This window comes from Mycobacterium sp. E3198, from assembly GCF_001667015.1.
Classification (GTDB): domain Bacteria; phylum Actinomycetota; class Actinomycetes; order Mycobacteriales; family Mycobacteriaceae; genus Mycobacterium.
The window spans coordinates 112702-225892 of sequence record NZ_LZIS01000001.1 but is presented as its reverse complement, the minus strand read 5'-3'; the positions used below and the strand labels follow the sequence as shown (position 1 = coordinate 225892).

The window sequence follows — 113191 nt, the reverse complement described above, 5'->3', positions numbered from 1 at the left end:
GCCGAGGCGGTCGGCGGCCTCCCGCTGCCAGATGTCCAGGGCTCGATGCTGCGCGGGCGCGAGGTCGACCGTGCGACGGGTTTTGGGGTTGCGCGTTCGTCCGACGGCGAAGGGCTCGGTGGGTGCGGCGGCGACGGCGGGAGGCAGCGCGGCGCCGGGGCGGTAGGCGGGGTCCGAAGTGCTCATCCTGGGCGGCCTTCCTGGGCGACTGTAGGTCCGGGGATCAGTAAGTCATCTCAGTATATGCGTAGATTATGAGTCCCGCCGCCCAGCGCCGGCGTCGTCCGGGGGCCGGCGATTGTTGCCATAAGGCCGCACTTGAAAGCCAAGTTGCCGCGCCAATGCGCCAACCATTTCCGCAAGGGATCTATTGCAGCCGACGATAAGCCGCGACTTCCGTGGAATTTGCGTGCCGGAAAGGCTTGTCATTGAATACTAAAAAGCGCAAGTGCGTACTTCAGTATCTCCGGCAGACCCGGATAAGCTGGTGGTTTGTTCGGCAAGTAGGTGCTGAGGTACTGAACCCAGTATTGGTAGAGAGGCCTTTTCGGCGTTCGAAAAATTGCGCGACTATGAGCTGCATCACGCCTATCGTGGGTCGAGCCTGTGAAATCAATGTGCAGCGTTAAAATGGTCTTTTCTCGAGTTTGTTCGGCGCTTACCGTGGAATTACGAATTGCGATGTAAGCACTTGTTCTTCTGATTGCGGCTCAACCGACCTGGAAGGGACTCCTCGATGCAAACGCTGATCGACTACCTGCGGATGTGGCAGGCGCGCCGCCCCCACCAAACCCTCTTCCGGTTCGTCGACGCCGAGGGGCGGGAGCTCGACCGCTACACCTACGGCAGTTTCGACGAGCGGACGCGCGAGCTGGCGGCCTACCTGTCCACAGAAGCCGGGCTGAAGCCCGGCGATCGGGTGCTGCTGGTGTACCCGCCGGGCCTGGAGATGGTGGCCGCGTTCTACGCCTGCGCCCGCATCGGCGTGATCGCCGTGCCGGTCAGCCCGCCGCTGCCCATGTCGTTCGAAGCCGGGCTGGCGAAGCTCAGCTTCATCGCGCGGGACTCCCAGGCCAAGGCCGTGCTGTCGACCAAGGAACTCGAGCACACCTTCCGCCAGCTGCTCGACCACCGACAGGGCGCGCTGCCCTGGCCGGACGTCGAGCGGCTCCCGGAGCTGCCCTGGGTGGCGACCGACGGCACGCGGGGCTTCGGTGGCGCGCCCGTGGCCGACACACCCGGCCGGGTGCTCTTCCTGCAGTACACGTCGGGTTCCACCAGCGATCCCAAGGGCGTCGTCGTGACTCACGCCAACGTCATCGCCAACGCTTCGGCCTTCACCGACATCGAGGTGGCGGTCAGCTGGCTGCCGCAGCACCACGACATGGGCCTGATCTCGGCCTACCTGTTCATCGTGGTGCTCGGCGGGACCACGCACGGGATGTCGCCGGAGGACTTCCTCAAGCGACCGTCGTCGTGGCTGCGCCTCATCAGCGAGGTGCGCGCGACCCGCACGCCCGCGCCGAATTTCGCGCTCGAATACTGCCTGCGCGAGGACAAGCTCCCCGCATCCGAACTCGAGGGCATCGACTTGAGCAGCCTCGAGTCCATGCTCATCGGCGCCGAACCCCTGCGAGCCAAGACGTTCGCCCGCTTCCGTGAGCGGTTCGCGCCCTGGGGCCTGCGGCCCGACGCGCTCACCGGCGCTTACGGCCTTGCGGAGAACACACTGGTGGTGTCCGTGCGCGGACGCCAGACTCTGGCCGTCAACAAGCGCGCCCTGCAGCAAAACGTCGTGCGGGTGGAAAAGGCCCTGCCCGAGAACAACAACCAGACCCCGCTGGTGAGCAGCGGCAAGCCCGCCGCCGGCACCATCGTCCGCATCGTCGACCCCGAATCGCGGGAGGCGCTCGGCGAGGGCCGGGTCGGCGAGGTCTGGCTGGCCGGGCCGTCCAAGGGCGGCGGCTACTGGCACCGCCCGGACGTCACCGCGGAGATGTTCGAAGCCCGCATCCACGGCGACGACGAGCACACCTACCTGCGGACGGGTGACCTCGGCTTCCTGCACGAGGGGGAGCTGTTCGTCTGCGGCCGAACCAAGGACCTGATCATCGTCCGCGGCGTCAACTGCTACCCGTCGGACATCGAGGCCGTCGTGGAGCGCTCGGCGACGCAGGTCCGGCACGGCTGCGTCGCCGCCTTCGCCGTCGAGCGCGAGGACGAGGAGGCGTTGGTCGTCGTCGCCGAGGTGCGCGACGGGCGCGACCTCCCGGACGCCACGGCCCTGGCGCGCGCGATCCGGCGGCACGGACACATCGATCCGCACACCATCGTGTTCGTGCCGCCCCGCAGCATCCCGAAGACCACCTCGGGGAAGATCCGGCGCTCCGAAACCCGCCAGCTGTGGCTGGACGGCAAGCTGCCCGTGCTGGCGACCTGGGTCCAGAAAACCCACACAGGGCCGGACGCCAGCACGGGCCCCCTCGCCCGTTTCGGCCACCTGATCGAGAGCTACGACCTAACCGGCTACGAAGACTGCTCGTTCGCGGACCTGGGGATCGACTCGCTGGCCCTGGCCGAGCTCCGCGCGGACCTGCAGGCCCTGCTGGAGGAGCACGGCGCGGGGGAGCTGGCCGAGGACGTCAACACGCGGCTGCTCCAGCGCCTGACGGTCGCCGAATTCTTCCGGCTCATGCGGCAGTTCGGCGACCGGTCCGGGCAGCCGCTGGACGCCCTGCGGCGGGCGCTGGATCAGATCTCGGCCGAGTACGAGGCGCAGGAGATCGAGCAGATGCGCGCCGACGCGCGGCTGCCCCTGCCGGCCTTACCGCCGGCGCGCTCGGGTCCGGCGCGCGACCTCCTGCTGACCGGCGCGACCGGCTTCCTGGGGCCATTCCTGGTGAACAGCCTGCTCGGGCAGACGTCGAACACCGTCCACGCGTTGGTCCGCGCCACGGACCCGGCGCACGGCCTGGACCGCATCGTCGCGTCGCTGCGCCGGGCCCAGCTCTGGTCCCCGGCGCTGGAAGCCGAGGTCCGGGCGCGGGTGCGCGTGGTCTGCGGTGATCTCGCCGAGCCCCACCTGGGCGTCGGCGAGGCGGAGTTCGCGCGGCTGGCCGACAGCGTCGACGCCATCGTGCACAACGGCGCCCTGGTCAACTACGTCCGGACCTACGACGCCCTGCGCCCGGCCAACGTGCTGGGCACGCAGGAGCTGTTGCGGCTGGCCATGACCGACCACCGCAAGACCTTCCATCTGGTCTCCAGCACCTTCATTTACGGCTGGAGCACGGAGCCGGTGGTCGGGGAGTGGGACGCCAACGCGAAGATGAGCGGCCTGGACTTCGGCTACTCGCAGACCAAGTGGGTCGCCGAGCAGTTGGCGCTGGCGGCACAACGGCAGGGCCTCGACGTGCGCATCTACCGGCCTTCGCTGATCTCGCCCACCAGGGCGGGCTTCGGCAGCCAGGACGACATCCTGGTGCGGCTCACGGCGTTCATGATCGAGCACGGCCTGGCCGTCGACGCGCTCAACCAGATCAGCCTGCTGCCGGCGGACCTGATCGCCGATCACGTCGTCGCGCTGATGGGCCTGCCGAAAGACGACAGCGTGTCCCATGTTTTCAATATGACCGCGGACGATTACTACAACCTGACGGACATCACCCGGGTCCTGTCCGAACGGCACGGCTACCGCTTCGAGTACCACAACATCCCGTCGTTCGTGGAGCAGCTGAACCGCCGGTGCACGCCGCACGATCAGCTCTACCCGCTGGTCGACTTCCTGGTCCGTTCGGCGGACAAGATCGCCGCGATGCGGGACAAGCGCTACGACAACACGCAATACCGGCACGCGCGGACGTTGGCCAAGGTCCACCTGCGGGAGCTGGCGTTGACCGACACGGTCGACAATCTGGTCCGGTTCTTGCGGAGCGAGCGGTTGATCACCGAGGCTGAGGCGGAGGCGCAACGCAGTGCATAGCGCCTTAGACGGCAGGGGGTCCACGATGTTCACGGTCGACGACGCGGCGACGGGTCCGCACGACGCGTCGCTCGACCATGAGCGGATCGTCCTGCAGGCCCGTGACGTCGAATTCGACTGGGGCAAGCTGCCGTTCTACTACGTGCCCAACGAGCCCTTCACCACCCACTTCTGCAACGTGCTGCACCTGCTGCTGCCGGCGGGCGAGGAGTTCATCGTCGACGCGTTCAAGAACACCTTGCCGCTGATCAAGGACGACCAGCTGCGGCTCGACGTGCAGGGCTTCATCAGCCAGGAGGCCATGCATTCCCAAGCGCACGCCGGCGTGCTCGCGCACTTCGAGGCCAAGGGCATCGACGTCACGCCATTCACCGACCAGATGGCGTGGCTGTTCAACAAGCTCATCGGCGACCGGCCCCGGTGGAGTCAGCGGCGGCGGGCGAGTTGGTTGCTGGAGCGCGTGTCGATGGTTGCTGCGCTGGAGCACTACACCGCCATCCTGGGCGAATGGGTCCTCGACACGCCGCAGCACGACGCCATGGGCACCGATCCGGTGATGCTCGACCTGCTGCGCTGGCACGGCGCGGAAGAAGTCGAACACAAGGCGGTCGCGTTCGACACCATGAAGCACCTGCGCGCCGGGTACTGGCGGCAGGTCCGCACCCAGCTGCTGGTGACGCCGTCGTTGCTGTGGCTGTTCATCCGCGGCGTGCGCTTCATGTACTCGGTCGACCCGAACCTGCCGCCGGGGAGCAAACCGCGCTGGCGGGACTACTTCCGCGCGGCGCGCCGCGGGTTGGTGCCCGGGCCGTTCGAATTCCTGGGGGTCATCGGCGCCTACTACTCGCCAAGCTTCCACCCGTCCAAGCTGGGCGGGGTCGGGCGCGCGGTCGACTACTTGGCCCGCTCGCCCGCCGCGCGGGCGTCGTACTGAGGTCGCGTCGATGACCCGGTTAACCAGCGTGACCGCGTCGGACGGCGTGGTGCTGGCGGTCCACAGCTACACCGGCATCGATCCGCACCGCCCGACGATCCTGGCCATCCACGGCTACCCCGACAACCACCACGTGTGGGACGGCGTCGCCGAGGAGCTCGGCGACCGATACAACTTCGTCGCCTACGACGTGCGCGGCGTCGGCGAATCCTCAAGGCCGGCAGATCGTTCGGGGTATCGGTTCGCACAGCTGGTGCGCGATGTCGGCGCCGTGATCGACAGCTTGGGCGTCGGCGCGGTGCACCTGCTGGGCCACGACTGGGGGTCCATCCAGGGCTGGGCGGCGGCCACCGACGAGTCGGTGATGGGCAAGATCGCCTCGTTCACGTCGATCTCGGGGCCGCATCTGAACTATGCCGGCAGGTTTCTACGGTCGGCGCGCACACCGCGCGCCGTGGCGGACGTGGTCAGGCAGTTCCTGGCCTCGGGCTACATTTGGTTCTTTCTGTGTCCGGGCGTGCCGGAGCTCGCGATTCGGTCCGGGGCCACCATGAAAGTCTTTGCGGCCGTGGAGTCCATCGGTCGCCCACGCGGCGCCGGTCGACGGCGCGCCGCCGCGACCCGGTCGATCGACGATTACCTCAACGGTCTCAACCTGTACCGTGCCAACATGCCCGGACCGATCCTGGCGCCGCCGGCGCAGTTGCCGGAGACGCGCGTCCCGGTGCAGGTGCTGGTGGCCCGCCAGGACTACTTCGTGTCGCCCGCCCTGCAGCGGTTCACCGGTTGCATACCGCCCGACAGCAGGATCGTCCCGATCGAGGGCGGACACTGGGTGGTGGCCTCGCATCCCGACGTCGTCGCCCAGCTCACCAGCGACTGGGTCAACTCGGTCGTCGCGTTCGACAGTCCTAGGAACTCGCTGTGACACATGCCATTTGGAGCTCCCGACCCGCCGACCTCTACGGCCGCCGCAAGCGCGACCGGCTGTACACGGCGTTGTGGGGCGTGGGGACGGTGTTCGGTGCCTTCGCGACGGCGTCGCGGTGGACGCCGTCGCGGGTGTTGCCGGTGCAGCGGACCACCGCCGCGGTGGTCACCAAGCGCGAACTACTCACGCCCGACGTGGTGGCCCTGACGTTGGCGGATCCCGACGGCGGATTGCTGCCGTCGTGGACACCCGGGGCGCACATCGACGTCCGGTTGGCCTCGGGACGCCGCCGGCAGTATTCGCTGTGCGGGCCGCCCGGGCGACGCACCGACTACCGCATCGCCGTGCGCCGCATCGCCGACGGTGGTGGCGGTTCCAAGGAAATGCATGACGCGTTGGACGTGGGAGACACCCTCGTGTTCGAGGGCCCGCGCAACGCCTTCTACCTCGTGACCGACGAGCAGGACGTGTTGTTCGTGATCGGCGGCATCGGGGTGACTCCCATCCTGCCGATGATCCGGGTGGCCCAACAGCACGGAATCAGCTGGCGCGCAATCTATGCCGGCCGGTCCCGCGAATACATGCCGCTATTGGACGAGGTGCTGGCGGTCGACGCCGAGCGGGTCACCGTGTGGGCCGACGACGAGCGGGGCCGGTTCCCCACCATCGAGGAGTTGCTGGCCGGTGCTGGCCCGAAGACGGCCGTCTACGTGTGCGCGCCGACGGCCATGCTGGAGGCGGTCCGCGCGGCCCGCGACGAACACGTCGATGCGCCACTGCATTACGAGCGGTTCAGCCCGCCACCGGTCGTCGACGGCATCCCGTTCGAGTTGGAACTCGCACGCTCGCAGCGGGTGCTTGGCGTGCCGGCCAACCGGTCGGCGCTGGCCGTCATGCTGGACCGCGACCCGGCGACCGCGTATTCCTGCCAGCAAGGGTTCTGCGGGACGTGCAAGGTCAAGGTGCTGGCGGGCGATGTCGATCGGCGCGGACGCACCGTGGAGGGCGACGACGAAATGCTGGTCTGCGTCTCGCGGGCAAAAAGCGGCCGCGTGGTGATCGACGCCTGAACGTTTCGAACTGGCGTGCGATGGTTATCTCCAGGGCATGACTGACGACACGCGACAGGCGCCATGCGAAACTCCGGAGAAGGACACCTCCGACTGGGTGACCGGTGACGAGCCCATGACGGGGCCGCAGCGCAGCTACCTACACACGCTGGCGCAGGAGGCCGGTCGCGACGTTTCCGACGACCTGACGAAAGCGCAAGCCTCCGAGCTGATCGACGAATTGCAGCAGCTCACCGGACGGGGCAACGGCTAGCTAGCGGGCCTGCTCGGCGCGGTCGGCGTCTGCGGATCGTTGGCCTTGTGGGTGAGGTCCCGGAACCTGACGCTGACGCGCTGAAAACCCTTGACACGCTCGGCTTTCGCCCGTTTGGCGTAGGTCTTGCGGTCGGCCTCCGTCAGGTCCGCGTCCTCGACGAACGGGGTGAGCAGCGCGCGGGGGTATAGCCGCTCCACGAGAACGACGTTGATCTCGGCGCACAGCACCAGTGTCGTCGACACGAGGTACAGGAAGGCCAGCAGCCCCAGCACCAGGGCGAAGACGCTGTTCGTCGCGCTGGCCGTCTTCACGGTGTGGCCGACGTAACCGGCGCCGAACCGCTGCAGGATCTGCCAAATGATCGCCGCCGCAAGCGCTCCCGGCCAAACCTGGCGGTAGCTGAGTTGGCGCGCGGTGGTCACCCGAAACGCCACCAAACAGATCAGGCCGTTGATGGCGATCGCCGCGAGCGTGAGCCCGAACTTCCCGACGATGCCCAGCGAGCCCGTGACCTGGCCGACCGCGGAAAGGGCGGTGGACGCGACGGCGGCCGAACCGAGCACCAACAACAACAGCGCGCTGCGCACGCGCGACCATATCGGGTTGGGGCGCTGGTTCCGTGGCACGGCCCACACCGAGTCCATCGCGTTCTGCACCGCCTGACCGACGCCCAGGCCGCCATAGAGGGCCCCCGCGATGCCGACGACTACGGCGACGGTGCCGCCGCTGAGCCCCTCGGGCTGGTGCAATTGGCTTCCAATGACCGGGAATTGGCTCAACGTGCTGTGCAGCACCTGGTCCTGCAGGTCGGGCCGGCCGGCCAGGATCACCCCGAGGCCCGTAGTCAGCAGGAGCAGCAGCGGAAACAGCGACACGAATCCGTAGTAGGTGATCAGGGCGGACAGATAGCCGCCTTGATCGTCCAGGTATTTGTAGACGACGGCGATCACCACGCCGACGACGCGGTTCCGTCGCTGTAGCCTGTCCAGCCAGCCGACCATCCGTGCTCACTTCGTCTCACAAAGCCGACGCCCACCCGATGGGCTCACCGGGACATACCCAGATTTATGAATGGTCAACCGCGCTGGCTTGATTCGCCGCGCACCGATTGCCGGCGGCCGCGCGGCCGCATAGCCTCGGCTAATGGCCAAACTCCTGTTCGTCATGACCGCTACGAGTTACTGGACGCTCAAGGACGGGACGAGGCACCCGACCGGATATTGGGCCGAAGAGTTCGCCGCCCCGTACAGCGCGCTCAGCGGGGCCGGCATCGAGGTCGTCGTGGCAACCCCCGGTGGCGTGGTGCCCTACGTGGACGTGATGAGCCTGCGTCCCGCGATGGCCGGCAGCGAAGAAATCGCCCGGCAGCTCGAGGACACCCTGCGGTCCGCCGAAGAGTTGCGCAGGCCGATCGAACTGGCCGGCGCGCGCCTGGACGATTACGACGCCGTCTATTACCCCGGTGGGCACGGCCCGATGGAGGACCTGTGGCGCGACGCCGACTCGGGTCGACTGCTCACCGCCGCGCTGGCGTCGGGAAAGCCACTGGCCATCGTGTGCCACGCGCCGGTCGCCATGCTGGCCACCCGGCGCAACGGCGTCTCACCCTTCGCCGGCTACCGGGTCACCGCCTACACCAACGACGAGGAGGACGCCGTCGGCCTGCGCGAGAAGGCCCCGTGGACCGCCGAGGACGAGTTGATCAAGATGGGCGTCGACTTCGTCCGGGGCGAAATGTGGAAGCCGTACACGGTGGTGGACCGAAACCTCTACACCGGCCAGAACCCCGCCTCAGCGGGGCCGCTCGCCGAGGAGTTGCTCAAAGTCCTCAAGTGCTGAAAATCGGAAAAACGCCGGTCAACGAGCCCGCGCAGCGCTTAAATCAGTACTTAGCGCGCATCGAGGCATACGGCAGGAGGACCGACATGACCGAGGCAAACGCGGCGGGCGCGGACAAATCGAGACTGAGCGCATCGAGATGTAGTCGAACCCGTTGCGCGGTAGGGGCTTTCGCGCTTGCGTTGGCCGGGGTGCCGGCGATGGTCATCGCCGGGCCGGCCATCAGCCGCGCTGACGATCCGCCCCCTTGCGCCCCTGGTTGGGCGTGGAGCGTGGAGATGAATCAATGCGTGTTCGTGCTTCCCGCCGCAAACGGGCCCGGAGGCCCCGGCGGCCCAGGCGGACCCGGCGGACCCGGTGGTCCCGGGGGACCGGGCGGGCCGGGAGGCCCTGCGGGCCCGGGCGGTCCCGGCCGCCACTAGTTGACGGCGAGGGTGGGCCGCCGACTCACAGCCTGAACTCACACCAGTGCGCGGGAACCCGCCGCGTCCGGCAGTCGTTATACTAGCTAAATAAAGCTTGATATCGACACGGAGAGCAGGGCGCATGCCACGCACGGACAACGACACTTGGGACCTGGCCACCAGCGTGGGAGTGACGGCGACAATGGTCGCGGCAGCCCGGGCGATCGCCACCAACGCCGACAACCCGCCGATCGAGGACCGGTTCGCCGAACCGCTGGTCCGCGCGGTCGGCGTGGATTTCTTCACGCGATGGGTCGACGGCGACCTGAGCGCCACGGACGTCGATCACGAGGAGTCGACCTGGAAGCTCGAGCACATGCCCGACGCGATGGCCGCGCGCACCCGCTTTTTCGACTCGTTCTTCCACAACGCGATGGACGCCGGCATCCGCCAGGCCGTGATCCTTGCGTCGGGCCTCGACGCGCGCGCCTACCGGCTGGCCTGGCCGGCGGACGTGACGCTCTTCGAGATCGACCAACCGGAGGTCATCGAGTTCAAGGCCGCCACCCTAGCCGGGCTGGGCGTAACCCCGAGGGCCGACTTACACACCGTCGCAATCGATTTACGAAACGATTGGCCCAAGGCATTGCAGGAAGCCGGATTTGACCCGAGCAGGCCCACGGCGTGGATCGCGGAGGGACTCTTCGGCTACCTGCCGCCGGAAGCTCAAGACCGCTTGCTGGACAACGTCACCGCGCTCAGCGCCGGCGGCAGCCGACTGGCCTGCGAGGCGGTTCCGGAAACGCCCGATCGGGACCGTGAACGCGCGCGGGAGATGATGCGCGTCGCCGCCGCCAAATGGCGTGAGCACGGCCTCGACATGGAGTTCGCCGATCTGGGCTTCGAGGGCGAGCGCAACGACGTCGAGCTCTACCTGCAAGGGCTGGGGTGGCGCACGGCCGGCACCCCGATGAGTCAGCTGCTGGCCGAGATCGGCCTCGCGGCGATCCCGCAGACCGACGACTCGGTGTCGGTGGCGGACACCATCTATTACACGTCCATACTGGGCGGATGACGGCAGCGCAGCGCCGCGGTCTCAACGACGCGGTCACCCGGATGTGGAGCTTCCTCGCACCGGCCTATGACCTCCCGTTTCTTCAGCAATGGGTTTACCGCCCGCCGCACGACGAGGTGATCGCGCGGCTGCGCGCCCACGGCGCGGGCAAGATCGCCGACATCGCCTGCGGCACCGGCATTCTCAGCGATCGGATCGAGCGTGAACTCCATCCCGACGAGATCTACGGCGTCGACATGTCCGACGGCATGCTCGCCCAGGCCCGCGCCAGATCCGGCCGGGTGCAGTGGTTGCGCGGCCCGGCCGAGCAACTGCCGTTCGACGACGGGGCGCTCGACGCCGTCGTGACGACCTCGGCGTTCCACTTCTTCGACCAGCCGGCGGCCTTGCGGGAGTTCCACCGCGTGCTGGCGCCCGGTGGGCTGGCGGCCGTGGCGGCCCTGAGCAGCCGGCAGTCGCTGTTGCAGGCGCCCGCGGCCAATCGGTGGAAGCCGCAGCACAATGCGTCGCCGGCTGAGATGCGGAGCCTGTTCGAGGGCGCCGGGTTCACGGTCAGCGAGCAGCACCGCATTCCGCGGCCGATCTGGACCCGGATCGTGTCCGATCTGATCACCGTCGGCACGAAGAGTTAGCCCAGTCCCGAGCAGGCGAGGAGCGCAAGTGAAATTCGCCTTCCCCCTGCCGCACATGCTGCGCCTCAAGGCCATCACCCAGCCGTGGGAAGCGGGCGTCACCGGCGCCGACCAAACCCGAATGGTCAAGCGCGCCGAGGCGATGGGCTACGACATGATCGCCATCCCCGAGCATTTCGTCATCCCCACCGACCACGTCGAGTTGTCCGGTCCGCATTACCTCCAGTCGACCGTCGCGCAGGCCTACATCGCGGGCGCCACCGAGACGATCCGGCTGAATTCGTGTGTCACGGTGCTGCCGCTGCAACACCCGATCGTGCTCGCCAAGGCGCTGGCGACGGCCGACTGGATGAGTGGCGGGCGCATGATGGTCACCTTCGGAGTCGGTTGGCTGGAACGCGAATTCGACTTCCTCGGTGTGCCGTTCGGGGAACGCGGCCGCATCGCCGACGAATACCTCGAGGCGATCATCGAGCTGTGGACCAGCGAATCACCGCGTTTTGCAGGGAAATACGTCTCGTTCCACGACATGGTGTTCGAGCCGAAACCCGTTCAGAAGCCCCACCTTCCGGTGTGGATCGGGGGTGACGCCGACGCCGCCCTCAAGCGCGCTGCACGATTCGCCTCCGGCTGGTGGCCGTTCCTGACCCCGCCGGACAAGATCGCCGAGCGCCTCGAGTTCATCAAGAGCCAACCCGCCTACGACGGGCGCCCGTTCGAGGTCATGCACGGGCTGGGCACCAACCGCGTCGGCGAGGGGCATCGCGTCGTCAAGGATCCACACGCGCGCCCCGGCATGAGCGCCCAGGAGATCATCGATCGCCTCAGTTGGCTCGCCGAACAGGGCGTGACGTTCAGCGCGGTGCCGGTTCCCGCCGTGCGCGGGATCGACGAATATCTCGACTATGCCCAGTGGGTGATCGAGGAGATCAAGCCCAAAGTGTCCTAGACGCAACCGATCCCGCCAACGCCCGCCCCACCGGTCGGTGAGGCGGGCGTCGAGGGGGTTGGCTGCTTACAGCGGGATCCAGACCCCGAAGAACCAGAAGCCCCACTGGTTGAATCCGGGATCCCAAACGGGCGTCTCGTTGTAGCCGTAGTAGTTGATGGGGCCATACCCCCACCGCCCGCCGGGTGGCGGAAGCGGCCTGTCCCACGCCGGCCGCGGCGGTGCGCCATAGCCCCAGGGTCCGGGCCCGTCGCCCCACGGGGCGCCGTGGAAGTAGCCGCGCTGCGGGTCGCCGTGCCAAGGGCCGCCCGGGCCACCGGGGCCACCGGGACCACCGGGATGGTCGGGACCGCCCGGTCCGCCGGGGCCACCGGGATGGTCGGGCGGAGGTCCGCCCGGGCCGCCGGGCCCACCGGGACCGCCGGGTCCGCCCGGGTGACCGGGCCCGCCCGGTCCACCGGGGGGCCCACCAGGATTGCCGGGTCCACCGGGCCCACCGGGGCCACCCGGGCCGCCCGGGTCGTTCGGTCCGGCCGGGCGGTGATCCCCGGGCGCCGGGGCGCCATGGTTACCGGGGGCCGGCGGCGGTCCCGGTGCGGCGAACGCCGAACCGGCGCCCATGCCCAATGCGGCGGCACCGAGAGCGCCTGCGATGGTTCCCCCCGCAATAAATTGTTTCAATTTCATAGTGAGTCACCTGTCTAAAAGTGAGTTCCTAGAACCCCCCAACAACCCACACGCTAGATAGCTTGTCTATGGATTAGCTGTGACGGGCCCATGGACAACTTTTGGGCGGCGGCGGGTCACCCAGCGCGCCGAATGAGGCAAGCCTGCGCTCGCTTCGGCAAGCCTATATTGGCTGGTAGAATACGTTTTCTCGGTATATCGTGTCGGTCGTGTCGGAAACTTCCCATCCGGCCGAACCCCACGTGGGATCGGTCTCCTCGAAGCTCAACTGGCTGCGCGCCGGGGTGCTCGGCGCCAACGACGGCATCGTCTCCACGGCGGGCATCGTGGTGGGCGTCGCGGCCGCGACGGTGGACCGCGGCCCGATCCTGACCGCCGGAATCGCCGGCCTGGCGGCCGGGGCCGTGTCGATGGCCCTGGGTGAATACGTCTCGGTCAGCACCCAGCGCGACACCGAACAGGCGCTGTTGACCAAGGAACTTCAGGAGTTGCGCGACGACCCGGTCGCAGAATTGGACGAGCTCGCCACGCTGTACGAAGGCAAGGGCCTGTCGCCGGCGACCGCGCGCACCGTGGCCGAAGAGCTCACCGACCACAATCCGTTCCTCGCCCACGCCGAGGTCGAGCTGGGTATCGATCCCGACGAGCTGACCAACCCGTGGCAGGCGGCGATGTCGTCGGCGCTGTCGTTCACGGTCGGTGCCTTGTTGCCGTTGATCGTGATCCTCGCGCCCCCGGCGGCGTGGCGAATCCCGGCCACCGTGGTGGCCGTCCTGCTGGCCCTGGTGCTCACCGGGGCCGTGTCCGCGGGATTGGGCGGTGCACCGCAGGGCCGGGCGGTGCTGCGCAACGTCATCGGCGGCGGGCTTGCGTTGGCGGTGACCTACGCGATCGGTCATCTGGTGGGCGCCGCGATCGCCTGATCGGCCCGGTGGACGCCGCCGGGAACCGGGACTGGAACGGAAACTGTAATATCTACCGTTGCCATCCCACCGAAAGAGTCGTCCATTGACCGAGACAAAGATCGCGCCGGATGCCGTGGATTCGGCCGCGCAGCTGCCCTACTTTCTGCGCGACGAAAACCGTTTCGTGCCAAACGAAATCGCACGCGGTGGTTGGGGCCCGTCGCTCAGCGGACACGTGGTGGGCGGCCTGCTGGGCTGGGCGGTCGAACGCGCCGTCGACGACCCGGAACTGCAACCCGCGCGCCTGACCGTCGACCTGCCCGCACCCACCGCGCTGGAACCGATCGAGGTGCACACGCAGGTGCACCACGACCGCCGGCGGCTGCGGCTCGTCGAGGCGGTGCTCACCCAGCGCGGCGCACCCGTCGCGCGGGGCAGCGCGCTGTTTCTGCGGCGCGGGCCGCAACCCCAAGGCGACGTGTGGTCGCCGCCGGTCCTGATGCCGCCGCTACCCATCGACGACGGGGCCCAACCGTCGCTTTTCATGCGGACCTACGGCTGGGGCACCGAAATTCAGAATCCCGATCCCGACTGGGCGGATACCTTCGGACCCAAACACACCTGGTTGTACGAGACGCGCTCGCTGATCGACCGTGAACCGCTCAGCCCGTTCACCCGCGCGGCGATGGGCGCCGACATCACGGCCTCGCTCGCCAATTGGGGCACAAACGGTTTGCAGTTCATCAACGTCGACTACACCCTGACGCTGACAAGGTTGCCGCAAGGGCCGTACATCGGTCTGTCCTCGCTCACGCATCACAGCCACGACGGGGTGGCCACCGGTTCGGCCGTGCTGGTCGACCGGGCGGGCCCCATCGGCAGCTCCGTGTCCGTCGCGATCGCGCACTCGGGATTCCGGCCGATCTCCAAGCCGCCGGGCGGATGACGCTCCGGCGCGACGCCACCTATTGGGGTCTGATCGCCGAAGCGGCGCAGCGCGGGTCGGACCGGCCGCTGCTCGCCGATGAGCACGGACGCAGCCTGACGGCACGGCAATTCCACGACACGGCGTGCGCGACCGCCGCCGCGTTCGCCCGACGGGGGATAGGCGCGGGGACCGTCGTGTCGTGGCAACTGCCGACCACGATCGAAGCCGCGGTCGTCATGGCGGCGCTGGCGCGGCTCGGCGCCGTCCAAAACCCGATCATCCCGATACTGCGCGAGCACGAGGTCGGCTTCATCACCGCACAGCTCTCCTCGGAATTCCTTGTGGTGCCTGAGTTTTGGCACGGATTCGATTACGGTGGGCTGGCGCGGACGTTGGCCGCGCAGCGGGGCTTCGAGGTCATCGCCGTCGACCTGGCCACGCCGCCGGCGGGCAACGAGATTCGGCTGCCCCGCGCCGGCGCCGAGGCCCTCGGCCCGCCGCCGGGGCCCACCAGGGACACGCGATGGATCTACTACTCGTCGGGGACCACGGCGTCCCCCAAGGGGATCCGTCATGCCGACGCGTCGGTGCTGGCCCCGGCGGCCGGCCTGGTGGACAAGATGGGGATCGCCGCCGGCGACGTGGATCCCGTCGCCTTTCCCATCGCCCACATCGGTGGCGCGGTGATGCTGGCCGTCGGCCTGTTGACCGGCATGCGGTTGGCGCTGTTCGAGGTGTTCGACCCGGCCACCACGCCGCTGGCCATCGCCGCGCACAACCCGACCTTCCTGGGCATGGCGACGCCGTTCTTCCTGGCGTTCCTCGAGGCGCAACGGAAACACGGGGACGAGCCGCTGTTCCCGTCGGTGCGGGGCGGTCTGGCCGGCGGGGCGCCCATCACCGCCGAATTGGGGCACCAGATCCGCGAAACCTTCGGCGTGCCCGGAATCGCCAACGCGTGGGGGCTCACCGAATTTCCGGTGGCCACCTCGCCGTCGCTGACCGACGCGCCGGAGGTGCTGGACCACACCGTCGGCACGCCGGGACCGGGCGTGAGCGTCCGGGTGGTCGACGGCGAGCTGCGGCTCAAGGGACCCCAATGCTTCCTCGGCTACGCCGACCCCGCCCTGGACGCCGACGCGTTCGACGCCGACGGCTGGCTGCGCACCGGCGACGTCGGGACGATCGATGCCGACGGCAATGTCCGCGTCACCGGCCGGATCAAGGACGCCATCATCCGCAACGCCGAAAACGTCTCGGCCCTCGAAGTGGAGAACGCGCTGGCCACCCATCCCGGTGTCGCCGACATCGCGGTCATCGGGGTGCCCGACCCGCGCACCGGCGAGCGGGTCTGCGCCGTCGTGGTGCGCGTGCCGGGTGGGGAAGTGTCGCTGGAATCCCTAGTGCAGCATTGTCGTTCGCAGGGACTGAGCCGCTACAAGCACCCCGAGCGCCTGGTGATCGTCGATGCGCTGCCGCGTAACCAATTCGGCAAGGTCATCAAGAAAGACCTGCGCGAGACCTTCGGCTGAAACCGCGCCTACAACCCCTTCGGCGCGTCGCGCACCGCCTGCACCGCTGCCGCTTCGCCGTCGAACTCGACCCGCGCCTCCCGGCCGACGGAGAACAGCAGCAGCTCCTCGGGCGCGCCGGTGACCACGACCGTCGTGCCGTGGAACTTGCCGGAGCCGGCGGTCAGCACCGTCTTTCCCTCCGGGATGCGCAGCGCCACCCGCCCGGGGACCTTCGCCAGCGTCAGGCGGGCCATCAGGGACAGCGTGTGGCGCAGCGACCGGCACAGCCCCTGCTCGAGCACTCGCGGCTCCCAGTCCGGCTGCGCGCGGCGCACATCCTCGTGGTGGATGAACATCTCGGCGACGTTGGCCACCGGGTCGAGCAGCTTGAACGGCGAGTAGACCGGCGGACCGGACGCGACCTTTCCCAGCAGCTCGTCCCAATCGTTCTTACCGGCCACTTCGTCCTGCACCTTGGCGGTATGGGAGGCGAAAAACGGGATCAGGATGCCCGGCGCGGCGTCGGGGCGGTACTCCCGAATCACCAGATGCGCCGCCAGGTCTCGGGCCGTCCAGCCTTCGCACAGGGTGGGCGCGTCCGGCCCGACGGCGCGCATGGTGTCGACGAGGGCGGCTCGTTCGCGTTGGGCAACGGTCATGGGTTCAGGGTAGGGCCAGCCCCTGCGCGTCGACCATGCGCATCTCGGTAAATTTGAGACGTCATGTCCAGGACGGGAACGTAGGGAATGTCATGAACGCACGTGTCGAGCAGTTGGAGTTCCAGGCCGAGGCCCGCCAGCTGCTGGATCTGATGGTTCACTCGGTCTACTCCAACAAGGATTCGTTTCTGCGGGAGTTGATCTCGAACGCCTCCGATGCGCTGGACAAGCTCCGGCTGGAAGCCTTCCGCAACAAAGACCTCGACGTCGACACCTCCGACCTGCACATCGAGATCGACGTCGACAAGACCGCCCGGACGCTGACCGTTCGCGACAACGGCATCGGGATGACGCGCGACGAGGTGGTAGACCTGATCGGCACGCTGGCCAAGTCCGGCACTGCCGAGCTGCGCCAGCAGCTGAGGGAGGCCAAGAACGCGGCCGCGTCCGAGGAACTGATCGGGCAGTTCGGCATCGGCTTCTACTCGAGCTTCATGGTCGCCGACAAGGTCGAGCTGCTGACGCGGAAGGCCGGCGAGAGCGACGCCACCCGGTGGGAGTCCAGCGGCGAGGGCACCTACACCATCGAATCGGTCGAGGGCGCACCCCAGGGCACCGCGGTGACCCTGCACCTCAAGCCCGAGGACGCCGAGGACGAGCTGCACGACTACACCGCGGAGTGGAAGATCCGGCACCTGGTCAAGAGGTACTCCGACTTCATCGCCTGGCCCATCCGGATGGAGGTGGAGACGCGCACCCCGGCCGACGATGGTGACGAGGAGACCGTCACCGTCGAAACCGAGACCCTCAACTCGATGAAGGCGCTGTGGGCCAGACCCAAGGACGAGGTCTCCGACGAGGAGTACAAGGAGTTCTACAAGCACATCGCGCACGCCTGGGACGACCCGCTCGAGGTGATCGCGATGAAGGCCGAGGGCACCTTCGAATACCAGGCGCTGCTGTTCATCCCGTCGCACGCGCCGTTCGACCTGTTCGACCGCGACTCCCACGTCGGGATCCAGTTGTACGTCAAGCGCGTGTTCATCATGGGCGACTGCGACCAGCTGCTGCCGAAATACCTGCGCTTCGTCAAGGGGGTCGTCGACGCACAGGACTTGTCGCTCAACGTGTCTCGCGAAATCCTGCAGCAGGACCGGCAGATCAACGCGATCCGCCGCCGGCTGACCAAAAAGGTGCTCACCACGATCAAGGAGCTGCAGTCCGAGCGGCCGGACGACTACCGCACCCTGTGGACCCAATTCGGCAGGGCCATCAAGGAGGGCCTGCTGTCGGACGCCGACAACAAGGAGATGTTGCTGCAGGTGTCGTCGTTCGCCTCCACCCACAGCGAGGACGAGGCCAGCACACTGGCCGAGTACGTGGAGCGGATGAAGGAGGGTCAGCAGCAGATCTTCTACGCCACCGGCGAGTCACGCCAGCAGCTGACGAAGTCGCCGCACCTGGAGGCCTTCAGGGCCAAGGGGTATGAGGTGCTGCTGCTCACCGACCCCGTCGACGAGGTGTGGGTCGGAGTGGTCGACGAGTTCGACGGCAAACCCCTGCAGTCGGTGGCCAGGGGCGAGGTCGACCTCGACTCCGAGGAGGGCAAGAGCGAGGCCGAGCGCGAGGAGCAGGAGAAGGAGTTCGCCGATCTGCTCGCCTGGCTGAAGGAGACGTTGAGCGAGCACGTCAAGGATGTGCGGCTCTCGACGCGATTGACCGAGTCGCCGGCCTGCCTGATCACCGACGCCTTCGGGATCACCCCGACCCTCGCGCGCCTCTACCGCGCCACCGGGCAGGACGTCCCGGTCGGCAAGCGGATCCTCGAACTCAACCCGAGCCACCCGCTGGTCACCGGCCTGCGGGACGCACACAAGAACGCGGACGACGACGCGGCCCGCACTCTGGCCGCCGAAACCGCCGAGCTGCTGTACGGCACGGCGCTGCTGGCGGAGGGCGGTGCGCTGGAGGATCCGGCGCGCTTTGCCGAGCTGCTCGCGGACCGGCTGGCCCGGACGATTTGAGCGCTCAACTGCGTCATTACGAATTTGCGCAATGGTCACAGCAAACACACACGTGATTGAAAACGCGGTGCGAGGGATAATCACATCTCATGGCCACGTTTCGAATTGTCGATCCACACGGCCAGATCGTGGCGACAAGGACCTTTGATCGCGCCGAGGACGCTCACGCGTGGTTCACCGAATCCATCGGCAGTTCCGAGCTGGGCTGGCGCATGGAGGTCGACGACGACGGGCAGTGGGCATTTTTCGACGACACCGAGGGGTTTACCGCCGTGGCGAGCCTTCGCCCGACGGTGGCCCGACGGCGAAATCCGCGTTAGCCGACCGGCGCGCTAAAAGCCTTACGGCACACGACCGTTCGCGTCCTCGGAAAGGAAGCGAAACAGCAATTCTCCGGTATCGAGTAGGTGCTTGCTCACCAGCGATTGCGCCAGCGCGACGTCGCGCCGGCGCACCGCGCTGAGCAGCGCCGCGTGTTCGCGGTCGGACTGCCCCTTGTGGGACGGCAGACCGAACTTGAGCCGCAGGTAGCGTTCGCCGCGCTCATGGAGCATCGCGATCATCGCGAACAGCTGCGGGCGCCCGGCCGGCTCGTAGAGGCTCATGTGAAAGGCCTCGTTGCGCACCACGTGCAGTGACGGCTCCGTTTCGGCCGCCGCCGCCGTGCACAGCGCCTCGGCGCGCTCCAGCGAGGCCGGCGTGTGGGCCGGGATCGCCAGCCCCAGGGCAAGACCCTCGAGCGCGGCGCGAATCTCATAGACTTCGCGCGCCTCATCTGCCGACAGCGGTGCGACGGTGGCGCCCTTGTTCATCTCGACCCTGGCCCAGCCCTCGCTCTCGAGCTGGCGCAGCGCCTCCCGGACCGGGATCGCGCTGACCGAGAAGTGCCGCGCGATGGCGTCCTGGCGAAGCGGCGCGCCGGGAGCCAGGGTGCCGTCGACGATCGCGGAGCGCAGCGCGTTGGCGATCAGGCGCGGCGTGCTGCCCCGTTCGGCGATCGACAGTGCCGAGGGGAGGGCGCCTAGTGCGTTGTCCGGGGAGGACTGGCTTGTTACGCTCATCACTATATTATATACAATGTGATGCGCGGCGGGCGTGAATCGCAGCGGTCGTTCAACCGTGTCAACGGAGGCGTCAGGTGACTTCTACGACGGAACGGGCCGGCCTCGCGCGGCACCGCACTCCGCTCAATCGTTCTCAGATCGCCGGGTTCTGGGGCGCGTGGACGGGCTGGACGCTCGATGGCATGGACTCGTTCATCTACGCGCTGGTGCTCACCCCCGCGCTGACCGAGTTGCTGCCGCGGTCGGGATTCGCGGCGACTTCGACGAATGTCGGTCTCGCGGGGTCGATCCTGTTCGCGCTGTTCCTGGTGGGCTGGGGCCTGTCGTTCATCTGGGGGCCGATTGCCGACCGCTTCGGGCGGACCAAGGTGCTGGCGGCGACCATCTTCACCTTCGCGATTTTCACCGGGCTTTCGGCCATGGCGCACAACGTGTGGGAACTCGCGACCTTCCGCTTCATCGCGGGTGTCGGAATCGGCGGCGAGTGGGCGCTGGCGGGAACCTACGTGGCCGAGGCGTGGCCCGAGGACCGGCGCAAGATGGGGGCGGGCTATCTGCAGACCGGCTACTACGCCGGGTTTTTCGTGGCGGCGGCGCTGAACTACACGGTTGGCGTGCATTTCGGTTGGCGCGCAATGTTTCTGACGGGTGCCGTGCCCGTCGTCGTCGCGATCCTGATCCTCACCCGCGTGAAGGAAACCGAGAAGTGGGAGAAGCTCGAGGCCGATCCCGCGCCCCGGGTGAAGCCGTTGCGCGAAATCCTCGGACCGCGCTACCGGCGGCGCACCTGGGTCGCGACCGCGTTGCTAACGATCGCGATCGTGGGCTTGTGGGCCGGCGCGGTCTACGAACCGACGGCCGTGATCCAACTGGCGCAGCACGCAGGGTTCGACAAGGGCGGCGCCACCAGAACGGCGTCGTGGGCCACCGGCCTGTTGTCCGTCGGCACCATCCTGGGCTGCCTGATCGTGCCGGTGCTGTCGGAGCGGATCGGGCGCAGGAAGACGCTCGCGATTTATTTTGCGGGAATGGCGGTTTCGATCGCCGGCAGCTTCGGTTGGGCGTTCTACCTGCCCAACGGGCTCGCGCCGTTCATCGCGTGGCTGTTCGTGCTGGGGTTCTTCGGCGGCAACTTCGCGATCTTCAGCCTGTGGTTGCCCGAGCAGTTCGAGACGCGCGTGCGCGCGACGGCGTTCGCCTTCTGCACCTCGTTCGGCCGCTTCGTCGGTGCCGGGGTGAACTTCCTGCTCGGCGCGGCGGTGCTGCGCACGCACACCCTGGGACTGCCGGTCGCGCTGACCGCGGTCGCCTTCGTCGTCGGGCTGTTCGTCATCCCGCTGGCGCCCGAAACCAGGGGCGAGGCGCTGCCCCAATAGGAGTGCGGCACAGCGCTTTAGGAGCCGAAGTGCGTCGCTACCAGCTCACCGGCCAGCGGGTACTCACGCAGCGCCGCGCCCAGCAGGCCGGTCAGTTCGCGCAGCATCATCTCGTCGCCGTCTCGGCTGCGGATCAGGTCGGCGATCCACGCCGCCGTCTCGCGGATCGGGCGGTGGTCGCCGGTCAGCAAGGCCGCCGATACGGCGTGCAGGATCTGGTGCAGTGCGTCGTCGGCGATGTCCATGACGCTGTGCAAGACATCGGCTTCGGGCGTGGTCACCGCGGCGACCAGCGACCAGCGCTCGCGCAACAGCGCGACCAGTCGGCGGTGGTCCTCCTCGAGCGCGGCCTGCTCGGCGGCCGCTTCGTCGGGCAGCGGCGCGGCCGGCTCGACGACCGCGGGCAGCGCCTCCATCGCCGCGATGGCACCCTGCGCGTCCGCCGCCCACGCCGTCGCGCCGAGCGCGCGGGCGCGCACGTCGTCGTCGCCAAAGGCGGGACCGCCGACCAGGATCGGCACGCCGACGGCGGTGCTCGCCTCGATGAACCGGCGGCAGGTCGGCAGCGATCCGAGCACCGAGCAGCTGACCGCGACGGCATCGGGTCCCAGGTCTTGAAGACGCTGATTGAGTCGAAGCGGGTTGGTCGACGCGCCCAGCAGCGTGGTGTCCCAGCCCGCCGCCCGTAAAGCGCAGTGGACGATCATCGCGGGCAATGCGTGCCATTCCCGTTCCGCGCAGGCCACGACGACGCTGCCGCGGGTGACGGGACGCTGTTGCACGTGCTCCTCCACGACCCTGGTCGCCGACAGGGCCATGGCGGTCGCGGCGTGCTCCTGTGCCACCGTCCATTCGCCCCGCTGCCAACGCCCGCCCACCTCGCGCTGCGCGGCGGCGACGACGTCGGTAAGTACCGACAGCGGCTCCACGCCGCCGGCCAGCATGTCCTGGACCAACTGGGTGATCGCCGCGGCATCGCCCCTACCGAGCGCGTGGTCGTAGCTCTGCAGCGGGTCCGCCGGGAGGCTCAACTGCCGCATGTCACCGCGAACAACGCCATGTCGTCGTGCGCGCGACCGTCGAGGTGCTCGATGACGTGCTGTTCGATGACCTCGCAAATCGCTTCCGGTCCCGCGCCGGCGTACGGGGGCAGCAGCGCGAGGAGCCGATCCACGCCGTACTGCCCGTCGGCGCCGAACGCCTCGTCGATGCCGTCGGTGAACATCAGCATGGTGTCGCCGCGGTCCAACTGGATCGTCACAGGTGTGTATGCGACCCGTGCGGCCATGCCCGCCGCGGTGCCGCCCACCTCGACCTCTTCCACCCGGCCGTCGGCGCGCAGCACGATCGGCTTCGGGTGACCGGCCGAGGCGAGGTCCATCCGCAGGCCACCGCCGGCGGGCCGCATCCGGGCGCACACCACCGTGACGAATTGCGCGGTGGCCTCGTCGCAGAGCACGCTGTTCAGTGCGCCGAGGACCGCCTCCGGACCGCGGTCGAAATGCGCTGCGGTGCGGATGCTTTGGCGCGCGCGGCCGTTCAAAGCGGCGGCGTCCACGCCCTTCCCGCACACGTCGCCCAGGCACAGCAGCCAGTCCCCGTCGGTGCCGTGCGCGTCGTAGAAGTCCCCGCCGATGTCGAGCTGTTCGGCCGCCGGGCGGTAGCGGGCCGCCAGGCGAACGCCATCGATTTGCGGCAGGGAGGGTGGCCGCAGGCTCTCCTGGATCACCGCGGCGATCCGTGCGCGCTCCTCGTAGAGGCGCGCGGAGTCCAGGGCCAGGGCGGCGCGTTCCGCCACGCGCCCGATGACGTCGAGATCGTCGTCGAAGGGGCGCCGCCCGCCGCCGCGCACCATGACCAGCGCGCCGAACGTCGTGCCCCGGGCCGTGAGCCCGACGGCCAGCACGTCCGCCGGCCGCAACGTGGCGGCCTCTTGCACCAGTCGCGGGTGCGGAATCATCGCGGTCAGGCTGGCCTCGGCGTCGGCGCCGAGGGCGACGTGGGCGAGCTCGGTGCGACCGGTCCGCAAAACGCGGCCCAGCCCGCCGAAGTCGACCGAGCGCTGGGAAACGACGGCATGAAATCCCGCGTCGTCGCCGCCGACCAAGAGCAGCCCACCGGTCTTGCTGTCCGGCAAGATCGCCACGGACCAGTCGGCCAACTCCGGACGGATCGTCGTCAGCAGCCGCAGCGCCGTGCGCCGCAGGTTGAGCGACCCGGCCAGCCCATGAGAAACCTTTTCGACCAGCTGGTCACAGTCAAGCACCGACAGCGCCGGCGCGGTTGGTGTTGTCGTTGTCTTTCTCGCAGATGCCTGAGTCATGCGCGCAGCACCACACTTCCCGCCCCTGAACAGGCGTAAACCGTTCGCCTCGGTGGTTCGGAATAGACGCCGCGCTTCAGATTTGTAGTCAGGCATCCCGGGCTGCGATCTCAACCCCTGATCGCCAATGTATCTCATACCGGCGGTAATGGCGCGATCAGCGCACGCCCCGCCGCGACCCATGACCACACCAATGGCTAAACGTCGGGTGGCCAGCGGTTTGCGGATGGAGCATCACGACGGCACCGCGTGCCACTCTGGGGTGTGCCCGAAATCGTTTTCCACTCCGTGTCGCCGATCGTGCCGGTCCGGGACCTCGACGTCGCCCTGGACCGCTACCGCCGTCTCGGGTTCGACGCCCGGGCCTACCGGGGCCCCGAGCGCTACGGGTTCGCGGACCGTGGTGCCGTGTCGATTCACCTCACCGAATGGGCCGAGCACGATCCGCTGCGCACGGCGTCGAGCGTCTACCTCTACGTGAGCGACGCCGACGCGCTGCACGCGGAATGGGCCGCGCTGGAGGACCTCGCCGGCCGGCTCACCGAACCGGACGATACGCCTTACGGCTCAAGGGAATTCGCCTACGTCGATCCGGACGGCACGCTACACCGCATCGGCTCGCGGCTGAGCTGACTGCGGCGCCCCGGTGGCCTGGCTGTGCGCGAGCGCGATCGTCGCTGCGGCCATGACGGCGACCGAGAGCCCGAGGGCGACCAGCCCGATGCTGTTGGCGCGCAGCGTCTCACCCAGCACGATGACGCCGAGCGCCGATCCCACGACGGGCTCGGCGACGGTCACCGCGGGTAGCGACGCGGTGAGCGGGCCGGCGCGAAAGGCCGACTGCTCCCACGCCGTGGCGGCGATGGCCAGCACCGCCCAGACGTACAGCTCGGGGAGGCGCAGCAGCGCGGGGATGCCGCGGTCGAGCTGGTCGACCACGCCCTTGGTCAGCACCGAGAACAGGCCCCACAGCGAGCCGGACATCAGCCCCAGCAACAGCGCGCCGACCGACGCGGAGAGCACGCGAAAGCCGATCACGCAGAGGATCAGCGCCGGCCCCATGATCAGGCCGACGACGACCCATGTCTTCACCGACCCGCGCGGGCTGCCGGCCTGCGGGTCGCCGACCGTGACCACCACCGCGACGGCCGCGACGAGCAGCGTGGCCCAAATCGCTTGCCACCGCGAGATCCTGCGGTGGTTGACCCGCGCGCTGATGAGCAGTGCGAACAGCAGGGAGGTCACCGACAGTGCCTGCACGAGCACCACCGAACCCAGGCCCAACGCGGCGGCCTGCAGGCCGAAGCCGGCGGCGGCCACCAGGCTGCCCGCCCACCATCGCCGATCGCGCAGCAGCCGACGAAACAGGGCGAAGGTGCCGACGGGCTTGTCGGTGACCTGCTGGGCCGATCGCTGTTCGAGGACGTCCCCGATGCCGATCATGAAGGCGGCGCCGATCGCGAGCGCAACCGCGATGCCCGTCGTGCTCAAGGGGAACCTCCTGTCGGATCGCTCGCGCCGAGCGTGAAGCTACAGCGAAAAACTAGCCGGGAATTCGCAGTGAGTTCACGCTCGGTGAATCACAACCGAAGCGTCAGCTGTTGCGCCTGATTTTGAGCGCGGTGGTGATCATCGGGATCTGCAGCGGCAGCCGGGCCAGCGCGGCGATGCGCATCGGCCAGGGCTTGTCCCACCACAACCGGCACATGTTGACGTTGGCCGGGAAAACCCCGACGAACAGCAGGACGGCCGCCAGCGCGGCCAGCCGCCGCGTGCGTCGGGGGACCAGCAGCGCGCCGACGGCTATCTCGGCCACGCCCGATGCGTACGTATAGAGCCGTGCGTCGCCGGGCAGCTCGGGGGGAACGATCGTGTCGAAGGGTTTCGGCGCCAGGAAGTGGACGGTGCCGATGCCCATCAGCATGGCCGCAACGCGGTATGCGGCCGTTTGGGTGGTATCACGCGCAAGGAGGGGTGTGGTCGCCATTGCGCGAGCGTAGCGGCACCTGGGGCATTCCGGATTGGGCCGTGGCGTTACACTTGAGCGGATTCCCGTAAACCTGACCCCCAACAGTTCGAGGTAGACATGGCCACACCTGTGATCGTCGGAGCCACCAGGACGGCAATCGGCCGCTCCTTCAAGGGCGCCCTCGTCAACACGCCGCCCGAGACGCTGATCACCACGGTGCTGCCCGAGGTGGTGCGCAGGTCCGGCATCGACCCGTCGGCCATCGACGACATCATCTTCGCCGAATCGCACTACGGCGGAGGGGATTTGGCGCGCTACGCGGCCGCCGCGACCGGCATGGAGGACATCCCGGGCCAGGCGGTCAACCGGCACTGCGCCGGCAGCCTGACCGCCATCGGCAATGCGGCGGCGCAGATCGGCTCCGGCATGGAGCGGGTGCTCATCGCCGGTGGCGTGCAGTCGCTGTCGATGACGCCGTTGATGAATCAGCGCATTCCCGGGCCCGAGCTGAAGTTCGAGGAGCGCTGGCTGCCGCCCACCCACGTCGAGACGCCGGACGCGCCGACCAAGGACATGTCGATCACGGTGGGCTGGAACACCGCCCAGACCGTCGGCATCACCCGCGAGGAGATGGACGCCTGGGCGGCCCGGTCGCATGAGCGCGCCATCGCGGCCATGGACGCCGGGAAGTTCCTCGACGAGATCGTTCCGCTGAAGATCACCCAGCTCGACGGTTCGGTGACCGACTTCTCCGTCGACGAGCATCCCCGGCGCGACACCACCATCGAGAAGCTCGCCGCACTCAAGGTGCTGCACCCCGAGATCGAGGGATTCTCGATCACGGCGGGCAACAGCAGCGGCACCAACGACGCCGCGGCAGCGGTCGCGTTGGTCGACCGCGACTACGCGCTCGCAGAGAAGCTGAACGTGATGGGCACGGTCCGGGCGTGGGCCGCCGTGGGTGTGCCACCGCGGGACTGCGGGCTCGGTGCGGTCAAGGTGATCGGCAAGGTGCTGCAGCGGGCCGGGATCTCGGTCGACGACGTCGCGCTATGGGAGATCAACGAGGCTTTCGCCTCCGTGCCGATCGCGGCGTGCCGCGAGTACGGCATCGACGAGGAGAAGGTCAATTTCTCCGGCAGCGGCTGCAGCCTCGGCCACCCCATCGCGGCCTCGGGCGCGCGCATGGTCACCACCCTGACCTATGAGCTGGCCCGCCGGGGCGGCGGCATCGGCGTCGCGGCGATGTGCGCGGGCGGCGGCCAGGGCGGCGCGGTCGTCGTCCAGGTCTAGTTACAGAACGTGTAGCCGATGAACTGGGCGTCACGGCTGTTGCCCGAGTAGTTGGCGTAATGCACTGCGGGCATTCCGTTGTACTGGGTGTTCAGTTTCTGGGCGGTCGGCGGTGGGGTCGCCTTGGGGAAGGCCAGCACCAGGTCGGCGAAGATCTTCAGCCCCGCCTGGCAGATCGCATCGGGCCGCGGGGGCTGGGCGTTCCACGCATGGACGACGACCGGGTCGGTGAGCTGATACCCGGCCGCGCAGTTCGGCTCGCAGATCTTGAACACGGCCGTTCCGGTCCCGTCGGCGCCCTGCGGTCCCCAGGACGTCCACGACATGTCTTGCAGCGCAACGGCTACGCTCGCGCACCCCAGAACGTTGAGCTTTTTCGGACGCTCCACCGGCGGAACCGAGGGGTTGTAGCAGCCCGGGATGGCGAAGTATGTCGGCGGGGGCGGTGGGGTAGCGGGCTGGGGCGGTGCGCCGTGGTGGCCGCCGATCAGTTTCGCCGCGGCGAAACCGAGCGCACCGATCAGGACCACGGCCACGACGACGCCGGCCATTCCCAGGTGTCCCCCCGGAAACCGCAACCTGCTCGATGATGAGACGTTGCCCCCGCTCACCTCACCAGGTTATGGCAGAAATGCGGGCCGGGGTGGCGACTGCCGTAAAGATTTCACGGCACGGTAAAGTTGGTCAAGACTACCAACTTATTCGGGTTACTTCTGATTTACGGAGAGCGGATGAACGACGATCACGCGCTGGCCGCGCGCCTGGCCACCGAGGCGGGGCGGCTGCTGCTTACGGTTCGGGAGGAATTCGCAGACGCCGACGCCCGTGAGCGGAAAGCGGCGGGGGACAAGCGATCCCACGACTTCCTGATGGAGGCACTGGCCGGCGAGCGGCCCGACGACGCGGTGCTCTCGGAGGAGGGCGCCGACGACCCGGTGCGGTTGCGTTCGGAGCGGGTGTGGATCGTCGATCCGCTGGACGGCACGCGGGAATTCTCGGAGCTCGGGCGCGACGACTGGGCGGTGCACGTCGCGCTCTGGCAGGCCGGCGAGCTCGTCGCGGGCGCGGTGGCGCTGCCCGCCCAGGGCGCCACGCTGGCGACCCCGTACGTCGCCGCGCCGCCCGCCGCCCCCGACCAGCTGCGCATCGTCGTCTCCCGCACCCGGCCGCCCGCCATCGCGCTGTCCGTGCGCGACGCGCTGGGCGGCGTCCTGGTCGAAATGGGTTCCGCCGGAGCCAAAGTGGCGTCGATCGTCCAGGGTTTGTCCGACGTGTACGTGCACGCCGGCGGCCAGTTCGAATGGGACTCGGCCGCCCCGGTCGCGGTGGCCCGGGCCGCCGGCCTGCACACGTCGCGCATCGACGGGTCGGCGCTGGCCTACAACCAACCCGACCCGAAACTGCCCGACCTGGTGGTGTGCCGGCCCGAGCTCGCCGCGCGGGTCCTCGCGGTCACCTCGGCGCCCAACGTGGAGTAGTTGCGCCGCTCGGGCCGATTTCTCGCAACAGCTCGACGCTCGGCTAGATGCGATGGCGGCGCCGGCGCCCCTTCGCCTCCTCGGTCCACTCCTGCTCGATCCGTCCGATTTCGAGCGAGAGCAGCGCGAGAGTCGGGTTGTCGCAATGGACTTCGTGGGCGCTGCGGAATTCGGCCGCCTCGCCCGTGGTCGGCAGGTACGGTCGCAAGCCCTCGAACCACTCGTCGCCGACGACATTGGGCGGATCGCCGGAACGGGGGCCGCACGCCCACTGCCGGTAGGTGTCCCGCGCCTCGGCCAGGCCGCTGCGCCAGCGTCGGATCGCGTCGCAGCGCTGCGAGTGCACCTGCATGTTCATCTGATGCTTGTGGTTGCTGCCGTGCACCATTCCCGGGAGCAAGTTGTCGGCGGCGGACCTCGCGACGCCCGCGATGCCCATGGCCGACGCGCCCACGACAGTCCCGACCAGGCCCATCGTCATCATGTCCATGCGCCGATCGTTGCATCCCCGGGCGGTGGCGACCAGGGGACGACGCATTCAGCGCGATCCGGTGAGGTCGAGGGCGATGTCGACGAGCATGTCCTCCTGGCCGCCCACCATGCCGCGCCGCCCGGCCTCTTCCAGCAGCGTGCGCGCGTCGATGTCGAACTGGGCTGCGGCGGCCTCCGCGTGCCGCAAAAAACTGGAGTAGACGCCGGCATAGCCCAGGGTCAGCGTTTCCCGGTCGACCCGCACCGGCCGGTCCTGCAGCGGCCGGACCAGGTCGTCGGCCGCATCCTGCAGCCGGTGCAGGTCGCAGCCGTGCTCCCAGCCGAGCCGGGAGGCAGCGGCGACGAACACCTCGAGCGGCGCGTTCCCCGCACCCGCGCCCATGCCCGCCAGGGACGCGTCGACGCGGCAGGCGCCGTGCTCGACGGCGGCGATCGAGTTGGCCACACCCAGCGACAGGTTGTGGTGCGCGTGGATGCCGATTTCCGTTGTCGGCAACAACCTTTGGCGCAGCGCCTCGACCCGGTCGGCGACGTCGCGCATCGTCATGGCGCCACCGGAATCGACGACGTAGACGCAGCCGGCCCCATAGCCCTGCATCAGCTCGGCTTGCTCGGCGAGGCGGGCCGGGGTGGTCAGGTGGCTCATCATGAGGAAGCCGACGGCGTCCATGCCGAGGTCGCGGGCGGCGGCGAGGTAGGGGGCCGAGATGTCCGCCTCGGTGCAATGGGTCCCGACGCGTACGACGGTCGCGCCGGCGCGATGCGCGTCCCTGAGGTTGCGCAGGCTGCCCACACCGGGCAGGAGGAGCGTCGCGACGCGTGCGTTCTCGACGGTCCCGGCCACGGCCTCGATCCACTCCAGGTCGGTGTGCGCGCCGAACCCGTACACGCAGCTCGAACCCGCCAGCCCGTCGCCGTGGGCGACCTCGATCGAGTCGACGCCCGCCGCGTCGAGGGCGCGCGCGATGGTGATCGCCTGCTCGACGCTGTACCGGTGGCGCACCGCGTGCATGCCGTCGCGTAGGGTGACGTCGCTGACGTAGATCATGTTGTGGCTCTCGCGGTTTCGGTCGCGTGCCGGGCGATGCGCTCCGCGGCGGCCTTGGCGGCCGACGTCATGATGTCGAGGTTTCCGGCGTAGGCGGGCAGGTAGTGCGCGGAACCGGCGACTTCCAGCAGCACTGTGACGCGGGTTCCGGTGAATTTGCCGGTCTCGGGGATGTAGAGCGGGGTGTCGTGGTCGAACCGCTCAAACTGCACCCCCTGCTTGAGCCGGTAGCCGGGCACGTACGTGGCGACCCGGTCAACCATCTCGAGGATTTCTTCCTCGATCCTGCGATGGTCGGGCGCCCCGTCGACGAGGCAGTACACCGTGTTGCGCATGAGCACCGGGGGTTCGGCGGGGTTGAGGACGATCACGGCCTGCCGCGCTGCGCGCCGCCGACGACTTCGAGCGCGGTGGCGGTGGTCTCGATGAACTCGTCGATGTTGGCCCGGGTGCCCGGGCCCGCGGATTTCGCCGAGATCGACGAGACGATCTCGGCGTAGGAAACGATCCCCGCGTTGCCGACGGCGGCGACGATCGGCACCGTCGCCTGGCCGCCGCAGGTCACCATGTTGAGGTTGGGCGCGTCGAGGTGATCGTCGAGGTTGACCACCGGCACGCAGAACGGGCCGATCGACGCGGGGGTCAGGTCGAGCATGCGTATCCCTTTGTCCCGCAACGCCGCCCAGTTGTCTCGATGCGCGATGGCCGAGGTGGCATCGAAGGCCAGCTTGATGCCGCCGAACTCCGGCATGGCCAGCAGGCCCTCGACGCCGCCGGCGGTGGTCGGCACACCGAGCCGCCGCGCCCGGGCCAGGCCGTCCGAACCGGGGTCGACGCCGACCACGGCGCCCACGGTGAGCGGGCCGTCGCTGCGCAGGATTTTGAGCATCAGGTCGGTGCCGATGTTGCCCGAACCGATGATCGCCACCGGCCACCGCTCGGCGCCAGTCATTTCGCGTCCTCGCCGGCCATCCGCAGCGCGCTGTCGTAGAGGGTGTTCGCGTGCAACTCGAACAGCGCCAGCAGGTCGACCGAGTCACCGCCGATCTCTTTTGCGACGAACAGGCCGTCACCCCCGGCGAGGGCGTAGGTGGCCAACTGGTGGACCTGCGCGTCGGTCAGCCCCGGGACGAGGTCCCGGACGGCAAGCGTGAGCGTCTCGAACGCCTGGGCGCGCACGGCGAGGAACATGGCGCGCGCCCGCGGCTCGACCGGCCGGCGCTCCAGCGCGAGCATCAGCCCGAGCCGCAGGAAGTCGGGGGAGTCGAGCAGCGCCTTGGCGATCTGCATGACCATCGAGACGAGCCGCTCGCGCCCGCTTCCCTCGTCCGGCATCGTCCACGCCGAAAGCCAGTGGGCGAAGCTGCGTTCGATGACCGCGGCGATCAGGTCGTCCTTGTCCTTGAAGTGCCAGTAGATGGAACTGGCCGGCAGGCCGCACTTGGCGCTGACCAGCCCGATGCTGGTGCCCTCGTAGCCGCGCTCGCTGGCGATCTGGGTGGCCGCATCGAGGATGCGGGTCCGGGACGCCTCGCCGTCGAGGCGGCGGCGGCGTTGCGGCTTGTCTTTCGTGGCCACTGAAACTCCCTGGCGATCAGCTCTTGACTCTATAGTGATCATTACATTACCGTATCGATCACTACAGAACAAGCCCGAACGAAGGCGAGACGGCAATGAACGCGCACCCGAGCTATGACGTGGCGGTGATCGGCTACGGCCCGACGGGCGCCACCGCCGCCAATCTGCTTGGCCGCCTTGGCCTTAGCGTCGTCGTCATCGAGCGCGATCCCGACGTGTACGGGCGGGCGCGGGCCATCTCGACCGACGAAGAGGTCATGCGGATCTGGCAGTCCGTCGGCCTGGCCGACCGGCTGCAGCGGGACATGCTGCCCGACCGGCCGCTGGCCTGGGTCGACGCCAACGGGGTGCCGTTCATCGAAACGACCATGACGCCCCGCGGCTGCGGGCATCCGCCGCAGCAGTTCCTGTACCAGCCCGCGGTCGACCACGTGCTCCGCGAGGGCGTCGCCCGGTTCCCGAACGTCGAGGTGCTGCTCGAACACGAATGCCTGCGCGTGGTCAACGGCCCGTCGGACGTCGAACTGATGCTGGCCGATCTGCGCACCGACACCTTCAAACGCGTGCGCGCCTCCTACGTGATCGCCGCCGACGGCGGGGCCTCGCCGACCCGCGGTCAGCTCGGGGTCGGTTACGAGGGACGCACCTACTCCGAACGCTGGGTTGTCATCGACACCAAGGTGATTCGGCCGTGGGAGGGCCACGACCGGCTGCGCTTCCACTGCAACCCCGCGCGCCCGACCGTGGACTGCCCCACGCCGCTGGGGCATCACCGCTGGGAGTACCCCGCGCGCGCCGGCGAGGACGAGACGCGCCTGGTCACCGACGAGGCCGTCTGGGAGGTGCTGCACGAGCAGGGCATCACCGAGGAACAGGTGAAGATCCTGCGGGCCGTCATCTACAGCCACCACGTGCGCGTCGCCGACCGCTGGCGCGTCGGGCGGGTCTTTTTGGCCGGCGACGCGGCGCACGCGATGCCGCCGTGGATCGGCCAGGGGATGTCGGCCGGGGTGCGCGACGCGGCCAACCTGTGCTGGAAGCTCGCGGCCGTGCTACGCGGGCAGGCGCCCGGCTCGCTGCTCGACAGCTACCAGGCCGAGCGCAAGCCGCACGTCACCGAGGTCACCCGCCGCGCGGTCCGCAACGGGCGCATCATCACCGAGCGCCGAAAGTCGTTGGCGTGGTTGCGGGATCGCCTGCTGCGGGCCGTGACGCGGGTGCCCGGGGCGCTGAAGGCGGGGCAGAGCCTGATCTGGATTCCGCCCGGCCGCTACCCCGACGGGTTCGTCGCGCCGGATGCGCACGCGGCGGTCGGTTGGCAGTTGCCGCAACCCTGGGTCACCGTCGCGACCGGTCAGCGCGAGCGACTGGACGACGCCCTCGGCGGCGGTTGGGCCGTCCTGCACCTTGGTGCCGCGCCGCCCGGCGCCGATCGCTGGGAGCGGCTGGGCGCGGTCTCCCTCGCCGTCACCGTCGGCACCCCGGCGGCCGGCGCCGTCCGCGACGACGACGGCAGCCTGACAGCCTGGCTGCGCGGCAAGAAGGCGGCCGCGGTCGTCGTCCGCCCGGACGGATTCGTCTTCGCCGCCGCGGCCGCCGGGGCTCCGCTGCCGGCCCCGCCGGCCGGGCTGACCGACCTGACCCCACCCGTGGCGGCCGCCCCGATCGGAGTCCCCGCATGATCACCACCCAGCTGACCGAGCGCACCGTCACCGTCGCCGGCAAGCCCATCTTCGTCGCCGAAACCGGGACCGGGCCGCCGGTCGTCATGCTGCACGGCGGCGGTCCCGGCGCGTCGGGGGTGTCGAACTACTCCCGCAACATCGACGCGCTCGCAACGCATTTCCGCGTCATCGTGCCCGACATGCCCGGCTACGGGAGGTCGGCCAAGGGCGTCGACCACGACGACCCGTTCGGCTACCTCGCCGACATGATCCGCGGCCTCCTCGATGAACTCGGCATCGACACCGCCCACGTCGTCGGCAACTCGTACGGCGGTTCGGCGGCCCTGCGCCTGGCCCTGGACACCCCGCACCGCGTCGGCAAGCTGGTGCTGATGGGTCCGGGAGGCATCGGCACCACCAGGGGACTGCCCACGGCCGGGCTGAACAGCCTGCTGTCCTACTACCGCGGCGACGGGCCGAGCCGCGACAAGCTCGCCACGTTCATCCGCACCTATCTGGTCTACGACGGCTCCTCGGTGCCCGAGGACCTGATCGAGCTGCGCTACCGCGCCTCGATCGACCCGGAGGTGATCGCCGACCCGCCGCTGCGCCGCCCCTCCGGGCCGACGGCCCTGCGCACCCTGTGGCGGATGGATCTCAGCCGCGACCGACGGCTGAAGAGCCTGCCGACGCCGACGCTGGTGCTGTGGGGACGCGACGACAAGGTCAACCGGCCCGCGGGCGGGCCGATGCTGCTCAACCTGATGCCGAACGCGGATTTGGTGATGACCTCCCACACCGGCCATTGGATGCAGTGGGAACGCGCCGAATTGTTCAACCGGTTCGCCATCGAGTTCCTGGAGGGGCAGCGATGATCCCGTCGGTGTTCGGCAGGGTCCGGCTCGGTTACGCGGTCATCGAGACCCAAAAGTTCGGCGACTGGCGGCGATTCGGCCGCGACGCCATCGGCATGCATCTCGACGACGCGGCGCGCGACGCGATGCGGTTTCGCCTCGACGACGACGAATGCCGCTTCCTGCTGCACCGCGGGCCCGCCGAGGACGTCACCGCGCTCGGCTGGCACCTCGTCGACGACGACGCCTTCGACACCGTCCTCGACCGCGTCAGACACCATGGGGTGCCGGTGACCGAGGGCACCGACGAACAGGCCGCGCTGCGCGGGTTGGAACGGCTGGTCCGCTTCCCCGGACCCAACGGCCTGACCCAGGAGGTCTTCACGCGCGTCCGCCCCGCCGCGGCGCCGTTACGCCTGGCTGCGGTTGGCGGATTCGTCACCGGCGCAGCGGGTTTGGGCCACGTGGCCGTCACCACCACAAAGCCCGATCAGCTGCACGGCTACTACTCCGCGGTGTTGGACGCGCGGCTGTCCGATTACATCGACGAGACCATCGGCGGCCTGAAGTTCAAGATCCGCTTCCTGCGGGTCAACGAGCGGCACCACACCGTGGCGATCGCGGCGGTCAACCGGCTGCGGCTCAACCCCATCCGCACCCGGGTGCAGCACGTCAACGTCCAGGTCGCCGACCTCGACGACATGACGGCCGCCTACCAGCGCGTCAGACAGCTCGGCTTCCGGATCGCGCTCGGCGTGGGCCAGCACACCAACGACAAGGAACTGTCGTTCTACGCCGTCACGCCCTCGGGTTTCGAATGGGAACTCGGCTGGAATCCGATCGTCGTCGACGAGGCCACCTGGGAGCCCACCACCTACCGGGGCATCAGCATCTGGGGGCACACTCCAGAGGGACAGACGATCATCGAGAAACTGGGCCAGTTCAGAACCGGCGCCGCGTCACTGCTGCACGACGAGGACGTGGTGCCCGCGCTGGCGGGCGCGGGCATTCCGGATCACTGATCGACAGGGAGCAGGTATGTTGCGGATCGACACCCACCACCACGCCATCCCCTCGTTCTATCGAGAGCTGTTGCGCAAGGCGGGGATCGACGAGGCGAGCGGTCGCGCGTTGCCGCAGTGGAGCCCCGAGGCATCGCTGCACACCATGGGTGAACTGAACGTCGCCGCGGCCATCCTGTCCGTGTCGACACCGGGCACGGCGTTCCTGCCCGGCTCCGCCGACGCCGCCGCGCTCGCGCGCGACATCAACGACTACCTCGCCGAAATCGCCCGTGCTCAACCCGACCGGTTTGGCTTCTTCGCGACCGTCCCCATGCCGCACCTCAGCGAATCCGTCGACGAGGTCGCCAGATCGCTCGACGAGCTGGCCGCGGACGGCGTTGTGCTGCTTGCCAACAACGCGGGAACCTACCTCGGCCAACCCGACCAAGACGACCTGTTCGCCGCGCTGGACGCGCGGTGCGCGGTGGTGTTCATCCATCCCGCGAGTCTGCCCGGTCCCGCGGTCGAGGGCGTGCCGCCGTTCGCCGCCGACTTCCTGCTCGACACCACGCGGACTGCGTATCTCCTTGTCCGTAATGGGATTTGCCAACGGTACCCGAACATCCGGTTCATCCTGAGCCACGCGGGCGGTTTCGTGCCGTACGCCGCGCATCGATTGGCGGTCGCCATCATGGGTGACACCGGACGCAGCCCGAGCGACAGCCTGGACGACTTTGCGAGCTTCTACTTCGACACCGCGTTGTCGTCGAGCGCGGCCGCGCTGCCCAGCCTGCTTGCCTTCGCCAAGCCCGGGCACGTCACCTTCGGCTCCGACTGGCCCTTCGCGCCCGTCGCGGCCGGCAAGCTGTTCGCGGCCGGCCTGGAAACCTACCCCGGGCTCGACGGCGGAGCCCGGGCGGCGATCGAGCGCACCAACGCGCTGGCGCTGTTCCCTCGCTTGGGGGCCGCGCCCCCGCCGGATGCGGGTACCGCGCTCGATCGGGTGCGCCGCGCGGCCAGCAGGGCCGCGATGCGGGGCGTCTCGCGACTGATCAGCGCCCGCTGAGGGCGGTCAGCGCAGGGCCTGCTGCCAGGACACGATGCGGTCGGCCAATTCCGGTCCCGCGTCTTCCTGGATGAAATGGCTGGCGTTGATGCGCGCGTGCGGCTGGCCCGCCGCGCCGGGGATGTGCTTGATCAGCGGGCGGTCGGCGCGCCCGAGGATGGGGTCGCGGGAGCCGAAAATGGCCAGGCACGGCTTTTCCCAGCGGCTCAGGGCCTTCCACGCCGCCCGGTTGGCCGGGATCGCCGGGTCATACGGCGACGTCGGCACCAGCTGCGGGAACGCGCGGGCCCCCGCCTGGTACGTCTTGTCCGGAAAGGGGGCGTTGTAGCCGGCCCGCACCTTCGAGGGCACGTGGCGGACGGTTCCGGCGGCGACGATGCGACCGGCGGGCAGCACGGGGGAGTAGCGCGCGAAGGCCCGCCACAGGTAGAAGGCCGGCGGCGTGGGTCGCTCGGCGGTGGGCAGGAAGCCGTTCGCCACGACCAGCCGCGCGATCCGGTCGCCCTGCTCGGCGGCGATGCGCAGACCGATGAGCGAACCCCAGTCCTGCACGAACAGCGTGACGTCCTTCAGGTTGAGGCGCTCGAACCAGGCGGTCACCCACTCGACGTGCCGTTGGTAGGTGTAGTCCTCGGGTTGGGTGGGCTTGTCGGAGCGGCCGAAGCCGATCAGGTCGGGCGCCAGCACGCGGTTCCCGGCGTCGGCCAGCGGCGGAATCATCGTGCGGTACAGGTAGCTCCACGTGGGCTCGCCGTGCAGCAGCACGATGGGCGGGCCGTCGGCCGGCCCCTCATCGAGAAAGTGCATGCGCAGCGGCCGGGTGTCGCTCGCCGCCACGTCGAGGTAATTCGCTACGAACGGATAGCCCTCCAGGTTTTCGAATCGGGAGTCTGGGGTTCGCAGCACTCTCATATTCGGCTCCTCCGGGGTGGGACCCCTGCAAGCCTCTCGCGAGAGCGCGATTTCGTCCAGTGCCAGATTCGTTGAGGCGGTGACCGGCAACCACTAAACTGCGCACATCATGGCCATCCGGCACGCGGTCCTCCTCATCGCCGACATCGGCGGGTACACGCATTACATGAGTTGGAACCGAACCCACCTCGCGCACGCTCAGCTAACGGTGGCCGGGTTGTTGGAAGCCGTGATCGACGCCGGCAAGGGCCTGAAGCTCGCCAAGCTGGAGGGCGACGCGGCCTTCTTCTGGGCGCCGGAGGGCAACGCCAAAGTGCTCGTGTGCGAGCGGCTGTCACGGATGCGCCAGGCGTTCCTCGCCCAGCGCGAACGCTTCAAGGCGGACATCGCCTGCGAGTGCGCGAGCTGTGGCCAGCTGGACAACCTATCGCTGAAGTTCGTCGTGCATCAGGGCGAGGTCGCGGAGCAAAAGGTGAAGCGGCACGTCGAACTCGCCGGGGTCGACGTGATTCTGGTGCACCGGATGCTGAAAAACTCGGTGCCCGTGGCCGAATACGTGCTGATGACCGATCCGGTCGCCGCATGCCTCGACGACCCGATGCGTGGGCTGTGTAAGCCGCTGGTCCACCACTTCGAAGGTATCGGGGACACCTCCACGCACTACATCGACCTCGCCACGTCGGAGGTGCCGGACGCGCCGCCCCGGCCCGGCCGTCTCGGCCGGTTCGGGAAGACGGCAAAGTTCGAGTTGATCTCGCTGCCGTTCCTGTTGGGCATCAAAAAACCCGCGGAAGGTTTTCGCAACCTGGACCGCGCCGAGGACATTCCCGCTTAGCCGTTTTCGTCGAGATCGACGCTGGCGCGAAGAAGTGCGAGTGGGCGGTGCGTTAACGTCGATCTCGGTGCCCGGTCGCCTCGAGCGCCCGGCCCATTCGCGACAGGGCCTCGCCCAGAATGGCTTTCGAGGTGGCGAAGTTCAGCCGCACGTGCCCGGCGCCGCCGGTTCCGAAGACGTGGCCGGAGCTGAGCGCGACGCGGGCGTGGTCGAGGAACCAGCGCGCCGGCCCGGCCAGATCGGCCACCACCGCCAGCCCGTCGGCGGCCTCTTCGGCGAATCCGAGCTCCCGGCAATCGAGCCAGGCGAGGTAAGTGCCCTGCGGCCATTGGTATTTCACCCCGGGAAGGTGCTCGGCGACCAGCTCACCCAACAACGTCCGGTTCGCGTCCAGGCCGGCCAGCAGCGCGTCGAGCCAATCTGCGCCGCTGCGGAACGCTTCCGCGTGGGCGATGATCCCGAAGTGGCTCGGGCCGTGGCTGACCTCCTCCGGCATGCGGCGCAGGTCGGCGGCGGCCTCGGGACCGGCGATGGCCAACGCGGCCTTCAGCCCGGAGAGGTTCCACGCCTTGGAGGCGGACGTCAAGGCCAGGGCGTTCTCTGCGCCCGGCACGGTCAGATACGGAACGAAGCGCGCCCCGGGCAGGATCACCGGGGCGTGGATTTCGTCGGACACCACCCGGACACCGAAGCGTCGGGCAAGTTCGGCGATTCCGCGCAGCTCCTCCGCGGTGTGCACCGACCCGGTCGGGTTGTGCGGGTTGCACAACAAGTACGCGACCTTGCCACCCAAAGCGCCGGCGCGCGCGAACGCGTCCGCCAACGAGCCCAAGTCGATTCGGCCGCCGGCGGTCAGCGGTGCCTCGATCACCCGACGGCCATCGTGCGCGACGAACGCATAGAACGGGGCGTAGACCGGCGGGTTGACGACGACGGCGTCGCCGCGGTCGGTGACCAGGCGCAGCATTTCGACGACGCCGAGCATGACGTCGGGAACGATCGCGGTGCGGCCGACCGCCAGGTCGTGCCATTGCCAGCGCCGCGCGGCGAATTCGCTGACCGCCTCGGCAAATGCGGTGCCGCAAGGGTATCCGGTGTCGCCGATGTCGATGGCGCGGCGCAGCGCGTCGGCCACCGTCGGCGCCAGGTTGACGTCCATCTCCGCGACCCACAACGGCAACACGTCGTCGGGGTGCGCGCGCCACTTCATGCTGGTGCGCAGCCGCAGTTGAGGCAGCGTGGGTTCCTCGAGCGGGTTAAAGCTCACCCCGGCAGATTAGGTGGCGAACGCGTGCTTTGGAATCGTCAGGGGTAGGTCGACCGAACTCAGCAGCCCCGGTTCCGCGGCAACGACATACGGCACCGCGTTGACGACGCGCATCGCGGTGGCGACCATCGCGCCCGCCCCGGAGGTCATGCCCGCGACCCCGGCCTTGCGGGGGTCCTTCAGCGTGGCCGCGAGAGTGCAGTCGATGTCGGGGTCGCCGGAAATCGTGACGCGGTAGGACAGATCGCCGATCCCGGTCGGCCAGTCCGGGGCGACGTCGTGCGCGAGCCGGGTGACGTGTTCGATGACGATGGCCTCGCGGCCGTCGACCACGCCGATCGCCCGCATGCGCAGCGCGCCGCACGTCCCGGCCTCGACGGTGCCCATCGCGACCTCCAGCGTCCGGTTGGTGACCGCGCGGTCGAAATATTCGCGGACTTCCTGGACTTCGACGCCCAGCGCGTCGGCGACCAACCGAATCTGGCCCTGCCATTCGCCGGCGATCGCCCCCGGGAAGCCGATCCAGGGCTGGTAGTCCAGCGGCCGGCCGAATCCCAGCGCGTCCCCCATGATGTCGGGGACGCCGTAATCGTCGTACAGGCCGATCTCGAACGCGTAGATCTTCTCGATGGACGACGACTGGGTGGACAGCACCAACGGCAGGTAGTCGGCGGCGAACCCCGGTTCGATCCCCGACGCGTACAGCGACACCTGACCCTGCTTGGCCGCGGCGGCCAACTGTTCGCGCCACTCGGCAGGCTCGTAGGCGTGCGGGTTGACCAGCCGGGTGGTGCTGGTCGTGACGACGTTGATCCCTGCCTCGAGCAGCCGGACGTAGTCGGGGACGGCCAGCGCGTCGCGCTCGGGTCCGCTGGCCGCGTAGACCACGCAGTCGGGTTTCAGCGCGATCAGCGCGTCCGCGTCGGTGGTGGCGGCCAGGCCGATCGGCTCGCCGTTGGCGAGTTCGCCGGCGTCTTTGCCGTCCTTGTCCGGCGAATGCACCCACACGCCGACCAGGTCCAGGTTGGGGCGGCGCTGGATCGCGCGGATGGCGATCGAACCGATGCCGCCGGTCGCCCACACCACCACGCGATGAGCCGTCATCTTGTTTCTCCTCAGGTGCGGACGTGACGAAATCTGGCTTGGCCGTTGCCGTTACGTCGCAAACTAACAGCCGTCAGCGAGCCCGGTCAAGGATTTAAGAAAGCGCACACTATCTTAACGAACAAATCTTAGGTTATGGTGCTTTCTGGTGTTCACGCTCAGGTTCGACATGCGCGCCCCCGCGCCGGCCGCCGACCTCTACGCCGGGGCGATCGACATGTGCGCGTGGGCGGAAACCCGCGGGGCCCTGTTGACGGTCCTCTCCGAGCATCACGGGGCCGACGACGGTCACCTGCCCGCCCCGCTCACGCTGGCTTCGGCGATCGCGGCCCGGACGCGCACGTCGGCGATCCTGCTTGCCGCGGTGCCGATTCCGTTGTGGGATCCCGTCCGGCTCGCCGAAGAGATGAGCGTGCTCGACCTGATCAGCCGGGGCCGGGTGTCGTACGCGTTCGGGGTGGGGCATCGAAGCGAGGAATACCAGCATTTCGGCGTCGACATGGCCACGCGCGGCCGGGTGGCCGACGAGATCCTGGCGGTGCTGGGCCCGCTGGTGCGCGGCGAGCCCGTCGAATACCGGGGCCGCACGGTCCGCGTCACGCCGCCCTGCGGGTCGCCCAACGGCCCGACGATGCTGATCGCCGGCGGCAGCAAGGCCGCGGCCCGGCGCGCCGGCGCCCTGGGCCTCGGGTTCGTCTCCCAGACCGACCTGCCGGGCCTCAAGGAGTTCTACGAAGAGCAGTGCCGCGCCCACGGACACGAGCCCGGGATGATTCAGTTTCCCGTCCGGGGCGCTCCGACAGCGGTTTTCGTCGCCGATGACGTCGACGAGGCGTGGGAGACGCTGGGGCTGTACCTCTTGCGCGACGCGGTGACGGCGGCGTCCTACCGGCACCGCGACGACTCGGTGGCCAGCATCACCCGCGCCGACAGCGTGGCCGCGCTGCGCGCGGAGAACGGCCCGTACCGGATCTTCACGCTCGGCGAGGCGACCGAGTACGTGCGCGGCGGGCGGCCGCTGCCGCTGCACCCGCTGTGCGGCGGCGTGCCACCCGAGGTGGCGTGGCCCTACCTCGAACGCGCCGCGGCCGCGGCAAGCCAGTGAGGAGACTGCCCATGCGTGTCGTCGTGTGGTCCACCGGCGGGGTCGGGTCGATCGCGATCGACGCGATCCATCGCCGGCCGGATCTGGAACTCGTTGGCGTCTGGGTGCATTCGCCCGATAAGGTCGGCAAGGACGCCGGCGAGTTGGCGGGGATCGGGCCGCTGGGGGTGACGGCCACCCACGATGCCGACGCGCTGGTCGCCCTGGCGCCCGACGCCGTGGTGTACGCCGCGAGCGGGCCCGACCGCGACGGGGCCGCCGTGCCGGATTACCTGCGGCTGCTCGGGGCGGGCATCAACGTCGTGTCGACGTCGTCGACGAGCCTGGTCTACCCGCCGTCCTACTTCGCCCCGGACTGGCGCGACCAACTCGAGGCGGCGGCCACGTCGGGCGGCGCGTCGTTCTACGCCTCGGGCATCTTCCCCGGTTTCGCCTCCGACCAGCTGGCCTTGCTCATGACGACGCAATCGAAGAACATCCGCACGATCACCGCCAGCGAGGTCGCGCTCAACGACCACTACCCGGTGGCCGACGTGATGATGGACGGGATGGGTTTCGGCCGTCCGCTGGATTTCGAACCCATGCTCAAAACGCCCGGGTTCATCGAAATGGCTTGGAAGGCGCCGATATCCCTGATCGCCGCCGGGCTGGGGGTCGAGGTCGAGCGCATCAACGGTTCCCTCGACCGACAGCTGACCGGTCGCGACATCGAGGTGGCGTTCGGCACGATCAAAGCGGGCACCTGCGGCGCGGTGCGCACCCGGGCCGCGGGGGTGGTCGACGGCCGGGAGGCGATCGTGATCGAGCACGTCATCCGGATGGCCCGCGACGTCGCGCCCGACTGGCCGTCCTCGGACTGCGACGCGACCTATCGCGTCGACATCGAAGGTGATCCCGACATTCACTGCGCGCTGACGCTCGGGGCGGCGGAGGGCCACGGCGCCGGGCGGGCCGCGATGGCGGCCACGGCCATGCGGGTGGTCAACGCGATCCCGTATGTGGTCGACGCGCCGCCCGGACTGCTCAGCTCGCTGGATATCCCGACGACCCTGCCGCGGCACGCGTTTGCCTAGGCGTTGACGCGGCTCTCCGCGGCACCGTAGCGTACGTGGACAAATATTAGGTTGGCTAGGAGCTGGGTGTGTTCACGCTGCGCTTCGACATGCGCGCCCCGTCGTGGGGCGCGCCGAAAGTGGCGCTGTATAGCGCCGTGCCCGAAATGTGTGCGTGGGCCGAGGATCACGGCGGGCTGGCCGCGGTGTTCTGTGAGCACCACGGGTCCGAGGACGGCTACCTGCCGTCGCCCCTGTTGTTGGCGTCGTCGGTGGCCGCGCGAACCGAGCGGCTGGCGCTGAGCCTGATCCTGATCCTGCCGTTCTACGACCCCGTGCGCCTCGCCGAGGACATGGCGGTCCTCGACATCATCAGCAAGGGGCGGGCGTCGTACATCCTGGCGCTGGGGTACCGGCCCGAGGAGTTCGAGCACTTCGGGGTGGCGCTGAAGGGTCGGGGGCGGCTCGCCGACGAGAAGCTCGAGTTGCTGCGCTCGCTGCTCTCCGACGAGAAGGTCAGCCGCGACGGACGCCGGATCATGGTGACCCCGCGACCGGAGACCGCCGGCGGCCCGGGGCTGATGTGGGGCGGGGGCAGCGTGGCGGCGGCGCGCCGCGCCGGCCGGTATGGCCTGGGCATGCTGGGCAACGCCAACATGCCCGGGATGCGGGAGGCCTACGAGGAGGCCTGCCGCGAGCACGGTCACGAGCCCGGCCCGACGATGTTTCCCAGCCGCGACACCCCGTCGGTCGTGTTCGTCGCCGACGATGTGGACCGGGCGTGGGACGAGCTCGGCGAGCATCTGTTGCACGACGTGCGAACCTATGCCGCGTGGAATCCGGGGGACGAGACGACGGCCGGCTTCTCGCATGTGGACACCGTCGAGGAGCTGCGCGCCGCGCCGGCGTCGCACGTGATTATCTCGGTGCCGGAAGCGATTTCGCGGGTGCGCGCCGGCCAGGTGCTCAACCTGTCGCCGCTGTGCGGCGGGCTGGCGCCGGAGGTCGCGTGGCCGTATCTCAAGCGCGTCGGCGACGTCGTGCTGCCCGAGGCGCTGTCGGAGGGAGCGACTGCGCGATGACCGGAGCCGGCACCGCCGAGGTGTATTACGACCCGTTCGACTTCGACATCGACGACGATCCGTACCCGGTCTGGAAGAGGCTGCGCGACGAGGCCCCGCTGTACCGCAACGACAAATACAACTTCTACGCGCTGAGCCGCTACGACGACGTCTCCCGCGAGCTGATGAACTTCGACGTCTTCCGGTCGGGTCGCGGCACCACCATGGACATCATCATGAGCGGCATCGAGCTGCCGCCCGGCGTCATCCTCTTCGAGGACCCGCCGATTCACGACGCCCACCGCCATGTGCTTTCAAAGGTTTTCACGCCGCGCCGGATGGAGGCGATCGAGCCGCTGACCCGGGCGTTCTGCGTGCGCGCGCTCGACCCGCTGCTGGGCTCCGGCAGGTTCGACTTCGTCGAGAACCTGGGCGCGATGGTCCCGATGCGCACGATCGGCTACCTGCTGGGCATCCCCGAGGCCGATCAGGAAGCCATCCGCGACAAGGGCGGCAGCCAGCTCACCCTGAAAAAGGGCACCTTCCGGACGGTTCCCCAGGACTTCCTGGAACACAGCCACGAGATGTTCGCGAACTACATCGATTGGCGGGTGGACCACCCGTCCGACGACCTGATGACGCAGTTGATCAACGCCGAGGTCGAGGACGACGGCGGCACCCGGCGGCTCACCCGGTCCGAGGTGCTGCTGTACACCAGCATGATCGCCGGCGCTGGCAACGAAACGACCACGCGCCTCATCGGTTTCATCGGCCAGCTGCTGGCCGAGCACCCCGATCAGCGCCGGCAGATCGCGGCCGATCCGTCGCTGATCCCGATGGCCATCGAGGAGGTCCTGCGCTACGAGGCGCCGTCGCCGGTGCAGGCGCGCTACGTCGCCCGCGACGTCGAGCTGCACGGCACCACGGTCCCCGAGGGCTCGATCATGTTGCTGATCAACGGATCCGCCAACCGCGACGAACGCCGGTTCCCCGACGCCGAGGAATTCGACATCCGCCGCGGCGCCACGCATCTGAGCTTCGGCCACGGCCTGCACTTCTGCATGGGCTCGGCGTTGGCGCGCATGCAGGCGCGGGTGGCGCTCGAAGAAGTCCTCAAGCGCTGGCCGGACTGGGAGGTCGACTACGCCAACGCGACCAAGGCGCACACGTCCAGCGTGCGGGGCTGGTCGAAGCTGCCCGTCTTCACCTGATTGATGCGCCCAACGTGGAGTTGTGGCGTGAAATTCGCGCAACAACTCGACGCCCGGCGCAGATCACTTGGGCTGGTTCGATACGCCCGGGAACAACTCGCCCGTCGGCCCCACGGTCACCCACCCGCCCAGCTTCGTCGCCAGGTGGGGCGCGAAAACCGCGCCATAGAGCACGTTTCCGATGACGACGACGGCGACGATGGACAGGACGGCCGCACCGACACGGCTCGACGATCTCTTGTCGGCCCACACCTCGATGACGTTGCGTCCCTGCGAATCCGTGCGGCCCAGCAGGTAGGTGAAAACCATCATCTGGATGCCCATCGCGAGCGAGTCGTAGAGCGGGTATTGGTGAATGGTTCCCTCGCGGATCGCCAGCCCGGGGATCACCAGGCCGTAATAGAACACGCCGAGCTTGGCGCCCAGAAACCCGTTGAAGAGCAGCGCCCAGCAGAAGCCGACGACGAGGCCGACGATGAGCAGCGTGATCGGCCGACGCCAGTGGAATTTCGCGCTGACCCATCTCCCCAGCGCCGCACCGGTCACCGCCGGAAACACGAAGTAGGAGATGTAGCCGATCGGGACGAACGACGGCAGCCCGCCCCAGGTGACGTTGAGCGGCCACCAGGAGGGCATGCGCGGAATGGCGGGCGGGAACTGGGCGTACATCGCCCAGTCGTAGGGCGCCTCGATCCACGAGAACGAGATCGCCGAGATGCACAGGAGCAGCAGCGGGTGTAGACGGCGCCGGCGAATGCTCAGGTACACACCGATCGCGGTGAACGTGATGCCACCCACGAGGGCGAAGCCGCTGGCCGCCTGCATCAACGGCGTCATCCCGGCGCTCATCGGTCGGCTTCGTGTCCGGGGGAGCGGCGCGCTTCGGGGTCGAAGCGCAGCACCAGGCCGAAGATCAGGACGATCAACCCGAACAGCGTGCCAAGCATGATGACTGCGCCCACGTCCGCACCCCTTTCCCACAGCGCTTCAAGATAGTGCATGCTATCTTAAAAGTCGTGCCCCAGCGACCCGCAGCCACCGCGGCCACGCGCCGGCCCCGCGGCGCGCCGCGCAAGCTGCTGCTCGAGGCCGCGCGGGAGCTCTTCTCGCGCCAGGACTACCGCAGCACCACCACCCGCGAAATCGCCCAGGCCGCAGGCGTTACCGAGCACCTGCTGTTCCGCCACTTCGGCTCGAAGGCGGCGCTGTTCCGCGAGGCGCTGGTCCTGCCGTTCACCAGCTTCGTCGACGAATTCGGCCAGAGGTGGCAGTCGGTCATCCCCGAGGAGACCAAGGAACAGGAGCTCGCCGGGCACTTCGTCGGGCAGCTCTACGACGTTTTCGTCGAACACCAGGGCCTGCTCCTGACGCTGATGGCCTCCGAGGCGATGACCGAGGAGGAGATGGCCGACGCCGGTATCGCCGACGTCAGGCGGGCGCTGACGCTGCTCGGGCAGATCAGCGCCGAGGGCATGCGCCTGCGCGGGCTGCGGTCGGATCATCCGGACCTGCCGGCGCACTCCACGGTGGCGATGATCGCCGGCATGGCCGCGCTGCGGTCCACCTACTTCGGAACCAAGCAGCCGCCGCGCGAGGTCATCGTGGACGAGCTCGTCCAGGCGATCCTGCACGGCTTCCTGCACCGAAACGATTGAGGGACAGAATGTTACGTTCGGCCGAGCTGTACTACGACCCTTACGACGTCGCCATCGACGACGACCCGTACCCGGTGTGGAAGCGCATGCGCGAAGAGGCGCCGCTGTATTACAACGAGAAGTACAACTTCTACGCGTTGAGTCGCTACGAGGACGTGGCGCGCGAACTGCCAAACTGGGAGACCTACCGATCCGGCCGGGGCACCACCGCCGACATCTTGTTCAACAACATCGAAGTGCCGCCGGGCATCCTGCTGTTCGAGGATCCGCCACTGCACGATCTGCACCGCCGCCTGCTGTCGCGCGTCTTCACGCCGCGGCGCATGCTGGCCGTCGAGTCCATGGTGCGTGGATTCTGCGTCCGCGAGCTCGACCCGTTGATCGGTGCCGGCGGGTTCGATTTCATCGCGGACCTCGGGGCGATGATGCCGATGCGGACCATCGGGTATCTGTTGGGCATCCCCGAGGAGGACCAGGCGAGCATCCGGGATCGCAACGGCGCCTTCATCGAAATGGCCGAGGGGCGCAAGCCCGGTGAGGTCAACCCGAACCTGTTCGCGGACACCATCGCGATGTTCGCCGAGTACATCGAGTGGCGCGCGAGCCATCCGTCGGACGACCTGATGACCGACCTGCTGCGCGCGGAGATCGACGAGCCCGACGGCACGCGGCGCCCCCTGTCGCGCACCGAGGTACTGGCCTACACCGCCATGATCGCCGGCGCCGGCAACGAAACCACCGCCCGGCTCATCGGTTTCCTGGGACAGCTGCTCTCGGATCATTCGGACCAGCGCCGCGAACTCGTCGCCGACCCGTCGCTGATCCCCGGCGCGGTCGAGGAGACGCTGCGCTACGAACCCCCGTCACCGGTGCAGGCCCGCTACGTCGCCCGCGACGCCGAGCACCACGGCCGCGTCGTCCCCGAGGGTTCGTTCATGTTGCTGCTCAACGGTTCCGCCAACCGGGATGAACGCCGTTTCGCCGATCCCGACCGCTTCGACATCCACCGCGAGGGCGGCCACCTCAGCTTCGGGCAGGGCCTGCACTTCTGCCTCGGCTCGGCGCTAGCCCGGATGGAGGCCCGAGTGGCGCTGGAGGAGGTCCTCAAGCGCTGGACCGATTGGGAAGTCGACTACGCCAACGCCGAACGGGCGCACACCGCCAGCGTGCGCGGGTGGGCGCGTTTGCCGGTCGTCACCGGATGACGCGTGGCGCCATGGCGAGCAGGTCGTCGACCGACCACTGGTCGTAGGCGTGCTTGCCGTATTTCACTGCGGCCACGCGCCCGTCGGCGTCGATCAGCACGTCGGCGGGCAGGCCGAGGTTGCCGTTCGTCGGGTGGGCCGGCACCGGGGCCCGGCGCTTGCTCAAAGCGGTCCGGAAGGCATGCCACAACCCCCTCGGTAGCGCCCGCCACGCGCCCGGGCTGAGCACCGACTTGGCCGACGCCTCGACGCCGAAGCGCCGGTAAAGCTTCCGGCCCGGATCGCCGATGACCGGGAAGGGCAGGTCTTTCTCGTACTTGCGCAGTTCGGCCGGGCTGGAATGGAACACGACCACCTCCCGGATGCCGGCGGCGGCGATCTCGTCGAGCCGCGCGGTGATGGAGCGCAGGTGGAGGTCACAGATCGGGCAGCCGGCGAACCGCCGAAATTGCAGATGGGTCAGCGCGCCCGCGGGATCGGGGATCGCGATGGGCTCGTCGTCGATGCCGGTCAGTTCCAGGTGCGGAAAGCGGTCTCCGACGCTGAGGCGGGCGGCGGTGGCTTCGGGCATGGTGGCTCCCTCTCAAATATTCGTCATACTGACAGTACGCTCAATGTTCGAAAGGTCGGATTAATTCCCCAACCAGGGGTGGGACATACTGGGACTCCGATGAGTGCCTCCCGCAGCCCGTATCAGTCCCGATTGCGTGCCGAACAGGCCGCCGCCACGCGCCGGCTGGTGCTGGACGCCGCCACCCGGCTGTTCGTGGAGCGCGGTTACAGCGGCACGTCGATCGATGCGATCGCCGAGGAGGCGGGCGTCGGGCGTTCCACCGTGTTCGCCGCCGGCGGCGGCAAGCCCTGGCTGCTGAAAACGGCGTGCGACCGGGCCATCGTCGGCGACGACGAGCAGGTCCCGTTCCACGAACGTCCCGAGGCGCGCAAGCTGTTCGCCATGGCCGACCCCACCGAGATCGTCACGGGATACGCGGCCATGCTGAGCGACGCCCAACGGCGGGTGTCTGCCATCTACGAGGTGGTCCGGTCGGCCGCGGGGGTCGACCCGGAGATCGCCGAACTGTGGAACGAACTCAGCCGGCAGCGCCTGACCGGGGCGAAGGAGTTGGCGACCCTGCTGAGCCGCAAGGGGGGCCTGCGCTCAGGCCTGTCCGTCGCTCAAGCCCGCGACATCATCTGGGTCTACATCGACCCCGGCCTGCACCACGCGTTGGTCGGCACCCGCGGATGGAGCCAGACGAAATACCGCGGCTGGCTGGCCGATACGTTGAGATACCAACTGCTCGGGCCCTTATGAGGCGCTCTCGTCCACCAGCACGGCGCCGTCGGGCTGGTTTCCGAGCGTCTGAAGCGGGAGCTCGCCACCCTGGGCGGTGAGGCGAACGATCCGGGCCAGCTGCCCGGGAGCGTCGCACTGCAGGTAGTGGTCCGCGCCGGGCACCAACCAGTAGCGGTTGCGGCCGGGCTTGGTCTTCAGGTAGGTCTGCCAGATGTAATTGGGGACGCGCACGGGGGAGACGTTGTCGTGCAGGCCCCACACCACCGTGGTGGGGACGTTGCTCGTGGAAAGTGCCTCCAGCCAACTGGTTTCGTCCGCCGCGCGCTCGTTGAGGTACTGGATCGTGTCCGGCAGCACGCGGATTCCGTCGTTGTGTGCGAAGCACTTTGCCAGCGCCGCGATCTCGGGGTCTTCCAGGGTTCTCCGCGGCATGAAGGTGCTGGCCCCCAAGCCGACCGCGAGCAACTCCGGTGTGATCGCCGCGACGGTGTCCCGCCCGGTTGCGGGGTCGAGGACCGCGGTCTGGAACTCGGTCAGATTTGCGAGCGGGAGATAGATGTTGCCGTTCGTGAGGATGAGGTCGACCGGCAGGGTGGGTGGGTCTTGGGCCGCCAGCATCTCCAGCGCGATCATGCCGACGCTGCTGCCGCGATCGTGAGTGAGCATGCGGAATTCGGTCAGCTTCCACACCTGTGTGATCGCGTAGACCAGCAGGCGCGCGTCGTCGTACAGCGAATAGGTGTGCGGCGCCGGGGGCTTGTCGGACATGCCGTAGCCGGGAAAGTCCAGCACGAACATGTCGAAGTCGTCGGTCAGTTCGCGGGTGAGGGCGAAATAGTCGATGCTCGACGTCGGAAAGCCGTGCACCAGCACCAGCGCGGGGGCGCCGGGGGTGCCGCAGCGGCGGCTGAACACGCTGAGTTCCTGCCCGTCGTTGGCGGCGGTGATCGACCGCCACCGAAGTTCGGTCCCGCCGCTTTGCCACTCCGCGAAGATGTCCAAGCCGCCAGCATGTCAGAGGGGAGTGCGGTTCGACAACCGCTTGTCGCCGCGAGGCGGGCAGCAGGTCAGGTGCCCTCCACGGGTGACGCCTGTGGCGCAACGTGTTTGAAGCCTATGGGCACGTGACGTGAATCCCGAACGTCACCTGGTGGACGTCACCCTGATTCGGCGACGCCCCCTGGCCCGTCCCGGTGATCGTGTAACTCTTCCCGTCCTTGGTGGCCTGCACCTGGGTCACGGACTGGGGCGCCTGCCAGGGCAGCTGATACTGTCCCGCTTCGGTCTTGAGTGAGATGGCAAAGCCGTCGACGCTGGGCGGCACCAGGTCCGACATGGACAGCGTTATCGACGCCGCATCGTCGCGCACGCTGATGTGGGTGGTCAGATCGCCCGACTCGGCCGGCGGCACCGACGCGGAGTTGGTGCACTCGACGCTGGCGGTCATGGTGTGCTTGTTGCCGTCCATCATGACGGTCGTGGTTGGCGGAACCGCACTCGTGCTCGTGGCGGAAGGCTGACTCCCCTTGCTCGAGCAGGCCGGTAGGCAAGCCGCCGACACGACGAGCACGGCGGCGGCGCGAACGAGCCGTCGATTGGCCATCTCACTTCCTTCGGTAGGTTGTCACGAAGGACTATAGGGGTCGCTCGCTCGGCCACGCTTCCCAACTGACCATGGTGCGTAACGGCCCGGCGAACACGGGTCGAACCGCCGCGGACCGCCACCTTTCCTCGATGAGGGGCCTCAGCGCATCGGTGGTGGTGAGCGGGTCGCCGTCGAGGTAAACGACCGTGATGTATTGGTGGTCGGTCCGCCAGCCGCCGGGCAGGTGGCTCCAACCGGTGCTGGAACCGAAGGTCCAGGCGCCGGCCGTGCCGGGCGTGGCCAGCAGCGCCGGGTAGTGCTCGGCGTGCAGCCATTGCAGCCACTGGTCCGGGCGGCCCGCATCGGGTTCTTCGACGATCAGCACGACCCCGCGGTGCGGCCGAAACGGCACCACCTCGGCGGAGACGAGCGTGTGCGGAGCGGCGTGCCACTGCAGCAGGCGCAACCCGGCGACCTGCAGCGACGGCCGCGTGACGGGGAAGCGGCCGTTTTCCCGCAGCGCGCGCCCGAGCGCGACGAAGTCGTCGAAGGTCTGCTCGACGGGGTCACCGACCAGGTAGTGCACCGCGTTGCCGACCTGTCCCAACGGCCCGTCGGCCACCAGGCGGCGCTCGAGGTAGTCGCCGTCGGCGATCCACCGCAGTCCGTGGACGATGCCCGGCAGTTGGTACTGCTCGGGCATGTGGTCGAGCAGGTGCCAGCGCAGGTAGCTGCCGTCATCGTCGGGCGGGGCGGGCGCCGTGAGGCTGAAAAACCCTGCCTTGACCCGCATCACGCGTCCGGCCCGGCCACGTAGCAGCGGCCGCTGGCGGTGGTGAGCAACACCTCCTGCACGGCGGACTTGTCCACCGCCGCGAATTCGAAGCGGTGTACCTGTTGACCCGCGTCGATGTCGGCGTCCTGGGACACGTTGGTGCCGTCCTTCTTGCGCACCAGGGCCGTGACCTTGTCCGCCTTCGAAATGTTCTGCGGCTCATGGAAGTACCACACCTCGATCCCGCCGCCCGACGCATCGCGCCAGCCGTCGGCGTAGTAGCAGCCCGGGTTGCCCTCGGCGTCCGGCGGCGGCGGCGGGCAGATCGACAACCCGACGCACGCGGGGGCGCCGGTGGCCGTAGCAGGGGCAACGATCGCCAGGCCCGCAGAACCCAGCAGCAGGATGCCCAGCATTCGGATCGCCTTCGACATGGGAGCCCTCTCTAAGCGGACGGATGCAACTCGGCCAGCGCATGCAGATTCTCCAGGTAATGCTGCAGCGAGGTATGGGTGAAAATCGCGCTGACGATGGTGGCGCCGTGCGCGGCGATGTCGGCGAGCGTGTCGCGCGTCTGATCCGGCTCGTTGATCGGGTCCAGCGGCCTCGGCGGCGGCAGGACGACCTCGAATCCTGGCTGAAGGTCGAAGCGGCCCAACCACTCTCGGACCTGCCGCAGGGTCACGTTGAACGGAGCCCAGCCGTCGGCCAGGGTCACGGCCCGGCGCAGCGACCGCAGCGTGCGTCCGCCGACCCACAGCGGGACGCGCTGCTGGACGGCGCAGGGATCGACGACCATGCCGCCGAACGAATAGAACTCGCCGTGGTAGGAGGGTTCGGGCACCGACAGCGAGGCGCGCAGCGCCCGCAGGGCGTCGTCGCCGCGCGGCCCGCGGTCGTCGAAGGGGACGCCGAGCAGTTCGAACTCCTCCTTGAGGCTGCCGACGCCGACCCCGAGGATGAGCCTGCCGTTGCTGACCTTGTCGAGGGTGCCGTAGCGCTTGGCGATCTCGAGCGGGTGGTGATACCCGAGCACCAGCACGTTGGTCGCCAACCGGATCCGCCGCGTGCGCGCCGCGAGATAACCCAAGGTGGCCAGCGGATCCCAATAGCGGGCGCCGCGGCGGTGGTGTTCGGCGGCGGGCAGCGCGACGTGCTCGCTGCACGTGAGGTGGTAATAGCCGAGTCGGTCTGCGGCTTCGGCGATCCGGGCCAGGTCCTCGATGGAGGCCTGTTTCTCCCACTCGCCGCTGATCTGCGGCAACATCGTCACCACCGGTGTGGAGATGGACAGCCGAGTGCTCATCCCTGCATGTACCCGCCGGCGTCCACGGGGATCGATTGCCCGGTGATGGTGCGGCTCTCGTCGCTGGCCAGGAACAGCGCCAGGTTGGCGACGTCCTCGGGCGACGAGATGTCCTGTAAAGCCACGCCTTTGAGGGATCTGGCGCGCTGGGTCGCGAAGTCGACGCCCTGCTCGTCGGCGGTGCGCTGCACCCAGTTGCGAAACAGCTCGGTGTCGATGGCCCCGGGCACGATGCAATTGCACCGGATGCCGTGCGGGCCCACCTCGAGCGCGACGGCCTTGGTGAACGCCCGCAGCGACGCCTTCGCGGCGACGTAGTGCGTCTTGCGGACCATGCCGGCGTAGCTGGCCGTGGACGAGAAGTTGAGGATGACCCCGCGGCGGCGTTGCAGCATCGACTGATTGAGCACTTCGCGCGTGCACAGCATGGCCGCGGTGACGTCGATGGCGAAGGTGGCGTTCCAGTTGTCCAGCGTCTGCTCCCAGATCCAGCGGTCCTGCCCGGGCGCGGCGGCGTTGTTGCACAGGATGTCGACATGGCCGAACTCGTCGACCGCCCGCGCCACCATGGCCGCGACGTCGTCCTCGTTGGTCACGTCCGCGCGCATCGCGATGGCCCCCGGGCCGGCCGCGTGGGCGGCGTCGCGGACCAGCTCTTCGCGCCGCGCGGCCAGCAGCACGCGGGCGCCCTCCGCGACGAACAGCGAGCCCAGCACCGGCCCGAGCCCGCTGCTGGCGCCGGTGATGATCGCGACCTTGCCGTCGAGACGCCCCGTCATCGCGGCGACGCCGTCGGACAACGGGTTTCGAGCCAGGCGTGAATCCGCTGGGCCACCGCCTCCCAGCCGGGCTCCAGCATCATGTCGTGAGCCATCCCGGGAATGAACTCTGCCTCGGTGTGATACGCGCTCGCGGTCGCACGCACTTCCCGCGGCGAGAAAAGGATGTCATTTTCGGCCCCCAAGACCAACATCGGGGCGTTGACGAGCGCGGGTTTCGGCAGATCGAGCCACAACATGCCGAGCACATGCCCGCCCAGATACTCTTCGTCAAGCCCCGCTGCGTAGCGCGCCACGTCGGCGTCGGGGACCGAGTCGGAAAAGAAGCTTTCCCGCGCCAATTCGGGTGTGCGGCCGACGCTCCCCAGCGATTTGGTGATGGCCAGGTGCCGGGCGGTGAGCCACGGGTGCAGCCGGAACCTGCCCAGCAGGAATCTGGCGATCCCGCTCGGCGGTACGGAGGCGAGCAGGACGGCGGCGGGCGCGTCGTGCGACTCCAGATACTTCTGCACCACGAAGCCGCCCATGGAATGCCCGATCACCACGGGCCGCTGGGGCAGGCCGTCGGCGACGGAAGCGACATCGTCGACAAAGTCCGCCATAGAGCAGAACTGCATGGGTTTGGGCGCGGGGCTTTGCCCGTGGCCGCGCAGGCTTACCGCCACCGACCGATAGCCCTTTGCCGCGAAGAAGTCCAGGAAGTGCTCGTCCCAGCACCAGGCGCCGTGCCACGCGCCATGGACGAAAAGCAGCGGCGTTTTCTGGGAATCGCCGACGGGCCCCTTATCGATCACTTCCAGCACGCCGCTGAGACTAGCGCGAATAACGGCACGAAATCGCCAAACAAAAAGAACGGTAATCCGTATTCCGCCGCGTCCGATGCGCCAAAATCAAGCATTTATGACCGACAGGGAATCGGGGGAACGGCGCACGCTGGTGCTGGCCGCCTTCCCGGCCGAGGCCGATGCGGTTCTCTCGCATACCGCGCTGGACCGCTACCCGGTGGTGCGGGCCGACGGTCGGCACTTTTACCTCGGCTCGATCGGCGCCAAGAAGGTGATCGTGGCGATGACCGGCATCGGCATGGTGAACGCGACCGAGACCGCCCGGGCGGCGCTCGCGCGCTTCACCCGCGCGATTGATGCGGTGCTGTTCTCGGGTGTCGCCGGTGGCGGGGCGCGGGTCAGCATCGGGGACGCGACCGTACCGGCGCGCTGGACCCTGGACGGCGGCGCGACATTTCACCCGGTCGACGCCGGCCTGCTGGCCGCGGCGCGAGCGCTCGCCGTCGATCTCGAATGCGTTAATTTCTTGCGCCGCAAAGCTCCCCGCGTCAAGCTGGTCGACCTGAAGCGACGGCCGCGGCTGGTGGTCGGCGGCGACGGGTGCAGCTTCGACAACAACAACGGCCAGGCGTTCCCGTGCCTCCCGAACGGCGGCGGCGTGTTCGGGTGTCAGCCGCGCAGCGCGCCGGATCGCTCACTTCTGCATACCGGCAACTTCTCTCGGGCGGCCGGGCCCTGGCTGCGCAAAGCCCTCGTGACCAACCTGAACTTCGCGTGGGTCGCCGACCCTGCCTTCGACGCGACGGACAACGAGACCGCGGCGGTGCAGGCGGTCGCCGACGCGCGCGGCGTCCCGTTTCTCGGGATCCGGGGGATTTCGGACGGGGCCGGCGACCCGCTGCACCTGCCGGGCTTCCCGTTCCAGTTCTTCTTCTACAAGCAGCTCGCGGCGGAGAACGCCGCCCGGGTGGCCGCGGCCCTCCTGCAGACCTGGGCCGGCGTCTGAAGTCACCGCGCCCGAAGGCTATTCGGGGCCGCGGCCCACGGGCCGGGCCGGATCCGAACACCACTCCGACCACGACCCCGGATACAGAGCCGCCTGCCGGCCGCTCGCCGCGAGCGCGGCGATCGTGATGGCCGCGGTGACACCCGAGCCGCAGTAGACGCCGACGTCTCCGTCGATGCCGTGGTCGGACAACAACCGACCGAGCGCGTCGTCGCCGACGAACGTTCCCTCGCCCGACAGGACGGCGGCGCTGGGCAGGTTCTTGGCACCGGGGATGTGACCGGCGACGGGGTCCAGGGGTTCGACGTCGCCGCGGAACCGTTCGGGCGCGCGGGCATCGAGCAGCGTCACGTCGCCGGTCTGGTCCGCGGTCAGCGCGGGAAGGTCGCCGGCGTACAGATCATCGTGTGGGACAGTCACATTCCCGGGCGCCGGGTCGACCGGGCCGGTCTCGAGGCCGTGTCCGGCCGAGCGCCACGCGGACAGGCCGCCGTCGAGGATGCGCACGTTCTGCAGGCCGGCCGCGGTCAGCACCCACCAGGCCCGCGCCGAGCCGGCGCGGTTCCAGTCGTCGTACACCACGACCGCGTCGCCTTGCCGGATTCCCCATCGGCGCGCGGCCGCCTGCAGGTTGCGCCCCGACGGCAGCGGATGACGGCCGCGACCGCCGACGCTGTGGTCGCTGAGTTCGTCTTCCAGCGACACGTACACCGCGCCCGGGAGGTGACCGTCCAGATAGGCGGCGCGGCCGTCGGGATCGTCGAGCCGCCAACGCACGTCGAGGAGCATCGGCGGGTCGCCGGCCTCGACCAGGCGGGCCAGCTCCGCCGCCGTGATCAGCACTTCGTCCCGCGCCTGCACGGGCGCACCTCCTTGCCGTTTCCGGCGAGCCTAGCCGCGGTCGGCCAGGTGAACGCTATCGGAACTCGCGGTGAACTCTTGTTTCGGAAACCGGACCCATCGCGCGCCCGGAATTAAACTCGCTCAGAACTAAAACTGAACGGCGGATTGAACTTTGGCTTGCGAGCGGCAGTGGCGCCGGCGGGCTATTGACCAAGGGTCCGTTCGCGCGCGACGATTCGCTACATTGAGCGTCGAAGCTTCGAAAGTGATGGGGAAATGAAAAAGAAAATCTCCGCGTGCGCGTTTGGCGCTCTGCTGACCGTCGCGTGGTTGCCGGTGGCCGTGGCGCACGCCGACCAGAACGACCAGGACTTCGCCGAGTACCTGTCGTCGCACGGCATCAACCTCGGTTCGCCGGCCCAGGCCGTGAACATGGCGCGCGTGATGTGCCAGGACCTCGAGGCGGGCTACACGCAGAAGGACGAGATCGACCAGCTGACGGGAGCGCACAAGCTGACCCAGGCACAGGCCGAGACGTTCATCGGCGCGGCCACCGCGGACTACTGCCCGGGCAAGCACAGCCCCAACAAGCCCGGCAGCTAAGGCCCTACGGGCTCGCCATCGACCGGGTCCCCGGGCTGCCGGACCGAAGCGTCACGACGCTCACACGCGCGCAGGTCGCGGTGCTATGACCGCACAGCGCGCGTCGGGTGAGCTCGGGGTCGCCGCCCTGGTGTCGATCGGAATCGGCGGCATGGTCGGTGGCGGCATCTTTTCGGTGCTGGGGCTGACCGTGCAGCTCGCCGGCGCGGGCGCCTATCTGTCCTTCGTCGCAGGCGGAGTGATCGCCGCTCTGACCGGCCGCTCGTACGCGCTGTTGTCGGTTCGCCTCCGCAGCCGCGGCGGTACCGCGTTCTTCTTGGACAAGTGCTTCGGTACGGCGATCGCCGGGCCCTTGAATGTGCTGTTATGGCTGAGCTATTTCGTGATGCTTGGCCTGTACGCGGTCGCATTCGGCAGCTACGCCGCCGCGTTGCTGGGCGTCGACCCCGCCGGCCCTTGGCGCCGGGTGCTGGCCAGCGGCGTCGTGCTGGTCTTCGCGGGGCTGAACCTGACCGGTGCGCGGATCGTCGGTCGCACCGAGGCCGTCTTGGTCTACGGCAAGCTGGCAATCCTGCTGATCTTTTGCGCGACAGGCCTGGCCTTCGTTCACGCCGACCGCGTCGCGCCCGCCCATTACCCCTCGCTGGGTGTGATCGTCTACGCGGGTGCCTTGATTTTCCTGGGGTATGAGGGTTTCGAGTTGATAGCCAATGCCGCCGAGGACGCCAAGGACCCACGACGCAGTCTGCCCCGGGCATACCTCATCTCGATCGGTGTGGTGATAGTCCTCTATGTGCTCGTCGCCTTTGTCGCCGTCGGAAACCTCAGTGTCGTGCAGATCGACCGTGACCGCGACTACGCCCTGGCCGCTGCCGCGCGCCCGTTCCTCGGCTCGGCGGGCTTCTTTCTCATCGGGATCGCCGCGGTTGTGTCCACCGCGAGCGCGATCAACGCGACTCTCTACGGAACCGGGAAGTTCACCTACCTGATGGCGCGCGACGGCGAACTGCCTCCCAGCCTCGCCGAGCCGGTGTGGGATCGGCCGATCGGTGGCCTATTAGCGACGACGGCGGGCACGCTGATCGTGGTCAATGCCGTTGACATCGAAGGCATCAGCCTGATGGGGTCGGCCGGATTCCTGCTCATCTTCGCGGCCGTCAACCTCGCAGTGCTGCGGTTGCGCGCCGCGCGTACCACCAAACTGATTGCGGTCGCCGGGGCGGCGGCTTGCCTGGCCGCGTTCGGTGCGATGGCGGCGTATGCGGCGGCGACGATGCCCGGAAACCTCTGGGTCCTCGGTTGTTTGCTGCTGGGTGCGGTCGTCGTCGAAGGCCTGGTGCAGTTGCGCGGGCGAAAGGTCAGCCACCCCCCGATGCCGATGCCGGAGAGCTGACCGCCGTGGCAACCCCAGGTGGACGGGTGACCTTTGGCTCTACGCCTGCGGAGCCGGCGGGTGGACCATCGATGTGGCCCCCATCGATCTGCTTTGGAGGACAGAATGATTGAACTTTTGCAGGGTTTTCCCGACAACGTCGCAGCGTTCGCGTGCCATGGGCATGTGACGAAGGCCGACTACGAAACGGTGCTGATTCCTGACATCAACGACAAACTTTCGCGCCACAAGAAGCTGCGGGTCTACTACGAGATCGCATCGGATTTCGCCGGCTTTGATCCCGGCGCCGTTTGGGACGACACGAAGGTGGGTCTTAGTCATTTCCTCAGCTGGGAAAGGCTCGCCGTGGTCAGCGATGTCGACTGGATCAAGCATTCCGTCAAACTTTTCGGGTTCATGATGCCCGCACAGTTGCGCACGTTTCCGACCGCGGAGGCGGACAGTGCCCGCGAATGGATCGGCCAACCGCAAGATTAGCTTTGCTTTCGCGCCAAATGCGGGTCGTCAGGAGCAGGTCCCCAGCGAGGCCAACATGCCGGCGGCGGCCCGTTCCCAGGTGAATGTCTCGGCGCGGCGCCGGGCCGAGTTGCGGCGGTGGTGTTCGGGCCGGCCGACGACTGCGCCGACCGCCCAGGCGATGGCGAACGGGTCGTTGTCGGCCAGGGCGCCGCTGTCCGGCGTGACGATCTCGGCGAGCGCCGACGTGCGCGACACCACCGCGGGTGTCCCGCAGGCCAGCGATTCGAGCGCGGCCAGCCCGAACGTCTCGTGCGGGCCCGGTGCCAGCGTCACGTCGGCGGTGGCCAGCAGCCCCGCGACGGCGTGCCGGTCGTTGATGAAGCCGGTGAAGTCGATCGGCAGCCGGGCAGCCTGCCGTTCCAGCCGGGCCCGCAGCGGACCCTCGCCCACGACCACCAGCCGCGCGTCGACGCCGGCATGACACAGCGCGCCGAGCGCGTCGATACTGCGATCGACGCGCTTTTCCACCGACAGCCGGCCGCAGTGGACCAGCAGGATCTGCTGCGGGGCGGCCCAGCGCCGCCGCACCAGGTACGAGTGCCGGCGCGGGTGAAACGTCTGTAAGTCCACGCCCAGCGGGACGGTGACGGTGTTCGTCGCGCCGATCCGATCGAACTCCTCGCGGGCGAACGCCGTGGTGCACACCACGGTGTCATAGTTGGCGGCCGTGCGCCGGTTGGCGAAGTCCGCGAACCGCTCGGCGCTTCGGCGCGGAAGCACTTGCCCCACAAGGCGATCCAACCTCTCGTGGGAAATCATCACCGTCTTTGCGCCGTAGTCGCGACCCCACCGCCCCAGCGACCGCAGCGTGAGCCGATCGGAAACCTCCAGCGCGTCGGGCTTCAGCGCTTTCAACAGCGCCTTGACCGGCCCCGGCAGCACCGCCCGGTAGCCCCCGGTGAAGGGAATCAACCGGGCGGGCAGCGTGATTCGCACCACGCCCGTGGGTAGCCGGGTGCGCTCGGGGCTGCGGCCGGGGACGACCAGGAACACCTCATGCCCGGTCGCGCAGTATTCGGCACCGAGCCGGTCCACCGCGGTGCGCAGGCCGCCGGAGCGCGGGCCGTAGAAGTTGGCGACCTGAACAACGCGCATAACGTGAGGACACGCGGCGCGCGTGTGCAGTCATCGATGTGGAACCGACGTGTGCCTGAACACTGCATGAATTCGCTCAGCGCCTCACTCCGCGCCACGGCGGGCGAGGATCGTGGCGGTCTCCCGGTCGGCGGGCAGGAACGCCTCCAGGCGCAGCTCCGAGATGGTGACATCCAGGGCGGTGACGAACGTGGATATCGTCGCAACCAGCCGCACGTCACCGTCGGGGGAGCGCAGGTGCAGCGGCACGGCGAAGCCCAGCGATTCGATCGGTCGGCCACCCGGCGCCGGCACACCGTAGCTCTCGAGTTCCTCGAGCAGCGCGTCGATGCGCGGGTCCGGGCCACGTTCGCGCAAGCCGTGAAAAATGTGGCGCCGCCAGTCGTCGAGGTTCACGATGCGCGCCGCCATCCCGTCCGGGTGCAGCGCGACGCGCAGCACGTTGACGGGCGCCTCCAGCAGCCACCCCGCCACCCCGTCGGTGAGCAGCCCGAAGGCGCCATTGGCGGCGACAAGCTCCCCGAAGCCGTCCATGACCATGGCCGGATACGGCAGGTGCCCGTCGAGGACATGCTGGAGCGCCTGCCGCACGGGTTGCAGGAGCGGGGCGTCCGGCGGCGACTCCGGATGCGCGGGCGCAAAACCCGCCGCCGACAGTAGCGAGTTGCGTTGCCGCAGCGTCAGCTGCAGGGAATCGGCCAGTCGGCTGACGATGTCGCGCCCCGGGACCGATCGGCCCTGCTCGAGGAAGCTCAGGTGCCGTTGGGTGGTGCCCGCGTCATTGGCCAGGTCGATCTGGCTGAGCCGGCGCCGATTACGCCATTCGCGTAATGCCGCGCCGAAGTCGCCCTGCACCGAAACCGACATGCACACAGTCAACCCGTTCCGGGCGCTGGGCGCCATTCCCTGCCGGGAATTGTCGTGCGTCAGCGTCGGCGACACGATCGCCCCATGGAAATACCAATCTGTCTCGGCGTCATGCCGCCCCTGGCGGCCGAGCCCTGGGCCGGCACCGATCTGCGCGGGCTCCTCGACTTCGCCCGCGCCGTCGAGGATCTGGGGTTCGACTCGCTGTGGGCGAACGACTCGTTGGTGCGGCCCCGCATCGAAGCGCTGACCTTTCTATCGGCAGCGGCCGCCGTCACCGATCGGATAACCCTGGGTACCGCTGCCTTACAGCCGGTGCTGCGCCGGCCGGTGCAGACCGCGCAGGCCCTCGCCTCCATCGACCGGCTCTCGGGCGGGCGGTTGGCGGTGGCGGTCGGTGCCGGCTTCCCGCGCCTGTCCGAGGTGGAGTACGCCGCCTCGGAGGTGCAGTGGCCTCGCCGCTTCGCGCGCCTCGACGACACCGTGGCCCTATGGCGCCAGCTATGGAATGCCAAGGAGCCCAGTTCCTTTCACGGATCTGTGCTGCACCTCGACGAAATCCCTGCAGGCATCACGCCGTTCGGTGAATCCGACCCGCCGGTGTGGCTGGCCGCCGACACCCCGGGCGCCCGCGCCCGCGCCGGACGGCTCTACGACGGGTGGCTGCCGTATCCTCCGACACCGCAGGGCTATTCGTCGGGCCTCGCCGAGGTACGGGCCGCGGCGCAGGGCGCGGGCCGCCCCGGCGACGCCATTACGCCGGCGCTGTTCGTCACCGTGCTGCTCACCGACGATGCCGACGGCGGCCGGGCGGCGCTCGACCACTTCGCCACCCAGACCTACGGTTTCGGCATCGACGCCGTCGAGCAGATCCAGACCTTCGCGTTGGGAACGCCCGACGCCGTCACCGCCCGGCTGGCCGGCTACATCGACGCCGGCGCGCGGCATCTGGTCTGCCGGGTAGCCGTCCTCGGCCCCGACGGATTCGTCGAGCAGCTGCGCCGGCTGCGGAGCGTGACAGAGTCGCTGCGATGACCACGATCGTGCGGCCGGGACCCGATCGAGCCGCGACCATCACGGGCCTGGTCAACGAATACCGCTCCTTCGCCGAACTCATTGGCGCGCTGGATGCCTCGGACTGGAGCCGCGATACCCGGTGCACCGGCTGGCAGGTGCGCGACGTCGCCGGCCACGTGGTCGGCCAGGCCGTCGACACGATCAGCGGCGCGGTCGGCACCCGCACACCCGACGACCAGGCCGCGGCCCTGCGCGGCGAATCACCGGCCGCGCTCGCGGAACGGCTGCGGGCCGCGGCGGATTGGGTTGCGCAGCTTGCCACTGTCATCGACGACGCGGCCTGGTCGGCACCCAGCCCGGTGCCCGGGCTCACCCTCGGCCAGGGGGTGCATGCGCTGCTGGACGACGCCTACGTACACGGCGACGACATCCGCGCGGCACTGGGCCTGCCGTTCGATGGCGGGCCGGGGCTGCGGGCCGGCATCGACTTCGTGCTGGGCGCGCTGCTGCGCGATGACGCCGCCGCCGCAGACCCGGCGGTCGCTCGGCTGCTGGTTGTCCCGACAGAGCAATTCGAGCAGCAAACCGGCATGACGGAGCACGTTTTTCTGCTCGCGGCCACCGGCCGGTCCGATCCAGCGCGCCTGGGCCTACCCGACTGCGTCAACATCTTCCGTTGAGGGCCCGAACCAGCGCCGCAGCGCGGCGCGCAGGGCCGCTTGCTCGTCCGCCCCGAACGCGTCGGCCGCCCAGGCCACGTAGCCGTCGGGCCGCAGCAGCACTGCCGCGGCGGGCCGCTTGGTGGTGGTCGCCTCGACGACGTCGACGCGATCGGCCCACCCGCGCGCGGTGGGGCCGGCGCCGCCGCCGAAATCGAGCAGGACCGGGCGGGCGTCGTGCAGCAGTTCTTCGACTCGCCGGCCGTCGGCGAGGGTCAGCGGCGGCACGGGCCGGCCCGACAGCGGGTGGTCGTCGCCGACGTCGTACCGGACGTCGTTGCCGGCCAGCAGTCTCGCCATGTGCCGGGCGGCGTCGGGAAGGGCGAACAGTTCGCCCAGGAGCGTTCGTAGCGCGGCGACTTCGGGCCCCGGCGCCATGAGGGCGGTCTGCGACAGCGAGTGCATCATGACGCGCTCGCCCACCGGGTGTCGCTCGGACTCGTAGGTGTCGAGCAGTCCCGCGGGCGCCCAGCCGTTGAGGTGGGCGGCGAGCTTCCAGCCCAGGTTCATGGCGTCCTGCAGGCCCAGGTTCAGGCCGGGTCCGCCCATGGCGCTGTGCACGTGGGCGGCGTCGCCGAGCAGCAGCACTCGCCCGTCGCGGTAGTGCTCCGCGTGGCGGGTGTTCTGCCCATTGATCCGCCGCAGGGCATGCGGCCCTGGGCCTTTCGGTTCCTCGAAAGGCAGGTCGACGCCGAGCACACGACGCGCGCTCTCGCGCAGTTCGTCCAGGCTCATCGGCTGGTCCTCGACCGGCGGCCCGAACTCGATGGTGCCGAACAGCGAGCGGCCGGGTTCGAACTCGGCGTAGATCAGCCCGCCGCAATCCAACCGTGTGTGGCCGAACGCGATCCGGCCGAAGCCGGGGACGTCGATGCCGCCGTCGGCGCGGCGGAGCCCGTCGGGGATGTGCACGTGGGCCAGCCGACCGACGGTCTGCGACGTGTAGCCGGGGAAGTCGATGCCCACGGTCTTGCGGACCAGGCTGCGGCCGCCGTCGGCGCCCACCAGATACCCGGCGGCGATGCGATACTCGCGCTCGGGCGAGGACACCGTCAGCCCAACGGAATCCGCGTCCTGTTGAAGACCGTTGAGTTCGTGTCCCCAGCGCAAGTCCACCCCGAGGTCGCGCGCCCGCTTCTCCAGCAGCCGCACCACCCGGGGCTGCTGGATGGCCAACGCGTACATCGGGTTGTCGGGCACGCCGAGGAAGTTCAGCGTCATCGCCGCGAAGATCCAGCCGTAGACCGGTTGCGGCGGGTTGGGGTCGCCGGTGAACTCGTGGTACAGGCCGCGCATGTCGAGCATCCGAACCACCTGCCCGACAAGGCCGTTGGCTTTCGGCTCGGAGCTGGGCCCGGGCAGGCCGTCCAGCACGACGGGCCGGATGCCGGCCAACGCCAGCTCGCAGGCCAGCATCAGCCCGTTGGGCCCGGCGCCGGCGATGACGATGTCGGCGCGTTCGTCAGTCATGGTGTCAGCTCCTTGACCGCCTCCGGCAGCCCCGCGCGGACGGCGGCGAAGCCGTCGCGGATCAGGTCGGTGATGGCCACCGGCGGCTCGGCCCGCACGTAGGTCTCGGCCGCCGCGTCGCCGATGGCGCGCACGACGGCCACCACCAGCCGTGGGTACAGGTCGTGCTGCGGATCGGTGCCGGTGCGCTCGGCGACGACCTCGAGCCACTCGTCAAAAAGCCGCTGCGGCAGGGCGTTACGCACCTGAGGGTTCATCATCAGCTTTCGAAGCTCGACGAGTTCCCGGCGGCTCGGCACCTGACTTTCGGCGCCGTAGAAATCGCCGAAATCCTCTTCCAGCGGTTCGAGCACCGCGTGCTCGAGTGCGGTCCACAGCGGTTCGTCGGAGGGGCGCCGGCGAAGTGCCGCGATGCCGCGGCGCATCCGCTCGGTCTGCCGATAGGCCAGTGCCTCGTACTTGCCGGCGAAGTAGTTGTTGAATGTGCGCAGCGACACCCCGGCCAGGCCGGCGATCTCGTCGCGCGTCACGTTGTCCAGCCCGCGCTCGAACGCCAGGTTCAGTGCGGCGTCGCTGAGCGCGCGGCGGGTGTCGGCCTTTTTGCGCTCGCGCAGGCCGGGCGGTTGGTCGGGCATGACCGCCAAGATACGTCAAACGTGCCTAGTGGGCAAGTTTGCCTAGCGGGCAATTTGTGGCTGAGTGCCGCCTCTCCGGTCTTGATGTGGACGGCTGCTCAAGGGAATCGCGTTGCTTCCCAATCAAAGCGCGCGATGGACGCGAAAAGCCTCTACTGCAAAGCTTATTCACAGCTACCGCAGGGTTTGTTCTAACCCACGTGGCCTTGTTCACAGACAACATTCGATGTCATTCCCTTACCGTCCTCTCGCGGCTTACGCTGCCGCACAATTGGATTGAGGAATTAACGGGAGAAAACATGTCTTTTGTGAATGTCGTGCCGGAGCTAGTGGTGACCGCAGCCCAGGATTTGGCGAGCATTCGATCAACGCTCAGCGACGCGGCCGCCGTCGCGGCCGGTCCCACCACGGCAATCACCGCAGCGGCTCAGGATGAGGTATCCGTGGCCGTCTCGGCACTATTCGGCAGATTCGGGCAGGAATTCCGGGCGATCAGCGCTCAAGCGGATGCGTTTCACGGGCAGTTGGTGAACATGCTGAGTGCCGGTGCACAGGCATATGTCGGGGCCGAAGCATCGGCGGCGCAAACCTTGCAGAACGTGGTGAACGGCGGCCCGGTCTTCGGGCCCTACGAAAGCCTCGTAGCGAACACCGCCACCAACCTGCAGGGCATCGGCAATAGCGTGGTCGGCAATACAGTGCCCGCGTTGCAGGAGGCGATCACCGGCGGGATTGGTCAGCTCGGCCAGATCCCCGGGGCGCTGGCGGCTGCCGCGACCGGAAACTCACTGCCGCTCCAGGCGGTCGCCGGAAACGTCGGGGGAAGCTACGCCAACCTGGCGCAGGCGCTGACCTTCGGGGGACAGACATCCATCACGTCGATGACCCCGACGAACGTATCGTTTGCGACGGTGGCCAGCGTGCCGTCGCTGTTGGCGTGGGACTTGGCGGGCGCACCGGTCAATGCCTTTTCCGCGTCGCTACAAAGCGGCGCGGCGTTGGTCAGCGCCGTCCAGGCCGGAAACCCAGTGGCCGCGCTCACCGCGTTGGTCGACGCTCCCGCCAACGTGACCAACGCATTCCTCAACGGCAGCCAGGTGATAACGCTTCCGCCGGTGACTGCCATGTTTCAGGGGCTGCCCACCCAACAAGGAACGCTCAGCCTTAGCTTCAACGGGCTGCTTGTTCCTCCTCAACAGTTCCTCGGCACCGGCATGCTGGTGGGCAATCCGATGCAACAGGCGTTCACAGTCACCGGTGGCCCGCTCTTCGGCGGCTTTCTTTCGGGTCTATTGGGGGTGCCTGAACTGCTCGTGTCGGGATTCCCGTAGTCGTCAGCGTTTGCCCCAGTCCCAGCGCGGCGTCGTCAGCAGGTCCTGACCGGCGATGCGGGTCTCGCCCCACTCCTTGTACAGCTCGATCTCGACCGTGTCGTCACCGGCGGCTTCCAGCAGCGCGCGGGAATGGGTGACGACGACGACCTGGGTCTGGGCGGCGGCGGTGCGGATCAGCGAGCCCAGGGGGCGGACCAGGTCCGGGTGCAGGGAGGTTTCGGGCTCGTTGAGCACCATCAGCGACGGTGCCTGCGGGCTGAGCAGCGCGGCGGCCCAGAGCAGGAATCGCAGTGTGCCGTCGGACAATTCGGCCGCCCGCAGCGGGCGCAGCATGCCGCGCTGTTTCAGCTGCAGGTCGAACACCCCGTCGTGCACGGCGACCGAGACCGTGGCGCCGTCGAAGGCGTCGGCGACGGTGCGGGCCAGGTCATCGAGGCCGGCCTCGATGATGGTCTGGATCGCGGCGGCCAGGTCGTGGCCGTCGTCGGAAAGCACCGGGGTGCGGGTGCCGACCTGCGGGTGTCGCGCGGGCGCGCCGGGGTCGACGCGGAAGCCGTCGTAGAAGCGCCAGCCGCGCAACCGTTCACGCACGGCGGCCAATTCGGGCAGGGCCTGCGGGTGGGCGTACTCGGCCAGCACGCTGCGGTACGACGGCAGCGACCGGCTCAACTCGTTGAAACCCCGGCCCGATTCCGCGCTCACCTCGGCGAAATCCCGCGTCCGGCGCACCAGCGTCGTGGCGTTGCGCAACACCGGGCCGGCGAACACCGCCTCCCGCTTGATCTCGGGGTCGCGGGCGAACTCGGATCTGATCCCCGCCATCTGCGGGATGCCGAGGTCGACGAGGTAGCCGAAATCGTCCGCGGCGAAACCCATTTCGAGCGACACCGGGCGGGTGCGGACCGTGCCCTGGGCCCTGCCGGTGCGACGGGCGCCGCCGAGCTGCTCGGGGCCCGCCCACAACACCGACTGCAGCCCGCCCTCGCGGGCCAGCGAGCCGATCACCTCGCCGCGGCCGCAGTCGGCCAGCAGCCGCAGCGCGCGGTACAGCGACGACTTGCCGGCGCCGTTGGCCCCGGTGACGATCGACAGCCGGCCCAGCGGCACGATCACCTCCCGCAGCGAGCGATACCCACGGATGGCGACCGTCTGCAACACGAGGCGCCCTACTCGTCGTCGGCGGCGTCGAGGAGTTGCACTTCCTCGAGGTCCATCTCGTTTTGCAGCTCGCGCAGCACGATGTCGTCGATGAGGTTTTGGCTTCGCAGGGCGGTGATTTCGCGGCGCTTGTGTTCGAGCACGCCCAACCGGACCCGCCGCACCTTCTCCTTGCCCTTGAGCAGGCGGCTGTCCGTCGAACCGTCCTCGGTGGCCTGGGCGAGCGCGGCCTTCTCCTCGTATTCCTTTTGCAGGCGCCGCCGCAGGTCGTCGCCGATGCCGACTTCGTCGGCCACGGCGGGCAGCGCGGCGAGCGCGGCTTGAACGCCGCGCGTTCGGGCCATCTCCAGTTCCTGGACGTAGGCGACGTCGTCGGGCATCTTCGCCCAGCGCACCACGGCCGGCAGCGTCGTCCCCTGGACCAGGACCGTGACCAGGATGACGACCACCACGATGAAGATGAGCAGGCTGCGGTCCGGGAACGGCGCGCCGCTGAGCGTGGTCGTCGGCACGGCCACCGCCGCGGCCAGCGACACGGCCCCGCGGAATCCCGCCCACGCGGTGACGAAACGCTGACGCCAGCTGACGCGGCGCAGGCGTTGCACCTCGCGGCGGTCGATGAGCCGAAGCAGCGCGGTGGTGGCTTCCCCCCACACGATCCGGGAGCCGATCACGACGCCGGTGATGGCCAGGGCGAGGTAGGCGGCGTGGCGAAATCCGCCGTCGACGCCCGCGATACCGCGCATCGCGGCGGGGATCTGCACGCCGACGAACACCCACAGCGAGCCGTTGAGCAGGAACGTCGCGATGTCCCAGAAGGCGTAGGCCTCCAGGCGGGATCGGGCCCGGATCACCAGCGGGCCGGCGTAGGCCAGCACCAGGGCCGACACCATGACCGCGACCACGCCGCTGCACTCGAACGCCTGGGCCAGCAGGAACGCCGCGAACGGCGTCAGCAGGCTCAGCGCGCCCTCCTCCTGCGGGGCGTCGAGGCGCTTGCGGATCAGGGTGGCCGCCCCGCCGACCAGCAGCCCGGCGACGATGCCGCCGACGTAGGACAGGACGAACCGGCCGGTCACCTGGAGTGGGCCGATGGAGGCCCCGCCGATCGCGACGTTGACGCTGACGGCGAACAGCACCAGCGCGGTGCCGTCGTTGATGAGGCTCTCCGCCTTGAGCACGGTCAGCGACCGGCGCGGCAGCTTTTTGGCGAGGCCGGCCACCGCGGCGGCGTCGGTGGGGGAGAGCACGGCGCCCAGGACGCCCGCTGCGTGCGGGTCCATCCCCAGCGCCCGCGCCGTCCACGACACGGCCGCCGCGGTGGCGATCACCAGCGCGATGCCGAGGAACACGATGATGCGCGCGTTCGCGCGGATCTCGCGGAAGCTGGTATTCAGCCCTTCCCAGTACAGGATCGCGGGCAGGAACAGCAGCAGCACGACCTCGCCGTCGACCTTGACGTGACCGAAATGCGGGATCAGACCGAGCAGCGCGCCGAGCAGGATGAGCAGCACCGGGGGACCCACCCGGTAGCGGCGGCCGATGACCGTCCCCACGATGACGGTGGAGACGAGCGCGACGATCAGGACGAGGCCAAACACCAGCCCATCCTGCCGGACCGGCTCGGTTTGCGCGGCGCATGGGTCGGCGGCTCAAACCCGTCCGCGCGGTATCGCTACGAGCAGTCGCAGCAGCAGTCGTCGCAATCGCAGCAGCAGTCGCAGCTCTCGAAGCAGCAGAAGCAGCCGGTGCCGTCGCCGCCGCCCTTCTTGCGTCCTGGGGCGGGCGCTTCGCCTTCGCCGACGGCATCGAGGGGTTGGTCGCCGAAGTTGATGGGTTCCTGTTGACCGCGGGGCGTTCCGCTTTGCGCGGTGAAGCCTGCCCGGGCGAACGTGCGTTTCACCGAGCGGCGCACCTCGGTGGTGAGCAGCCGCTGGACCAGGCGCCCGTCGGTGAACTCGACGTCGGCCAGCGCCAGCTCGATGCCCAAGACGGCGTCGTCGCACAGGGCGCGGGCGGTCTCGACGGGAGTTGCCGTGGCGGCCAATGGGTTCCACTTCCCGCGCGCCACGTCGTCGCGGTAGTCCTCGACGGCGTCGAGCAGGTGGGCCACGCGCCCGAACAGCTGTCCGACCTCGCGCAGCGGCGCCCGGTTGTCGGGGCGGCCGGCCAGCACGGCGGTGTGGGCGAACGCCTCGGCGACCGCGGTCTCGGTCGGCTCGGTTACCTGCAACAGCGGGCTGCCGGGGCCGGCGGCCGCTTCGAGGGCGGCCTGGCGGTCCATCGCGGCGACGAGCACGCCGGTGTCGAAGCCCAGGGTGTGACCGGTGTCGGCGCCCTGGCGCACCCATCGCTCGGCGATGCGTCGCGCCGCCGGCCGCACCCCGGCCGCGCCGACCACGCCGTCGCGGTCGTCGACGTGGTCGCGCACCCGCGCCGCGGCCAGCGCCAGCGACACCACCGCGGCCAGGCGCACGCAGTCACCGGTGGCCACGTCGGCGCGGCGCATCCCGCGCAGCGGGCAGGGCCCGGCGGTGCGGCGGGTCGGCCGCTCGGCCGACTGCGCCTCGACCAGCAGGGAAACCACCAACCCGTCGTAGTTGGTGGCGATCCGCGCGGCCTGGCCGTAGTCGTCGCGCAGCGCCAGGCACAGGCCGCACAGTTGGGCCCGCCAGGACGCCGCCAGCTCGCCGCCGAGCCGATGACGACAGGGCCGGATGATGCCAAACATGCACAGAAGCTACCCGACGTTCAGCAAACGCGCGCCACAAAACGCCGAGCTACGGATGGGACGCCGGACAGGTCTTGGGGAAGTTAACTGGCTGGCCGATCTGGCTCATCCCCTTGCGGTATTGGGCCGTCGCCGGCAGCTCCGGGGTGGCGGCCGACCAGATGGTCGACGTGCAGGCGGCGGTCTCGCAGCCGCCGGCGAAGGTCCGCGACTCGCCGGTCGTGACCGTCAGGCATTGGCACTTGGCCACCGCGGGGTTGGTGGGATCGATCTCGCATTCGACGTCGAGGCAGTTGGCCCACGGCACCCCCGAAGGGCAGGTCAGCACACCGAAATTCGCGTTGACGTTGACGGTGGAGAACGCCGACCGCACCTTGTTGCCCGACTGCGCCCGGTCGCTGCAGTTCCGGAATCCGACCGAGTAGCCGTTGACGACGACGCAGTCGCACACCGAGATGCCCGGGTCGGTTTTCGACGGCACGCACGGCGCGGTCGTGCACAACGCGAAGGTCTGGTTGCACAACCAGGCGCCGTCCACCTCGAAGGCGTCGACGTTGCTCGGCAGGCTGTGCTTGCCGTCCTTGTTGCAGGCGGCCGCGGTGGCCGCGACGGCGGGAAGCAAGCCCACCGACGCTCCCCGCAGCAGCGTGCGCCGGGTCAGCCCGGTCTGACGCGCCGCGCGGTCGACGAGCTCGGCGATGGCGCCCGCGCCGCGCGCCGTGTCCACCCTGCGGCCGCCGTCGATGAGCACCGCGCTGGGCGTGGCGGTGATGCCGTAGGCCGCGAACGAGGCCCGCGACTCGTCGATGAGCTCGAGCGGCACGCGGTGGCCGGCCGGGCCGCCGTTGACCAGGGCGACGGTGACGGGCCCGTCCAGGTCGTCTTGCCAGCGGGCCACCTCGGGCAGCAGCGCGTCGCACGCGCCGCAGCCGGGCTGGCTGAAGACGAGCATGAGCGGCCGGCGGTCTTTCTGCAGCGCGTCGAGGGTCCAGATGCGGCCCGCCCGGTCCGGCAGCGCCAACGCGGCCGCGTCGCCGTTGCGGGACGCCCGGTGCCGGCGCGTGGCGGGCCCGAGCCACAGCCCGAGCATGACCACCGCGAAAGCCGTTGGCGCCCAAGCCGAGTGACCGTCCAGGGCAACGAGTGCGGCCAGCGCCGCGAAGCATCCGTTCCTGGCCAGCGTTGGCCAGCCCAGCGGCGCGGAGGACAACCGCCCAAAGCAGTGGCACTCGATCGCGCGGCCGCGGGCGAGGCTCACCAGCGCGGCAAGGCTGAATCCCGCGAGCGCCAGCAACGCGGCCACGGCGCCGGCGTGCGGCGCGGCCACCAGGAGCGCCGCGATGCCGAATTCGCCCGCGACCAGCGCCGGCGCCACGAATGCCGCAGCCGCGCTTGGCACTCCGAACGCCGTCACCGCCTTCCGCGCGCCGCCGCGATCTGACAGCTTCGTCAGCGCGGCGACCACGAACATTCCCGCCAGGAGCAGTCGCGCCGCCAAAACCGTCATCTGCGGATCGTAGACACCGGCGTGGCAGTCTGGGAGGGTGAGCGATCTCGCGGAGGCCTTCGAGTCTCAGCGTTCGCGCCTGTTCTGGGTGGCGTTTCTCGGCGAGCAACTGTCACATCCGGCGGGGCCCCGGGGTCTATAGGGGTATGGCGAATCGAATACTGGTCACGGGCGGCACGGGCACCGTGGGTCGCGTCGTGGTCGACCAACTCACGGCCGCGGGCAAGGACGTGCGGGTGCTGAGCCGGGGGCGGCGGCCGCACCAGCGCGCCGACGTCGAGCACGTCGTCGGCGACGTGGGAACCGGCGCCGGCCTCGACGCGGCGCTGGACGGCGTCGACACGATCGTGCACTGCGTGTATCCCACCCAACCCCTGGTCGCGGCGGCGAAGGGGGCGGGCACACCGCACCTGGTGTACGTCTCCATCGTCGGCATCGACCGCATCCCGTTCGCCCTCTACCGCACGATGCTGGCCAACGAACGCATGATCGCCGAGTCGGGGCTGCCGTGGACGGTGCTGCGGGCGACCCAGTTTCACGATCTGATCGCCTTCCTGCTGCGCATGCTGGCAAAGCCGCCGGTCATGGCGCTGCCGGCGGGCCTGAGGTTCCAACCGGTCGACGTGCGCGACGTGGGTGCGCGGCTGGCCCAATTGGCGCTCGGCGAGCCGGTCGGCCGGGCGCCGGACTTCGGCGGCCCGCAGGCCCGCCCGCTCGACGACCTCGCGCGCAGCTACCTGGCGATCGTCGGCAAGCGCCGTCCCATCGTGCCGATCCGCCTGCCCGGCAAGGTGTTTGGTGGGATCCGCGCCGGCGGCCTGCTCGCCCCCGAGCAGGCGGCGGGCACGATCACCTTCGAGCAGTACCTCGGTGAACAGGTCGATGCGGGCCGGCTGCCGTACCGCGACGCGATCCGCGCCTATTTGCCGCGCCGCCCGGGGCGTGGATCCTGACATTCGTGGCGGTGGTCGGGCTCGTCGCGACGCTCTTCCAGGCTGCAAGCCATAATGGGGGCGATGACTGTCGTGAAGATCAGGGTTTTGGTGACCGTCGCGATGCTCGTTTCAGCGATCTTGGCGGGTTGCCACTTCGGGTCCAGAAACCCGCCGAACAGCCATACCCTCGAGGTTCCGATGGGCGACGTGCTGCGGCAGGGCGCCATCACGCAGGACGTCACGCTGGCGGTCGGCAACACCCTGACGGTGAAGTTGGGCTCCAATTACTCCACCCCGTACCGGTGGGCGATCGACACCAAGATCGGCGACTCGACGATCGTGAAGCAAACCAGTCACGCGTTTGTGCAGCCAACCTCCGACGCGCTGGGGGCGCCGGGCACGGAGGTGTGGACGTTCGCGGCGCTGAAACCGGGGAAGACGACGATCACCACGTCGTACACGAGCATCGTGGGTAAGAACCCCCAACCCTCGTGTGTGTACACCGCGAACGTGACGGTGCAGTAAACGTCTGTGGCAAACGCCTGCGGGTGCGGCTACCGTCTGGGTGTGTTTGGCTTCCTTCGCAATTGGTCCGAGATCGGCAAGCTGCCCCCCGAGTTGCGCGAAGAGCTCGAGGCCGAGGGGGTGATCTTCACCGCTGGCAAGGTCGGCGTGGTCCGGCACTTCAGCGGGCACGTGCCCGGTGTCCATTCGGCGTCGGGCGTTTCGCGCTATACGGGCGGATTCGGCTTCAGCACGGCGCGGGTGGTCGCGACCTTTCCCGCGCGCGGCGACGCCAAGCTGCGCTCCATCGATTGCCCGTGGGACACCGACCAGGGCCCGGCGCGGGCGACCATCACCGACAAGGGCCTGCAGATCGAAATCGACCTGCACGGGGTGGATCCCGCCTTTTCCGGCTCGATGAAGCTGAACTACAAAAAGGCGATCCCCGGCGACATATTGGAAAAGCTGCCGGCGACGGCGCTGCGGTTTCGGGTGGAGCCGGTTTTCGTGTATCGGGCGGCCGGCGTTCGTCCCAAGCCTTAGCGGACTAAATGCCCTATTGGCCGCCACGGAAGCGGCCAAAAATCGGTGAATGAGCGATATCGACAAATGGGATCGCGGCCTGACCGAGCACGTCGTCGCGCTGAGCCGGCCCATCGTCAAGCGCTATTTCCGCTCCGAAGTCCGCGGCCTGGACAACCTCCCGCCCGGCGCCTCGCTGGTGGTGTCGAACCATTCCGGCGGCCTCACGTCGTTCGACCTGTCCGTCGTCGCCGTCGACTACTACGACAAATTCGGCTATGAGCGGCCCCTCTTTGCGCTGGGGTTCGACACGATCTTCGCCGGGCCGGCCGGTGAATTCCTCAACCGCACCGGGGTGATCCGCGCGACGCGCGACAACGCCGCGAAGGCACTGGCGTCCGGCGCCGTCGTGTTGGTTTTCCCGGGCGGGGATTTCGACGTCTACCGGCCGAGCATGCGGGAGAACGTCATCAACTTCGGCGGCCGCACCGGGTACGTCACCACGGCGGTCGAGGCGGGGGTGCCGATCGTGCCCGCGGTGTCCATCGGCGGGCAGGAGGGCCAGCTGTACCTGAGCCGCGGCGCGTGGCTGTCGCGGCTGCTGCGGCTCACCAAGTTCGAGCGCAAGTTCTTCCGAACCGACATCCTGCCAATAACTTTCGGGTGGCCGTTCGGGCTGAGCGTCCTGGCTCCGGTCAACGTGCCGCTGCCCACCAAGATCGTCACCGAGGTGCTCAAGCCGATCCACATCGCCGCCGAATTCGGCGAGGTTCCTGACGTCGAGCACCTCGACGCGCTGGTGCGCGGGCTGATGCAGAAGGGCCTCGACGAGCTGGCGCGCAAGCGCCGCTTCCCGATCCTGGGCTAGGTCGGTTGCAGCATCCGCCCGGTGACGCGCGCGGAGAGCGAACCGGGCATCACGTGGCTGAACGTGGACGTGAACCGGTTGCGCCAGCCGGGTACGGCGACGGCCTTGCCGCGGGCAAGGGCCTTCAGGCCGGCGGCGACGACGGGTTCCGGCTCGGCGAGGTGTTTGTAGATCGCGGTATGCGAGACGTCCGACCCGAGTGCGCCGACGAACCCGGTGCGGGTGGGGCCGGGGCACAACGCCGTCACGGTGACGCCGCTGCCGCGGGTCTCGGCCCACAAAGCCTGGCTGAGCGACAGCACGAACGCCTTCGACGCGCCATAGGTCGCCTGGTAGGGGCCGGGCTGAAAGGCGATGGTGGAGGCCACGTTCAGGATGCCGCCGCGGCCGCGGGCCAGCATGCCCGGCAGCACCGCGTGGGTCAGCCGCACCAGCGCGTCGACGTTGACCCCGACCAGCTCGTGCTCGCGATCGGCGTCTATTTCCGCGAACGGGCCGTAGGTGCCGACCCCGGCGTTGTTGACCAGGACGTCGACGTCCCGGTTGGCGAGGTGGTCGATCAGGTCGGTAGTGCCCTGGTTCGTGCCGAGGTCCCCGACGACGAGTTCGACGTTCTGGTTGATTCGTTGCGCTACTGCGCGAAGGCGGCTCTCGTCCCGCCCGGCGAGCACCAGGCTGTGACCGCGCTGGGCGAGTTGGTCGGCAAAGATGGCGCCCAGGCCCGAGCTGGCCCCGGTGATGACTGCTAGCGACATGGCTAAACCCCTTAATATTTCGCGGTTTTCGCCACCGGCCGGACGGCCAGGGCGTGGCTGACGAGGCCGATGCCCGCGCCCAGGATGGGCCAGATCGGCCAGAAGTAGGCGACGCCGGTCGCCGCCCAGACGGCGAGTACGACGGCCGTCATCGCGAGGAAGGCGGTGAAGTGAATGCGCACGCTCGTGCGGGCCGCGGCGGCCTTGGCGGCGCGACGGCGGGGGTCGGCACGCCGGATGCGCTCGATCGGCAGGTCGGCGACGAGCTCCCGGAGCTCGCCGGTGGTCTGCGTTTGGAACGCCTCGTGCACGCGCTGCTCGTACTCCGGCAGCTCGAGGTAGCCCTGCGCGAGGGCCTGGCCCAGGCGCGCGGCCGTCTTCTGCCGGTCGTTGTCGCCGGCGCGGTGGGTAGTGGTGGTGGTCATGAGTCCGGTCCCTCGGTGAGATGTGGCGGGATGTGAATAGCATTAACATAGACCATGATGTTAATGTCGTCAACATGGCACGGAAAGTTTCTGCGCCGCGGCGGGACAGCTACCACCACGGCGACCTGAAAAGGGCGCTGACCAGCGCCGCTTTGTCGCTGGTGGCGGAGAAGGGGCCGAAGGGCTTCACGCTGACCGAGGCCGCGCGGCGGGCCGGCGTCAGCGCCGCGGCCCCGTACCGGCACTTCGCCGACAAGGCCGAACTGCTGGCCACCGTCGCCGAACAGGGCTTCGGCGACCTGCACGCCGCGCTGGTCGCGGCCGCGGGCGCCGCGTCGGACCCTAAGGCGCGGGTGGTCGAGCTCGGCCGTGCCTACGTGCGCTGGGCCGTCGCGCATCCGGACCACTACCGGGTGATGTTCGGGTCGGAGATCTCGAAGGCCGACCACCCGGCCCTGGCTGTGGCCGCGGACCGCGCGTTCGGCGATCTACTCGACGCGATCGCGGGGATCGCCGACGGCGCCGAGCCGCGCGCGATTGCCGCGCCGCTGTGGGCGCTGGTGCACGGCGTCGCCTCGCTGGCCATCGGCGGCGAGCTGAGCGCCGTCGGGATCGAACAGGACCCGGAGGCGATGATCGCCGGCGTGGTGGACCGGGTGCTCGGTTAGGCCGCGTTGGCCTTCAGCTGCGCCACGTACACCTCGGCCAGGAACTGCTCGACGGCGACGGCGGCCTGCGCCGCGCGGGCCGAGCCGAAGATGTCGAAAGCGTGCTGGGTCAACGGCAATTCGGCGTAGGCGACGGGCTGGTTGCTGGCGTCGCGCAGCTTGGTGGTGAACGCGCGGGCCTGCTCGACGAAGGCCAGCGAGTCGTTTTGGCCGTGCAGCACGAAGAACGGGGGAGCGTCGGCGTTGACGTGATGGATCGGCGAGGCGGCCTCAAATGTCTGCAGGTGGGTCGAGGGCTTTTGCTTGATGATCGATTTGATCAGCAGCCCGGGCATCATCGCGTGCAGCGAGTCGTCGAACCGGGTGAAGTCGTAGATGCCGTAAAACGGCACGGCCGCTTGCACTCTCGTGTCGGCGTCTTCGAATCCCGGCTGAAATTGCGGGTCGTTGGGCGTCAGCGCCGCCAGCGCCGACAGGTGCCCGCCGGCCGAACCGCCGGTGATGGCGACGAAGTTCGGGTCGCCGCCGTAGTCGGCGATGTGTTGTTTGACCCAGGCGAGGGCGCGCTTGACGTCGACGATGTGCGCGGGCCAGGTGTTGCGCGGGCTGTGCCGGTAGTTGATCGCCACGCAGATCCAGCCGAGCTCGGCGAGGTGGCTCATCAGCGGATGCGCCTGTCCGCGTTTGTTTCCCGTCGTCCAGGCGCCGCCGGGGATCTGGAACAGCACCGGGGCCTTGCCGTTCGGGTCGAGGTCGGGGCGCCGCCAGATGTCCAGGTGGTTGGCGCTGCCGAACTCGCCGTAGCTGATGTTGGAGTCGTGGGCGTAGTCGCGGTAGATCCGCATCATGCGCAGCAGGCCGGGCGTCTTGGCGGTGCCGGCGCCGCTGGGTCGGCGCCACAGGCCCTCGGAGTCGGTGCGCCGGGAGGGTCCCAGGGCGTCGTCGAGCGCCTTGTTGAGCGGCACGTTGGCCTGGTGGCCGGCGCGGCTGAAGTTCAGCAGGCCGGCCGCCGAGATGGCCGCCGTGATCCACGCGAGGATCCGCACCGGCCGGTTCAGGCGCCGGGACGTCAGCGCCAGCCCGCCGAGCTGGCTGGCCATCGTCTGCAGCGGCAACTCGGTGACGACCAGGCCGAACATCCACGAGAACAGCGACGGGTATCCGGTGCGCGCCAGCGGCCGGTACGCGTTGAGGGTGGACGTGGCCGTTACCGCCGTGACCACCAGCGATGCGATTTGTCGCAGGTGGTGAATGAGCCGAGCTTTTTGCATACGGCCACCTTACGAGGTGGAAAAGGGAGTAAAACCAGTACATGGACCTCACGCACGCGATTGCCCCGGTCGCGGTCCTGGCCGCCGTCGTGGCTGTCGGCCCGGTGGCGCCGCCCGCGTCGGGCGCCCCGGAGATGATGGGCCATTACGTCTTCACCGAGACGAAGGCCGGCCATAACTATGTGACCGATTGGAACGTCAACCCCTGCGGCGAGGGATGCATCGACATCAAGGCCGGCAGTGGAATCAGCCGGGCGCAGTTGGTGGACGGTCAATGGGTGCTCGACATGTTTGACAACGTGCGCTGCGCGGACGGCGTCAGGGTTCCCTACGCCGCCGACGCCCACATCACCTGGGACCCGAAGACCCTTGCCGGTACGGACCAGCAGGTCTACAAGGAGGCGGCCTGCGGTCGACCGGCGGGATACACCGAAACCAACCCGATCCAACTCAGGGCGTCGCCACCGTGACCGGCGTTAGGCGAGGACGGTCTTCGGCATCACGGTGGGTTTGAATCCGTAGCGGGGCCCGCCGAAGCCTTGCGATGTCCCGGCCATGGCCATCGGCATCCCGGCCGGCACCGCCGTCATCGGTGTGGCTTCTTCCGGGGTGACGGCCCAGCCCGAGCCGGCCGAGGCAGCGGAACTCGCCGCCGGTGCGGCGGCGGACCAGCTGGCCGGCACCGACAGGCCACCGACCGTGGACGCCTGACCCAAACCCGCCAGCACCGGCGCCCCACCGAAGCCGGTTACGCCGGCCGGTGCCACCGCGACCGTGACGGCGGGCGTGGTGGCGGTGGCCAGAGCGGTCGCCGGGGCGGCGTTGATGGCGCGGCTGAGGTTCGCCGACACCGGGATGGTGTTCATGACCCACCACGCGGTGCTGTTCACCGCGCCGTTGATGGCGTTGGCGACGAACTCGTTGCCGAGGATGGGCGTCGCCTGCGCCGGTACCGCGGCGGCCGGGGAGGCCAGTGCCGCAACGGCATTAGGCAAGCTGGAGATGGCCTGCATCAGTCCGGCCTGGGCGGCCGGGGTGGCCGTCGGTGCCGGTGGCGTCAACGGATTCAGGATCCCGGCCACCGCCGAGGAGGCGGCATAGCCGTACATGGCGGCGGCGTCCTGGGCCCACATCTCGGCGTAGTGGGCCTCGGCCGCCATGATCGCCGGGGTGTTGATGCCGAGGAAGTTGGTGGCGACGAGCGCCGCCAACTGGGCTCGGTTGGCGGCGATCACCGGCGGGGGCACCGTCGCGGCGAACGCCGTCTCGAAGGCGGCGGCTGATGCCGTCGCCTGCGACGCCGCGCGCTGGGCGTGCCCGGCGGTGACGTTCAGCCACGCCACGTACGGCTGGACCGCCGCGAGCATCGACGCCGACGCGGGCCCCAGCCACTCGCCGGTGAGCTCCGTGATGGCCGACTCGTATCCGGCTGCCGTGGAAGCCAATTCGGCCGCCAGGCTGTTCCAGGCCGCCGCGGCGGCCATCATCGGCGCCGTGCCCGGGCCGGCATACATGCGTGCGGAGTTGATCTCTGGGGGTAGCGCTCCGAAATCCATTGCCCATCCCTTCCCTAGACGCCCGTCGGGCGTGCCATCACGGTGGGTTTGACGCCGTAGCGCGGCGCGCCCAAGCCGGCGGCCTTCCCGGCCGTCGCCACCGCGGGGACGGCGGCCGGAACGGTTGTAGCGGGCGCGTTTTGGGCCGCGGGCGCGGTCCAGCCCGCGGTGGTCACCGCGCCGGGGCTGGCCGGCCCGGTGCCCGCAACCCAGCTGGGTGCTATGGCCTGGCCCAAGCCGGGCGCCGTGGGAAGGGCGCCCAGGCCAGCCGGTGCTACCGGCGCCGGTGCGCCCGCCAGCACCGTTCCATCGGCGCCGGCCGGTGCGACGGCCGCCATTTCGCCGGTTTCGTTGGCGGCCGGGAGCAGACCGCCGCCGCACAGCCCGAGCAGGTCCGACGCGGCGGAGTCCCAGTTGCCGGTCCCGATGTTGACGATGTTGGCGAGCGCGCTGCCGGGCGGCGGCTCGGCCTGCGCCGCGTTGGCGGCGGCGCCGAACAGGCCCGAGATCTGTTGCGAGAAGGGCGAAGCGGTGGCCACCGAGTTGAGGGACTCGGTGGTCGTGTACGCGCCGGCGCTGGCGCCCAACGTGTTCACGAACAACTCGTGGATCGCCGTGGCCTGGTCGTTGACCGACTGGTACAGGCTGCCGTATGCGGCGAAAATCGTTGCCTGCAAGGCGGATACCTCGTCGGCCGCCGCGGGTATCAGTCCCGTGGTCGGGGCCGCCGCGGCGGCGCTCTCGGCGGCCATGGCCGAGCCCAGGGTTTGCAGCTTGCCCGCCGCATAGGTCAGCGCTTCGGGTTGAGTGGTCACAAAAGACATCAATGCCTCCCTAGGTGGATTTGAGACGAAATTGGACCTCCGTCGTCGCTTGCGACGGAGCCGTTGTCCGGAGCCGGTAACGCGTCATGTTCAGGCACCTTCGGGTCTCATGTTCCAATGCCTGGCAATCGCGCTCAAGGTTTGTTCGCCAAGCGGATAGCCTGCAGGCATGGCCGATGTGCCGCTGGACGCCCAGGAGCGCGTGAAGCTCTGCGATTCTTTCGACGAGCTCGGCCCGTCGGTGCCCACGCTGCTGGACGGGTGGACCGCGCACGATCTCGCGGCCCACCTCGTGGAGCGCGAACGCGATCTCCTCGGTGGGCCGTGCCTGGTGCTGCCGGGGCCCTTCGGGCGGTTCGCCGAGCGGCGCCGGGTTCGCTTGGCCCGTTTGCACGATTTCGCGGCGCTGGTCGCGCTGGTCCGGTCCGGCCCGCCGATCGGGTTCTTCCGGATCGGGTGGGTGCGCGGCATGGCGAACCTCAACGAGTCCTTCGTCCACCACGAGGACTTGCGCCGGGCCAACGGGCTCGGCGTTCGTGACCTGACGCCCGCCATGGACGCCGGGTTATGGCGAAACGTGCGCCGCGGCGGGCGCTTCCTGAGCCGGCGGCTGCGCGGGTGCGGGCTCGAGGTGGTGTGGGCCGGGACGTCGGAGCGGGTTTTGGTGCGGCCGGGCTCGCCGACGGCGGTTCTCAGCGGTCCGCCGGGCGAGCTGCTCCTCTATCTCTTCGGGCGCCAAGCCGCGGCGAAAGTCGAGGTCAGCGGGCCGGCCGAGGCCGTCGCGGCGGTGGGGCGCACCCACTTCGGCATGTGACCCGGTTGCCCCCGGGTTATCCCCGCGCCCGATGTGGGAACCCTGGTCGACGTGTTGTCGACGCATCGCCGCGCGCGCCTGGGCGCCCGGTTCGGGCCCTACGAACTGCGATCACTGATCGGCTCGGGCGGGATGGGCGAGGTGTACCGGGCCTACGACACGCGCAAGGGCCGCATGGTCGCGCTCAAGCTGCTGCGCCCCGAGATGGCGGCGGACCCGGTCTTCCAGGAGCGCTTCCGGCGGGAGTCGCGCCTGGCCGCACGGCTGCAGGAACCGCACGTCATCCCGGTGCACGACTTCGGCGACATCGACGGGGTGCTGTTCATCGACATGCGCCTGGTCGACGGCCGCAGCCTGAAGGACCTGCTGCGCGATCGGGGCGCGCTCGACCCCGGGCAGGCGGCGGCGATCACGGCGCAGCTGGCGTCCGCCCTGGATGCGGCCCACGCCGACGGGCTGGTGCACCGCGACGTCAAGCCGGAGAACGTGCTGCTCACGCCCGACAACTTCGCGTACCTGGTCGACTTCGGCATCGCCTACGCCGGTGGGGATCCGAGCCTGACCGCCGGCGGACCGCTGATCGGGTCGTGCGCCTACATGGCGCCCGAGCGATTCAACGGCACCTGGGTGGGGCCACAAACCGACGTCTACTCCCTGACGTGCGTGCTCTATGAGTGCCTCACCGGCCAACCGCCGTTCGAGGGCGCGGAGATTCCCCAGCTGATCAGCGCGCACATGTTCGCGCCGCCGCCGCGGCCGAGCATCATGCGCCGGGGGATCGACAAGGCGTTCGACGACGTCATCGCCCGCGGGATGGCCAAGGACCCGGCCGCGCGGTTCGCGTCCGCCGGGGAGCTGGCCCGGGCGGCTTTCGGGATGACGCCGTCGGACCCGCCGCCGCCGTCGCGCACCCGGCCGTTCTCGGCGGTCTACCCCAACCCCGACGACACCGGTTACAGCCCGTATCCGCCGCCGGCGCCTTCGCCCCAGCGGCCGGTCAGCCCGGTTCTTGGTCGGGCTCCCGCCGTTGTGGCCGGGGCGGCGGCGATCCTGTTGGTGGTCGCGGCGGTCATCGCGGCGGCGGTGATTCTGTTCGGAAACCACGGCGGTTCGCCACCTCCGACCGCATCGGGGGCACCCCCGGCGCCGTCGACGACCCAGACGCCGTCACTGTCGCGGCCCGTCCAGGGCGCCGACGGGCTGGGGTTCGTGGGCCATACCGCGCGCTGCGAGCCGGGCAATCCGCCGGCCGCGGTGGTGCGCACCGCCCAGTCGCTGGCGGTGGTGTGCCAAACCGCGCCGGGCAGTTTCTACTACCGCGGCGAGCGCATCCGCGACGGCGCCCACATCGAGCTGACCGACGCCGTCCGGTCTTCCGGCGGGTTCGACGTGACCAACCCGGAGAACGGCGTTCGCTATGAGGTGCGCCCGGATCGGCTGCGGATCATCAGCAACGGCCACGTCGACTCGTCGGAGCCGGTGCTGGACTACGCATCGGCCGTGTGAGTCACACTGGCCACACTGGCCTCTAGCGGAAGCGGCACCCTTCGTGCCCGCCTCACAGCGACAACTTCCGACGGCGAACCACCGGCGCCTTCAGTTGCCGCTGTGAGGCGGGCACATTGGCATATCCGTGACTTCTTGTGATGCATGGGATTTGACGTCGGATAATGAGTGCATACTGGCGCCATGCCTAGCGTCCGGATCAACGACGTCCCGGAGGACACCCTCCAAGTTTTGCGCGAGAGGGCCGCACGCGCGCATCAGTCCCTGCAGGAATACCTTCGATGCCGTCTCATCGCGGAGGCGAATCAGCCCACTCTGGACGAGGTTTTGGGCCGCCTCGCCGGTCACCGTGGTGGCCGCGTTTCCTTCGAGGACGCCGTTGAGCACGTTCGGGCCGGACGTGATCGTCGTTGATCCGAGCGTCTGAAAGTCGCTAGCCCGCGCCGAACAGCACGTCGGGGTTGAGGATGCCGGCGGCGTCGAAGCTCTGCTTGATGCGGCGCATCAGGTCGACCTTGACCGGGTCTTCCAGCTGCAGGAAGTACGGGGTCTTGGCGCGGCCCAGGCCGTGCTCACCGGAGATCGCGCCGCCCAATTCTATTGCGAGCGCGAAGATGTCGGTCATCAGCTGCTTCTTTTTCGCCGGGTCCTTGCAGATGATGGCCAGGTGCACGTTGCCGTCGCCGGCGTGCCCGCAGCCCGCCGCGGCGCCGCCCGCCTCGGCCGCCAGGCTCCGCGCGCCCGCGAGGAACTTCGGCATCGCCGAGCGCGGCACCACGGTGTCGATGATGTCGTCGGCGCCGATCGCCTTGGCCGTCCAGAACGCCTTCTCGCGCGCCTCGATCAGCTTGCGCGCCGAAACACCTTCCAGCACATAGGCGTCGACGGCGCCCAGCTCGACCACCAGCTCACCGGCCCGCTCGACGTCCTCGCCCAGCCGGTCGGCGGTGCGGTTCTCCAGCGCCACAACGAGATACGCCTGGCAGCTGTCGCGGACGTCGTCGGGGACGCCGAGTTCGAGGTTCTGGGTGTGGACGAGGGCGGCCATCGTCATGTTGTCGATGTATTCGAGGATGTAGGGCCCGAGCCCGCTGGCCAGCACCCGGGGCACCGCCGCCATCACCTGATCGAAGTCGGCGAACGGGGCGAGCACGGTGGCGGCGTGGTCGAGGCGCGGGTGCAGCTTGACGATCACTTCGGTGGCCAGCGCGAGGGTCCCCTCGGAGCCGACGATCAGCTGGGTCAGGTCGTAGCCGGTGGACACCTTGGCGATCTTGCCGCCGGTGCGGATGATCTCCCCGGTCGGCAGCACCGCCTGCAACCCGAGGACGTTGTGGCGGGCGATGCCGTACTTGACCGCGCGCATCCCGCCGGCGTTGGTGCCGACGTTGCCGCCGACGCTCGACGACAGCTCGCCCGGGTGCACCATGTAGCTCAGCCCGGCGTCGACGGTCGCGGCGTCCAGCTCCGTCAGCGTCACCCCAGGTTGCACGACGGCGACCTGGTTGGTGGTGTCGACCTCCAGGATCGCGTTCATCCGCTCGAAGGAGATCAACAGCCCGTCGGCGCGGGGGACCGCCGCGCCCGACAGGCCGCTGCCGGAGCCGCGGGCGGTGACGGGGATCGTGTTGTCGCTGGCTGTTTTGAGCAGCCGCGAAACCTCTTCGGCGGTGGCCGGTTTGGCCACGTACGCCGGCTTCTGTGGCGGCGTCGTCAGCACCTCGTCGTGCCAGTAGTCCTCGGGGATGGCGTCGCCGGTCAGGAAGTGGTGCTCGCCGACGATGTCGGCGAACCGTTCCGCAATGTCGCTCACGGCCGCTCCAGCAGGCGCAGCGGGTGCAGGCCGTCGACGTTGCCGACGAACGGCGGGTGGATGCTGTAGCCGATCATCCGTTGAATGTCATCAGACACCGTGCGGGCGACATCGCGCGGCATCGACAGCGTGTATGACTCCATCGGTCGCAGCCACGGTTGGCAGTACTGGGCCGTGATGGCGAGCCGCGCGCGGTCGGTGGTGTTGGCGCCGCCGTCGTGCCACAGCGTTCCGACGAAGAACACGCACGAGCCGGCGGGCATGACGACGGGCAGCGAGGGATCGTCCGGGCCGGGTCGGCGCGCGGGCCAGCGGTGACTGCCGGGGAATAGCACGGTGGCGCCGTTGTCGGCGGTGAAGTCGTCGATGGCCCAGATCGTCGCGGCGGCGAGGGGAGCCCGCGGCCGCGGGATCGGGTAGAACCCGTCGTCGTGGTGGGGCAGCTGCGCGGACTCGCCGGGCTGAATGTTGATGGCCTGCAACGCCGAAAGCAGGTAATTGGGCATCAGGAGCCGGTCGAGCACCGCGAGCACCCGCGGGTGATCGACGAGCCGGTCGCACACGCGCGTGCGGCTCAGCACGCTGTAGATGCGCTGGGTGCGGCGTCCCTCGAAGGAGTTGCGTCCGGTGTGGGCGAGCATGGGGCCGACGGTGTCGCGGATCCGCTCGCACTCGTCGGCGCCGAGCAGGTTTTCCCAGATGACGTAGCCGTCGCGGTCGAGGGCGGCCATGTCGGCGTCGACGATCGCGGGGTCGACGGACGCGCCGCCACTCGGTGTCCATTTGTGCCGGCCCGCCAGATCGGTTTTGAGGTCCTCCAGCGTCGTGACGGGCTCGTCGTCGATGCTCATACCCAGACCCTGACCCCAACTTGACCACTGGTCAAGTAATCGACGGCGGGCGTTCGCGTCGAAGTCACGGGTGGTTAGGCCTTCGTGCGGGATGCTGGGTCTTGTACCGATCGGGGAGGACGGCTGTGAGCATCGCGACCGAGCAACGCGAGGCCCAGGCGATTCACCTGTCGTTTTCGGGCCGCTTCGGGTTCGGGATCGACCAGTGGGCGTACCTGCCGTTCGAGGTGCCGCTGGGCGTCCGGCGAATCCGGGTTGCTACGTCGCATGACCGCTTCGTCTCCACCGACCACAACACGAACTCCGCCAACCGGGTGTGGCCGGCGTGCCGCACCGGTGGGCTGTTGGTGATCCCCGGCGAGGAGGTCACCACCCGGCACGGCCATTGGCTGGCCGTCGGCCTGCCGCCGGGCGGCTGGGTCGACTGGCGGTACGCGCCGCGCGACGGGGTGTTGCCGCGCTTCGCTTCGGAGGTTCGCTCGGCCGGTGGGCTGGTTTTTGCGGCGCATCCCGCCGCGCCGGTGCCGGGGTCGTTGTGGGAGTTCGGTTTTGATCACGTCGACGGGCTCGAGGTGTGGAACGGCCGGTGGAATCTCGACGACGAGGTGTCGCTGCGCATGTGGCAGCGGCTGCTGTGTCAGGGCCGCCGGGTTGTTGCGGTCGGCGGCAGCGACTCGCATGCGCATCGGCACCCGGTCGGTTCGCCGCAGACGGTCGTGTACGCGCGGGAGCTGTCGACGCCCGCTCTGGTCGACGGGTTGCGCCGCGGCCGCTCGTACATCGCGCGATCACGCGGTGTGACAGTGGAATTCACCGCGTCGTGCGCGGGCCGGGGGGCCGGTATCGGCGAAACGCTGCGGGTGCCTCCTGAAACGCCGGTGACCGTCACCGCGATGCTCACCGGGGCCGCCGGGACGACGGCCGCGTTGGTGACCGCGGAGGGTTGCGTCGGCCGGGCTGCGGTGCGCGGGTCGGCGCGGACGATGCTGCGGTGGGAGGTCGACGCCCCGTCGGCGCGGTTCGCGCGGCTGGAGGTCCGCGAGGCGCCGCGGCGCCCGCTCGGCGCGATGGTTGCGCTGACGAATCCCGTGTGGCTCACCGGACAGCGATGATCGTCAAGCTTTCGTGAATACCCGTGAAATCAGCTTCATTGCGGGTAATGAGCGGCACGCCCAGTGATACGGCGACCGCCGCGATAAGGAGATCGAATCTCCGCGGCTTCGGGTCGCGGCCGACGGCTCGGACCGTGGCACACAGCGCGCCATAGATGCGCGCGGCGCGCGTATCGAACGGGATGGGATCGAAGGTACTGATGATCCAGTGATAGCGCTGCTCGCGTGCGGCGTTAAGGAGTGGATCGTCGGTGTGCAGGCCATAGGACAACTCCGCAAGCGTGATGGTGCTGACCGCGGCAGTGGCTGCGTGCGCGGCGACCGCGCTTGCCGGGTAGTCGATGACGACGGAGGTATCGAGAAGCGCCCGCTCATGGAGTCGGGTCATGTGGCGCGCCATTTGTCGGCCTCGCTGTCGTCGACCGCGTCGTCGAGCGCTTCGAGCTCACGACTGAACCGTGCGCTGTCCCAATCGGGGAGTTGACTTGTGCCCGCGGCGATTTGCGCGACCGGAACAAAGCGCGGTGGTCGATCAGGTCCGGATTCGCTGTGCGGCACCAGGTCTGCGACGGGGATGCCATTTCGGGTCACCGTAAAGCGCTCCCCTTGTTGCACGCGGCGCATGATCGCGCCGCTGTCGTTTCGCAATTCGCGTTGGCTAAGCGGTGTGGCCATGATCGCTAACGTAGCACAGATGCGCTACGGCGTGTAGCACATCTGGTGTTTAGGGCGCGTCGCCGGGGGTTATCCCGACCCGGCAAGGGGGCCACCCTTTCCGACAGGCGGGACATGGAGCTCCAGGGAACTCAGTCGCACGCGGCCGCTGTGGTCGTGGGCGGCCGCTACGAGCTGCGCGGCGTCCTCGGCCGCGGGGCGATGGCCGAGGTCCGTGACGGCTGGGACCTGAAGCTGAGCCGCCCAGTCGCGATCAAGCTGCTCGACCCGGCGTTAACGGCCCGGCCGGAAAGCCGGCCGCGGTTCGAGGCCGAGGCGCGGGCGGCCGCGCAGCTGACCGGCCGGCACGTCGTCGTGGTGCACGACGTCGGCGAGCACGACGGGTTGCCGTTCATCGTGATGGAGCGGCTGCCGGGGGTGTCGCTGGCCGACCACATCGCGCGCGGGCCGCTGCCCTGCGGGTTCGTGCTGGCCGTCCTCGGCGGTGTCCTGGACGCCCTGGCCGAGGCGCATCGCGTCGGGATCCTGCACCGCGACGTCAAGCCGGGCAACGTCCTGTTCACCGCCACGGGCGAACCCAAGCTCTCCGATTTCGGCATCGCAAAGACGGCCGGCGCCGCCTACACGCGGACCGGCGAGGTCGTCGGCAGCATGGCCTACATGAGTCCCGAGCGGCTGATGGGCAAGCCGGCCACCGTGGCGGACGACCTGTATTCCGTCGGCGTGGTGGGTTACGAGGCGCTGGCCGGGCGGCGCCCGTTCCCGCAGGAGGACCTGGGACCACTGGCGCACGCGATCCTGCACGAGTCGCCGCCGCCGCTTGCCGCGCTGCGCCCCGATCTGCCGCCGGGCCTCGTCGACACGATCGAACGCGCGATGGCGCGCGACCCGGCGTGGCGGTTCGACCAGACCAGCGCGATGCGGGCCGCGCTGGTCGGCGCTCCCGTCATGCCGGCCCCGGTCCGACCGCGGACCCGGGTGATGACGGCGCCCGTCCCGGCATATACGCCCGCCGGCGCGCGCCTGGATCCGGACGTGCCCCGGCGCAAACTGTGGATCGCGGCGATCATCGCCCTGTTCGTTCTCGCTTTGATGCTGTTCCTGCTCGACTCGTCGTTGTCGTCGTCGCCGCCGCCGATGCCGGCCGACACCACGACACCGTCGTCGCCGCCAACGACCATGCTGACCACGACACCCAGCAGCACCGCAGAGCCCTTGCCGCCGCCGCCAGCGCCGCACCCGGGCCCGCCGGGCAAGAAACACAAAGGCGGAAAGGGCGGCTGACTACTTCGCCCCGGGGGTGAAGGTGACCGGCAGCTTGCCCAGCCCGGTCATGCTCGGGTTGCCGAGGTATTGGTGGACGTTGTCGACGTCGACGTGGTAGTCGGGGATGCGGTCGAGCACCGCCCTGACCATCACCTCCGACATCAGGCGCGCCAGGTGAGATCCGATGCAGCGGTGCGGCCCGAGCCCAAAGGCGAGGTGCCGGTTGGGCGTTCGGTCGAGGATGATCTCGTCGGGTTTTTCGAATTCCTCTTCGTCGTGGTTGGCGGAGAGCCAGCTGATGACGACCTTGTCGCTCTTGCGCAGGTGATGGCCGTGGAGTTCGACGTCTTTCGTGACGGTGCGGCTCAGGGTCTGGTTGACCGAGAAGTAGCGCAGGAATTCGTCGGTGGCGGTGCGGTAGAGCTCGGGGTGGTCGATGAGTTGTTGGCGCAGCTGCGGATGGGTGCCCAGGTGCAGCAGGGTGAGCGCGGTCTGTGAGGTGGTGGTGTCGACGCCGCCGGCGATGAGGTTCCACAGGATGTTGAGCAGCTGCTCGTCGGTGAGGCGCTGGCCGTCGAATTCGAACTGGATGAGGAAGCTGGTCAGGTCGTCTTTGGGGTTGGCTCGTCGGGTGGCGGCGTAGTCGATGACTTCTTGCATCATGGCGGGGACTTGGGAGATGGCGTCGAGGTACGCCGGGCTGTCCTGGGGGATGGCCATAACGGAGTGGAAGAGGTTGGCGTAGAGGTGCCAGTTGTCGAGGGGCAGGCCCATCAGCTTCATGGTGAGGATCGCCGGGACCGGGCTGGCGTAGTCGAGGACGAGGTCCATGTGTCCGTCGGCGATTTTGTGGTCGAGGAACTCGTGGGCTTTTTGTTCCATGAACGGCTTGAGCTTCTGGACGGCTCCGGGTGAGAGGAACGGGGCCAGGGCGTGCCGGAGGGCCAGGTGGTAGGGGCCGTCGATCTCGCCGATGCCCAGAGCCGGTTGGCCTTCGGGGCGGGGGACGCCCATCTCGCCCTGGTAGTCGACGCCGTCCGCGGAGTTGGGCTCGTACTTGTGGGCGAAGGTGTCGCCGTCTCTTGCCGCTTGGCTGACCGCGTCGTAGCTGCTGAGGAACCAGAATCCGCCGTAATTGGTGTTCCAGGCGACGGGGCACTTGTGCCTGAGGCCGGCGTTGATGGCCAGCTCGTCGAGGTTGAATTCGTCGGAGTGATGGTCGAAGTCGACCAGCGCGTCGTCGGTGACGTCGGGACGGGTTGTCATCTGGAAGTCCTCCACCGCGACGAGAGCTCGGCTATCTACACTATCTTTGCATTATTACGCGCGTGGGTTCCGTCGAGAAAGGCCGCGATGAGCAGTCACCGGACGACCTTCAACCATGTCGGATTGTGCGTCTCCGATCGCGAGCGGTCGCGGCGGTTCTACGAGAACGTGCTGGGGTTTCAGTTCTGGTGGGAGCTCGATCCGCCCGACGGCCCCACCGCGAAGCTGGTGCAGCTTCCCGAGCCGCTCGGGGTGCACGCGACCTACTTGGTGCGCGACGGGTTTGTGCTCGAACTCATGGACTACTCGAAGCGTCAGGTTCATGCGGGGTCGGAACGCGTGATGGATCAGATTGGGCTGACGCATATCTCGTTTTCGGTGTCCGATCTTCCCGGCGCGTTGGAGAAGGTTGCGCAGTTTGGGGGAGCGGTGGTCGACGCGACGGTGACCGAGGCGATGGCGATGATTCGCGATCCGGACGGGCAGTTGCTTGAGTTGCTTTCGGATGGGTGGCTTTCGGCGCTCCCGCCTCGACCCTAATGGCATTGCTGGTTCCCAGCGGCGCTGGCGAGGTGCCCAGGTTGGCACGTTAGAAACGCAATCCCACGGGGGATTTCCTTAGATTGTGGGCAATTGTGGCTCACCTCAGGCGCTAACTTCGTTCGATCTGATCTGGCACTTGGCTCTAAATACACCCAACGTGAGCTTGCCGGAAGGGACAGCTGATGTCCAAACATGCCGCGCTAGCCCACGCCAGGAAGGAAGCCGGACGCACGTTGAATTCGACGAAGCCAAGCACCACGTCATCGATCAGGCCGTCGCCGACGCCGACCGGGCCGAGCAGCTGGAGGGCTCTACAGCTGCCAAGCTGTACCGGAAGACCGTGCCCCGGTTTGGCGCAGCGAGGTGGCGCTGGCCGCCGAGATCCGCCTGTGCGAGAAGGCTGGCGTGGACCTGGTCGCCCGCGTCAGCCTTCGGCTAGGCGCGGCCAAGGGGCTCCCGACGCGTCCGCAGAGCACGGACCCGTTGGCAGAACGCCCCGCAACACTTCACGCAACGGACTTGACGGCACGCGCCGCTGCGTCCACCAGTGAGCCGTCCGCCGACCTCGACTTTTGGCCACTGGAACGCGAGGAGAGCGCCGCCCTGGCGGGCGGGGTGTTGTGCGACAGCAACGACGTCCTCATCTACGACGGCAGCGTCAAACGGCTAGCCGCACTGCGCGCCACGCAGCGCGTCGACTTCAGCTTCGGCGAATTGTCTGAGTTCGCGCGCAAGCATCTGTGCCCGAACGGGCTGCACCGTGCGCTAGTGGATTGCGACGGCACAGTCACTTTCGGGGCGGAGCCAGCCGAGGAGTGGGCCAGTCCTACTGGGGTGTGTTAGCACCCAGGCAACTGAGCCGCCGCTGTCCCTCGTTTGACGCGGCACCGGTAACGTTAGCGCGTATGAATTACGCATCGTGGGAAGAGGTCCCGGATCGTCTGCTCGCGATGGAGAATCCCCCGCGAAGTGAAGTGGATCGAATCTGGCGCGAGGACCGAGCCCGCATCCGGTGTCGGAATTGCAATCGCCACTACATCGCCAGGGTGTCTGATACCCCCGACTGCGACGATTGCCGCAACGGCAAGCCCCCACGCGCAATGCCCGCAGTAGACACAGCGGGAGATCAAAAGGTCTCGCGAGCACGGTGACAGATGCGCGCGCAGCCGAAAACCACGGGCACTTCTGTCTATCCGGTTAGGCCGCGCGACCGTCGTTGATCTTGAGCCCCTGCACTGATTGCCTCTGCGAACTGCGTCAGTTGAGGATCAGTGATCGGTCGACCGCGCCGCTTGAAGTCACGCCGCAGCCCATCCTTCACCCGCTCCACGGGATGCCCTGCGTAGAGGCGATGAAGTGCATCGCACGCCGCCTGCAACTGCCCGAGGATCTGACCATTGAGATCGTCTGCCCAGCCCTTCTTACACTCGATGGGGGCCATGGCCGCGCACCTCCATACATCCCGCACGAAGCCCAAATGCGCGGAGCAACCAGGTGCGCCGCTGAGTCGACGGAGTGCTCGGGGTGCCGGGGGGGGGGGTAACAGTAAGCGTTCCTCGCGCGACAGTCTTAACAGCTGGCTCGCTTGCGTTGCACTCGACTGGTTCTGGACCAGCGGGGATTAATCTGGCTTAGTGAAAGTTGGTGAATGGCGACGACTCCGCGCCGCGTTCCATGAGTCCGGGCACGCTGTGGCGTCGGTGTCGCGTGGCGGATATGTCTGGTCCATCGACCTGACACCCCGAAAGAAGGGCAAGAGACATTTGCAGGAAACCGTCACCGACGATCAACCCGCCGACAAGGCCTTCATGATCTGGGCCGGGCCATGGGCACAAGCGCGCTGGGAGGACGACTGCACGACGGAACGAATACAGGTAATCTTCCGAACCCAGAGCTTCTACGATTGGCGGCACTACGAGGAACGTTTCGGCAACGACGTTAGCTATTGGGCACAGCTTGCGGAGAACGCGAAAATACGCAAACGGCCGCCGCCCAAAAACTTGCCGCCAGTCACATTGCCCCTACCTGGCTGGGAAGCCGAACTGAGCGAGGCATGGCCCGACATTCAACACCTGGCCGCGAGCCTGTTGCGTGGCGACTCGCACATCACGCTCCGCAACAACCGAGTGTTGGTGCGTGACGGCTCGCGCGAATTTTGGCACGACAACGACAAACCAAGTATCGTCGACGACAACAGATTGCCCCCCGTCAGGTGAAAGCTGGCGTCCCAGTGTGCCTTTCGTAGAAGTGATACACGGCCCCGTTGTAGACGACGCCGGCGTACCCATGGGGCATGAGCCTCACCGGACGGGCGGTGAGTCGGGCCACAAGACGGTCTCCGTCATGGACGGCAACATCCACCTTCTTGGAAGCCATCAGCTTCCCACGCTCAGTGCGGCCTTGCATGCGCCACCGTTGCCGCGAGCTGCTCGACCTGCTGCAGCAACTCAGGCGTCGTAACGGTCAAGTCGAGGGCATGGCAGTGGATCACTACGCCGCTGCCACGAGCGGTGTGCAGGTCTATCGGCTCATTGCCTTTGGCGTAGACCAGGTGCCCCTCGGTAAGGCCGAGCACGGTGCAGTACGCCAGCATCTGATAAAGATCAGCGTTGGGGAAGCCCTCGGGCCGCTCCGCCTTGTACTTGGCGTCGACCACGGCCCGCACTTTCCCATCCCGCAACCACATCAGATCGGGCCGCATCACCACCCTGTCCCGCTCGTCGAGGCTCAGCGACTTCTGGCAGACGCTGTGCCCGCCGCCCAGGGAGTGAAGCGACTCCCGAAGAGCGGTCGTCACGAAGTCCTCGAAGACGCGCCACATGTCGAACATGTAGCCGGTGACCGTCAAGTCGCCCACGCGGTGCTCAAAAGACTCTGCCGCCAATACGATTTGGGCTAAGGCCAGAGCAGGATGGTACCGGGCGTTGAGCCGGCTGCGGTGCCATTTCGGCAATTCCGCGCCGCGCGGTATGACAGTGACGTCGGCGAGTATTCGCCGCAGCCGCTGTAGCCGGCGCCGCGCCGCCTCGCCAAGTCTGGGAACGGCGATGAGCCGATTCACGGCGAGAAGCAGCAGTCGGTTCTCGGCAATGTCGATGGTGAAGTCGTCGTATTCAACGGCCACGGGGACAGGCAGTCCATAGAGGCGGGTCATCTGCTCGCCAGCCAGCAGTCGGCCGCGGAGCACCGGTAACCGGTCAGTCACGGTGCGGTATCCCTGCAGCAGACCCTGCTCCACCGCGCGCAAGGCGATCCGGCCGAAAGCTTCCGCAAGGGCAGGCAGCAAGTCCTCGTCGCCGGATAACTGGACCAGGTCATCGCGCCAAATGCTGGCATCCTGGGCGTAGCCGAGCAGGAACAGCAGGCGGTTCAAGTCGGTAATCTTCGGACGCACGACGACTTGGCGCTGCCCGACGACCACCGCCCCGACCTTGCGGCTAGCCGCCACGTCGAACAGCCCATGCGTGAGCGTAGGAGTGACGTTCACCAGGGCGAGTTGTTGGAGTGCTAGATATTCCGTGTCGGTGAGCGCGAGGGTCTGAGGGCTCTCCCCTTCAGTCAATAACAGTGGCTGTGCTGCCATGATCGGTTGCTTCGAGTGTGGATGCAGCCGGGCCATCAGTGTCCTGGGGAGCCTCGCCGGCAGCAGCTTTGTTTTGCAAGGCCTTGCGGATGACGTCGAGCCCGTAGCGGGATCGGACATCGGTGCCGTCTCCGTAGTGGTGCTCTTCGAGGAGCGGCAGGATCGCAGTGCGCCAAACCCTTTCCAGCCCTTTGCCACCCGCCGCGTGCACGGCTGATCGCATGAAATACGACGGTCCGATCTTGAAGTCGGGATCTTCGATCCGTGAGTTGAGCTCGTCGAGCAGGTCCGCGACGTCGTTGGGGCGCTTAGTTGCTTCAAGCCACTTGCGGAGGATCCCGTTGGTCGGGCTCTCCGAGGGATGCAGCGGTAGGAACGCGAAGCGCCGTCGCATCGCGGCGTCTACAAGGGCGATCGACCTGTCGGCGGTGTTCATCGTGCCGATGATGAGGATGTTCTTCGGGAGCGAGAACGGCTCAGTGTTGTCGGCGGAATACAACAAGTCGATCGCGCTGTCTCGGTACTCCAGCAGGAAATAGAGCTCACCGAAAACCTTGGCGAGGTTGCCGCGATTGATCTCGTCGATGATCAGAACGTAGACGGCTTCGGGGTTGTCTTTGGCCTTGTCGACAAGCGAGCGCAGCGGTCCCGGAGTGAGTGTGAAGCCAACCTGGCCGGCGCCGTGTTCCTTGGGCCGGTATCCCTCGAAGAAGTCCTCGTAGGTGTAAGCGGGGTGGAACTGGACGATCTTGACATTGGCTTCGGCAGTAAGGTGGCGGGCGAGTTCCTGGGCGATGTAGGTCTTCCCCGTCCCCGGGGGGCCATAGAAGATCAGCTGGGGCCGGTCACGTAGGAGCTCGACGCATTCTTGCAACCACTCAACCGGGACGTGCAGCCGCTGCGCCAACTGAGGAGTGGCATCCGGCAGATGAACAGCGCCAATACCTTCCGGAGGCTGGCGGTGTTCGGCCAGCGCGAGAAGCGTAGGTAGGTGCTGGCTGAGATCCAATACTTCGCCCTGCGCGCTCAACCGCGCGACCACCTCGTCGGGAAGTTTCGACAACGGCAAGGATCTGCCGTACCACTTCGTCGTCCGGCGCATGTTAGAACGCCCGTCGCTGCTCTTGACCGATTCTGGCTCACCGGTGATGATGCCGAAATACACGTTGCCCTGGCTGACGGTTACCACTAGGTCGCCGGGATGCATGCGGGCCAGGAAGGCGTAGAACTCGTCGAGCTTTTCCAGGCGTTGCGCGTAACCCGATGACGTGTAGTCCTCTTCGACAAAGACCTTGAGTTCATCGCGGCTGATACCGGGCTGGATGGGTCGCAACAGACTGGCCGCCAGGGACACCGTGCCCTTGTTGCGCCAAATCGGCACCATGTCCTGGCCTTTGACGTTCGATCCGTGCACGCGCCAGGCATGTTGAACCTCATCGGTGGGCCTAGGTTGCCGCGACTTGGGCTTCTGCCACATCTCAAGCCAAGGGGACGCGTACAGATCGACTACGCCGTGCTTTTCCCGGATAGCTTCGTAGATGTCGTGGAGGTCGCTGTCGACATCGTCGATCTGCCGGCCGAGATACTCCGGCGCAAACGCATCCCGCATCAAACGACGATGTTCAACGCTGACAATAGGCAAGAAGAAGTCCGGAAACGCCAGGTAGAGCAGTGATTGTCGCTGTGCGGCCTGGCCGGTGGCCACCGTGTCGACTTCATCTCTGAAGATCAAAGGGTCGGCGAGGGCATCGACACGGCGCTGCTCGGGGAGCTGTTTGAAGTAATGGGCAACTTCGATCAGGTAGACAAGTTGCTTCCACTTATAGTTTCCGAACGCCTGACCGCCGTGGTACACCCCGCCGCCAAGGAGCGCCTGCTTGACGTCATCTGGGATTGCCACCGGCGGGTCGCACCGTTCGAGGATCGTCTGAACCTGCTTGAGCTTCAACGCCCCGCTGAGATTGATGATCGGTAAGATATTGACAATCAGCAGTTCGGCAAACAGCTGAATCGCGCCGGATGACGTCGTCGCGAGCTGGTGGTCCAACTTCTCAAAGAACCCTCCCGAGCCAGTATCCGGTCGGTCCGAATAGTCTCGCTTGAGTTCTTCCAGATGGTCTGCGGTCCAGATGGGCTGCCCCGGCGTTAGAAGCGAATCGCTCTGTCCCAGACCAACATCGATCAGTCGACGACCAATCTTCTCAATCGCCGCCGCCTCTGGCCGGCCCCAGGTCCCAGCTTCTGTCGACGTCATCGTGCTCCGCTATCCTTTGTGGGTTGGCTGTCATCAATCGGCGACTTATACGGCTTACCTGTTTGCTCGGCCTCAGCCATCGCGTCGTAGATCTCGAGAATCAGGCGCTTGGTGCGGAATTCACCGAAAGCTGAACGTTCACGACGATCTACCAGGGTGAATGAGTCAATAATATAACTGACATCCTCCCTGTTCACACCATAAATGTGGAAAAAAGCAGCGTTGATTTCATGTATGAGTTTTGCACGCTTCGAAATGTTCCAAAGTCCATCGACGAGGGCTCGCGATGCGTCAGGCAAGAAGGGAAATCTAGCTTCGATGAGCTTCAACGGCGGCACAGGAAGCTGTTTGAGGACAAAGAAGTTCAAGGCCGCAGGGTTCCCAATCTTCTGCCGTACCAAGTAGTCGAAAATTAGTGAATTCCATACCGCAGATAAAACCTCCTTGCCCTCAGGAAGTAACGCGATTCCGACCATATTACTGGTTCCAGTCGTGGGGAATACGCAGCTAATCATAGTCCGTTCGTTCGTGTTATTCGTGATTACCCTCCAGCCGAGAAGCCAATCCGAGTCGGACCAAGAACCAAGCTTCTCCCTTACTTGCTTCTCGGGAACCCAATAGCGAGGTAATGGCGTAAATGTCGGATCTTCCCGTTCTCTTTCGGTTAGTTCACGGATGGAACCATCAGCCTCGGTCGTGGCCCACCGAAAATTGAATTGCTGGAACAATCGGCCCTCGTAGAGTGGAAGCATGCGTTCTTTGCCACGCACGAAAATATTCGACCTCAAGTCCCATCCTCGGCCTTGCAATTCCTCGCGTGTGCGAAATAGACGAGAATCATTTGTCATATGGAACATCGTCATGAATCGGACGCCCCAGCGATTTCCATTGGGATCGTCATCACGGACGAGTACCGGCATTCGCTCGTAGATTTCCAAGGCGATCTCGGCGTCGCGCCTGGCTCGAAACATCGGACAGGTGCCAGTGTTGGGGTTAAGCAGCGTGATTTCCCTGGGCGTAAGAGCGAACCGCGCGTTCGGGCGCTCCAGGTCGATGGGATCGTGCGCGAAGAAGGTGAAATCTACTGCCGGCTCATGGATATCGCGACCGGCGAGGGTGAGCAGACAGAACTTGTAACTCCTATGCACGCCTGGGAAGAGAGGCTTTGCGTTCTCGAAGTCGTACAGGCTGGCTATGGACCCGTTGACAACGAGGTCTTTGAAAAAGTATTGCGTGGTGGCATCGGTGGCCATGCTGGTCGGCAGTATCACCCCGAGGCGCCCGTCTCCGCCCAGGAGTTCGCGGTCGGTTTCGGCGAACACCGCATAGGTGTTGATGTCGCCACGTCCGGTAAGTGGGTATCGACCGGAGTTGCGCATGAAGTGCGACACGCCCTCGGCGCTTCTTTTTTCCGCCACGAAAGCGTTGTGGAGGCTGGGGTGGGTTGAAGGCAAAGCCGCGATGAGGCGTTTCCTCGCGGCGGCGTTCGGTGCCTTCGCGATCTCCGGATCCCGGGAGGCGAAGAATTCCTGTTCCTGGAGTTTCACCCGATCCCACGGCGGGTTGCCGATCACCACCGAGAAGCCGCCGTACCAGCCGGTCGCTTCATTGACGGTGTCGTCATCCGTCGACTCCGTAGGAAAGACATGTGGAAATTCCAAATGCCAGTGAAAGAACCGATACTCGGCGGTAAGACGCTCTACTTCGGCCTGCTGCTTTTCGGTGAGCTTTGCATCTCCCTCGATCAGTCCGACGATGGTGCGCTGCGTAATGGCCGGTGCTGCGCCGAGACTTTTCGGCCATACGAATCCGGCGCACCAGGCGTCGGCTGCCAATCGCTGCTGACGGTAGGCGACTGAGTCGGTGTAAGCACGCAGTCGCTGCGCTTGCACGTGCACGTCGGCGAGTGACAGCGTTGGCGTGGCGACTAACTTCTCAACCTGCTTGGCGAGCGCGATGTTCGCGGCGACCATGTCGACGTCGAAAAGGCTGCCTTGGGCACTGCGCTCAGCTTTGTTCTGTTTGGCCAGGGTGGCGGCAACCTTCTTGTCGTCACCCTCAATCGGCTTGAACGCCTCATCGGGCAGGCCCTCGAAGAGCAGCCTCGGGGTGGTGCCGACGAGGGCATTGCCGACTCTGATCTGGGCGTCCAGGAAGGTTAGGGGCCAGCCAGGGTCGAGGGCTTCTAGCCAGAGTGACACCTTGGCAAGCTCGGCGGCTAACGGGTTGACATCTACGCCGTAGACGCACCGGCCGACAACGTCCCGCATCGCGGAGCGCACCGCCTCAGGTGCCGGTTCCGGGTCACCGGTCCGCAGAGCGGCCACCCGTTTGGCGATCCGGCGGGCGGCTCCCACCAGGAAATGTCCACTGCCGCACGCTGGATCGCACACAGTCACCCGAAGCAGAGCCTGCTCGGGTTCGTCCGATTTCTCGGCCTCATCGAGGATCGGGTCGAGCGCGGTGTCGAGTAAAGACTCCACCAGCGAGGTCGGCGTGTAGTAGGAGCCGGTGTCCTTACGCTGGTTTCCCGATGCGACGACCAACGAGTAGATTTTGGTCGCCGGGTCCCAGCTCGGCATCAACTCGAGGAGCGACTCGTAGATGCTACCGAGTTCTTCTGCGCCTAGGTTGCGATAGTCGACGATCCGCAGGGCCTGTGAACGCGGTTCGCGCACAAGCGATAGTGAGTGCACCGCGGACTGCAGGGCCTGATTGCTCAACGAGCAGTCCATCAGAAAGTCCAGCGCACCGTTGTCGAAGAGGCCACCGATTCCGGGCAAACCCAGTTCGGGCAGGCCGTTCACACTACCGAGTCCACGCCAGATGACCTTGAGCGCCTCCCAGCGATCGCCGTAGCGCCCGCCACGTCGGCGCCGGGAAGTACGGCGCAAACGCTCGGTGGAGAAGTAGTCCAGGTAACGGCGTCGGACCTGAGGGTCAGCGTCGGGGTCGAGCAGCGCATTGCGGTCCTCGGCGACGAAGGTGAACATTAGCCGATAGGCGACCCGCAGCAGAGCGTGGTTGATCTCCTCGACGGTGATAGCACCGTCGGCAAGGTCCTGGCGCAGCCTTGCGTTGTCGGGGTGAGTGAGGAACCCCGAGCCCAGGGTATGCAGTGCTTGAATCACGCCGTCGCGCAGGAGGTTCAGCGCACGGGAGCCGGTTTCGATGGCGTCCTGACGCCAGTGTTCCAGCCAGCAAGAGGCGGGTCCTATTTCGGGATCGCGTGGCTCGAGACGGGAGACGTGGCACAACGAGTAGAGCAGTAGAAAATCTGCGAAGAGGTCCCCATCGAAAATCGCCTCGAGGTCGAACTCAACGTAAGCAGAGCCCACCAGCGAGGTTGAGTCGCGGGCCAGCCGTAGTGTGGTCGCATTCGCAAGGATCGCCCAAAGGTGGTGATCGGAGCGGTTGAGCAGTTCCTGCAGCATCGACTGCGGCGAGGCGCCGGCCGCCCCGGCCACGCCCTTCGTCCGGGTGTCCAACGCAACACGGCCGAGCAGATGGATCGGGACGGGTTCCCACAGATGCGAGACAGGGAAGTTACGATCTCCCACTCGCAGGCCACCTTTTCGGGTGGGATGGACGCGGCCGTAGCCGAGTTGATCGAGCAGCACGAGGGCGAACCGCTCGCGTGTCAACGCAGTTGCAGCGTCGTCTTCGGGCAACGTGGCCAGGGCCTGCCGGTAGGTGGTCCAAGCGCCGCGCAGATACGCCCATACCCGGTTGGCGGCGTCGCGCACGGTTTCCCCGGCGGCGAGGTGAAAATCTCTGGAGGACAGCCCATCCGGGACTTGTCCGGCGACGAGTTTGGCCAGTAGGTCCGAGGGGAGTAGGCCGCCGACGACGCGGACGCCGACGAAGGTCGTAGAGCCGGTGTCGGCGCTCACTTCTCACCTCCGGCCGGGGGCACGTAGACAAAGACCCCGAGGACGTCGGCGCCAGGTTCGACTGTGACTTTCAAACCGCGCACCACTTCCGCTGCCGCCTGACGCACCCGGCGGTGTGATTCAAGCAGCTTGGCGGCGAGGTCTTCACCATGGTCAGCAAGATGCTGTGCGATGTCGGGCAGACCATCGATGGCTCGGCTTATGAACTGAGTCGCTTGTGGGCCGGGCACGTTACCCGACGGTTGCGCGTGCAGTAGCGGTATCACTGACTCCGGCGTTAGCCAGCGCGGCTTGCCGGGTGACCCTTCAAAAGCGAGTGTTGCGACATCCTCAGCGACCAGCTCACGGGTGCCCGAGCGGGACGGGAGCTGCAGATGGAATCGGTAGCGGACGACGAGCAGAGTGGTGCGGGTCGACACAGTTTTGGCGCGGATGACCGCGCAGCGCCGCGCCGGGCGCTGGTCGTCGGGAAGCTGCGCGTCCAGAGCGGATTCAAGGACATAGTTGGCGACAGCCTCTACCGAGGCGTCAGTGCGGGTGAGCACCGCGTCGCCCCGGGCGACGGGCAGCTCAGCGGCGAAATGCATCGGGTCTTTTCGGCTGGGCGGTAGTGCGTCACGTAGTCCCAGCGGCAGGGACCCCAGTGTGGCGTTGAACCCCGAGTCCGCCTGGGTCACGGTGGAGCGCAGGGCCCGAAGCGCGTGATCGACGAACTCCGCGACATCGGTGTTGGTGCCGAGCGTTGCTCGGGTTTCTTTCAGCTCGGTGGCGACGTCCTCCGGCTTGATGCCTTGCTGGGCGTACTTGGTCTGGGCATTGCGTTCGCGGGCCGCCGCCGACTCCCATAGGTGATGAAGGGTGTCGCGTTTCTGCTCCAGGTCCAGTTCAAGACTCAACTGCTCCGCATCTCGCCCGCGCAACAGCAGGCCCTCCATCAGTGCCTCCACGACGGCCTCGCTGTTGTCGGGAACGGGCACCGCAACGCCGGTGGCCTTGCGGATCGCATCGTGTTTGCGTAGCAGGACGTCGAGTACGATTCCGTCGATCTGGTTGTCGCGCCCGTAGAGGGTCACCGCGCGCACCGTGTCGGCGCGTTGGCCGAAACGATCCACACGGCCCTCGCGCTGTTCGTGGCGGGTGGGATTCCAGGCCAGGTCGTAATGGACCACCGCCTGGAAGTTCTCCTGCAGATTGACCCCCTCCGAAAGGCAGTCGGTGGCAACCAGGACGTGCTGGCCTGGCTCCGCCGTCAGCTCCTCGATGCGCGCGACCCGTTCCGCGGGGGGCAGGGTGCCGGTCACGGCACGGATCGTGACGTTCTTGCCCAGCGATGCGCCGAGTTGCTCGGCCACGTAGTCGGCGGTGTCGATGAATCGGCAGAAGACGATCGGGTTGAACCCGTCCCCGAGCAGTTCCTTGACGCTCTTGACCAACGCGGTGATCTTGCGATCGGGTTTGCCTTCGAGCTTCAATGCTTCGGCCCGGAACGCCTGCAGCCGACGCGATTTGGCATTGGCGGGCTTGGATTCGGTGTCAGCGCCGGGCGTGGTGTCGATCGCCTCAAGCGCCTCGTCGTCGGCCTGGTCGAGCACGATTGCCCGGCCAATGGCGTCCGCTTCTTCCGGTGAGTCGGCAGCCACCGTCGCCGCGCGGGTCTGCAAAGTTTGAGCGGCCGCACGGGGCGACGACGCCAGCGCCCGCAGCAGGGCCAGCGCCGACCACCAGTTGACCCGCCGGGCCAGTCCGCCTTCATCGGTGCGGACGGTTTCGCGGGCGTAGTCAAGGACTTTGGCGAACAGCGCGTGGTACTCGGGGCTCAGCGAGTAGGGCACTTCCGCGGAGAGGCGGTCCTTCGGGAACGGGGTGTCCTCATCGAGATAACGGCGGATGTCCGCGCGGCGGCGCTGGACGAAGTGCTTAGCCAAGTGTTCCCGATCGGCCTTCTTCTCCAAGTCAACGGCGGCCAACTCAGGCTTTAGCAGCCCAAGCAGGTTGCGGAACGCCTCGTCCTTACCGCTGTGGGGAGTGGCGGTGGCCAGGATGAGGTGGCGGGAGGGGTCAGCCGCAAGGTCCCGGATCAATTCGTAGCGTTGAGTCCGGCCCGAACCGCTGGTCGTGGAGTCCGCGACGCAGGTGTGCACCTCATCGACGATCACCAGATCCGGGCAGGTGCGCAGGAACTCGTGGCGACGCCGCGCACTCTTGATGAAGTCGGTGGAAACCACGGTGATTGGGTACCGCTCGAAAATCGACTCGGCGCCGATAAGTCCGCGTTCGAGGCGGCGAACCGTGCTCGGCAGGACCAGTTCAGCTTCGAGACCGAACTTCTCTCTGAGTTCACCCTGCCACTGCTCGGCCAGCGCAGGACTGCACAACACAGTTAGCCCGCGGGCGTCACCGACCTTGAGCAGCTCGGTGGCCACCAGAGCGGCCTCGATAGTCTTGCCGATGCCCACGTCGTCGGCAATCAGCAGTCGAACGACGTCCTGCCGCAGCGCCATCATGAGCGGCACCATCTGGTAGGCGCGAGGCTCGACGGCGATGGAGGCCAGGCTTCGGAACGGTCCGGCGGTGGAACGAAATCCGATCCGCAGGGCGCTGCGCAACAACGAGGCACTCAGGTGATCGCCGAGATCCTCCGGCTGCGGCGGGGGAAACGACGCCGGGCTGACACCTTCGCTGGCGAGTACGCCGGCGATGTCATCGTCGATGCCGCCAATGGGTCGTAGCACGAGAAAGTCGTCTGTGCTCTCCGGTAGCACCACCCATTCGCGACCGCGTGCCGTGACGAGGTTTCCAGGGGCGAATCCCACTGTGCCTAAACCCTTCCGTCGCCGAATACGTATGAGTGCTCGCGTACCCGCGTCAACCAGTCGTCGCCGGGATGAAGCCGCAGCACCGTCCAGCCCGCGTCGTTGAACATCTCCTCGACCTCCTCGGCATCCGGCGGGGATGCCTCTTCGACAAATACCGCCAGTGCTGAATCGTCGGCATGGAATGCGAAGTCCGGCCGGATACCTTCCGCACCGACGGGTTCCCTCACTTCGTCGGGCAGGGCGAACTCGTGCTGTACGAGGAGATCGATGAAGGCACGCTGCAGTTCAGACTCACATCTCGCTCGCATGTCCTGCGCATTGTCATCTCGGTGTTGCGTTTCGATCGCGGGCGTCGTGTTCGACGCGGCGAGCCGCAGCAAGAGATCTCGGATCAGATGCCGGTCGATGGCCGCGTGGTCGGCTTGATTGGAATAGGCGAGCAGGCAGTCGTAGCAAGCTTTTTCACAACGTTCTCGAGCCTCTTCGTTCTTGCCCAGGTCCACGCCGTCGGGGCTGAAGTGCACGATTTCCAATGCGGCCCTCGCGACGTTGGCGATGGCGTCCGGCTCGCCATGTAGCCGCCGCAGTACACCAGCGCCGCCTTCGGCGGATTCGGTAAAGAGCATGCGGCCGCGCTGTTCGTTGTCGGGGAGAGCTTCGCTGGATAGTTCGGAGTCCTCCAGCTGGAACTGGGCTTCGACGCCACGTTCCAGGGCGTAGCGCAGGCTAGTGGAAACCTCGGGCGCTACCGGTTGGCCGAGTCGCAAGACCAAGACGTTGCGAGTGTCCTCGACGTAGGGAATAACCTTTTGCTTGGTGGGCACATCGGCGGCGTCGTCGAGGGCATCGTCCTGGGGTGTGGTGTCTTCGGCATCTTTTTCCGATAGCCAATTTCCTTTGACAGTGTCGAGCCAATAACCAAGGTCTGCAGGGTGTTTGCGGCGCCGTCGGCCCACATTGGTAACTCGCACGGTCGCTGTGTCGCCGTAGCTCAGGGTGAGCAGCTCACCCGTCTCGTCTTGGACGGTGGCGTCGGACCGCCCCAGTCGCGGCCCGTGCTGGCTGAATCGGTAGGACGTGTGCAGCTCGAATCCGGCTCTGCGGCGCTCTTCTTCATCGCTGGAAATGCGTTCCCGGCGGCGGGCGAACACGGTCTGCATGCGCATCAGCCCGTACTGGGGCGCGCCGAGCGGCGCCCCGCAGTTCTCACACACGTCCAGACCGGGGCGGCGTACGTGGTGATAGCCGCACGACTCGCAGCGGTATGCGTCCTGTGTGTCTACCGTGCCGATACCGCCTGCGCTCATCGGCACCTGGATGCGCTTGACTTCGTAGCGCGCGCCTTCGTGGTAAATGATCGCGCCGGGACCGAACTCGCTGATGGCTAGGAATCGCGGACGCTGCAGGTAGTCGCCGCCGGCGCGGTTGCCGACCGCCGCCCGGACGCCCGGAATATAGGCCGCCAGCGGCAGCCTCGGAAAGCTGTATCCCGGTAGGAAGCCCTCACTGGCGAAGTAGCGATAGGTGTAGAAATCGGAATGGGTGCGGTCGGTGTCTTCGTTGCGGAGTAACCGAAGTTGGCCTTCGGCTTCACGCCGTCGGCCCTCTGCTGCGTCTCGGGCGCGTTTGTTCACCGCGCTGTTGAGGACGATGCGGTTTTGCTCAGCCTGATCTTCCAGGGCCGCTTGATAGAGCTCGCGCCAGCGGTTGCAGGCGTGGTTGAACTCCTCTGGCGCGGCAGCAATCACGGTGGTGGGCCAGTTTTGGTGCCACCAGGAAGTGCGTTGGAGGTCATCGATAAGGGGTGCGATCAGGACGGTTGCCCGCTCAGTGGCTCGCCGTATCGCGTCGGGGTTGTGTAGTGCTTTGTCCAAGTTGGAGGTCAGCGGCATGCCGGGTGCGTCGAGTTCCAGGAGCTGCGGCATCCGCGAATAGAGGTCGGCGCCCGTTTCGGCCAGCCACAGCGCCTGCAGATGCGACGCCAGCAGAGCTTCATTGGTCAGATCCAGGCGCGGCGGGGCGACCGATCCGGCGACCATGTCGACCGAGCGCCGGAAGTAGTACTGGTCGTGCGAGTTGCCGGTGGCGCAGTAGGTGGTGACCAGGGCAGGCTGGCCGGACCGGCCGGCGCGTCCACTGCGTTGGGCGTAGTTGGCCGGTGTGGGTGGGACATTGCGCAGCCCTACAGCGTTGAGACTTGCGATGTCAACACCGAGTTCCATGGTGGGCGAGCAGTACAGGACCTTCAATTCGCCTTTACGGAAGGCTTTTTCGCGTTCCTCACGATCGGAGGCGGCCACTTGGGCTGTGTGCTCGCGGGCGTACATGCCGACCAGTTCCGGAGCGGTCTTGCGGTAGAGATCCAGGAAGAAGGGATTGACGCGGGTGCCTTGGTCGGGGTCGAAACCCTTGCGGAGCGGGTCGGGTGCCCCGACTCGACCGTCACCGGGCTTCCAGATCACCGCCGAGGCCTTCAGGCGGTAGTTGGGACCGGTGAGACCTTCGACGTCAACGGTTGTCAGCAAACCGGCGCGGTCCAAAACCCGAAGTAGGTCTTCGATCACTTTCTGCGCATCGGCGGTGTCCATCTGGGCGCCGTGCAACGCCAGCCCACTGGCTTCGCGAATGTACCGACCGAGTGCCGTGCGGCCTGTCAAGCGGGCGATAACGCGCGGCGCGCCCGGCTTGCCGAGCTCGGTGGAAACCACGGCTGGCCGCGGCCGCGGCTCGTGCGGAGGGATCGACCACAAGCCTTGCAAGTGCTGATCGGACTGTCGCTTGACTCGATCGAATCCGTCGTCGGTGAGGCATTCGATGGCGACGGCAAGGTCGCGGCGGAACTCGTCGAGAACTATGCGGCACAATTCTTCTCGCTGGACCGCGGTGGCGTCGCGCAGCGGTTCGTAGGTCCGTTCCCAGAGCGCAGGGTCAGCGGCAATTTCTCGCAGCGATTCGTATCCGACTACGAGAAGGCCGGTCTGTTCCAGGTTCGGCATGGTGACTCGCCAGCCGCGCTGGAGGTCGGAGTACAAGCGGTATTCGATGAACTCCTTGAAGGCCCGCTCGGCCGATGACCGTGCCCCGTACACTGCCTCGGGGTTCGCGGCGTAGTCCTCGAATCGCAGACCCAAGCTTTCGACGACGCGCTGTGCGACATCTTCGTGGTGAAGGCTTCCTGACTGCAGGGCCCGATACACGGCGCCGCGAAGTTGAGCCATCTGGACGAAGTCGTTGAAGTGCCCGGCCTGCAGGCTGGCGTCTTGCCGGTTGTCGACGAACGTCAATAGCTTGCGTGACTCGGGACTGAGTTCGTCGGGGGGAATCGCGTTGAGCGAGCGCACGATCGATGTGCTCAGCACCGAGACCGCGGAGCTTCTGCCTTCTGCGTCCAACGTCGCGAGCTTGGCGAAGTCGTTGCCCCGCGATTGCTCGTAGGACACCTTGCAGCGCAGGCAGAATCGGAAAGGGGCTGGGACGAAGGCGGCGTCGATACCGCCTGAGGTGACCTCGCTGCCGCCGATGTCGACTCTTACCCGGCGCGGCAGATAGGGGCGCCGCCGTTCGACCACCTGGCCGTCGGATAGCCAGGAGTCCGGTAGGCGGCCTTCCGCCAACGGATCGGCGGGCCACGGCTGGCTCGTAGATATATAGAGGTATCCGTTGGCCTGGTCGCCGCCGCTGGCATCGCGGTCTCGGCGCGGGCGGTAAATCACCTCGGCGCCCTCGGTGGTCCGCGACACGACGAGGTACTCCTGACCGCACTCGCGGCAGAACGCCAAGGGCATGAGTACGTGGTCGGGTCGGTCCGGCACGGCCACCTGGTACTGCGAGGTGATGTGGCGTCTGGCTTCGTCCTCGATCGACACGTACACCGTGTCTCCCTTGGAGAGGAACTGGTGCAGCCGGAAGGCGAACAATGGCCGGCCGGTGACCGGATTCCGAGCGGCTGAGCCGGCCAGCAATGTGGTGCGGATTGCTTGCGCGCACTCGTCAACGGTGCGACCCGTGAGATCGGCCAGACGCGCCGCAGATTCGCGCACTCGCGCGGGCCGTTGCCGTATCACCCGCCCCGAGTCTTGCTCGATCGCAAGCCCAAATGTCGTCTCGATCCACGATGCCAGCGAGGAAGCCGCCAGTTCGTCATAATCGCCGGTAGCTCCGCCGGCGTGAAGTTCTCCGGTCAACTCAGTGACGTCGCCTGGGTCTCCGGCCGTCGCGTGATCGAGGGTCTCGCCGATCACTCGGTCCGGTGTGACCTCGGTGCCGAACAGTCCAGTCGCGACTTCGGCGACCACTCGACGTTGGTCTACCTCAGTGCCGGCGCTAGCCATGGTTGCGGAGGTACCGACGCACTGCATTTCGGGTGACTGGCACGCGTCTCGCACGCGTCGGACGAGCATCGCAACGTCGGCGCCCTGCCGGCCGCGGTAGGTGTGGAGTTCATCGAGGACGAGGAACTGCAGCCCCTTCGCCGCGTCGACGAGCTTCCGACGTTCCTCCGGGCGGGTGAGCATCAGCTCGAGCATCACGTAGTTAGTCAGCAAGATGTCGGGCGGGTTGCGGAGGATCTCCTCACGACGTTCACCTTGCTCTTGGCCGGTGTAACGGGCGAACATCACCGGCTCGTTGCCCTCGCCGTAGCCGAACGTCAGGAACTTCTCTAGCTCGCCGACCTGGCTATTGGCCAGTGCGTTCATCGGGTACACGATGATGGCTTTTGCCCCGTGCTCGCGCGGCTGCTGGCGCAGCACCCGGTCGACGATCGGGATGATGTAGGCCAGCGACTTACCGGAGCCGGTGCCGGTTGTCAGCACATAGCTCTTGCCGGAACGCGCCGCTTCGATCGCCTCTCGCTGGTGGCGGTGAAGCGTGATGGGGCGTGTGCCGGGGTCGACGATGTTTTGCTTGGGCCGGAAGATTTTGGCGCACTCCGGGTGCAGAAGATCCTGCGCGACCAGCTCGTCTATCGAGCCACCGGGGGCGAAGGTCGGATTCAGGGATAGCCAAGGCTCTGGCCACTGCTTTCCCTCGGCAAGCTCGTCGGCGACGTATTGCTCGATTCGTGGGTCTCGCGGTACGACCGCGCTGGTCGTGAAGGACTTGTAGTCATCGATCAGCTCTTGGTGGACACGGAAGATATCCATGTGCCTCCCCTTGCGTCCTACTCGTGACGACTCGTTCACTTGGGCGTCGATGTAACCCGTGGGGGGATCATTTCAAACGTGTCGCTATTGCGTGAAGATATAAACAACAGTCGACTCAGCGGGCGGTTGGCGTGCGAAATCGCGCCTTCTCAGCGCGTGTCCCCAAGTACGTAGTGCCCGAGCGGTCGGCCGCACGCGCTACGCAGCGCGGGGGCTCTGGGTTCAACGCGGCCCACTTAAAATTGCGCTACCCGTCGCCTACCGGACGAAAGGCGCCTTGACCCGCTGGACATAACAGGGGTGTGCAGCGGCGACACGATTGGGATTCCGAGTGCACCGGGCAAGCGCATGCCGACGGGCTTCGAGGTGAACATGCTGTGGTCATGGAATAGCCGGGTGTTGCACGGTACCTGCCACCGCTCACCACAGTCGTTCCCGTCAGGCCCGTGTCGAGATGCTCGATGAGCGGGTGACGGTGAACGAGCGATGCCCGGCACAGTTGCAGATCGTGCACGATCTGGTCGAACGGGTGACCGGTGATCAGGCCACTCGAGCCTGTGCGGACGAAGTGCAGCTGGGACGTCGCGGCGGCCAGGCCGGAGGCCAGCCACGCCGCCACCGCGGGCACGTCCATCATCTCCTTGGACCGTCTCCAACTCATGGACTTGCCTGTGCTGGATGATCTCCGAATAACTGACCGATATTCTCGATGGACGCACAATCGCGGGAGGCTCAATGGCTTTTATCAGCGAATTTCAGCACGTTGGCTCAGACAGGAACGGCGTGCACAAGCCAGTCTTGTGCGGTTGGCGTGCGTTCAATGTCGACGGCCAGACTTTTCTTCAACTTGATACATATGGTTCTGATGAACGGCAGATACCCAACAAAGTTTCGCAGTCGATTCAACTCGACCGAGATGGTGCTGCCAAGTTGCTAAGGCTGATCCAAGACACATTTGGAGGGCTCTGAGACCTGGTCCTGCTACATCGTGTCGCGGAGGCAGGAAGTGGACCGACGGCGGTCAAATCACCCAGGTGGCCAGGTGCGAGGACTAAGGCCGAATCAACGAGGGGGCGACTGCACCATCGCGGTGAACGATTTGCACCCCATCGGGCGCGGCGTGGATCGACCGGAACACGTCGTCGTCGCTGGTGATGGTGGGGTGTTCGCCTCCGATGAGGCCTCCGCAGTCGCAGAACTCATTGATGAGAACACCATCCGCCACATCGGCCAGGCGGGCGGCGAGCCGAACGGGATCGCGATCGACCGCGACGGCCACTTTCTAATCGCCAATTGGGGCTTGGGCATGCTGCAGGATCTCGACCCGGTGAGCGGGGCGATCACGCCGGTATTAAGTGGACAACTCGACGGGCGCCCACTGCGATGGCTGAACTTCGTTTTGGTGGATTCCGTTGGGGCGTTGTGGTGTTCGGTGAGCACGATGGCAGACGACCTCATGGATACCATCGCGCGTGGCACCGTCGATGGGTTCATTTTTCGAGTGACACCGGATCGCCAATCGGCGCAAGTCGTCGCCGACGGGGTGAGCTTCCCGAACTGTATGGCGCTGGATCGCGACGAGGACTACCTGTACGTCGTCCGCACGGTAACCGCCGACGTGGTGCGGTTTCCGATCGAGGGCGAAACACTGGGGCCGCCAGAGCGATTCGGGCCGCCGCTGGGCGGCCGGCGACCCGACGAGTTCGGGCCCGGCCAGGCCCGGCTCTTGGCCGACCCGCAAACAAGCCGCCGGTGGGGGATGGCCGACGGATGCGCGTTCGATGCCAACGGAAACCTCTGGGTCACATTGGTTCTCGCCAACAGGATCGTGGCGATCAGCCCGGACGGTCGGGCGACAACGGTGATTGAAGACCCCGACGGCGAGCTATTGAGCGCCCCGACCAGCATCGCCTGGGGCGGCCCCGACATGCGCGACATCTACATCGGCTCGATCGCCACCCCGTACGTGCTCAAGGGCAGAAGCTCGGTGCCGGGCCTGCCGCTCATCCACCAGCGCTAGCCCGACGGCCCGGGCCGCATGAAGTCGGGCAAAGCGGCCTCAGGGTCCGACGGGATCATCGATTCCGGCAGCCCCCACAGCTGCCGGCTGGTGGCACCGCCGTCGACGACGAGTGTCTGACCGGTGATCCGGGCGGCCAGCTCGGAGGACAGGAACAGCGCGGCGTTGGCGATGTCATGCGCGCGGGGAGCGGCCAACGGATTAATGCCGTTGACGTTGTACTCACCCGGCGGCTGATCCTCGTTGCCGGAGCCCACATTGCCCGGCGCGACCGCGTTGGCGCGAATGCCATACCGCCCCAGTTCGTCGGCGAAGGTCTTGACGAGCGAGATGACGCCGGCCTTGGCGGCGCCGTAGGCGGCGTGGTAGGTCGCCGCCGCGATGCCGTCGACTGAGGCGATCGCGACCAGCGATCCGCCGGTGCGCTGGGCGATCATGTACCTGCCGACGGCCTGGAAAAGGTAGAACACCTGGGTCAGGTTGTAGTGGATCGTCGCGCCCCACGCCTGGGTGCTGAAGTCCTCGACCTTCGACCACGTCGCGCCGCCGATGATGTCGACGCACACGTCGACCCCGCCCAGCGCCGCGACCGCATCGTCGATCGCCCGACCGACCTGCACGGGGTCGGTCATGTCGGCGACGATCGGGACCGCCTTGCCGCCCCGGCCGGCGATCTCGTCGACGATGCGCTCCGCGCGCTGCTCGTCGATGTCGATGCAGGCCACCGTCGCGCCCGCCTCGGCCAGGGCCAACGATGTGAACCAGCCGTGGCCCGCGCGCTCCGGGATGTAGCCCGCGCCCGACACGACGGCGCGCTTGCCGGATAGTCCTAAATCGATCACGTCCGGAGTATCGAGACAGGCCCGACCGGCTGTCAATGACGGATCGCCGCATCCGATCCACGGGCACCTCGGACACGCCACCAACGGGCGGTGCATTTGCGCGGCTATGTTCTCTGTAGCGAGAGGGGACGAATCATGACGGCGGACAACTGGATACCGGCAGCGCGCATAGGCGGCACGGGGCGCGGATGATCGAGTTCACCCTCACCCGGACCTCGGCGGCGCCAATCGAGACCGTGTTCGATGCCATGACCGACCACCGCGGAATCGCGGACTACGTGTGGGCATGCCGGCGCAGCACGCTCGATCGCGAGGGAACCCCCGCACCAAACGGTGTCGGCGCGATCAGACGTCTGGTGCTGATCGGACCCCCATTCGTCGAGGAGATCATCGAGTACGAGCGGCCCACTCGCTACGCGTACAAGATGCTGTCAGGCGCACCGACCCGGAATCACATCGGCACGATCCAGCTGCGTGAAACGGACGCAGGAACCGAGGTCAGCTGGCATCTACGGTCAACGCTGAAGATTCCCGGTGTTGACCGGCTGATGCTGCCGGTGTTCAAGAAGGTGATCGACGAGTTCCTCAAAGGCGGCATCGCCGCCGCCGAGCGCCGCGGCTGAACACGATGGTGTGCTAAGCGCGGCAAGGATATTGACCTTCTTGTGAACAGCGCCGTCGCTCGAGGGTGGCCGGGAACACGCTTCTCGGGTCAGGCGTTGGTCGCCCGGCATTCAGAATCGTTGCCGTCCTTGGTATCCGGGCTCTCTTCGGCGCCTTTGTCGCGGAACGGCCCCGCCAGCTGGCCGCCCACCCAGACGAGCCCGCGGCCCACGGCAACCAGCGCATGACCGGTGGTGTTCCCGACGGCCCCGAGAGCGGCGAACGCAGCGTCGAGCACGGTCGGAATGTGGAAGTCCTCCCAGGTCTCGACCTGGTGGTGGCGGGCCTCGGCGAAACGGTCGAGCTCGTCGCGCAGCGCGCCGCGCTGCCTGGCCAGCTCCCGCACCGCCCAGAACCGGAAGCCGTCGAGAACAGAGGGCTTCGCGAAGCGGTCAAGCACTTCCTTCGCGCTGCCGTAGATGTCGACGTCCTCGCGGAAATGATGCTCGACGAGCTCGCGGGCCTCGTCGATCGCGCGCAGCAGCTCCTCCGGTTGCGTCGACTCGATGCGCGCGAGGTTCAGCCGCTGCCACTTGTGCAGCGCTTCCTCCGCGATCACCAGCAGGCTCAGCGTGTCGCCAAGTCGGTTGTCGTTGATCGCGTTTCGCAGCCTCTCGGCGCGGTGCTGCACGCCCACGGTGGGGTCGAACGACGCCAGGATGCGCCTGACATGGTTGCGCAATTGCTCGACGGTGACATTGAGCGCCGGCCCCAGGGCGGCCACCGAATCCCAGTACGCCTCGGGCAGCGACCCGTACTTCTCCAGCGACTCGACCATCCGCGACAGCGTCAGGTTGTTGCCCAGCACGTCGCCGGCGCGCTGGGCGCGGGCGACTTCGAGCACCGATTCGACCTTGTCCTCCACGCGCCGCACGGCGTCTTCCACCTGGGCCACCGCGGACGTCAGCGCCATCTGCACCGCGATCATCTGCGCCGACAGCATCGCCTCCGGGCCGAACCCCGCCGGTCGCCACTGCAGGGGCGCGAGGGCCTCGGCGCCCGTCGTCAACCGAAAGATGCCGTCGCCGAGGGGGACTAGGTTGCCGTCCTTCAACGCTTCGAGGCCGTCGCGATGCAGCTGCACGTACTTACCGGACTCCGCCAGCAGCGACGCCAGCCCGGCGAGCCCGCTCGCGAGCGCCGAGCCGTCGATCCCGGCGACGCGCATGGCCTGCCCGGCGGTCGCCCGCAACCGCGCCAGATAGGACTCGACGGCGTCGGGGTCACCGCCAAGCAGCAACGCCTCGTCGTGCAGCGAGACCACGACCTCGTCGGACATCTCGGCTGTGCTCACGGCACCCCCAAAAGCAGGCTGGCTAGCGACTGCGGACGTTACACCCATGTTTCCGCCAGATCACTCCGGTTGGCCGCCTGTTGGGCAGGAATTCACCCGCGACGAGGGGACCTTGTGCTCTGTCCGCGTTCGCGGCCTCGGGCGGAGACTCGGGTACCTGGTTCGAAGAGGAAGTTCCGATGATGTGGACCACTCCATCCGTCATCCCGTTCTCCGTCTGGCGCAAGATCGCCATGGCCACCTGGCGGCCGCGCAAAGACCCGATCATTTGGGCGACGATCGATATCGAGGCGGCGCGGCTGCTCGAGTACCTGCGCCAGGTCCGCGAGGCGACGGGCCAGCACGTCACCCCCATGGACCTGGTCGGTCGGGCCGCCGGCAAAGTCATCGAGGCGCTGCCAGGGCTTAACGGCCGCGTCGTGCTCGGCGGCTTCCTGCCGTCCCCGACCGTCGACTGCTTCTTCGTGGTATCGCTGCGGACGGATCTGATCTCCGGAGCCGCGGCCGCCGGCACCGACCTCTCGGGCACCGTGGTGCGCCGCATCAACGAGAAGCCGCCCTGGGAGATCGCCAAGGAACTCGCCGATCATGTCGGACGCATTCGCCACGACGAAGATCCGCAGTTCAAGAAGAGCAAGTCGTTGGTCAAGGGGCTGCCGCCGCTGCTCCTTCGCCCGGTGATGGATGCGATGGGCTTCGTCACCGAAAGCCTGCAACTGCCGATTCCGTTCCTGGGGCTGGAAGCTCGCCCGTACGGCTCGATACTCGTGAGCAATGTGGGCACCTACGGCCTCGACACGGCCGCCGCCCCGTGGCCGACGTTCTGCCACGTGCCCCTCGGGATCATGATCGGCGCGGTGAAGGACAAGGTGTTGGCGCTGGGCGGTGAACCCGTCGTCCGCCCGGTGCTGCCGCTGTCGATCGGCCTGGACCACCGGTTCGTCGACGGCTACCAGGCGGCCACGATGGCCGGCATCTTCCGCGCGTACCTGGCCGACCCCGCCGCGTTCGACCCGGTGCCCCGGACCGTCCCGCCGCGCAAGCGGCAGCCCGCCTCCGTGCGGTCCAACGGCAAGAGGCCGGCGACCGCGCCGGGCCGATCGAAGGTGAAGGCGCAGCGCCACGCTTGAGGAGGGCCCATGACTGCATCACCACAACCCATGGCCCCGCCGCATCCGAAGGACGATCCGTTCTACTCCTACACCGGCACTAAGCCGCTGCCGGACATCACGCCGGGGACGGTGCTGAAGACGCGCCACGTTCCGTACCACATAGTGGGTTTCCCAACGCTACTCGAGACCACGCAGCTGCTCTACCGGTCGACCGGCCAGACCAACACCCCGACCGTCAATGTCACCTCGGTCATCCGGCCCCGGGGGCTGGGACACAAGACGAAGGTGATTTCTTATCAGTCCGCCTACGACTCGCTGAGCCAGAACGACGAGCCGTCATATGCGATCGCGGGCGGGCGACCCACGCTGGCCGGGGTCGTCCCCAACGTCGAGCTCGGGGTCTTCGGTCCGTTCCTCGCCGAGGGGTACACGGTCGTCGTCCCCGACACCGAAGGGCAGGCGGCGGACTTCGCCGCGGGGCCCGAGTACGGAATGAACACGCTCGACTCCATCCGGGCCGCGCTCAACTCGTCGACAATCGACAGCGACGCCAAGGTTGCGATGCTC

107 protein-coding genes and 1 pseudogene (2 of these 108 running past the window's edge) are annotated in these 113191 nt (G+C 67.8%); 54 read left to right on the top strand and 54 right to left on the bottom strand.

The window, feature by feature from the left end; translation table 11 throughout:
• Positions 1–186, bottom strand: partial view of a hypothetical protein gene (locus A5673_RS01080; RefSeq protein ID WP_068226633.1) — the 5' portion only. It extends 108 nt beyond the left edge of the window; 186 of the gene's 294 nt are visible here — the first part of the coding sequence; it begins with the start codon at positions 184–186; the stop codon falls past the left edge of the window.
• A 550-nt stretch (positions 187–736) separates the two neighbouring features.
• Here A5673_RS01080 and A5673_RS01075 point away from each other — a divergent pair.
• From A5673_RS01075 to A5673_RS01055, 5 genes are read left to right on the top strand one after another with little or no spacing between them, the layout of a single operon-like run.
• Positions 737–3982 (top strand): thioester reductase domain-containing protein, encoded by a 3246-nt coding sequence (locus A5673_RS01075; RefSeq protein WP_068226632.1) that lies wholly within the window; start codon positions 737–739, stop codon positions 3980–3982.
• Between the two features lie 25 nt (positions 3983–4007).
• Complete coding sequence (locus tag A5673_RS01070) at positions 4008–4916, top strand: metal-dependent hydrolase (RefSeq protein WP_068226631.1); 909 nt, start codon at positions 4008–4010, stop codon at positions 4914–4916.
• Positions 4917–4926: 10 nt separating this feature from the next.
• The gene (locus A5673_RS01065; RefSeq protein WP_068226630.1) at positions 4927–5844 is read left to right on the top strand and encodes an alpha/beta fold hydrolase; all 918 of its coding nucleotides are present in this window, start codon (positions 4927–4929) and stop codon (positions 5842–5844) included.
• Positions 5841–6917, top strand: a complete 1077-nt coding sequence (locus A5673_RS01060) for a PDR/VanB family oxidoreductase (protein ID WP_068226629.1) — start codon at positions 5841–5843, stop codon at positions 6915–6917. Before A5673_RS01065 ends, A5673_RS01060 begins: the two co-directional genes overlap by 4 nt.
• A gap of 37 nt (positions 6918–6954) precedes the next feature.
• A complete protein-coding gene (locus A5673_RS01055) occupies positions 6955–7170 on the top strand; it encodes a DUF3072 domain-containing protein (RefSeq protein WP_068226628.1) in 216 nt (71 codons plus the stop codon).
• Here A5673_RS01055 and A5673_RS01050 read toward each other — a convergent pair.
• Positions 7167–8174: a YihY/virulence factor BrkB family protein gene (locus tag A5673_RS01050; protein ID WP_068226627.1), complete on the bottom strand. Its 1008-nt coding sequence runs from the start codon at positions 8172–8174 to the stop codon at positions 7167–7169. The genes A5673_RS01055 and A5673_RS01050 overlap by 4 nt on opposite strands.
• A 142-nt stretch (positions 8175–8316) precedes the next feature.
• Between A5673_RS01050 and A5673_RS01045 the strand changes: the two genes are divergently transcribed.
• From A5673_RS01045 to A5673_RS01025, 4 genes are all read left to right on the top strand, one after another.
• Complete coding sequence (locus A5673_RS01045; protein WP_068226626.1) at positions 8317–9012, top strand: type 1 glutamine amidotransferase domain-containing protein; 696 nt, start codon at positions 8317–8319, stop codon at positions 9010–9012.
• Between the two features lie 546 nt (positions 9013–9558).
• Positions 9559–10491, top strand: a complete 933-nt coding sequence (locus tag A5673_RS01035) for an SAM-dependent methyltransferase (protein WP_068226624.1) — start codon at positions 9559–9561, stop codon at positions 10489–10491.
• The gene (locus tag A5673_RS01030) at positions 10488–11123 is read left to right on the top strand and encodes a class I SAM-dependent methyltransferase (protein ID WP_068226623.1); all 636 of its coding nucleotides are present in this window, start codon (positions 10488–10490) and stop codon (positions 11121–11123) included. Before A5673_RS01035 ends, A5673_RS01030 begins: the two co-directional genes overlap by 4 nt.
• Positions 11124–11151: 28 nt before the next feature.
• Complete coding sequence (locus tag A5673_RS01025; protein ID WP_068226622.1) at positions 11152–12072, top strand: TIGR03619 family F420-dependent LLM class oxidoreductase; 921 nt, start codon at positions 11152–11154, stop codon at positions 12070–12072.
• A gap of 66 nt (positions 12073–12138) precedes the next feature.
• Here A5673_RS01025 and A5673_RS28875 read toward each other — a convergent pair whose 3' ends face one another.
• Positions 12139–12759: a chitin-binding protein gene (locus tag A5673_RS28875; protein ID WP_156747742.1), complete on the bottom strand. Its 621-nt coding sequence runs from the start codon at positions 12757–12759 to the stop codon at positions 12139–12141.
• 209 nt (positions 12760–12968) lie between these two features.
• Here A5673_RS28875 and A5673_RS01020 point away from each other — a divergent pair, with 209 nt between their 5' ends.
• The 3 genes from A5673_RS01020 to A5673_RS01010 all read left to right on the top strand — a co-directional run bounded on the left by A5673_RS01020 (position 12969) and on the right by A5673_RS01010 (position 16124).
• Positions 12969–13682: a VIT family protein gene (locus tag A5673_RS01020; protein ID WP_068226666.1), complete on the top strand. Its 714-nt coding sequence runs from the start codon at positions 12969–12971 to the stop codon at positions 13680–13682.
• 145 nt (positions 13683–13827) lie between these two features.
• Positions 13828–14610 carry a thioesterase family protein gene (locus tag A5673_RS01015; protein ID WP_068226665.1) on the top strand — a complete coding sequence of 261 codons (783 nt, stop codon included), beginning with the start codon at positions 13828–13830 and terminating at the stop codon, positions 14608–14610.
• Positions 14607–16124: a class I adenylate-forming enzyme family protein gene (locus A5673_RS01010; RefSeq protein WP_068226621.1), complete on the top strand. Its 1518-nt coding sequence runs from the start codon at positions 14607–14609 to the stop codon at positions 16122–16124. Before A5673_RS01015 ends, A5673_RS01010 begins: the two co-directional genes overlap by 4 nt.
• A gap of 8 nt (positions 16125–16132) precedes the next feature.
• Here the strand turns inward: A5673_RS01010 and A5673_RS01005 are convergent, their stop codons facing one another.
• On the bottom strand, positions 16133–16765 hold the full coding sequence (locus tag A5673_RS01005; RefSeq protein WP_068226620.1) for a TIGR03085 family metal-binding protein: 633 nt from the start codon (positions 16763–16765) through the stop codon (positions 16133–16135).
• Between the two features lie 92 nt (positions 16766–16857).
• On the opposite strand from A5673_RS01005, the gene htpG reads away from it, so the two are divergent.
• Both htpG and A5673_RS00995 read left to right on the top strand, forming a co-directional pair.
• On the top strand, positions 16858–18789 hold the full coding sequence (htpG, locus tag A5673_RS01000) for a molecular chaperone HtpG (RefSeq protein WP_068226619.1): 1932 nt from the start codon (positions 16858–16860) through the stop codon (positions 18787–18789).
• An 89-nt stretch (positions 18790–18878) separates the two neighbouring features.
• The gene (locus A5673_RS00995; protein ID WP_068226618.1) at positions 18879–19109 is read left to right on the top strand and encodes a hypothetical protein; all 231 of its coding nucleotides are present in this window, start codon (positions 18879–18881) and stop codon (positions 19107–19109) included.
• A 21-nt stretch (positions 19110–19130) separates the two neighbouring features.
• Here the strand turns inward: A5673_RS00995 and A5673_RS00990 are convergent, their stop codons facing one another.
• The gene (locus tag A5673_RS00990) at positions 19131–19850 is read right to left on the bottom strand and encodes a GntR family transcriptional regulator (RefSeq protein WP_068226617.1); all 720 of its coding nucleotides are present in this window, start codon (positions 19848–19850) and stop codon (positions 19131–19133) included.
• Positions 19851–19927: 77 nt separating this feature from the next.
• On the opposite strand from A5673_RS00990, the gene A5673_RS00985 reads away from it, so the two are divergent.
• On the top strand, positions 19928–21229 hold the full coding sequence (locus A5673_RS00985; protein ID WP_068226616.1) for an MFS transporter: 1302 nt from the start codon (positions 19928–19930) through the stop codon (positions 21227–21229).
• Positions 21230–21246: 17 nt separating this feature from the next.
• On the opposite strand, the gene A5673_RS00980 is transcribed toward A5673_RS00985, so the two are convergent.
• Positions 21247–22269, bottom strand: a complete 1023-nt coding sequence (locus A5673_RS00980; RefSeq protein WP_082958478.1) for a B12-binding domain-containing protein — start codon at positions 22267–22269, stop codon at positions 21247–21249.
• The gene (locus tag A5673_RS00975) at positions 22257–23552 is read right to left on the bottom strand and encodes a PP2C family protein-serine/threonine phosphatase (protein ID WP_068226615.1); all 1296 of its coding nucleotides are present in this window, start codon (positions 23550–23552) and stop codon (positions 22257–22259) included. The genes A5673_RS00980 and A5673_RS00975 overlap by 13 nt, the downstream gene beginning before the upstream one ends.
• A gap of 273 nt (positions 23553–23825) precedes the next feature.
• Between A5673_RS00975 and A5673_RS00970 the strand changes: the two genes are divergently transcribed.
• Entirely contained in the window at positions 23826–24185 is a 360-nt protein-coding gene (locus tag A5673_RS00970; RefSeq protein WP_082958482.1) for a VOC family protein, read from the top strand.
• Here A5673_RS00970 and A5673_RS00965 read toward each other — a convergent pair.
• Both A5673_RS00965 and A5673_RS00960 read right to left on the bottom strand, forming a co-directional pair.
• Positions 24156–25043: a DMT family transporter gene (locus A5673_RS00965; RefSeq protein WP_156747741.1), complete on the bottom strand. Its 888-nt coding sequence runs from the start codon at positions 25041–25043 to the stop codon at positions 24156–24158. The two genes, A5673_RS00970 and A5673_RS00965, sit on opposite strands and share 30 nt — an antisense overlap.
• Before the next feature lie 103 nt (positions 25044–25146).
• The gene (locus A5673_RS00960) at positions 25147–25539 is read right to left on the bottom strand and encodes a DoxX-like family protein (protein WP_068226613.1); all 393 of its coding nucleotides are present in this window, start codon (positions 25537–25539) and stop codon (positions 25147–25149) included.
• A gap of 99 nt (positions 25540–25638) precedes the next feature.
• Here A5673_RS00960 and A5673_RS00955 point away from each other — a divergent pair, with 99 nt between their 5' ends.
• Complete coding sequence (locus A5673_RS00955; protein ID WP_068226612.1) at positions 25639–26814, top strand: thiolase family protein; 1176 nt, start codon at positions 25639–25641, stop codon at positions 26812–26814.
• Here the strand turns inward: A5673_RS00955 and A5673_RS00950 are convergent.
• Positions 26811–27365 carry a hypothetical protein gene (locus tag A5673_RS00950; RefSeq protein ID WP_068226611.1) on the bottom strand — a complete coding sequence of 185 codons (555 nt, stop codon included), beginning with the start codon at positions 27363–27365 and terminating at the stop codon, positions 26811–26813. The genes A5673_RS00955 and A5673_RS00950 overlap by 4 nt on opposite strands.
• A gap of 180 nt (positions 27366–27545) precedes the next feature.
• On the opposite strand from A5673_RS00950, the gene A5673_RS00945 reads away from it, so the two are divergent.
• A complete protein-coding gene (locus A5673_RS00945) occupies positions 27546–28292 on the top strand; it encodes a 3'(2'),5'-bisphosphate nucleotidase CysQ (protein WP_068226610.1) in 747 nt (248 codons plus the stop codon).
• A 43-nt stretch (positions 28293–28335) separates the two neighbouring features.
• On the opposite strand, the gene A5673_RS00940 is transcribed toward A5673_RS00945, so the two are convergent.
• The 4 genes and pseudogenes from A5673_RS00940 to A5673_RS00925 all read right to left on the bottom strand — a co-directional run bounded on the left by A5673_RS00940 (position 28336) and on the right by A5673_RS00925 (position 31410).
• On the bottom strand, positions 28336–28830 hold the full coding sequence (locus A5673_RS00940; protein ID WP_231970775.1) for a hypothetical protein: 495 nt from the start codon (positions 28828–28830) through the stop codon (positions 28336–28338).
• Positions 28831–29832 (bottom strand): 4-hydroxy-2-oxovalerate aldolase, encoded by a 1002-nt coding sequence (gene dmpG / locus A5673_RS00935; RefSeq protein WP_068226609.1) that lies wholly within the window; start codon positions 29830–29832, stop codon positions 28831–28833.
• Positions 29829–30784 (bottom strand): annotated as a pseudogene (locus tag A5673_RS00930) (acetaldehyde dehydrogenase (acetylating)). Before A5673_RS00930 ends, dmpG begins: the two are co-directional and overlap by 4 nt.
• Entirely contained in the window at positions 30781–31410 is a 630-nt protein-coding gene (locus A5673_RS00925; protein WP_068226608.1) for a TetR/AcrR family transcriptional regulator, read from the bottom strand. The pseudogene A5673_RS00930 and the gene A5673_RS00925 overlap by 4 nt, the downstream one beginning before the upstream one ends.
• 95 nt (positions 31411–31505) lie before the next feature.
• Here A5673_RS00925 and A5673_RS00920 point away from each other — a divergent pair, with 95 nt between their 5' ends.
• Genes A5673_RS00920 through A5673_RS00905 form a run of 4 tightly spaced genes read left to right on the top strand, consistent with a single transcriptional unit; the run spans position 31506 to position 35998 of the window.
• Complete coding sequence (locus A5673_RS00920; protein ID WP_068226607.1) at positions 31506–33092, top strand: bifunctional 3-(3-hydroxy-phenyl)propionate/3-hydroxycinnamic acid hydroxylase; 1587 nt, start codon at positions 31506–31508, stop codon at positions 33090–33092.
• Positions 33089–33949: an alpha/beta fold hydrolase gene (locus A5673_RS00915; RefSeq protein WP_068226606.1), complete on the top strand. Its 861-nt coding sequence runs from the start codon at positions 33089–33091 to the stop codon at positions 33947–33949. The genes A5673_RS00920 and A5673_RS00915 overlap by 4 nt, the downstream gene beginning before the upstream one ends.
• Positions 33946–34950 (top strand): VOC family protein, encoded by a 1005-nt coding sequence (locus A5673_RS00910; RefSeq protein ID WP_068226605.1) that lies wholly within the window; start codon positions 33946–33948, stop codon positions 34948–34950. Before A5673_RS00915 ends, A5673_RS00910 begins: the two co-directional genes overlap by 4 nt.
• 16 nt (positions 34951–34966) lie before the next feature.
• Positions 34967–35998, top strand: a complete 1032-nt coding sequence (locus A5673_RS00905) for an amidohydrolase family protein (protein WP_068226604.1) — start codon at positions 34967–34969, stop codon at positions 35996–35998.
• A 6-nt stretch (positions 35999–36004) separates the two neighbouring features.
• Here the strand turns inward: A5673_RS00905 and A5673_RS00900 are convergent, their stop codons facing one another.
• Positions 36005–36910 carry a haloalkane dehalogenase gene (locus A5673_RS00900; RefSeq protein ID WP_068226603.1) on the bottom strand — a complete coding sequence of 302 codons (906 nt, stop codon included), beginning with the start codon at positions 36908–36910 and terminating at the stop codon, positions 36005–36007.
• Between the two features lie 109 nt (positions 36911–37019).
• Here A5673_RS00900 and A5673_RS00895 point away from each other — a divergent pair, with 109 nt between their 5' ends.
• Positions 37020–37745: a DUF2652 domain-containing protein gene (locus tag A5673_RS00895; protein WP_068226602.1), complete on the top strand. Its 726-nt coding sequence runs from the start codon at positions 37020–37022 to the stop codon at positions 37743–37745.
• Positions 37746–37797: 52 nt separating this feature from the next.
• Here A5673_RS00895 and A5673_RS00890 read toward each other — a convergent pair whose 3' ends face one another.
• Together A5673_RS00890 and A5673_RS00885 are read right to left on the bottom strand one after the other, a co-directional pair.
• Entirely contained in the window at positions 37798–38955 is a 1158-nt protein-coding gene (locus tag A5673_RS00890) for a MalY/PatB family protein (protein ID WP_369806446.1), read from the bottom strand.
• A 66-nt stretch (positions 38956–39021) separates the two neighbouring features.
• Complete coding sequence (locus A5673_RS00885; RefSeq protein WP_068226600.1) at positions 39022–40116, bottom strand: dihydrodipicolinate reductase; 1095 nt, start codon at positions 40114–40116, stop codon at positions 39022–39024.
• A 148-nt stretch (positions 40117–40264) separates the two neighbouring features.
• Here A5673_RS00885 and A5673_RS00880 point away from each other — a divergent pair, with 148 nt between their 5' ends.
• The 4 genes from A5673_RS00880 to A5673_RS00865 all read left to right on the top strand — a co-directional run bounded on the left by A5673_RS00880 (position 40265) and on the right by A5673_RS00865 (position 44545).
• On the top strand, positions 40265–41221 hold the full coding sequence (locus A5673_RS00880) for an LLM class flavin-dependent oxidoreductase (RefSeq protein ID WP_068226599.1): 957 nt from the start codon (positions 40265–40267) through the stop codon (positions 41219–41221).
• 11 nt (positions 41222–41232) lie between these two features.
• Positions 41233–42294 (top strand): dihydrodipicolinate reductase, encoded by a 1062-nt coding sequence (locus A5673_RS00875; RefSeq protein ID WP_068226598.1) that lies wholly within the window; start codon positions 41233–41235, stop codon positions 42292–42294.
• A gap of 68 nt (positions 42295–42362) precedes the next feature.
• The gene (locus A5673_RS00870) at positions 42363–43355 is read left to right on the top strand and encodes an LLM class flavin-dependent oxidoreductase (protein ID WP_068226597.1); all 993 of its coding nucleotides are present in this window, start codon (positions 42363–42365) and stop codon (positions 43353–43355) included.
• Positions 43352–44545, top strand: a complete 1194-nt coding sequence (locus A5673_RS00865; RefSeq protein WP_068226596.1) for a cytochrome P450 — start codon at positions 43352–43354, stop codon at positions 44543–44545. The genes A5673_RS00870 and A5673_RS00865 overlap by 4 nt, the downstream gene beginning before the upstream one ends.
• Positions 44546–44608: 63 nt before the next feature.
• On the opposite strand, the gene A5673_RS00860 is transcribed toward A5673_RS00865, so the two are convergent.
• Together A5673_RS00860 and A5673_RS28870 are read right to left on the bottom strand one after the other, a co-directional pair.
• On the bottom strand, positions 44609–45394 hold the full coding sequence (locus A5673_RS00860) for a spirocyclase AveC family protein (RefSeq protein ID WP_068226595.1): 786 nt from the start codon (positions 45392–45394) through the stop codon (positions 44609–44611).
• On the bottom strand, positions 45391–45546 hold the full coding sequence (locus A5673_RS28870) for a hypothetical protein (RefSeq protein WP_156747740.1): 156 nt from the start codon (positions 45544–45546) through the stop codon (positions 45391–45393). The genes A5673_RS00860 and A5673_RS28870 overlap by 4 nt, the downstream gene beginning before the upstream one ends.
• A gap of 15 nt (positions 45547–45561) precedes the next feature.
• On the opposite strand from A5673_RS28870, the gene A5673_RS00855 reads away from it, so the two are divergent.
• Complete coding sequence (locus A5673_RS00855) at positions 45562–46200, top strand: TetR/AcrR family transcriptional regulator (RefSeq protein ID WP_197518252.1); 639 nt, start codon at positions 45562–45564, stop codon at positions 46198–46200.
• 8 nt (positions 46201–46208) lie between these two features.
• Positions 46209–47405, top strand: coding sequence for a cytochrome P450 (locus A5673_RS00850; protein WP_068226593.1), 1197 nt, complete (start codon positions 46209–46211; stop codon positions 47403–47405).
• Here A5673_RS00850 and A5673_RS00845 read toward each other — a convergent pair.
• Positions 47395–47976 carry a peroxiredoxin-like family protein gene (locus tag A5673_RS00845; protein WP_068226592.1) on the bottom strand — a complete coding sequence of 194 codons (582 nt, stop codon included), beginning with the start codon at positions 47974–47976 and terminating at the stop codon, positions 47395–47397. The genes A5673_RS00850 and A5673_RS00845 overlap by 11 nt on opposite strands.
• Before the next feature lie 99 nt (positions 47977–48075).
• Here A5673_RS00845 and A5673_RS00840 point away from each other — a divergent pair, with 99 nt between their 5' ends.
• Positions 48076–48720, top strand: coding sequence for a TetR/AcrR family transcriptional regulator (locus tag A5673_RS00840; protein WP_068226591.1), 645 nt, complete (start codon positions 48076–48078; stop codon positions 48718–48720).
• Here the strand turns inward: A5673_RS00840 and A5673_RS00835 are convergent.
• The 7 genes from A5673_RS00835 to A5673_RS00805 form a co-directional block, all read right to left on the bottom strand.
• Entirely contained in the window at positions 48715–49704 is a 990-nt protein-coding gene (locus A5673_RS00835) for an alpha/beta fold hydrolase (RefSeq protein ID WP_068226590.1), read from the bottom strand. The genes A5673_RS00840 and A5673_RS00835 overlap by 6 nt on opposite strands.
• 112 nt (positions 49705–49816) lie before the next feature.
• Positions 49817–50305 (bottom strand): lipoprotein LpqH, encoded by a 489-nt coding sequence (locus A5673_RS00830; RefSeq protein WP_068226589.1) that lies wholly within the window; start codon positions 50303–50305, stop codon positions 49817–49819.
• Positions 50306–50336: 31 nt separating this feature from the next.
• On the bottom strand, positions 50337–51080 hold the full coding sequence (locus A5673_RS00825) for a hypothetical protein (RefSeq protein WP_068226661.1): 744 nt from the start codon (positions 51078–51080) through the stop codon (positions 50337–50339).
• Positions 51080–51496 carry a hypothetical protein gene (locus A5673_RS00820; protein ID WP_068226588.1) on the bottom strand — a complete coding sequence of 139 codons (417 nt, stop codon included), beginning with the start codon at positions 51494–51496 and terminating at the stop codon, positions 51080–51082. The genes A5673_RS00825 and A5673_RS00820 overlap by 1 nt, the downstream gene beginning before the upstream one ends.
• 11 nt (positions 51497–51507) lie before the next feature.
• Positions 51508–52368 (bottom strand): LLM class F420-dependent oxidoreductase, encoded by an 861-nt coding sequence (locus A5673_RS00815; protein WP_068226587.1) that lies wholly within the window; start codon positions 52366–52368, stop codon positions 51508–51510.
• Positions 52365–53147 carry an SDR family NAD(P)-dependent oxidoreductase gene (locus tag A5673_RS00810; protein ID WP_068226660.1) on the bottom strand — a complete coding sequence of 261 codons (783 nt, stop codon included), beginning with the start codon at positions 53145–53147 and terminating at the stop codon, positions 52365–52367. Before A5673_RS00810 ends, A5673_RS00815 begins: the two co-directional genes overlap by 4 nt.
• A complete protein-coding gene (locus tag A5673_RS00805; RefSeq protein WP_068226586.1) occupies positions 53144–53950 on the bottom strand; it encodes an alpha/beta hydrolase in 807 nt (268 codons plus the stop codon). The genes A5673_RS00810 and A5673_RS00805 overlap by 4 nt, the downstream gene beginning before the upstream one ends.
• A gap of 97 nt (positions 53951–54047) precedes the next feature.
• Here A5673_RS00805 and A5673_RS28065 point away from each other — a divergent pair, with 97 nt between their 5' ends.
• Positions 54048–54938, top strand: a complete 891-nt coding sequence (locus A5673_RS28065) for a hypothetical protein (RefSeq protein ID WP_082958477.1) — start codon at positions 54048–54050, stop codon at positions 54936–54938.
• A gap of 18 nt (positions 54939–54956) precedes the next feature.
• On the opposite strand, the gene A5673_RS00795 is transcribed toward A5673_RS28065, so the two are convergent.
• Positions 54957–55799 (bottom strand): sulfurtransferase, encoded by an 843-nt coding sequence (locus A5673_RS00795; protein WP_068226585.1) that lies wholly within the window; start codon positions 55797–55799, stop codon positions 54957–54959.
• Between the two features lie 258 nt (positions 55800–56057).
• Between A5673_RS00795 and A5673_RS00790 the strand changes: the two genes are divergently transcribed.
• The 3 genes from A5673_RS00790 (at position 56058) to A5673_RS00780 (ending at position 58254) form a co-directional block, all read left to right on the top strand.
• Positions 56058–56384, top strand: a complete 327-nt coding sequence (locus A5673_RS00790) for a DUF732 domain-containing protein (protein ID WP_068226584.1) — start codon at positions 56058–56060, stop codon at positions 56382–56384.
• A gap of 85 nt (positions 56385–56469) precedes the next feature.
• Positions 56470–57777, top strand: coding sequence for an APC family permease (locus tag A5673_RS00785; RefSeq protein WP_082958476.1), 1308 nt, complete (start codon positions 56470–56472; stop codon positions 57775–57777).
• 105 nt (positions 57778–57882) lie between these two features.
• Complete coding sequence (locus A5673_RS00780; RefSeq protein ID WP_068226583.1) at positions 57883–58254, top strand: STAS/SEC14 domain-containing protein; 372 nt, start codon at positions 57883–57885, stop codon at positions 58252–58254.
• Between the two features lie 27 nt (positions 58255–58281).
• On the opposite strand, the gene A5673_RS00775 is transcribed toward A5673_RS00780, so the two are convergent.
• Together A5673_RS00775 and A5673_RS00770 are read right to left on the bottom strand one after the other, a co-directional pair.
• Positions 58282–59391 (bottom strand): glycosyltransferase, encoded by a 1110-nt coding sequence (locus A5673_RS00775; protein WP_068226582.1) that lies wholly within the window; start codon positions 59389–59391, stop codon positions 58282–58284.
• A gap of 84 nt (positions 59392–59475) precedes the next feature.
• On the bottom strand, positions 59476–60258 hold the full coding sequence (locus A5673_RS00770; RefSeq protein ID WP_068226581.1) for a helix-turn-helix domain-containing protein: 783 nt from the start codon (positions 60256–60258) through the stop codon (positions 59476–59478).
• A gap of 84 nt (positions 60259–60342) precedes the next feature.
• Between A5673_RS00770 and A5673_RS00765 the strand changes: the two genes are divergently transcribed.
• Positions 60343–61293, top strand: coding sequence for an LLM class flavin-dependent oxidoreductase (locus tag A5673_RS00765; protein ID WP_082958475.1), 951 nt, complete (start codon positions 60343–60345; stop codon positions 61291–61293).
• Complete coding sequence (locus A5673_RS00760; protein ID WP_068226579.1) at positions 61290–61955, top strand: maleylpyruvate isomerase family mycothiol-dependent enzyme; 666 nt, start codon at positions 61290–61292, stop codon at positions 61953–61955. The genes A5673_RS00765 and A5673_RS00760 overlap by 4 nt, the downstream gene beginning before the upstream one ends.
• Here A5673_RS00760 and A5673_RS00755 read toward each other — a convergent pair.
• Positions 61926–63464, bottom strand: a complete 1539-nt coding sequence (locus A5673_RS00755; protein WP_068226578.1) for an FAD-dependent monooxygenase — start codon at positions 63462–63464, stop codon at positions 61926–61928. The genes A5673_RS00760 and A5673_RS00755 overlap by 30 nt on opposite strands.
• Entirely contained in the window at positions 63461–64099 is a 639-nt protein-coding gene (locus tag A5673_RS00750; RefSeq protein ID WP_068226577.1) for a TetR/AcrR family transcriptional regulator, read from the bottom strand. The genes A5673_RS00755 and A5673_RS00750 overlap by 4 nt, the downstream gene beginning before the upstream one ends.
• A 299-nt stretch (positions 64100–64398) precedes the next feature.
• Between A5673_RS00750 and A5673_RS00745 the strand changes: the two genes are divergently transcribed.
• Positions 64399–65430 (top strand): PE family protein, encoded by a 1032-nt coding sequence (locus tag A5673_RS00745; protein ID WP_068226576.1) that lies wholly within the window; start codon positions 64399–64401, stop codon positions 65428–65430.
• A 3-nt stretch (positions 65431–65433) separates the two neighbouring features.
• On the opposite strand, the gene A5673_RS00740 is transcribed toward A5673_RS00745, so the two are convergent.
• The 4 genes from A5673_RS00740 to A5673_RS00725 all read right to left on the bottom strand — a co-directional run bounded on the left by A5673_RS00740 (position 65434) and on the right by A5673_RS00725 (position 70829).
• Positions 65434–66591, bottom strand: coding sequence for an AAA family ATPase (locus A5673_RS00740; RefSeq protein WP_068226575.1), 1158 nt, complete (start codon positions 66589–66591; stop codon positions 65434–65436).
• Between the two features lie 8 nt (positions 66592–66599).
• Positions 66600–68192 carry a Na+/H+ antiporter gene (locus A5673_RS00735; protein WP_068226574.1) on the bottom strand — a complete coding sequence of 531 codons (1593 nt, stop codon included), beginning with the start codon at positions 68190–68192 and terminating at the stop codon, positions 66600–66602.
• A gap of 74 nt (positions 68193–68266) precedes the next feature.
• Positions 68267–69322 carry a DUF5685 family protein gene (locus tag A5673_RS00730; RefSeq protein ID WP_068226573.1) on the bottom strand — a complete coding sequence of 352 codons (1056 nt, stop codon included), beginning with the start codon at positions 69320–69322 and terminating at the stop codon, positions 68267–68269.
• Positions 69323–69371: 49 nt separating this feature from the next.
• Positions 69372–70829, bottom strand: coding sequence for a co-chaperone YbbN (locus tag A5673_RS00725; protein ID WP_068226572.1), 1458 nt, complete (start codon positions 70827–70829; stop codon positions 69372–69374).
• A gap of 146 nt (positions 70830–70975) precedes the next feature.
• Between A5673_RS00725 and A5673_RS00720 the strand changes: the two genes are divergently transcribed.
• The 4 genes from A5673_RS00720 to A5673_RS00705 all read left to right on the top strand — a co-directional run bounded on the left by A5673_RS00720 (position 70976) and on the right by A5673_RS00705 (position 73658).
• The gene (locus tag A5673_RS00720) at positions 70976–71782 is read left to right on the top strand and encodes an SDR family oxidoreductase (RefSeq protein WP_068226571.1); all 807 of its coding nucleotides are present in this window, start codon (positions 70976–70978) and stop codon (positions 71780–71782) included.
• 72 nt (positions 71783–71854) lie between these two features.
• On the top strand, positions 71855–72289 hold the full coding sequence (locus A5673_RS00715; protein ID WP_068226657.1) for a protease inhibitor I42 family protein: 435 nt from the start codon (positions 71855–71857) through the stop codon (positions 72287–72289).
• Positions 72290–72331: 42 nt separating this feature from the next.
• Positions 72332–72811, top strand: a complete 480-nt coding sequence (locus A5673_RS00710) for a hypothetical protein (RefSeq protein ID WP_068226570.1) — start codon at positions 72332–72334, stop codon at positions 72809–72811.
• Between the two features lie 49 nt (positions 72812–72860).
• The gene (locus A5673_RS00705) at positions 72861–73658 is read left to right on the top strand and encodes a lysophospholipid acyltransferase family protein (protein WP_068226569.1); all 798 of its coding nucleotides are present in this window, start codon (positions 72861–72863) and stop codon (positions 73656–73658) included.
• Here A5673_RS00705 and A5673_RS00700 read toward each other — a convergent pair.
• Positions 73655–74413: an SDR family oxidoreductase gene (locus A5673_RS00700; protein ID WP_068226568.1), complete on the bottom strand. Its 759-nt coding sequence runs from the start codon at positions 74411–74413 to the stop codon at positions 73655–73657. The two genes, A5673_RS00705 and A5673_RS00700, sit on opposite strands and share 4 nt — an antisense overlap.
• Positions 74414–74424: 11 nt before the next feature.
• A complete protein-coding gene (locus A5673_RS00695; RefSeq protein WP_068226567.1) occupies positions 74425–74838 on the bottom strand; it encodes a DUF1707 domain-containing protein in 414 nt (137 codons plus the stop codon).
• Between the two features lie 74 nt (positions 74839–74912).
• On the opposite strand from A5673_RS00695, the gene A5673_RS00690 reads away from it, so the two are divergent.
• Positions 74913–75506 carry a TetR/AcrR family transcriptional regulator gene (locus tag A5673_RS00690; protein WP_231970773.1) on the top strand — a complete coding sequence of 198 codons (594 nt, stop codon included), beginning with the start codon at positions 74913–74915 and terminating at the stop codon, positions 75504–75506.
• Here A5673_RS00690 and A5673_RS00685 read toward each other — a convergent pair.
• A complete protein-coding gene (locus A5673_RS00685; RefSeq protein ID WP_068226565.1) occupies positions 75503–76777 on the bottom strand; it encodes an alpha/beta hydrolase in 1275 nt (424 codons plus the stop codon). The two genes, A5673_RS00690 and A5673_RS00685, sit on opposite strands and share 4 nt — an antisense overlap.
• 41 nt (positions 76778–76818) lie before the next feature.
• On the opposite strand from A5673_RS00685, the gene A5673_RS00680 reads away from it, so the two are divergent.
• Positions 76819–77247, top strand: coding sequence for a hypothetical protein (locus A5673_RS00680; protein WP_068226564.1), 429 nt, complete (start codon positions 76819–76821; stop codon positions 77245–77247).
• A 6-nt stretch (positions 77248–77253) separates the two neighbouring features.
• On the opposite strand, the gene A5673_RS00675 is transcribed toward A5673_RS00680, so the two are convergent.
• Together A5673_RS00675 and A5673_RS00670 are read right to left on the bottom strand one after the other, a co-directional pair.
• Positions 77254–78333 carry a PPE family protein gene (locus tag A5673_RS00675; RefSeq protein WP_068226563.1) on the bottom strand — a complete coding sequence of 360 codons (1080 nt, stop codon included), beginning with the start codon at positions 78331–78333 and terminating at the stop codon, positions 77254–77256.
• A gap of 14 nt (positions 78334–78347) precedes the next feature.
• A complete protein-coding gene (locus A5673_RS00670; RefSeq protein WP_068226562.1) occupies positions 78348–79157 on the bottom strand; it encodes a PE family protein in 810 nt (269 codons plus the stop codon).
• Between the two features lie 169 nt (positions 79158–79326).
• On the opposite strand from A5673_RS00670, the gene A5673_RS00665 reads away from it, so the two are divergent.
• Together A5673_RS00665 and A5673_RS00660 are read left to right on the top strand one after the other, a co-directional pair.
• Complete coding sequence (locus A5673_RS00665; protein ID WP_068226561.1) at positions 79327–79971, top strand: TIGR03085 family metal-binding protein; 645 nt, start codon at positions 79327–79329, stop codon at positions 79969–79971.
• Positions 79972–80022: 51 nt separating this feature from the next.
• A complete protein-coding gene (locus tag A5673_RS00660) occupies positions 80023–81477 on the top strand; it encodes a serine/threonine-protein kinase (protein ID WP_068226656.1) in 1455 nt (484 codons plus the stop codon).
• Between the two features lie 433 nt (positions 81478–81910).
• Here the strand turns inward: A5673_RS00660 and A5673_RS00650 are convergent, their stop codons facing one another.
• Complete coding sequence (locus A5673_RS00650; RefSeq protein ID WP_068226559.1) at positions 81911–83290, bottom strand: FAD-binding oxidoreductase; 1380 nt, start codon at positions 83288–83290, stop codon at positions 81911–81913.
• Complete coding sequence (locus A5673_RS00645; protein WP_068226558.1) at positions 83287–84141, bottom strand: phytanoyl-CoA dioxygenase family protein; 855 nt, start codon at positions 84139–84141, stop codon at positions 83287–83289. The genes A5673_RS00650 and A5673_RS00645 overlap by 4 nt, the downstream gene beginning before the upstream one ends.
• Positions 84142–84266: 125 nt before the next feature.
• Here A5673_RS00645 and A5673_RS00640 point away from each other — a divergent pair, with 125 nt between their 5' ends.
• On the top strand, positions 84267–85253 hold the full coding sequence (locus tag A5673_RS00640; protein ID WP_068226557.1) for a CehA/McbA family metallohydrolase: 987 nt from the start codon (positions 84267–84269) through the stop codon (positions 85251–85253).
• On the opposite strand, the gene A5673_RS00635 is transcribed toward A5673_RS00640, so the two are convergent.
• Both A5673_RS00635 and A5673_RS00630 read right to left on the bottom strand, forming a co-directional pair.
• The gene (locus A5673_RS00635; protein WP_068226655.1) at positions 85237–85641 is read right to left on the bottom strand and encodes a PIN domain-containing protein; all 405 of its coding nucleotides are present in this window, start codon (positions 85639–85641) and stop codon (positions 85237–85239) included. The genes A5673_RS00640 and A5673_RS00635 overlap by 17 nt on opposite strands.
• On the bottom strand, positions 85638–85928 hold the full coding sequence (locus A5673_RS00630) for a type II toxin-antitoxin system Phd/YefM family antitoxin (RefSeq protein ID WP_068226556.1): 291 nt from the start codon (positions 85926–85928) through the stop codon (positions 85638–85640). Before A5673_RS00630 ends, A5673_RS00635 begins: the two co-directional genes overlap by 4 nt.
• A 114-nt stretch (positions 85929–86042) precedes the next feature.
• Here A5673_RS00630 and A5673_RS00625 point away from each other — a divergent pair, with 114 nt between their 5' ends.
• Positions 86043–87212 carry a serine/threonine-protein kinase gene (locus A5673_RS00625; protein ID WP_068226555.1) on the top strand — a complete coding sequence of 390 codons (1170 nt, stop codon included), beginning with the start codon at positions 86043–86045 and terminating at the stop codon, positions 87210–87212.
• On the opposite strand, the gene A5673_RS00620 is transcribed toward A5673_RS00625, so the two are convergent.
• On the bottom strand, positions 87213–88460 hold the full coding sequence (locus A5673_RS00620; protein WP_068226654.1) for a cytochrome P450: 1248 nt from the start codon (positions 88458–88460) through the stop codon (positions 87213–87215).
• 87 nt (positions 88461–88547) lie between these two features.
• Here A5673_RS00620 and A5673_RS00615 point away from each other — a divergent pair, with 87 nt between their 5' ends.
• Both A5673_RS00615 and A5673_RS00610 read left to right on the top strand, forming a co-directional pair.
• A complete protein-coding gene (locus A5673_RS00615) occupies positions 88548–89000 on the top strand; it encodes a VOC family protein (protein WP_068226554.1) in 453 nt (150 codons plus the stop codon).
• A 366-nt stretch (positions 89001–89366) separates the two neighbouring features.
• On the top strand, positions 89367–89846 hold the full coding sequence (locus A5673_RS00610; RefSeq protein WP_068226553.1) for a hypothetical protein: 480 nt from the start codon (positions 89367–89369) through the stop codon (positions 89844–89846).
• Between the two features lie 346 nt (positions 89847–90192).
• Here the strand turns inward: A5673_RS00610 and A5673_RS28865 are convergent, their stop codons facing one another.
• Positions 90193–90444, bottom strand: coding sequence for a hypothetical protein (locus A5673_RS28865; RefSeq protein WP_156747739.1), 252 nt, complete (start codon positions 90442–90444; stop codon positions 90193–90195).
• Positions 90445–90637: 193 nt separating this feature from the next.
• On the opposite strand from A5673_RS28865, the gene A5673_RS00605 reads away from it, so the two are divergent.
• On the top strand, positions 90638–91219 hold the full coding sequence (locus A5673_RS00605; protein WP_156747738.1) for a hypothetical protein: 582 nt from the start codon (positions 90638–90640) through the stop codon (positions 91217–91219).
• Positions 91220–91392: 173 nt separating this feature from the next.
• On the opposite strand, the gene A5673_RS00600 is transcribed toward A5673_RS00605, so the two are convergent.
• The 5 genes from A5673_RS00600 to A5673_RS00580 are packed head-to-tail and all read right to left on the bottom strand — an operon-like array spanning position 91393 to position 106693.
• The gene (locus tag A5673_RS00600) at positions 91393–92586 is read right to left on the bottom strand and encodes an McrC family protein (RefSeq protein ID WP_068226551.1); all 1194 of its coding nucleotides are present in this window, start codon (positions 92584–92586) and stop codon (positions 91393–91395) included.
• Entirely contained in the window at positions 92558–94840 is a 2283-nt protein-coding gene (locus A5673_RS00595) for an McrB family protein (RefSeq protein ID WP_068226550.1), read from the bottom strand. Before A5673_RS00595 ends, A5673_RS00600 begins: the two co-directional genes overlap by 29 nt.
• Positions 94837–98733 (bottom strand): N-6 DNA methylase, encoded by a 3897-nt coding sequence (locus A5673_RS00590; RefSeq protein WP_068226549.1) that lies wholly within the window; start codon positions 98731–98733, stop codon positions 94837–94839. The genes A5673_RS00595 and A5673_RS00590 overlap by 4 nt, the downstream gene beginning before the upstream one ends.
• Positions 98730–101546: a helicase-related protein gene (locus A5673_RS00585; RefSeq protein WP_068226548.1), complete on the bottom strand. Its 2817-nt coding sequence runs from the start codon at positions 101544–101546 to the stop codon at positions 98730–98732. The genes A5673_RS00590 and A5673_RS00585 overlap by 4 nt, the downstream gene beginning before the upstream one ends.
• Positions 101547–101551: 5 nt before the next feature.
• Positions 101552–106693, bottom strand: a complete 5142-nt coding sequence (locus tag A5673_RS00580) for a DEAD/DEAH box helicase (protein WP_068226547.1) — start codon at positions 106691–106693, stop codon at positions 101552–101554.
• Positions 106694–107783: 1090 nt separating this feature from the next.
• On the opposite strand from A5673_RS00580, the gene A5673_RS00575 reads away from it, so the two are divergent.
• Positions 107784–108713 carry an SMP-30/gluconolactonase/LRE family protein gene (locus A5673_RS00575; RefSeq protein ID WP_068226546.1) on the top strand — a complete coding sequence of 310 codons (930 nt, stop codon included), beginning with the start codon at positions 107784–107786 and terminating at the stop codon, positions 108711–108713.
• On the opposite strand, the gene A5673_RS00570 is transcribed toward A5673_RS00575, so the two are convergent.
• Positions 108710–109555, bottom strand: a complete 846-nt coding sequence (locus tag A5673_RS00570; RefSeq protein ID WP_068226545.1) for an SDR family NAD(P)-dependent oxidoreductase — start codon at positions 109553–109555, stop codon at positions 108710–108712. The genes A5673_RS00575 and A5673_RS00570 overlap by 4 nt on opposite strands.
• Positions 109556–109743: 188 nt before the next feature.
• On the opposite strand from A5673_RS00570, the gene A5673_RS00565 reads away from it, so the two are divergent.
• Entirely contained in the window at positions 109744–110178 is a 435-nt protein-coding gene (locus tag A5673_RS00565; RefSeq protein ID WP_068226544.1) for an SRPBCC family protein, read from the top strand.
• Positions 110179–110267: 89 nt separating this feature from the next.
• Here the strand turns inward: A5673_RS00565 and A5673_RS00560 are convergent, their stop codons facing one another.
• A complete protein-coding gene (locus A5673_RS00560) occupies positions 110268–111512 on the bottom strand; it encodes a hypothetical protein (RefSeq protein WP_231970771.1) in 1245 nt (414 codons plus the stop codon).
• Between the two features lie 179 nt (positions 111513–111691).
• Here A5673_RS00560 and A5673_RS00555 point away from each other — a divergent pair, with 179 nt between their 5' ends.
• Both A5673_RS00555 and A5673_RS00550 read left to right on the top strand, forming a co-directional pair.
• Positions 111692–112642 carry a 2-oxo acid dehydrogenase subunit E2 gene (locus A5673_RS00555; protein WP_068226543.1) on the top strand — a complete coding sequence of 317 codons (951 nt, stop codon included), beginning with the start codon at positions 111692–111694 and terminating at the stop codon, positions 112640–112642.
• A gap of 9 nt (positions 112643–112651) precedes the next feature.
• Positions 112652–113191 carry the 5' portion of a lipase family protein gene (locus tag A5673_RS00550; RefSeq protein WP_068226542.1) on the top strand. Its footprint extends 720 nt past the window's final position, so only the first 540 of its 1260 coding nucleotides appear in the window; its start codon is at positions 112652–112654; its stop codon lies beyond the right edge, outside the window.

Coding starts and splice junctions, on each gene's coding strand:
- A5673_RS00775 (WP_068226582.1), bottom strand. CDS start 59,391: ATGCGCGTTGTTCAGGTCGCCAACTTCTACGGCCCGCGCTCCGGCGGC.
- A5673_RS28875 (WP_156747742.1), bottom strand. CDS start 12,759: ATGAAATTGAAACAATTTATTGCGGGGGGAACCATCGCAGGCGCTCTC.
- A5673_RS00850 (WP_068226593.1), top strand. CDS start 46,209: ATGTTACGTTCGGCCGAGCTGTACTACGACCCTTACGACGTCGCCATC.
- A5673_RS00980 (WP_082958478.1), bottom strand. CDS start 22,269: ATGCGGCAGTTGAGCCTCCCGGCGGACCCGCTGCAGAGCTACGACCAC.
- A5673_RS00600 (WP_068226551.1), bottom strand. CDS start 92,586: ATGGCAGCACAGCCACTGTTATTGACTGAAGGGGAGAGCCCTCAGACC.
- A5673_RS00705 (WP_068226569.1), top strand. CDS start 72,861: ATGAGCGATATCGACAAATGGGATCGCGGCCTGACCGAGCACGTCGTC.
- A5673_RS00645 (WP_068226558.1), bottom strand. CDS start 84,141: ATGAGCATCGACGACGAGCCCGTCACGACGCTGGAGGACCTCAAAACC.
- A5673_RS00915 (WP_068226606.1), top strand. CDS start 33,089: ATGATCACCACCCAGCTGACCGAGCGCACCGTCACCGTCGCCGGCAAG.
- A5673_RS00905 (WP_068226604.1), top strand. CDS start 34,967: ATGTTGCGGATCGACACCCACCACCACGCCATCCCCTCGTTCTATCGA.
- A5673_RS00680 (WP_068226564.1), top strand. CDS start 76,819: ATGGACCTCACGCACGCGATTGCCCCGGTCGCGGTCCTGGCCGCCGTC.
- A5673_RS00635 (WP_068226655.1), bottom strand. CDS start 85,641: ATGACCCGACTCCATGAGCGGGCGCTTCTCGATACCTCCGTCGTCATC.
- A5673_RS00820 (WP_068226588.1), bottom strand. CDS start 51,496: ATGTCGAAGGCGATCCGAATGCTGGGCATCCTGCTGCTGGGTTCTGCG.
- A5673_RS00860 (WP_068226595.1), bottom strand. CDS start 45,394: ATGAGCGCCGGGATGACGCCGTTGATGCAGGCGGCCAGCGGCTTCGCC.
- A5673_RS00950 (WP_068226611.1), bottom strand. CDS start 27,365: ATGGCCGGCGTCGTCGTGGCCGTGGTCCTGATCGGTGCGCTCGGTTTC.
- A5673_RS00815 (WP_068226587.1), bottom strand. CDS start 52,368: ATGAGCACTCGGCTGTCCATCTCCACACCGGTGGTGACGATGTTGCCG.
- A5673_RS28865 (WP_156747739.1), bottom strand. CDS start 90,444: ATGGCCCCCATCGAGTGTAAGAAGGGCTGGGCAGACGATCTCAATGGT.
- dmpG (WP_068226609.1), bottom strand. CDS start 29,832: ATGATCTACGTCAGCGACGTCACCCTACGCGACGGCATGCACGCGGTG.
- A5673_RS00670 (WP_068226562.1), bottom strand. CDS start 79,157: ATGTCTTTTGTGACCACTCAACCCGAAGCGCTGACCTATGCGGCGGGC.
- A5673_RS01070 (WP_068226631.1), top strand. CDS start 4,008: ATGTTCACGGTCGACGACGCGGCGACGGGTCCGCACGACGCGTCGCTC.
- A5673_RS00760 (WP_068226579.1), top strand. CDS start 61,290: ATGACCACGATCGTGCGGCCGGGACCCGATCGAGCCGCGACCATCACG.
- A5673_RS00890 (WP_369806446.1), bottom strand. CDS start 38,955: ATGAAGTGGCGCGCGCACCCCGACGACGTGTTGCCGTTGTGGGTCGCG.
- A5673_RS00825 (WP_068226661.1), bottom strand. CDS start 51,080: ATGCGGGTCAAGGCAGGGTTTTTCAGCCTCACGGCGCCCGCCCCGCCC.
- A5673_RS00700 (WP_068226568.1), bottom strand. CDS start 74,413: ATGTCGCTAGCAGTCATCACCGGGGCCAGCTCGGGCCTGGGCGCCATC.
- A5673_RS00770 (WP_068226581.1), bottom strand. CDS start 60,258: ATGTCGGTTTCGGTGCAGGGCGACTTCGGCGCGGCATTACGCGAATGG.
- A5673_RS00565 (WP_068226544.1), top strand. CDS start 109,744: ATGATCGAGTTCACCCTCACCCGGACCTCGGCGGCGCCAATCGAGACC.
- A5673_RS00580 (WP_068226547.1), bottom strand. CDS start 106,693: ATGGATATCTTCCGTGTCCACCAAGAGCTGATCGATGACTACAAGTCC.
- A5673_RS00615 (WP_068226554.1), top strand. CDS start 88,548: ATGAGCAGTCACCGGACGACCTTCAACCATGTCGGATTGTGCGTCTCC.
- A5673_RS01050 (WP_068226627.1), bottom strand. CDS start 8,174: ATGGTCGGCTGGCTGGACAGGCTACAGCGACGGAACCGCGTCGTCGGC.
- A5673_RS00695 (WP_068226567.1), bottom strand. CDS start 74,838: ATGACCACCACCACTACCCACCGCGCCGGCGACAACGACCGGCAGAAG.
- A5673_RS00725 (WP_068226572.1), bottom strand. CDS start 70,829: ATGACGGTTTTGGCGGCGCGACTGCTCCTGGCGGGAATGTTCGTGGTC.
- A5673_RS00630 (WP_068226556.1), bottom strand. CDS start 85,928: ATGGCCACACCGCTTAGCCAACGCGAATTGCGAAACGACAGCGGCGCG.
- A5673_RS01075 (WP_068226632.1), top strand. CDS start 737: ATGCAAACGCTGATCGACTACCTGCGGATGTGGCAGGCGCGCCGCCCC.
- A5673_RS00730 (WP_068226573.1), bottom strand. CDS start 69,322: ATGTTTGGCATCATCCGGCCCTGTCGTCATCGGCTCGGCGGCGAGCTG.
- A5673_RS00885 (WP_068226600.1), bottom strand. CDS start 40,116: ATGACGGCTCATCGCGTGGTGGTGTGGGCGACCGGCGGCATCGGTTCG.
- A5673_RS00830 (WP_068226589.1), bottom strand. CDS start 50,305: ATGGCCAATCGACGGCTCGTTCGCGCCGCCGCCGTGCTCGTCGTGTCG.
- A5673_RS00945 (WP_068226610.1), top strand. CDS start 27,546: ATGAACGACGATCACGCGCTGGCCGCGCGCCTGGCCACCGAGGCGGGG.
- A5673_RS00895 (WP_068226602.1), top strand. CDS start 37,020: ATGGCCATCCGGCACGCGGTCCTCCTCATCGCCGACATCGGCGGGTAC.
- A5673_RS00755 (WP_068226578.1), bottom strand. CDS start 63,464: ATGACTGACGAACGCGCCGACATCGTCATCGCCGGCGCCGGGCCCAAC.
- A5673_RS00975 (WP_068226615.1), bottom strand. CDS start 23,552: ATGACTCAGGCATCTGCGAGAAAGACAACGACAACACCAACCGCGCCG.
- A5673_RS01065 (WP_068226630.1), top strand. CDS start 4,927: ATGACCCGGTTAACCAGCGTGACCGCGTCGGACGGCGTGGTGCTGGCG.
- A5673_RS00840 (WP_068226591.1), top strand. CDS start 48,076: ATGAGTGCCTCCCGCAGCCCGTATCAGTCCCGATTGCGTGCCGAACAG.
- A5673_RS00780 (WP_068226583.1), top strand. CDS start 57,883: ATGATTGAACTTTTGCAGGGTTTTCCCGACAACGTCGCAGCGTTCGCG.
- A5673_RS00845 (WP_068226592.1), bottom strand. CDS start 47,976: ATGCCCGAAGCCACCGCCGCCCGCCTCAGCGTCGGAGACCGCTTTCCG.
- A5673_RS00790 (WP_068226584.1), top strand. CDS start 56,058: ATGAAAAAGAAAATCTCCGCGTGCGCGTTTGGCGCTCTGCTGACCGTC.
- A5673_RS00625 (WP_068226555.1), top strand. CDS start 86,043: ATGGAGCTCCAGGGAACTCAGTCGCACGCGGCCGCTGTGGTCGTGGGC.
- A5673_RS28065 (WP_082958477.1), top strand. CDS start 54,048: ATGACCGACAGGGAATCGGGGGAACGGCGCACGCTGGTGCTGGCCGCC.
- A5673_RS00920 (WP_068226607.1), top strand. CDS start 31,506: ATGAACGCGCACCCGAGCTATGACGTGGCGGTGATCGGCTACGGCCCG.
- A5673_RS00875 (WP_068226598.1), top strand. CDS start 41,233: ATGCGTGTCGTCGTGTGGTCCACCGGCGGGGTCGGGTCGATCGCGATC.
- A5673_RS01045 (WP_068226626.1), top strand. CDS start 8,317: ATGGCCAAACTCCTGTTCGTCATGACCGCTACGAGTTACTGGACGCTC.
- A5673_RS00785 (WP_082958476.1), top strand. CDS start 56,470: ATGACCGCACAGCGCGCGTCGGGTGAGCTCGGGGTCGCCGCCCTGGTG.
- A5673_RS00960 (WP_068226613.1), bottom strand. CDS start 25,539: ATGGCGACCACACCCCTCCTTGCGCGTGATACCACCCAAACGGCCGCA.
- A5673_RS00900 (WP_068226603.1), bottom strand. CDS start 36,910: ATGAGAGTGCTGCGAACCCCAGACTCCCGATTCGAAAACCTGGAGGGC.
- A5673_RS01055 (WP_068226628.1), top strand. CDS start 6,955: ATGACTGACGACACGCGACAGGCGCCATGCGAAACTCCGGAGAAGGAC.
- A5673_RS00750 (WP_068226577.1), bottom strand. CDS start 64,099: ATGCCCGACCAACCGCCCGGCCTGCGCGAGCGCAAAAAGGCCGACACC.
- A5673_RS00675 (WP_068226563.1), bottom strand. CDS start 78,333: ATGGATTTCGGAGCGCTACCCCCAGAGATCAACTCCGCACGCATGTAT.
- A5673_RS00665 (WP_068226561.1), top strand. CDS start 79,327: ATGGCCGATGTGCCGCTGGACGCCCAGGAGCGCGTGAAGCTCTGCGAT.
- A5673_RS00745 (WP_068226576.1), top strand. CDS start 64,399: ATGTCTTTTGTGAATGTCGTGCCGGAGCTAGTGGTGACCGCAGCCCAG.
- A5673_RS00865 (WP_068226596.1), top strand. CDS start 43,352: ATGACCGGAGCCGGCACCGCCGAGGTGTATTACGACCCGTTCGACTTC.
- A5673_RS00940 (WP_231970775.1), bottom strand. CDS start 28,830: ATGCGTCGTCCCCTGGTCGCCACCGCCCGGGGATGCAACGATCGGCGC.
- A5673_RS00990 (WP_068226617.1), bottom strand. CDS start 19,850: ATGAGCGTAACAAGCCAGTCCTCCCCGGACAACGCACTAGGCGCCCTC.
- A5673_RS00595 (WP_068226550.1), bottom strand. CDS start 94,840: ATGACGTCGACAGAAGCTGGGACCTGGGGCCGGCCAGAGGCGGCGGCG.
- A5673_RS00720 (WP_068226571.1), top strand. CDS start 70,976: ATGGCGAATCGAATACTGGTCACGGGCGGCACGGGCACCGTGGGTCGC.
- A5673_RS01035 (WP_068226624.1), top strand. CDS start 9,559: ATGCCACGCACGGACAACGACACTTGGGACCTGGCCACCAGCGTGGGA.
- A5673_RS01010 (WP_068226621.1), top strand. CDS start 14,607: ATGACGCTCCGGCGCGACGCCACCTATTGGGGTCTGATCGCCGAAGCG.
- A5673_RS00765 (WP_082958475.1), top strand. CDS start 60,343: ATGGAAATACCAATCTGTCTCGGCGTCATGCCGCCCCTGGCGGCCGAG.
- A5673_RS00685 (WP_068226565.1), bottom strand. CDS start 76,777: ATGCAAAAAGCTCGGCTCATTCACCACCTGCGACAAATCGCATCGCTG.
- A5673_RS00810 (WP_068226660.1), bottom strand. CDS start 53,147: ATGACGGGGCGTCTCGACGGCAAGGTCGCGATCATCACCGGCGCCAGC.
- A5673_RS00555 (WP_068226543.1), top strand. CDS start 111,692: ATGATGTGGACCACTCCATCCGTCATCCCGTTCTCCGTCTGGCGCAAG.
- htpG (WP_068226619.1), top strand. CDS start 16,858: ATGAACGCACGTGTCGAGCAGTTGGAGTTCCAGGCCGAGGCCCGCCAG.
- A5673_RS00995 (WP_068226618.1), top strand. CDS start 18,879: ATGGCCACGTTTCGAATTGTCGATCCACACGGCCAGATCGTGGCGACA.
- A5673_RS28870 (WP_156747740.1), bottom strand. CDS start 45,546: ATGCACTATCTTGAAGCGCTGTGGGAAAGGGGTGCGGACGTGGGCGCA.
- A5673_RS00690 (WP_231970773.1), top strand. CDS start 74,913: ATGGCACGGAAAGTTTCTGCGCCGCGGCGGGACAGCTACCACCACGGC.
- A5673_RS00955 (WP_068226612.1), top strand. CDS start 25,639: ATGGCCACACCTGTGATCGTCGGAGCCACCAGGACGGCAATCGGCCGC.
- A5673_RS00620 (WP_068226654.1), bottom strand. CDS start 88,460: ATGACAACCCGTCCCGACGTCACCGACGACGCGCTGGTCGACTTCGAC.
- A5673_RS01005 (WP_068226620.1), bottom strand. CDS start 16,765: ATGACCGTTGCCCAACGCGAACGAGCCGCCCTCGTCGACACCATGCGC.
- A5673_RS00910 (WP_068226605.1), top strand. CDS start 33,946: ATGATCCCGTCGGTGTTCGGCAGGGTCCGGCTCGGTTACGCGGTCATC.
- A5673_RS01030 (WP_068226623.1), top strand. CDS start 10,488: ATGACGGCAGCGCAGCGCCGCGGTCTCAACGACGCGGTCACCCGGATG.